Origin of the sequence: Nocardia sp. NPDC049526 (assembly GCF_044465765.1) — a bacterium.
Lineage (GTDB): Bacteria > Actinomycetota > Actinomycetes > Mycobacteriales > Mycobacteriaceae > Nocardia.
In genome coordinates, this window is the sequence record NZ_JBITMA010000004.1 from 148,796 (window position 1) to 264,138 (window position 115,343).

102 protein-coding genes, 1 pseudogene and 1 riboswitch (1 of these 104 cut by a window edge) are annotated in these 115,343 nt (G+C 66.2%); of the genes and pseudogenes, 26 read left to right on the forward strand and 77 right to left on the reverse strand.

What is annotated here, in order from left to right; genetic code table 11:
- Positions 1–498: 498 nt before the first annotated feature.
- The 4 genes from frr to rpsB all read right to left on the reverse strand — a co-directional run bounded on the left by frr (position 499) and on the right by rpsB (position 3,837).
- The gene (gene frr / locus ACIBW7_RS14315) at positions 499–1,056 is read right to left on the reverse strand and encodes a ribosome recycling factor (protein ID WP_040693344.1); all 558 of its coding nucleotides are present in this window, start codon (positions 1,054–1,056) and stop codon (positions 499–501) included.
- 49 nt (positions 1,057–1,105) lie between these two features.
- A complete protein-coding gene (gene pyrH, locus ACIBW7_RS14320; protein WP_397046684.1) occupies positions 1,106–1,834 on the reverse strand; it encodes a UMP kinase in 729 nt (242 codons plus the stop codon).
- Between the two features lie 248 nt (positions 1,835–2,082).
- The gene (gene tsf / locus ACIBW7_RS14325) at positions 2,083–2,907 is read right to left on the reverse strand and encodes a translation elongation factor Ts (RefSeq protein WP_397046685.1); all 825 of its coding nucleotides are present in this window, start codon (positions 2,905–2,907) and stop codon (positions 2,083–2,085) included.
- 96 nt (positions 2,908–3,003) lie between these two features.
- Entirely contained in the window at positions 3,004–3,837 is an 834-nt protein-coding gene (gene rpsB, locus ACIBW7_RS14330; protein WP_063045818.1) for a 30S ribosomal protein S2, read from the reverse strand.
- Between the two features lie 365 nt (positions 3,838–4,202).
- Between rpsB and ACIBW7_RS14335 the strand changes: the two genes are divergently transcribed.
- The 3 genes from ACIBW7_RS14335 to ACIBW7_RS14345 all read left to right on the forward strand — a co-directional run bounded on the left by ACIBW7_RS14335 (position 4,203) and on the right by ACIBW7_RS14345 (position 5,865).
- Complete coding sequence (locus ACIBW7_RS14335) at positions 4,203–4,724, forward strand: hypothetical protein (RefSeq protein WP_397046686.1); 522 nt, start codon at positions 4,203–4,205, stop codon at positions 4,722–4,724.
- A gap of 6 nt (positions 4,725–4,730) precedes the next feature.
- Positions 4,731–5,276, forward strand: a complete 546-nt coding sequence (locus tag ACIBW7_RS14340) for a M23 family metallopeptidase (RefSeq protein WP_397046687.1) — start codon at positions 4,731–4,733, stop codon at positions 5,274–5,276.
- 70 nt (positions 5,277–5,346) lie between these two features.
- On the forward strand, positions 5,347–5,865 hold the full coding sequence (locus ACIBW7_RS14345) for a DUF1990 family protein (protein WP_397046688.1): 519 nt from the start codon (positions 5,347–5,349) through the stop codon (positions 5,863–5,865).
- Positions 5,866–6,040: 175 nt separating this feature from the next.
- Here ACIBW7_RS14345 and ACIBW7_RS14350 read toward each other — a convergent pair whose 3' ends face one another.
- The 15 genes from ACIBW7_RS14350 to ACIBW7_RS14420 form a co-directional block, all read right to left on the reverse strand.
- Positions 6,041–6,406 carry a hypothetical protein gene (locus tag ACIBW7_RS14350; RefSeq protein WP_397046689.1) on the reverse strand — a complete coding sequence of 122 codons (366 nt, stop codon included), beginning with the start codon at positions 6,404–6,406 and terminating at the stop codon, positions 6,041–6,043.
- Positions 6,407–6,475: 69 nt separating this feature from the next.
- Positions 6,476–8,371 carry an alkyl/aryl-sulfatase gene (locus tag ACIBW7_RS14355; RefSeq protein ID WP_397046690.1) on the reverse strand — a complete coding sequence of 632 codons (1,896 nt, stop codon included), beginning with the start codon at positions 8,369–8,371 and terminating at the stop codon, positions 6,476–6,478.
- Positions 8,372–8,419: 48 nt separating this feature from the next.
- On the reverse strand, positions 8,420–8,728 hold the full coding sequence (locus tag ACIBW7_RS14360) for a DUF202 domain-containing protein (protein WP_397046691.1): 309 nt from the start codon (positions 8,726–8,728) through the stop codon (positions 8,420–8,422).
- On the reverse strand, positions 8,725–9,090 hold the full coding sequence (locus tag ACIBW7_RS14365) for a YidH family protein (RefSeq protein WP_397046692.1): 366 nt from the start codon (positions 9,088–9,090) through the stop codon (positions 8,725–8,727). The genes ACIBW7_RS14360 and ACIBW7_RS14365 overlap by 4 nt, the downstream gene beginning before the upstream one ends.
- A gap of 162 nt (positions 9,091–9,252) precedes the next feature.
- Positions 9,253–9,981, reverse strand: coding sequence for an acetoacetate decarboxylase family protein (locus tag ACIBW7_RS14370; protein WP_397046693.1), 729 nt, complete (start codon positions 9,979–9,981; stop codon positions 9,253–9,255).
- A gap of 490 nt (positions 9,982–10,471) precedes the next feature.
- Entirely contained in the window at positions 10,472–11,392 is a 921-nt protein-coding gene (locus ACIBW7_RS14375) for a tyrosine recombinase XerC (protein ID WP_397046694.1), read from the reverse strand.
- Between the two features lie 241 nt (positions 11,393–11,633).
- Complete coding sequence (gene dprA / locus ACIBW7_RS14380) at positions 11,634–12,752, reverse strand: DNA-processing protein DprA (RefSeq protein ID WP_397046695.1); 1,119 nt, start codon at positions 12,750–12,752, stop codon at positions 11,634–11,636.
- A gap of 578 nt (positions 12,753–13,330) precedes the next feature.
- Positions 13,331–14,839, reverse strand: coding sequence for a YifB family Mg chelatase-like AAA ATPase (locus ACIBW7_RS14385; RefSeq protein ID WP_397046696.1), 1,509 nt, complete (start codon positions 14,837–14,839; stop codon positions 13,331–13,333).
- Entirely contained in the window at positions 14,839–15,195 is a 357-nt protein-coding gene (locus tag ACIBW7_RS14390; RefSeq protein ID WP_397046697.1) for a YraN family protein, read from the reverse strand. Before ACIBW7_RS14390 ends, ACIBW7_RS14385 begins: the two co-directional genes overlap by 1 nt.
- Before the next feature lie 195 nt (positions 15,196–15,390).
- Entirely contained in the window at positions 15,391–15,696 is a 306-nt protein-coding gene (locus ACIBW7_RS14395) for a DUF2469 domain-containing protein (RefSeq protein ID WP_011210678.1), read from the reverse strand.
- 46 nt (positions 15,697–15,742) lie between these two features.
- Positions 15,743–16,477, reverse strand: coding sequence for a ribonuclease HII (locus tag ACIBW7_RS14400; RefSeq protein WP_397047070.1), 735 nt, complete (start codon positions 16,475–16,477; stop codon positions 15,743–15,745).
- Positions 16,478–16,574: 97 nt separating this feature from the next.
- Entirely contained in the window at positions 16,575–17,318 is a 744-nt protein-coding gene (gene lepB, locus ACIBW7_RS14405) for a signal peptidase I (RefSeq protein WP_397047071.1), read from the reverse strand.
- Between the two features lie 108 nt (positions 17,319–17,426).
- Complete coding sequence (rplS, locus tag ACIBW7_RS14410; protein ID WP_011210681.1) at positions 17,427–17,768, reverse strand: 50S ribosomal protein L19; 342 nt, start codon at positions 17,766–17,768, stop codon at positions 17,427–17,429.
- A 159-nt stretch (positions 17,769–17,927) separates the two neighbouring features.
- Positions 17,928–19,067, reverse strand: coding sequence for a serine hydrolase domain-containing protein (locus tag ACIBW7_RS14415; RefSeq protein ID WP_397046698.1), 1,140 nt, complete (start codon positions 19,065–19,067; stop codon positions 17,928–17,930).
- 17 nt (positions 19,068–19,084) lie between these two features.
- Positions 19,085–19,462, reverse strand: a complete 378-nt coding sequence (locus ACIBW7_RS14420) for a DoxX family protein (protein ID WP_397046699.1) — start codon at positions 19,460–19,462, stop codon at positions 19,085–19,087.
- A gap of 95 nt (positions 19,463–19,557) precedes the next feature.
- Between ACIBW7_RS14420 and ACIBW7_RS14425 the strand changes: the two genes are divergently transcribed.
- Positions 19,558–20,430, forward strand: a complete 873-nt coding sequence (locus ACIBW7_RS14425) for a sigma-70 family RNA polymerase sigma factor (RefSeq protein WP_397046700.1) — start codon at positions 19,558–19,560, stop codon at positions 20,428–20,430.
- Between the two features lie 83 nt (positions 20,431–20,513).
- Here the strand turns inward: ACIBW7_RS14425 and ACIBW7_RS14430 are convergent, their stop codons facing one another.
- The 4 genes from ACIBW7_RS14430 to ACIBW7_RS14445 all read right to left on the reverse strand — a co-directional run bounded on the left by ACIBW7_RS14430 (position 20,514) and on the right by ACIBW7_RS14445 (position 27,540).
- Positions 20,514–21,383 (reverse strand): hypothetical protein, encoded by an 870-nt coding sequence (locus ACIBW7_RS14430; protein WP_397046701.1) that lies wholly within the window; start codon positions 21,381–21,383, stop codon positions 20,514–20,516.
- 30 nt (positions 21,384–21,413) lie between these two features.
- Positions 21,414–23,819, reverse strand: a complete 2,406-nt coding sequence (locus ACIBW7_RS14435) for a Tex family protein (RefSeq protein ID WP_397047072.1) — start codon at positions 23,817–23,819, stop codon at positions 21,414–21,416.
- A 191-nt stretch (positions 23,820–24,010) separates the two neighbouring features.
- Positions 24,011–25,645, reverse strand: a complete 1,635-nt coding sequence (locus tag ACIBW7_RS14440; protein WP_397046702.1) for an AMP-binding protein — start codon at positions 25,643–25,645, stop codon at positions 24,011–24,013.
- Complete coding sequence (locus ACIBW7_RS14445) at positions 25,645–27,540, reverse strand: AMP-binding protein (protein ID WP_397046703.1); 1,896 nt, start codon at positions 27,538–27,540, stop codon at positions 25,645–25,647. Before ACIBW7_RS14445 ends, ACIBW7_RS14440 begins: the two co-directional genes overlap by 1 nt.
- Before the next feature lie 95 nt (positions 27,541–27,635).
- Here ACIBW7_RS14445 and ACIBW7_RS14450 point away from each other — a divergent pair, with 95 nt between their 5' ends.
- Positions 27,636–28,490 carry a LuxR C-terminal-related transcriptional regulator gene (locus tag ACIBW7_RS14450; protein WP_397046704.1) on the forward strand — a complete coding sequence of 285 codons (855 nt, stop codon included), beginning with the start codon at positions 27,636–27,638 and terminating at the stop codon, positions 28,488–28,490.
- Between the two features lie 12 nt (positions 28,491–28,502).
- Here the strand turns inward: ACIBW7_RS14450 and ACIBW7_RS14455 are convergent, their stop codons facing one another.
- From ACIBW7_RS14455 to rpsP, 5 genes are all read right to left on the reverse strand, one after another.
- Positions 28,503–28,769, reverse strand: a complete 267-nt coding sequence (locus ACIBW7_RS14455; protein WP_397046705.1) for a hypothetical protein — start codon at positions 28,767–28,769, stop codon at positions 28,503–28,505.
- A gap of 82 nt (positions 28,770–28,851) precedes the next feature.
- Positions 28,852–29,532, reverse strand: a complete 681-nt coding sequence (gene trmD, locus ACIBW7_RS14460) for a tRNA (guanosine(37)-N1)-methyltransferase TrmD (RefSeq protein WP_397046706.1) — start codon at positions 29,530–29,532, stop codon at positions 28,852–28,854.
- A gap of 34 nt (positions 29,533–29,566) precedes the next feature.
- Positions 29,567–30,091, reverse strand: a complete 525-nt coding sequence (gene rimM / locus ACIBW7_RS14465) for a ribosome maturation factor RimM (RefSeq protein WP_397046707.1) — start codon at positions 30,089–30,091, stop codon at positions 29,567–29,569.
- Entirely contained in the window at positions 30,091–30,333 is a 243-nt protein-coding gene (locus tag ACIBW7_RS14470; RefSeq protein ID WP_040693288.1) for an RNA-binding protein, read from the reverse strand. Before ACIBW7_RS14470 ends, rimM begins: the two co-directional genes overlap by 1 nt.
- Positions 30,333–30,767 (reverse strand): 30S ribosomal protein S16, encoded by a 435-nt coding sequence (rpsP, locus tag ACIBW7_RS14475; protein ID WP_397046708.1) that lies wholly within the window; start codon positions 30,765–30,767, stop codon positions 30,333–30,335. Before rpsP ends, ACIBW7_RS14470 begins: the two co-directional genes overlap by 1 nt.
- A 225-nt stretch (positions 30,768–30,992) precedes the next feature.
- On the opposite strand from rpsP, the gene ACIBW7_RS14480 reads away from it, so the two are divergent.
- Entirely contained in the window at positions 30,993–31,160 is a 168-nt protein-coding gene (locus ACIBW7_RS14480; RefSeq protein WP_397046709.1) for a hypothetical protein, read from the forward strand.
- Between the two features lie 342 nt (positions 31,161–31,502).
- On the opposite strand, the gene ACIBW7_RS14485 is transcribed toward ACIBW7_RS14480, so the two are convergent.
- From ACIBW7_RS14485 to ftsY, 8 genes are all read right to left on the reverse strand, one after another.
- The gene (locus ACIBW7_RS14485) at positions 31,503–32,486 is read right to left on the reverse strand and encodes an LLM class F420-dependent oxidoreductase (RefSeq protein WP_397046710.1); all 984 of its coding nucleotides are present in this window, start codon (positions 32,484–32,486) and stop codon (positions 31,503–31,505) included.
- Positions 32,487–32,614: 128 nt separating this feature from the next.
- Positions 32,615–33,709: an amidohydrolase family protein gene (locus ACIBW7_RS14490; protein WP_397046711.1), complete on the reverse strand. Its 1,095-nt coding sequence runs from the start codon at positions 33,707–33,709 to the stop codon at positions 32,615–32,617.
- A gap of 292 nt (positions 33,710–34,001) precedes the next feature.
- Positions 34,002–35,555 (reverse strand): signal recognition particle protein, encoded by a 1,554-nt coding sequence (gene ffh / locus ACIBW7_RS14495; protein WP_397046712.1) that lies wholly within the window; start codon positions 35,553–35,555, stop codon positions 34,002–34,004.
- 170 nt (positions 35,556–35,725) lie between these two features.
- Positions 35,726–36,040 carry a hypothetical protein gene (locus tag ACIBW7_RS14500; protein WP_397046713.1) on the reverse strand — a complete coding sequence of 105 codons (315 nt, stop codon included), beginning with the start codon at positions 36,038–36,040 and terminating at the stop codon, positions 35,726–35,728.
- A 108-nt stretch (positions 36,041–36,148) separates the two neighbouring features.
- The gene (locus tag ACIBW7_RS14505; protein ID WP_397046714.1) at positions 36,149–38,617 is read right to left on the reverse strand and encodes a [protein-PII] uridylyltransferase; all 2,469 of its coding nucleotides are present in this window, start codon (positions 38,615–38,617) and stop codon (positions 36,149–36,151) included.
- Positions 38,618–38,705: 88 nt separating this feature from the next.
- The gene (locus tag ACIBW7_RS14510) at positions 38,706–39,044 is read right to left on the reverse strand and encodes a P-II family nitrogen regulator (RefSeq protein ID WP_063045789.1); all 339 of its coding nucleotides are present in this window, start codon (positions 39,042–39,044) and stop codon (positions 38,706–38,708) included.
- Positions 39,045–39,048: 4 nt separating this feature from the next.
- Entirely contained in the window at positions 39,049–40,428 is a 1,380-nt protein-coding gene (locus ACIBW7_RS14515; protein WP_397046715.1) for an ammonium transporter, read from the reverse strand.
- Between the two features lie 234 nt (positions 40,429–40,662).
- Positions 40,663–42,300, reverse strand: a complete 1,638-nt coding sequence (gene ftsY / locus ACIBW7_RS14520; protein WP_397046716.1) for a signal recognition particle-docking protein FtsY — start codon at positions 42,298–42,300, stop codon at positions 40,663–40,665.
- A gap of 111 nt (positions 42,301–42,411) precedes the next feature.
- Between ftsY and ACIBW7_RS14525 the strand changes: the two genes are divergently transcribed.
- Positions 42,412–42,801, forward strand: a complete 390-nt coding sequence (locus ACIBW7_RS14525; protein WP_019048221.1) for a DUF2237 family protein — start codon at positions 42,412–42,414, stop codon at positions 42,799–42,801.
- 83 nt (positions 42,802–42,884) lie between these two features.
- On the opposite strand, the gene ACIBW7_RS14530 is transcribed toward ACIBW7_RS14525, so the two are convergent.
- Positions 42,885–43,682 (reverse strand): TetR family transcriptional regulator, encoded by a 798-nt coding sequence (locus ACIBW7_RS14530; protein WP_397046717.1) that lies wholly within the window; start codon positions 43,680–43,682, stop codon positions 42,885–42,887.
- Between the two features lie 106 nt (positions 43,683–43,788).
- Between ACIBW7_RS14530 and ACIBW7_RS14535 the strand changes: the two genes are divergently transcribed.
- Positions 43,789–44,706 carry an NmrA family NAD(P)-binding protein gene (locus tag ACIBW7_RS14535; protein WP_397046718.1) on the forward strand — a complete coding sequence of 306 codons (918 nt, stop codon included), beginning with the start codon at positions 43,789–43,791 and terminating at the stop codon, positions 44,704–44,706.
- Between the two features lie 51 nt (positions 44,707–44,757).
- Here ACIBW7_RS14535 and ACIBW7_RS14540 read toward each other — a convergent pair whose 3' ends face one another.
- The 3 genes from ACIBW7_RS14540 to ACIBW7_RS14550 all read right to left on the reverse strand — a co-directional run bounded on the left by ACIBW7_RS14540 (position 44,758) and on the right by ACIBW7_RS14550 (position 53,877).
- Positions 44,758–49,137 (reverse strand): tetratricopeptide repeat protein, encoded by a 4,380-nt coding sequence (locus ACIBW7_RS14540; RefSeq protein WP_397046719.1) that lies wholly within the window; start codon positions 49,135–49,137, stop codon positions 44,758–44,760.
- A 92-nt stretch (positions 49,138–49,229) separates the two neighbouring features.
- Positions 49,230–52,847 carry a chromosome segregation protein SMC gene (smc, locus tag ACIBW7_RS14545; RefSeq protein WP_397046720.1) on the reverse strand — a complete coding sequence of 1,206 codons (3,618 nt, stop codon included), beginning with the start codon at positions 52,845–52,847 and terminating at the stop codon, positions 49,230–49,232.
- 430 nt (positions 52,848–53,277) lie between these two features.
- Positions 53,278–53,877: a hypothetical protein gene (locus tag ACIBW7_RS14550; RefSeq protein ID WP_397046721.1), complete on the reverse strand. Its 600-nt coding sequence runs from the start codon at positions 53,875–53,877 to the stop codon at positions 53,278–53,280.
- Positions 53,878–55,370: 1,493 nt separating this feature from the next.
- Between ACIBW7_RS14550 and ACIBW7_RS14555 the strand changes: the two genes are divergently transcribed.
- The 4 genes from ACIBW7_RS14555 to ACIBW7_RS14570 all read left to right on the forward strand — a co-directional run bounded on the left by ACIBW7_RS14555 (position 55,371) and on the right by ACIBW7_RS14570 (position 61,749).
- A complete protein-coding gene (locus ACIBW7_RS14555) occupies positions 55,371–55,796 on the forward strand; it encodes a DUF1707 domain-containing protein (RefSeq protein ID WP_397046722.1) in 426 nt (141 codons plus the stop codon).
- Between the two features lie 630 nt (positions 55,797–56,426).
- Positions 56,427–56,957 (forward strand): endonuclease domain-containing protein, encoded by a 531-nt coding sequence (locus tag ACIBW7_RS14560; protein WP_397046723.1) that lies wholly within the window; start codon positions 56,427–56,429, stop codon positions 56,955–56,957.
- Positions 56,958–57,507: 550 nt separating this feature from the next.
- A complete protein-coding gene (locus tag ACIBW7_RS14565) occupies positions 57,508–58,452 on the forward strand; it encodes an alpha/beta hydrolase (RefSeq protein ID WP_397046724.1) in 945 nt (314 codons plus the stop codon).
- A 627-nt stretch (positions 58,453–59,079) separates the two neighbouring features.
- Positions 59,080–61,749: a hypothetical protein gene (locus ACIBW7_RS14570; protein ID WP_397046725.1), complete on the forward strand. Its 2,670-nt coding sequence runs from the start codon at positions 59,080–59,082 to the stop codon at positions 61,747–61,749.
- Between the two features lie 38 nt (positions 61,750–61,787).
- Here the strand turns inward: ACIBW7_RS14570 and ACIBW7_RS14575 are convergent, their stop codons facing one another.
- The 3 genes from ACIBW7_RS14575 to ACIBW7_RS14585 form a co-directional block, all read right to left on the reverse strand.
- Positions 61,788–62,987: an IS110 family transposase gene (locus tag ACIBW7_RS14575; RefSeq protein ID WP_397046726.1), complete on the reverse strand. Its 1,200-nt coding sequence runs from the start codon at positions 62,985–62,987 to the stop codon at positions 61,788–61,790.
- Between the two features lie 465 nt (positions 62,988–63,452).
- Positions 63,453–63,662, reverse strand: coding sequence for a DUF397 domain-containing protein (locus ACIBW7_RS14580; protein WP_397046727.1), 210 nt, complete (start codon positions 63,660–63,662; stop codon positions 63,453–63,455).
- The gene (locus ACIBW7_RS14585) at positions 63,659–63,958 is read right to left on the reverse strand and encodes a Scr1 family TA system antitoxin-like transcriptional regulator (protein ID WP_397047073.1); all 300 of its coding nucleotides are present in this window, start codon (positions 63,956–63,958) and stop codon (positions 63,659–63,661) included. Before ACIBW7_RS14585 ends, ACIBW7_RS14580 begins: the two co-directional genes overlap by 4 nt.
- A gap of 520 nt (positions 63,959–64,478) precedes the next feature.
- Here ACIBW7_RS14585 and ACIBW7_RS14590 point away from each other — a divergent pair.
- Positions 64,479–65,063 (forward strand): hypothetical protein, encoded by a 585-nt coding sequence (locus tag ACIBW7_RS14590; RefSeq protein WP_397046728.1) that lies wholly within the window; start codon positions 64,479–64,481, stop codon positions 65,061–65,063.
- 90 nt (positions 65,064–65,153) lie between these two features.
- On the opposite strand, the gene ACIBW7_RS14595 is transcribed toward ACIBW7_RS14590, so the two are convergent.
- The 8 genes from ACIBW7_RS14595 to ACIBW7_RS14630 all read right to left on the reverse strand — a co-directional run bounded on the left by ACIBW7_RS14595 (position 65,154) and on the right by ACIBW7_RS14630 (position 72,121).
- Entirely contained in the window at positions 65,154–65,603 is a 450-nt protein-coding gene (locus ACIBW7_RS14595; protein WP_397046729.1) for a DUF350 domain-containing protein, read from the reverse strand.
- 29 nt (positions 65,604–65,632) lie between these two features.
- Positions 65,633–66,796 (reverse strand): glutathionylspermidine synthase family protein, encoded by a 1,164-nt coding sequence (locus ACIBW7_RS14600; protein ID WP_397046730.1) that lies wholly within the window; start codon positions 66,794–66,796, stop codon positions 65,633–65,635.
- Positions 66,796–67,293: a hypothetical protein gene (locus tag ACIBW7_RS14605; RefSeq protein WP_397046731.1), complete on the reverse strand. Its 498-nt coding sequence runs from the start codon at positions 67,291–67,293 to the stop codon at positions 66,796–66,798. The genes ACIBW7_RS14600 and ACIBW7_RS14605 overlap by 1 nt, the downstream gene beginning before the upstream one ends.
- Positions 67,294–67,876: 583 nt before the next feature.
- A complete protein-coding gene (locus ACIBW7_RS14610; RefSeq protein ID WP_397046732.1) occupies positions 67,877–68,155 on the reverse strand; it encodes an acylphosphatase in 279 nt (92 codons plus the stop codon).
- Positions 68,155–68,628, reverse strand: coding sequence for an OsmC family protein (locus ACIBW7_RS14615; protein ID WP_397046733.1), 474 nt, complete (start codon positions 68,626–68,628; stop codon positions 68,155–68,157). Before ACIBW7_RS14615 ends, ACIBW7_RS14610 begins: the two co-directional genes overlap by 1 nt.
- Before the next feature lie 96 nt (positions 68,629–68,724).
- Positions 68,725–69,432, reverse strand: a complete 708-nt coding sequence (locus tag ACIBW7_RS14620) for a response regulator (protein ID WP_040693437.1) — start codon at positions 69,430–69,432, stop codon at positions 68,725–68,727.
- A gap of 38 nt (positions 69,433–69,470) precedes the next feature.
- On the reverse strand, positions 69,471–71,972 hold the full coding sequence (locus tag ACIBW7_RS14625; protein ID WP_397046734.1) for an ATP-binding protein: 2,502 nt from the start codon (positions 71,970–71,972) through the stop codon (positions 69,471–69,473).
- On the reverse strand, positions 71,969–72,121 hold the full coding sequence (locus tag ACIBW7_RS14630; RefSeq protein WP_397046735.1) for a hypothetical protein: 153 nt from the start codon (positions 72,119–72,121) through the stop codon (positions 71,969–71,971). Before ACIBW7_RS14630 ends, ACIBW7_RS14625 begins: the two co-directional genes overlap by 4 nt.
- A gap of 466 nt (positions 72,122–72,587) precedes the next feature.
- Here ACIBW7_RS14630 and kdpA point away from each other — a divergent pair, with 466 nt between their 5' ends.
- From kdpA to ACIBW7_RS14645, 3 genes are read left to right on the forward strand one after another with little or no spacing between them, the layout of a single operon-like run.
- Positions 72,588–74,258: a potassium-transporting ATPase subunit KdpA gene (kdpA, locus tag ACIBW7_RS14635; RefSeq protein ID WP_397046736.1), complete on the forward strand. Its 1,671-nt coding sequence runs from the start codon at positions 72,588–72,590 to the stop codon at positions 74,256–74,258.
- A gap of 1 nt (position 74,259) precedes the next feature.
- The gene (gene kdpB / locus ACIBW7_RS14640) at positions 74,260–76,389 is read left to right on the forward strand and encodes a potassium-transporting ATPase subunit KdpB (RefSeq protein ID WP_397046737.1); all 2,130 of its coding nucleotides are present in this window, start codon (positions 74,260–74,262) and stop codon (positions 76,387–76,389) included.
- 1 nt (position 76,390) lies between these two features.
- Positions 76,391–77,278, forward strand: coding sequence for a potassium-transporting ATPase subunit C (locus tag ACIBW7_RS14645; RefSeq protein ID WP_397046738.1), 888 nt, complete (start codon positions 76,391–76,393; stop codon positions 77,276–77,278).
- 49 nt (positions 77,279–77,327) lie between these two features.
- Here the strand turns inward: ACIBW7_RS14645 and ACIBW7_RS14650 are convergent, their stop codons facing one another.
- From ACIBW7_RS14650 to ACIBW7_RS14660, 3 genes are all read right to left on the reverse strand, one after another.
- Positions 77,328–77,513 (reverse strand): hypothetical protein, encoded by a 186-nt coding sequence (locus tag ACIBW7_RS14650; protein WP_397046739.1) that lies wholly within the window; start codon positions 77,511–77,513, stop codon positions 77,328–77,330.
- A gap of 84 nt (positions 77,514–77,597) precedes the next feature.
- On the reverse strand, positions 77,598–79,736 hold the full coding sequence (locus tag ACIBW7_RS14655) for a glycogen debranching N-terminal domain-containing protein (protein WP_397046740.1): 2,139 nt from the start codon (positions 79,734–79,736) through the stop codon (positions 77,598–77,600).
- Entirely contained in the window at positions 79,733–80,929 is a 1,197-nt protein-coding gene (locus ACIBW7_RS14660; protein ID WP_397046741.1) for a glycosyltransferase family 4 protein, read from the reverse strand. Before ACIBW7_RS14660 ends, ACIBW7_RS14655 begins: the two co-directional genes overlap by 4 nt.
- 370 nt (positions 80,930–81,299) lie before the next feature.
- On the opposite strand from ACIBW7_RS14660, the gene ACIBW7_RS14665 reads away from it, so the two are divergent.
- The gene (locus tag ACIBW7_RS14665) at positions 81,300–81,581 is read left to right on the forward strand and encodes a hypothetical protein (protein ID WP_397046742.1); all 282 of its coding nucleotides are present in this window, start codon (positions 81,300–81,302) and stop codon (positions 81,579–81,581) included.
- A 1-nt stretch (position 81,582) separates the two neighbouring features.
- Here the strand turns inward: ACIBW7_RS14665 and ACIBW7_RS14670 are convergent, their stop codons facing one another.
- From ACIBW7_RS14670 to ACIBW7_RS14710, 9 genes are all read right to left on the reverse strand, one after another.
- Entirely contained in the window at positions 81,583–82,032 is a 450-nt protein-coding gene (locus ACIBW7_RS14670; RefSeq protein WP_397046743.1) for a carboxymuconolactone decarboxylase family protein, read from the reverse strand.
- Positions 82,033–82,096: 64 nt separating this feature from the next.
- Positions 82,097–83,623: a PstS family phosphate ABC transporter substrate-binding protein gene (locus tag ACIBW7_RS14675; RefSeq protein WP_397046744.1), complete on the reverse strand. Its 1,527-nt coding sequence runs from the start codon at positions 83,621–83,623 to the stop codon at positions 82,097–82,099.
- Positions 83,624–83,726: 103 nt separating this feature from the next.
- On the reverse strand, positions 83,727–84,788 hold the full coding sequence (locus tag ACIBW7_RS14680) for a PHP domain-containing protein (protein ID WP_397046745.1): 1,062 nt from the start codon (positions 84,786–84,788) through the stop codon (positions 83,727–83,729).
- Between the two features lie 5 nt (positions 84,789–84,793).
- On the reverse strand, positions 84,794–85,375 hold the full coding sequence (locus ACIBW7_RS14685; protein ID WP_397046746.1) for a dihydrofolate reductase family protein: 582 nt from the start codon (positions 85,373–85,375) through the stop codon (positions 84,794–84,796).
- A 95-nt stretch (positions 85,376–85,470) separates the two neighbouring features.
- On the reverse strand, positions 85,471–86,337 hold the full coding sequence (mutM, locus tag ACIBW7_RS14690) for a bifunctional DNA-formamidopyrimidine glycosylase/DNA-(apurinic or apyrimidinic site) lyase (protein WP_397046747.1): 867 nt from the start codon (positions 86,335–86,337) through the stop codon (positions 85,471–85,473).
- 56 nt (positions 86,338–86,393) lie between these two features.
- Complete coding sequence (rnc, locus tag ACIBW7_RS14695; RefSeq protein WP_397046748.1) at positions 86,394–87,116, reverse strand: ribonuclease III; 723 nt, start codon at positions 87,114–87,116, stop codon at positions 86,394–86,396.
- 22 nt (positions 87,117–87,138) lie between these two features.
- Positions 87,139–87,321 carry a 50S ribosomal protein L32 gene (rpmF, locus tag ACIBW7_RS14700; RefSeq protein ID WP_014987105.1) on the reverse strand — a complete coding sequence of 61 codons (183 nt, stop codon included), beginning with the start codon at positions 87,319–87,321 and terminating at the stop codon, positions 87,139–87,141.
- 54 nt (positions 87,322–87,375) lie between these two features.
- Positions 87,376–88,005 (reverse strand): YceD family protein, encoded by a 630-nt coding sequence (locus tag ACIBW7_RS14705; protein ID WP_397046749.1) that lies wholly within the window; start codon positions 88,003–88,005, stop codon positions 87,376–87,378.
- A 77-nt stretch (positions 88,006–88,082) separates the two neighbouring features.
- Positions 88,083–88,829, reverse strand: coding sequence for a DivIVA domain-containing protein (locus ACIBW7_RS14710; RefSeq protein ID WP_397046750.1), 747 nt, complete (start codon positions 88,827–88,829; stop codon positions 88,083–88,085).
- A 304-nt stretch (positions 88,830–89,133) separates the two neighbouring features.
- Here ACIBW7_RS14710 and ACIBW7_RS14715 point away from each other — a divergent pair, with 304 nt between their 5' ends.
- Positions 89,134–89,649 (forward strand): GtrA family protein, encoded by a 516-nt coding sequence (locus ACIBW7_RS14715; RefSeq protein WP_397046751.1) that lies wholly within the window; start codon positions 89,134–89,136, stop codon positions 89,647–89,649.
- 58 nt (positions 89,650–89,707) lie between these two features.
- Here ACIBW7_RS14715 and coaD read toward each other — a convergent pair whose 3' ends face one another.
- Genes coaD through ACIBW7_RS14730 form a run of 3 tightly spaced genes read right to left on the reverse strand, consistent with a single transcriptional unit; the run spans position 89,708 to position 94,209 of the window.
- A complete protein-coding gene (coaD, locus tag ACIBW7_RS14720) occupies positions 89,708–90,193 on the reverse strand; it encodes a pantetheine-phosphate adenylyltransferase (protein ID WP_397046752.1) in 486 nt (161 codons plus the stop codon).
- A gap of 54 nt (positions 90,194–90,247) precedes the next feature.
- Positions 90,248–90,808 carry a 16S rRNA (guanine(966)-N(2))-methyltransferase RsmD gene (gene rsmD, locus ACIBW7_RS14725; protein WP_397046753.1) on the reverse strand — a complete coding sequence of 187 codons (561 nt, stop codon included), beginning with the start codon at positions 90,806–90,808 and terminating at the stop codon, positions 90,248–90,250.
- The gene (locus ACIBW7_RS14730; RefSeq protein ID WP_397046754.1) at positions 90,805–94,209 is read right to left on the reverse strand and encodes a pyruvate carboxylase; all 3,405 of its coding nucleotides are present in this window, start codon (positions 94,207–94,209) and stop codon (positions 90,805–90,807) included. Before ACIBW7_RS14730 ends, rsmD begins: the two co-directional genes overlap by 4 nt.
- Before the next feature lie 304 nt (positions 94,210–94,513).
- A riboswitch (cobalamin riboswitch) is annotated at positions 94,514–94,720 on the forward strand.
- A gap of 139 nt (positions 94,721–94,859) precedes the next feature.
- On the opposite strand from ACIBW7_RS14730, the gene metE reads away from it, so the two are divergent.
- Positions 94,860–97,115, forward strand: a complete 2,256-nt coding sequence (gene metE, locus ACIBW7_RS14735; RefSeq protein ID WP_397046755.1) for a 5-methyltetrahydropteroyltriglutamate--homocysteine S-methyltransferase — start codon at positions 94,860–94,862, stop codon at positions 97,113–97,115.
- 446 nt (positions 97,116–97,561) lie between these two features.
- Here metE and ACIBW7_RS14740 read toward each other — a convergent pair whose 3' ends face one another.
- From ACIBW7_RS14740 to ACIBW7_RS14750, 3 genes and pseudogenes are all read right to left on the reverse strand, one after another.
- A complete protein-coding gene (locus ACIBW7_RS14740) occupies positions 97,562–97,948 on the reverse strand; it encodes a nuclear transport factor 2 family protein (RefSeq protein ID WP_063042885.1) in 387 nt (128 codons plus the stop codon).
- A 129-nt stretch (positions 97,949–98,077) separates the two neighbouring features.
- Positions 98,078–98,230: pseudogene (locus ACIBW7_RS14745) on the reverse strand (citrate/2-methylcitrate synthase); the annotation flags it as partial.
- Positions 98,203–98,382: a hypothetical protein gene (locus tag ACIBW7_RS14750; RefSeq protein ID WP_397047093.1), complete on the reverse strand. Its 180-nt coding sequence runs from the start codon at positions 98,380–98,382 to the stop codon at positions 98,203–98,205. The pseudogene ACIBW7_RS14745 and the gene ACIBW7_RS14750, both read right to left, overlap by 28 nt.
- A gap of 149 nt (positions 98,383–98,531) precedes the next feature.
- On the opposite strand from ACIBW7_RS14750, the gene ACIBW7_RS14755 reads away from it, so the two are divergent.
- A complete protein-coding gene (locus ACIBW7_RS14755; protein WP_397047074.1) occupies positions 98,532–99,953 on the forward strand; it encodes a short-chain fatty acyl-CoA regulator family protein in 1,422 nt (473 codons plus the stop codon).
- 68 nt (positions 99,954–100,021) lie between these two features.
- On the opposite strand, the gene recG is transcribed toward ACIBW7_RS14755, so the two are convergent.
- Positions 100,022–102,295, reverse strand: a complete 2,274-nt coding sequence (recG, locus tag ACIBW7_RS14760; protein ID WP_397046756.1) for an ATP-dependent DNA helicase RecG — start codon at positions 102,293–102,295, stop codon at positions 100,022–100,024.
- Between the two features lie 4 nt (positions 102,296–102,299).
- On the reverse strand, positions 102,300–104,447 hold the full coding sequence (locus ACIBW7_RS14765; RefSeq protein ID WP_397047075.1) for a DAK2 domain-containing protein: 2,148 nt from the start codon (positions 104,445–104,447) through the stop codon (positions 102,300–102,302).
- Between the two features lie 360 nt (positions 104,448–104,807).
- On the opposite strand from ACIBW7_RS14765, the gene rpmB reads away from it, so the two are divergent.
- The 3 genes from rpmB (at position 104,808) to ACIBW7_RS14780 (ending at position 106,414) form a co-directional block, all read left to right on the forward strand.
- Complete coding sequence (rpmB, locus tag ACIBW7_RS14770) at positions 104,808–104,999, forward strand: 50S ribosomal protein L28 (protein WP_011210730.1); 192 nt, start codon at positions 104,808–104,810, stop codon at positions 104,997–104,999.
- 101 nt (positions 105,000–105,100) lie between these two features.
- Positions 105,101–105,592 (forward strand): GNAT family N-acetyltransferase, encoded by a 492-nt coding sequence (locus tag ACIBW7_RS14775; RefSeq protein WP_397046757.1) that lies wholly within the window; start codon positions 105,101–105,103, stop codon positions 105,590–105,592.
- Between the two features lie 39 nt (positions 105,593–105,631).
- The gene (locus tag ACIBW7_RS14780) at positions 105,632–106,414 is read left to right on the forward strand and encodes an enoyl-CoA hydratase/isomerase family protein (RefSeq protein WP_397046758.1); all 783 of its coding nucleotides are present in this window, start codon (positions 105,632–105,634) and stop codon (positions 106,412–106,414) included.
- Here ACIBW7_RS14780 and ACIBW7_RS14785 read toward each other — a convergent pair whose 3' ends face one another.
- From ACIBW7_RS14785 to thiL, 4 genes are read right to left on the reverse strand one after another with little or no spacing between them, the layout of a single operon-like run.
- Complete coding sequence (locus ACIBW7_RS14785; RefSeq protein ID WP_397046759.1) at positions 106,415–107,278, reverse strand: alpha/beta fold hydrolase; 864 nt, start codon at positions 107,276–107,278, stop codon at positions 106,415–106,417.
- Positions 107,279–107,335: 57 nt separating this feature from the next.
- Positions 107,336–107,602: a hypothetical protein gene (locus ACIBW7_RS14790; RefSeq protein ID WP_040693471.1), complete on the reverse strand. Its 267-nt coding sequence runs from the start codon at positions 107,600–107,602 to the stop codon at positions 107,336–107,338.
- Positions 107,603–107,646: 44 nt separating this feature from the next.
- Positions 107,647–108,330 (reverse strand): uracil-DNA glycosylase, encoded by a 684-nt coding sequence (locus ACIBW7_RS14795; RefSeq protein ID WP_397046760.1) that lies wholly within the window; start codon positions 108,328–108,330, stop codon positions 107,647–107,649.
- A gap of 11 nt (positions 108,331–108,341) precedes the next feature.
- Complete coding sequence (thiL, locus tag ACIBW7_RS14800) at positions 108,342–109,457, reverse strand: thiamine-phosphate kinase (RefSeq protein ID WP_397046761.1); 1,116 nt, start codon at positions 109,455–109,457, stop codon at positions 108,342–108,344.
- Between the two features lie 173 nt (positions 109,458–109,630).
- Between thiL and ACIBW7_RS14805 the strand changes: the two genes are divergently transcribed.
- Positions 109,631–110,626: a DUF3515 family protein gene (locus ACIBW7_RS14805; RefSeq protein WP_397047076.1), complete on the forward strand. Its 996-nt coding sequence runs from the start codon at positions 109,631–109,633 to the stop codon at positions 110,624–110,626.
- 89 nt (positions 110,627–110,715) lie between these two features.
- On the opposite strand, the gene ACIBW7_RS14810 is transcribed toward ACIBW7_RS14805, so the two are convergent.
- Positions 110,716–111,813 carry a D-alanine--D-alanine ligase family protein gene (locus ACIBW7_RS14810; RefSeq protein WP_397046762.1) on the reverse strand — a complete coding sequence of 366 codons (1,098 nt, stop codon included), beginning with the start codon at positions 111,811–111,813 and terminating at the stop codon, positions 110,716–110,718.
- A gap of 66 nt (positions 111,814–111,879) precedes the next feature.
- Positions 111,880–112,875: an NAD(P)H-dependent glycerol-3-phosphate dehydrogenase gene (locus tag ACIBW7_RS14815; RefSeq protein ID WP_397046763.1), complete on the reverse strand. Its 996-nt coding sequence runs from the start codon at positions 112,873–112,875 to the stop codon at positions 111,880–111,882.
- Positions 112,876–112,918: 43 nt separating this feature from the next.
- Between ACIBW7_RS14815 and cofC the strand changes: the two genes are divergently transcribed.
- Both cofC and ACIBW7_RS14825 read left to right on the forward strand, forming a co-directional pair.
- Positions 112,919–113,617 carry a 2-phospho-L-lactate guanylyltransferase gene (gene cofC / locus ACIBW7_RS14820; protein WP_397046764.1) on the forward strand — a complete coding sequence of 233 codons (699 nt, stop codon included), beginning with the start codon at positions 112,919–112,921 and terminating at the stop codon, positions 113,615–113,617.
- 161 nt (positions 113,618–113,778) lie between these two features.
- Positions 113,779–115,343 carry the 5' portion of an RNA degradosome polyphosphate kinase gene (locus ACIBW7_RS14825; RefSeq protein WP_397046765.1) on the forward strand. It continues 595 nt past the right edge of the window, so 1,565 of the gene's 2,160 nt are visible here — the first part of the coding sequence; the start codon lies at positions 113,779–113,781; the stop codon falls past the right edge of the window.

A 115,343-nucleotide genomic window follows, 5' to 3' on the forward strand; every position in this document is an offset into this window, starting at 1 on the left:
CAGTCGCTGGGCCAGGTGTCGCAGGTCCATCAGTCGCTGGGCCAGGTGTCGCAGGTCCATCAGTCGCTGGGCCAGGTGTCGCAGGTCCATCAGTCGCTGGGCCAGGTGTCGCAGGTCCATCAGTCGCTGGGCCGGGTGTCGCGGGGCCATCGGTCGCGAGACCGTCGGTCGCGGGGCCGGATGTGGTCGGTCCCGAGGGTGCGACGGTCGCATCGCCCGGAGTTGCCGGGCGGCCGGTCGAGGTCACCGGCACCGAGGATCCTCGCCGTTCGGCTTCGGACGTCACGTAGTCGGTGTGCACGGGTTCGGGAGGTGCGGCTTCGGGAATCGCGGCATCGACCGCGCGCCCGTCCGTCGCATCAACTGTGCCGTTGGCCGGCCTCGGCTCCTCGGCCGCACCGGTCGCGGCGGCGTTCTCGGCCACGATTGTCCCGTCGCTCAACTCGTCGTTCCGTTCGTCCCCCGCCCGGGCGGGCCCGAAAGATCCGGCCTCGGACCTCAGACCTCGAGCAGTTCAGCTTCCTTGTGTTTGACCAGTTCATCGACCTGGCCGACATATTTCGCGGTGGTCTTGTCGAGCTCCTTCTCGGCGCGCCCGACCTCGTCCTCACCCGCCTCGCCATCCTTCTGGATCCGCGACAGTTCGTCCATGGCCTTGCGGCGGACATTCCGAATCGAGACCTTGGCGTCCTCGCCCTTGCCCTTGGCCTGCTTGGCCAGTTCACGGCGCCGCTCCTCGGTGAGCTGCGGGACCGAGATCCTAATGATGTCACCGTTGTTGGTGGGGTTGACACCGAGATCCGAATTGCGGATCGCGGTTTCGATCGCGCCGAGCGTCGACTGCTCGTACGGCTTGATCACCACCATCCGCGGCTCGGGCACGGTAATGCTCGACACCTGGGTAATCGGGGTCGGCGAACCGTAGTAGTCGATGACAATCCGTTGGAACATACCCGGATTCGCCCGACCGGTGCGGATGGACCCCAGATCGTCCTTCGCCACCGAGACGGCCTTCTCCATCTTCTCCTCGGCGTCGAAGAGCGCTTCTTCAATCACGACCGTTTCCTCCACAGCGTCGTCATCGTCATGATCCGCGGGCGCGGGGTCAGGACCGAACCAATGTGCCGATCTTCTCACCGGCGACCGCACGGGCGATATTGCCCTTTATCAACAAATTGAACACCAGCATGGGCATCTGGTTGTCCATACACAGGCTGAACGCCGTCGCGTCGGCGACCTTCAGGTCACGCTCGATGACCTCTTTATGCGTGATTTCGGTGTACATCGTCGCGCTCTCGTCGACCCGAGGATCCGCGGTGAACACCCCGTCGACGGCCTTGGCCATCAGCACCACCTCGGCGCCGATCTCCAGCGCACGCTGGGCGGCAGTGGTGTCGGTGGAGAAGTAGGGCATACCCATGCCCGCGCCGAAGATGACAACGCGTCCCTTCTCCAGGTGCCGCTTGGCGCGCAGCGGCAGATACGGCTCGGCGACCTGGCCCATGGTGATCGCGGTCTGCACCCGGGTGTCGATGCCCTGCTGCTGCAAAAAGTCTTGCAGCGCAAGGCTGTTCATCACGGTGCCGAGCATGCCCATATAGTCCGAGCGGGCGCGTTCCATGCCGCGCTCCTCGAGTTCGGCGCCGCGGAAGAAGTTACCGCCGCCGATCACCACGGCGACCTGAACACCGCTGGAGACCACCTCGGCGATCTGCTCGGCGACCGTCTGCACCACATCGGGGTCGAGCCCGACCTTGCCGCCGCCGAACATCTCCCCGCCCAATTTGAGGAGCACCCGGCGATATCCTGGGCGGTCGGTCCCGGGGTCCGTCATGGGTGTTCGTCTCCTTCGGCGATAGATTTCGGTCTGTCGACACAGCACGTGGGCCGGATGGCAACGCGGAGGCTCAATGCGGAGCGTCCTTATCCTGCCCTACTCGGATTCGATGTGGGTAGAAGACCCCCTCGGACGCAACGAACTCGCCCGGTCAGGCTCGGGAATTGCGGGTGAACGCGCAGCGTCCGGACAGCCGAAACCCCTCGTACACCGTAGCCGGAGCACGAGGGGTTTCGCGGGCGTTATCAGGCCTGGCCGACCTCGAAGCGGGCGAAGCGGGTCACGGTGACACCGGCCTCGTCCAGCAGGGCCTTGACGGTCTTCTTCGAATCGGTGACCGACGCCTGCTCCAGCAGGACGACGTCCTTGAAGAAGCCGTTGACGCGGCCCTCGGTGATCTTCGGCAGCGCGGCCTCGGGCTTGCCCTCTTCCTTGGCGGTCTGCTCGGCGATGCGGCGCTCGTTCTCCACCACGTCGGCCGGAACCTCGTCGCGGGTCAGGTACTTGGCCTTGAGCGCGGCGACCTGCATGCCGACGGCACGCGCGGCGTCGGCGGCGGCGTCACCCTCGCCCTGGTACTCGACCAGCACGCCGACGGCGGGCGGCAGGTCGGTAGCACGCTTGTGCAGGTAGACGGCGACCGGGCCGTCGAAGGCGACGACGCGACGCAGCTCGAGCTTCTCACCGATCTTGGCGGCGAGCGCCTGCAGCGCCTCCTCGACGGTCTGACCGTCGAGCTTCAGCGCCTTCAGCGTGTCCAGGTCGGCCGGCTTGGCGGCCGCGGCGACGGTCACGATCTTGTCGGCGAGGCCCTGGAACTCTTCGTTCTTGGCGACGAAGTCGGTCTCGGAATTGATCTCGATCAGCACGCCGTCCTTGGCGACGACCAGGCCCTCGGCGGTGGCGCGCTCGGCGCGCTTGCCGACATCCTTGGCACCCTTGATGCGCAGCACCTCGACGGCCTTGTCGAAATCGCCGTCGGTCTCGACCAGCGCGTTCTTGCAGTCCATCATCCCGGAGCCGGTGAGCTCCCGCAGCCGCTTCACGTCAGCGGCGGTGTATGTCGCCATGGGTGGCGATCCTCCTGTGTGTTGTTTCGGGTGGTAACACCACCTTGCCGACCGCTCCTATGCAGGAGAGGTCGGCAAGGTGAACAAACGCGACGATCAGGCGTCGGCCGGGGTGGCGGGGGCCTCGGCGGCAGCCTCGGCCTCGGTTGCGGCGGGGGCGGCCTGCGCGAGCAGCTCCTGCTCCCACTCGGCGAGCGGCTCGCCCGCACCGGCTTCCGGCTTCTCGTCACCGGAGGAGATACCGGCCCGCGCCTGCACGCCCTCGGCCACCGCGGAGGCGACGACCTTGGTCAGCAGAGCGGCGGAACGGATCGCGTCGTCGTTACCCGGGATCGGGTAGTCGACCAGATCGGGATCGCAGTTGGTGTCCAGGATCGCGATGACCGGGATGTTCAGCTTGCGCGCCTCGCCGACGGCGATGTGCTCCTTGTTGGTGTCGACGACCCAGATGGCCGAGGGCACCTTGGCCATATCGCGGATACCGCCGAGGGTGCGCTCCAGCTTGTTCATCTCACGCGTGAGCATGAGGATTTCCTTCTTGGTGCGACCCTCGAAGCCACCGGTCTGCTCCATCGCCTCGAGCTCCTTGAGGCGCTGCAGGCGCTTGTGCACGGTGGAGAAGTTGGTGAGCATGCCACCCAGCCAACGCTGGTTGACGTAGGGCATCCCGACGCGCGTCGCCTCGGCCGCGATCGACTCCTGGGCCTGCTTCTTGGTGCCGACGAAGAGAACGGTGCCACCGTGGGCGACGGTCTCCTTGACGAACTCGTAGGCCTTGTCGATGTAGGTCAGCGTCTGCTGCAGGTCGATGATGTAGATGCCGTTGCGGTCGGTGAAGATGAACCGCTTCATCTTCGGGTTCCAGCGCCGGGTCTGGTGTCCGAAGTGTGCGCCGCTGTCGAGCAGCTGCTTCATTGTTACGACAGCCATGGTGCCGTATCTCTCTTTCGTTGCCGGTTGCCGCGGCGAATCGGTGATCCGCCGCCCTGGCGCCTCCGAATCATCGGACCCGATCGCGAGGATCAGGACCAGCCGATGATTCCCTGCTCCGCATGCACTGCCGATTCACGAAGTCGAGCTCCGGTTCGAACAGCGCCGTTACGAACAAGCACGGGGTGGCGCGCGAAGTCGGTCCGTGCAGGCACAGACCGCTCGACCAGTCTACGGGCTGAGGGGGTGAGTTTCTAAATCGCCCTGTCATGGGTCGAAACGGGCCATCTCCACAACCGTGCAAGTTGTCCACACTCGCCGAAGCGAGGGTACTGCGGGTGCCGCACGCGGCCGACGCTTGAAACATGAATCGCATAGCTATCTCGATGACCATGCTCATCCCACCGCTGTTCCTGCTGTCACTGGCTCTGGCGCAGCCGGTTTCGGCCGCACCGCCGAATGGCGGGGCTGCCGTGGCGCTGCCTTGGGGAGCTGCGGCAACCGCTGCGCCTGATGGCGGTTTCCCCGGCTCGGAAGTCGTGTTCGGGGAGTGCACGGGTTCGGCCTGTTCGGCGGGTGCTGGACTGGCGCGGGTGCCGGATCCAGTTCGTGCTGCGCCGCTCGTGGTGAATGTCGCGCCTGGCGGGCTGGGCGTGAATGCCGCGAATGTCGCGCCGGATCCAGTCCGCGTCGACAATGCATCGGACCTGCGTTCGGCCGACGGCGTGCAGACGCCTATCGCCGGGGAGGGCACGCCACCACTCGCCACTGTTCTCGCGCGCGGGGTCGGCACGGGGTCGGCGAGCTCGTTGCCGCGGGCGTTCAACGATCTGCTGTCGCTGCTGCTGGATCTGGTTCAGCGGGCTCCCCTCCCGCTGGCGCGCTGATCTCGGATGAACCGCCACAGCAGAATCGTCGGCCCGCATGGGTGGCGGCTGATTTCGATCGTCCTCGGGGTCATCGCTCTGCTGGGACTCGTTGCGGAGCAGTCGGTTTCGGCTGCTCCGCACGGGGAGTTCAGCTGGCCGCTGCAGCCACGGCCGGTGGTCGAGCGGAAATTCGACAAACCGGCACAGGACTGGCTACCCGGACATCGCGGGGTCGATCTGGCAGGTACGAATGGGCAGGCGGTACTCGCGGCCGGAGACGGAATCGTGGTGTTCGCGGTGACGGTCGCAGGCAAACCGGTCGTGTCGATCGATCACCCCGGCGGGCTGCGAACCACGTACGAGCCGGTGCAAGCGGAGGTTTCGGTGGGCACGCGAGTCGGTCGCGGAACGCGAGTCGGCACTTTGGAGGCGGGACACGAGGGTTGCGCGGCGGCGGCGTGCCTGCATTGGGGTGCGAGACGAGAAACAAGCGGTCACAGCCGACGTGAGTACATCGATCCGCTCGGACTACTGCACCCGACTCCCCTGCGACTGAAGCCGGTGACTTGAATTCGGGGCCGAGCAGCAGCTTTCGGTGGATGCTCTTCCGCAGTGACGGTTTCGGCGCGAGGATCGGGTTATGGGATATGCGTTCGGAGATCCGCCGTTCACCTATGCCGAGGTCGGCGCGACGAAGAAGGTGCTGCCCGCGGGCTATCACCGGTTTCGGCTACGCCGTCGCATCGGGTCCGGGCGGGCCCTGTTCGAGCGCGCGAGTGCGGAGATCCTGGCGTATCGAATGCAGAAGGGCACCGGCATCTTTCGGGAGGCCGACACACCGACCGCAGAGCCGGGGACGCGGCTGACAGTGCGGTTGGGCGTCGGTCCGGTCAGCATCACCGCACCGTGCCGGGTCGTCTACATTCTCGACGAACCCGACCGGCGCGGCTTCGCGTACGGCACGCTGCCCGGACATCCAGAGATCGGCGAGGAACTCTTCGCCGTCGAATACGACACCACCGATGACTCCGTCTACGGCCTGGTCACGGCCTTCTCCCGCCCCGGGGCCTGGTACGTCCGGCTCGGCGGACCGGTGGTGCGAGCCATCCAACGCATCATTGCCGGAAAGTACATCGACACGCTCCCGAACTCCGCCTAGGACCCGCACAGCACCCCGGTCGGGACACCGGATACCGCTGCAGTGCAGCCGAATTCAGCGCACTTGCCCGGATGGGCGATAGCACCGAAGAGACCCGCGGCAATGAGGTGCTCGACGGCCATCCACGCGTCGCATAACCAACTCGACTCATGCATGAGCACACGGTGTCGGGTACCTAGAGCTGCGCCTCGAGTGCGGCAGCTTCGGCGCGCAACAGGTCAGCGTGATCGGAGCGTCCGAGAGTGTCGTATTCGGCAGCCGCCTGCTGCCGGTCGGCGATTTCGGTGCGGACGATCTGTTCGATATCGGCTTCGGTGAGATCGCGGCGGCGAGCTTCGGCGGCGCCGAGTCCGACCGCGCTGCTCTCGATGGCGCCGGCCTTGATGTCCACCGTGTCGATGGCTTCGGCGTTATCGATGGCACCGAGCGCAGAGCGCAGTCCGGAGATCGCGCTGCGGTCGCGGGTCTTCATCGCGACAGACAGCGCGGTGCGGAGGCGTGCACGCAGAGGTACGGATTTGTCGATGGCTTCGGTGGACATGGTCGCCGACCGTACGCGCCGGGACCTCGCGGGTCGAGCGATTCAGCCGAGCGGCACGCAAGGGCTATCTCACGGGGTGACGATGGCGAAGTCCGGATCCGGCGCGTCGATCGCACCGACCACCGCGTTCAGCCCGCTGGGGTCCCCGGCAATGGCGATTTCGCCCGCGGCGACCAGTGCGCCGAGATTCTCCCCTGCCAACAAGGCTCGAATCAGGATCGACCTCGTCAAGGTGAAAGAGGCGTCCGGGTCGGGTAAGTCGGCGCCGTCGGGCTTGTCGTAGTGGACCATCAGGCCGTTGCGCAGTTCGAGGCGGTAGGTGCGCTTTTCGTCGGTGATGTGCCAGTCGATCACCACGCGCAGATTCCACGCCTTCGGGCCATCTATGCGCAGCGCGATCGCATCGAAGATCTGCTCGATGGTCAGTGCCTCGAGCATCGTGGGCGCATTCGTCGTCGGCGTGCCGAACGAGCCATTGCGCAGCTCATAGGCTCCGCTGAGGAAGAAGTTGCGCCAGGTGGCGTTCTCCGCACCATAGCCGAGCTGTTCGAAGGTGTTGGCCTGCAACGTTTTCGCCGCCTCATTGGCCGGATCCGCGAAGATGACATAGTTGACCACCTGCACGACCCACCGGTAATCCCCTGCGTCGTAAGCGGTTTGCGCCTTACGCAGCACCTCGTCGGCACCGCCCATGAATTCCACATGTCGCCTTGCGGATTCGACCGGCGGATGCTCCCACAGATGCGCCGGATTGCCGTCGAACCACCCCATGTATCGCTGGTAGATGGCCTTGACATTGTGGCTGACCGAACCGTAATACCCGTGCGTATGCCACGCATCGGCGATGGCCGGTGGCAGTTCCAGCATCTCGGCGATCTCGCCACCCAGATAACCCTGATTGAGCTTGCGCACCGTCTGATCGTGCAGGTATCCATACAGATCCCGTTGCAGCGAAAGGTATTCCACCAGCCGCTCGGTACCCCAGGTCGGCCAGTGATGCGAGGCGAAGACCACGTCGGAATTGCGGGCGAACAGATTGATCGACTCGGTCAAATACTTGGCCCACACATGCGGGTCACGTACCAGCGCGCCACGCAGCGTCAGCAGGTTGTGCAATGTGTGCGTTGCGTTCTCGGCCATACACAGCGCGCGCATCTCGGGGAAGTAGAAGTTCATCTCGGCGGGTGCCTCGGTGCCCGGGGTGAGCTGGAAGATGATCCGGATTCCGTCGACCGTTTCTTCCTGACCGGTGCTGGTGATATCCACCGTCGGCGGAATCAAGGTGATCGTGCCCAGCGACGTGGTCTGTCCGAGCCCGGCCCCGACCTGCCCCTTCGGCCCCCGCGGTAGCGCGGCGCCATACATATAGGCAGACCGACGCCCCATCGCAGTTCCCACATAAATGTTCTCGGCAACCGCGTGTTCGAGGAATCCGGCCGGAGCGAGCACCGGGCAGCGGCCCGCCGCAACATCGGCGACCGTCGTCACGCCCATCGCACCGCCGAAATGGTCGGCGTGCGAATGGGTATAGATCAACCCGGTTACCGGCCGATCGCCTCGGTGCGCTCGATACAGCGCCAAGCCCGCCGCGGCGGTCTCCGCTGAGATCAGCGGATCGATCACGAGCACACCGGTGGTTCCCTCGATCAGCGTCATATTCGACAGATCGAGCCCGCGGATCTGATAGATGCCCGTTGCGACCTCGTATAGCCCCTGCTTGACGACCAGCCCGGACTGCCGCCACAGGCTCGGATTGACCGACGCCGGGCAGGTTCCCTGTAGGAAGGCGTAGGAGTCGTTGTCCCACACCACCTTTCCGTCCGACGTGCGCACCTCTCCGGGCTCGAGTGCCGCAATGAACCCGCGGTCCGCATCCGCGAGATCGGCGGTATCAGTTGGCAGTGCGGCCGCCGCTCGTTGCTGCTCGGCGACGATGAATTCGCTCGGCTCGGTCGCTGTGCTCATGTCCATCCTCCTGTGCTTGTCGGCCGAACATGTCCGGCCCGCAACGCATTAGGGCCGTGGATCCGTAAACCCGATTGCGGCCGCGACGCATGCGACGGCCAGCACCGCCAGCATCGTCGCCGCAATGACTCCCCCGCCGTGGCCGAAGCGCCCCCGGTGCAAGGCGCGATTGCGTGAAAAGGACAGGGCCGCAACGGCGGCCATGGTGATCGCCGCCCCGGTCGGCGCGATGGCGACGGCGCGCCACCCGTTGGTCGCGGCATGATTGACGAAAAGCGCCGCGACGACCATCGCGGCAATGGCCGTGCGCCGCCACGCCAATGCGGTGCGTTCGGCGGCCAGACTCTTGGGGGTCATCGGAACAACACCACGACGCACGCAAATACCGACACGACGGCGATACCCCAGGACAGAATCGGCACCATGATGGTGTCGGGTAGCGGTTCACCGTTTCGCATGGCCCGACCGACGCGCCGCCAATGTCCATACGCACCGACCGCGATAATCACGGCGAGCACGATGCAGCTCATCGCGAGCGTCCGGCGCAACCCCGACATCCGCACCGGCTGCACCAGCGTATGCACCGCGACACCGCCTGCGAGCAGGCCGAGCGAGGTGCGCATCCAGGCCAGGAAAGTGCGTTCGTTGGCGAGGGTGAAGCGGTAATCGATCTCCTCCTCCCCCTCCTCGGATTCCTCGGCGGGGTTGGGGAGTGTCATGGCGCCTCGGCTCGGACTGCACCATCGTCGTCGTCGGAATTCACGGGCACCTCTCCATCGCTGGTCGGTTTACTGCCGCATGCGAACGCTCCGCTACGTCAGGTTAACGACCGGCGTTCTCGTCGTCTACGAAGATCACGATCGCGGGTGCCGCACTCCCGGTCAGATGGGTGTGGCGTCCTGGAAGGTCATCGCGAGCCGATCGACGGTCGAGGCCATGAGTGCGCGCTTGGGCAATCCGAGCGAGCGCAATTCGTCGGCCCAGGCGTGCTCGCCGAGGGACAGCTCAGCGCCGCCCGGTCGAGCGCGCATGCCGGACGGTTCCATCTGCCACTGCGTGCAGCGGGTGACGCCGTCGATGTGGGAGTACGCGTCGAAGGAGGAGCCCTTACGGCGTTGCGGGACCGCGAGGCCGGGGCGGATGGTCAGATCGACGATCAACTGCCCGTTCTGGTGCAGAACCCCGCGTCGCACGCTGCCCTCATGCTGTGCGTCGAAATCGGCGATTTCCTTGGGGAAGCCCCAGATGCCGCGGCCGGCGGCCAGGGTGAATTCGCCGTCGACCGGGAGGCGATGAATGAAGACACCGGCGCCGCCGGTGGACAGAGCACGCAGATCGCCGAGCGTGCTGGCGGGCCCAGCGGTGTGGTGCCGGACCATGAACGACACACCGAACTCGTTGTACGGCCCGAGGTCGCCATCGACGTAATCGACGAAAACGAGCGTGCACATGGCACGACCACCCGGCAGCCGAACAATCTCCAGGCCGGAGTAGTCGAGGAGCCGCTGCGCGGGCGCCGCCGATACCGAGTAGGTAGCCATGAAGGCATGCGCGAGCCGAATCCGCACCGGCATCTGTACTTCCTTGCCCAGCACAGTATGCGTACTCATCGGCTCCACCCCGAGACAGCAATGCAGCATGCGTCGACCACCGAGCGGTCGACAAATCGTGCGGCGTTCACGAATCCTCCAAACTAGAACTCGTGTCAGAATAGCGACTATTTCGCGCTTACCGGACTACTTCATCGGCAAGAACACGTTTCAGAATTACAGCAGAGTCGTTTGCTGCGCAGTTCGGGTCCAACTCGCACACGATCGTCCGCCGCACATCGCTTGCGGCATGCGCGAACCCCGTTCAGCGAGTGCGCAGCCGCGACAGGTGGTGTCCACCCGACCTCAACCGATTCACCCCGATCAGGGCAATCGTCCGCCACTCCTGCAGACGATCAGGATCCGGGTGACGTCCGAGCCAGGGCCAACGCCAAAATCACGGTCTCCAGTTCCGATGTGCATCCTCAACTCCGGTAGTCAAGCGCGGCCGGGCCATGACTGCGGGCCTCCCCATCGCGCCTCAGATCTTCGTCCGCCGCTCTATGGGCGGTCAGGCTCGGGGGTGAGCCTGGTCGTGGACCTTTTTCAGGCGCTCGATCGAGACGTGGGTGTAGAGCTGGGTGGTCGCCATGCTGGCGTGGCCGAGGAGTTCCTGTACTACGCGCAGGTCCGCGCCGCCTTCGAGCAGATGGGTTGCGGCCGAATGCCGCAGGCCGTGCGGCCCCATATCGGGTGCGCCCGGGATTGCCGAAACGACCTCGTGGACAACCGTTCTGGCCTGACGTTGGTCGAGCCGTTTGCCACGACGGCCGAGCAACAGCGCCCGGCCGGAGTCGGCTGTCGCGAGGGCAGGACGGCCGTATTGCAACCAATTCGCGATCGCCTCGTCGGCCGGAACTCCGAAGGGCACCGAGCGCTCCTTGTTGCCCTTACCGATAACGCGGACCAGCCGCCGTTCGCGATCGATATCGTCGAGATCCAGGCCGCACAACTCGCTCACCCGAATGCCCGTCGAATACAACAGTTCCACGATCAACCGATCCCGCAATGCCATCGGATCACGTTGCACCGCGCCGGATTCTGCCGCATCCATAGCTGCGACCGCCTGCTGTGTACCGAGCACCGCGGGCAACACCCGATGCGCCTTCGGCGACCCGAGCCGCAACCCCGGATCGATCGACAGCCGTCCGGTGCTCGTCAACCACGCGGTGAACGTCCTCGCCGAAGACGCCCGCCGTGCCATGGTTGTCCGCGCCGCCCCACCGGCCGACTGCGCAGCCAACCACGACCGCAGCAACGCCAAATCCATTTCCCGCACCGCCGAATCCGCCGACCGCGCAACCAAATGCCCCAACAACGACCGCGCATCCCCCACATACGCCCGCGCCGTATGCACCGACCGATTCCGCCCGAGCCGCAAATGCCGCTCATACTCCGCCAGCAACGCCTCGAGATCCTCCGGCAACTCCATCCCCCCACCGTCACCGCCCCCACCCCCCTTGGCAAGTAAGCACGCCGCGACGCCGCAGGTTTGCTCCGCGAACAGGGGTCTGCCGCGTCACCACGTCTCGACCGAATTTCCTCCGGCCGCAACGGACGAACCACTCCCAGCCTCCGACCGCACCGATCCGCGCCGACCTGAACCCTTGACCGCGTAGCGACGGGCCGGCTCGCCCGGTCGCGGAGCTGTGATCGGCCCATGGCGTGGGCGTTCATCGGCTCGGCGGGTTTGCGGTTCGGCGCCAGCCGTTTTCGTCTATGCCTACTAAGCCGGCGAGTTCGAGGGCGGGGAGGATGGCGCGGACGGTTGTGAGGTCTAGGCCGGCGTTTTCGGCGATGACGCGGGGTTGGCGAGAGCCGATTTCGGGGAGGGCGGCGTAGACCGATGCTTCGTTGCCTTGTAGTCGGTCGCTGGGGTCGGACGGCTGGGTGGTCGGTAGCGAAAGGCGTAGTGGACCTGCTTCATCGATGACCTCATCGGCGCGGGTGACCAGGAGGGCCTCGCCTTCGCGGATCATGCGGTGGCAGCCTGCCGATGAGGCGGCGGTGACCGGGCCGGGGATGGCGAGGGCGGGGCGGCCGAGGCGGCGGGCCCATTTCACGGTATTCCGGGCGCCGCTGCGTAGTCCGGCCTCTACGACGAGGACTCCGTCCGCCAGCGCGGCGATCACGCGATTGCGGGCCAGGAATTGGTTCTTGTGGGCAATCGTGCCCGGCGGGTATTCGCTGATCACCAAACCGGTTTCGGCGATCTCGGCCAAGAGTCGTTCGTGCTGGGCCGGATAGGGGCGATCGACGCCGCAAGCAAGGACGGCGATCGTCGGAGCACCGACGGCGAGGGCAGCACGATGCGCCATGCCGTCGATACCGAAGGCGGCTCCGGAGACGATCGTCCAGCCCTGGGCGGCCAGATCACCAACGATCTCGCCGGTGACATGCTCTCCGTATCCGCTGCTGCATCGCGAACCGACCACCGCGATCGCCCGCTCGCTCGACTCCGACAACGACCGCGGCCCACGCACCCACAACACGAATGGCACCGCCCCGTCACGATCGCGTCCGGGCTCGAGTTGGCGGAGCCCGAGCATCCGCCAGGCCGGCCACTCCGGATCGTCCGGGGTCACCAACCGCCCACCCAGCCGCTCCATCACCTCGAGATCCCGTGCCGCACTATCGATCTCCCGCCGCATAGCGGTCGGCCCGCGCAACGACTCAGGCAGCTCGCACTCCCGCACCGCCCGAGCCGCCTCCACCACCCCCACCGATTCGATCAACGACGACAACGCCGCACACGGCCCCTGAACAACCCGTGACAAATACGCCCAAGCCAACCGCCGCTCATCAGCATCCCCACCAGAAACGGCCGACTCCGATCCCCCCGAATCCCAACCATCCAGATCTACAACGCCATGGTCCGAACCACGCGTGCGCCCTACCCTCACCCCGGCATACCTCGCCGCATCCGCCTTCCTGACTACCAATGCGACCGGGTACGTATCGCTTCCCGCCGCCGCACCCGAGGCTCGTGTTGCCGCAGCACCACTCGCCGATTCAGCGGATCCACCATCTGGCGCCAGTCCTGCACAACCCGACGTGGCTTCCGAACCCCCCGTCGCACTAGGGTCGTCGCCCATCAGCGGTCCTGTTGCACGACGGCCGCCACGGGCTGCCGAAGCTTGGCGATCCGAGACAGTGTTCACCGACATGCCCACACTCCCGGCAGCAGCAGCTCCGCCGCTAGCCGCAGCCTCTGCACTCTCTTCTGTCGCCGCGAGATCCGGCGCGGTCGCGCCGATATGCGCCATAACAGTGAGCTCGCAGGCGCTTGCACCGCCACCCACGTCTGGCGCAACGGACCTCGTTCCGGAAATCTCACCGCTGATCGAGCGTTCGTCTCCCGTTGCCGCACTCAATGTGAGCCCCGTTGACGGAAGTTCAAAGCGGCCAGTACGTCTTGGGCGCTGGGTTGCTCGGCGTTGCGGAGGTCGCCGATGGTCCAGGCGACGCGGAGCGCGCGGTCGGCGCCGCGGGCGGAGAGGCGGCCCAGGCGGAGGGCGGCTTCGATGGGGGCGGTTGCTTCGTGGGGGAGTCGGAAGCGCTGGCGCAGGATGTGGCCGGGGACTTCGGCGTTGGTTGCCCAGCCGTAGTCCTTCCAACGCTGTATCGCGGCCTGCCTTGCGGCCGCGACTCGGCGGCGCACGACCTCGCTGCTCTCGGCTTCCTCGGCGGCGAACGATGCGCCGGAGTTGCCGTGCATCTGGACCCAGATATCTATGCGATCCATCAACGGTCCGGACAGCTTGCCCAGGTATCGGCGACGCGCGAGCGGGGCGCAGATGCAGTCGACATCGCGGGCCGGGGCACATGGGCAGGGGTTCGCGGCCAAGACCAATTGGAAACGGGCCGGATACCGAGCCACGCCGTCGCGGCGGGCGATGCGAACTTCGCCTTCTTCCAAGGGAGTTCGCATCGCTTCCAGGACCTTGGTTCCTATCTCCGCACATTCATCGAGAAACAAGACCCCGCGATGGGCACGGCTGACGGCGCCCGGACGAGCGGTACCCGATCCCCCGCCGACCATGGCGCTGGCCGAGGTCGAGTGATGCGGAGCGACGAAAGGCGGCATGGTGATCAACGGGTGGTCATCGGAGAGTGCGCCTGCGACCGAATGGATGGCCGTCACCTCGAGTGCTTCGGATTCGGTGAGCGGCGGCAGCAGACCCGGAAGACGTTGCGCCAGCATGGTTTTGCCGATGCCGGGCGGCCCGGTGAGCAGCAGGTGGTGCCCGCCGGCCGCGGCTACCTCCAATGCCCACCTGGCCTCCTCCTGACCGACCACCTCGCTCAGATCGCCATCGCAGCGCACGGTGTCGGGCAGCATGCCATCGGGCTCGACCAGACCGCCTTCGCCACGCAACCAAGCGACGACAGTGCGCAGGCTCGTGGCCCCGAAAACCTCGATGCCATCCACCAGCCCGGCTTCGGCCAGTGCGGATTCCGGCACGATCACCCGCATCCAGCCCGCATTGCGTGCCGCGAGCACAGCGGGCAGGATGCCGCGCACCCGGCGGACCCGCCCGTCCAGCGCCAATTCCCCAAGCAATACGGTCTTTCCGAGCCGATCGGAGGGAACCGCGCCCGCCGCGTCGAGCACCGCGATCGCGAGGGCCAGATCGTAGACACTGCCGATTTTGGGCAGCGTCGCCGGGGACAGTGCCAGGATCACGCGGCCGTCGGGCCACTTTTCCCCGATATTCGCCACCGCGGAACGTACCCGGTCACGGGATTCCTGCAGTGCGGTATCGGGCAGCCCGACCAGATGCACCGATGGCAATCCCTGCCCGATATCCGCCTCGATTTCGACCAGCTGGCCGTCCACCCCGCTCACCGCGACCGAATACGCCACCCCCAGCGCCATCAGAACACCGCTTTCAGATGATCGATGATCGGTCGGTGGCCGCGGTGCAGCAGCACCGAAATGACATCGAAGCGGATATCGCGCCACGGGCCGTCCTGTTCGGCCAGCCACACCAGCGCCAACCGCCTGATCCGCTGCTGCTTATCGAAGGTGACCGCCTCGGCGGGCGCGCCGAATTTCGTTCCGGTTCGCGTTTTGACCTCGACGAACGCGGTGACGCGCCCGTCCCGGGCGATCAGATCCAGTTCGCCGTATTTGCACCGCCAATTCCTGCTGATGATCTCCATCCCGGCGGCCTGCAGGAATCGGGCCGCCAGTTCTTCCCCTTGTGCGCCGAGCGCCTGGTTGTCTGCCACCAGCTCAGCGTGCTCGGACCACGCCCACGCCCGATGACACCGAGCTGCGCAAACAGAAAACCTGTGGATACCCGCTCAGCTGTGGACAACCCGGGCATCCAACCCCCGTATGCCGCCTAGTTGTCGGTGCCCAATGCTATTGGGCCGGCGGAAGATCAGCACCAACGCGATCGCGGCCCGCGTCGATCCCGGCGCCTACTCGGGTAACCGCAGATCCGGCTTCTCGAGCTCCTCGATATTCACGTCCTTGAACGTGATCACCCGAACATGCTTCACGAAGCGCGCGGGTCGGTACATATCCCACACCCACGCATCGCTCATGCGTACCTCGAAGTACACCTCGCCGTCGGCGTTCTGCGGCCGCAATTCGACGGAGTTGGCCAGATAGAAGCGGCGCTCGGTCTCCACCACGTACGAGAACTGACCGACGATGTCCTTGTACTCCCGGTATAGCGAGAGCTCCATCTCGGTTTCGTATTTCTCCAGGTCCTCGGCACTCATCGGGTGGGACGTCCTCCTTCTCGCCGCACTGCGTCTGCTGACATCATCATCGCGCATGCGCCGCGTCGGTAGCCACTCGGCTATCCGGTTCGACGCCCTCCAGCAAAACCTCGTCGGCCAGTTCCGCGTCGGCGTACTCCGCCGCGGCTACCGGCCGCAACCCCGCTGCCAAGCGCACATTGCGCCAGGATCGGCGGTGCTCACTGCTCGGTCCGAGCCGTTCCAGCGCGGCTGTGTGCTCGGGCGTGTTGTAGCCCTTGTGCGCGGCGAATCCGTAGCCGGGGAACCGCTCGTCCAGCTCGACCATCATCCGATCCCTGGTCACCTTGGCCAGGATGCTCGCGGCGGCGATGCAGGCCGCGGCCGCGTCACCGCCGATGACAGGCAGCGACGGCACCGGAATTCCGGGCACCCGGAATCCGTCGGTCAGCACATACCCCGGTGTCCGTCCGAGCCCGGCGACCGCGCGGCGCATGCCCTCGATATTGGCGACGTGGATGCCGATCGAATCGATCTCCCAGGCCGGGATGACGACCACCTTCCAGGCCAGCGCCAACCGCGTGATGATCGGGTACAGCTCCTCGCGCACGGATTCGGTGAGCTTCTTGGAATCGTCGAGTCCAGCCAGCCTGTCGTAGGCCTTGGGAGCGAGCAGGCAGGCGGCAACCACCAGCGGCCCCGCGCACGGTCCGCGCCCGGCCTCGTCGACCCCGGCGACCGGGCCGAGTCCGCTGCGGATCAGCGCCGCCTCCAGCGTGCGCAACCCACCGGCTCGACGCATGACGACACGCGGCGGCCACCCGTTGCCCGGAGTCGCGCCATTAGCCCTAGCCACTCGACCCTGCCCCACCATCCAATTATCCTGCGGCCCGCACCGATCAGTTCGTCTGGGGATCCTGCGCTTTCACCGGACCGATCCGGTTGGGCGGCCAGATCTTGAAGACCGTTTTACCGCGGACATTGTCGATCGGGACGGTGCCCTGCAGGTTATCGCTGACGTGGGCGCGGGAATCGGCGGACTGGTTGCGATTGTCGCCCATCACCCACAGGTTGCCCTCGGGCACCTTGACCGGGCCGAATACCCGGCCCGCCGGGTAGGTCGCATTCTGCTGCCCCGGATACCACGGGTAATCGTTCAGGACGTACGGCTCGTCCAGCGCCTTGCCGTCCACCATGACCCGCCCCTGCGCGTCACAGCACTGCACGGTCTGGCCGCCGACGGCGATCACCCGTTTCACCAGGTCGTTCTCATCCGGTGGCACGAGCCCGAAGAAGGAGAAGAAGTTCTGCACGCCGCGCACGGCGACATTGCTGGACCGGATCGACTGGTAGCGGGTATTCCAGGACGGCGGGCCGACGAACACCACGACGTCACCGGGCTGCGGCTCGCCCCAGTAGTAGCTCGGCTTCTCCACATAGATGCGGTCGCCGATGAGCAGCGTGTCTTCCATCGACTGGGACGGAATGACGTACGGCCGCCCGACAAAACTGACCATGAGTGCCGCGATGACCGCGGCGATGACAATGAGGACCGGCAGTTCCTGCCAGAAGGGGCGCTGCTTGCGCTTCGAGCGCCGTGAGCGGCGGCTCACGCCCTCGTCGTCCGAATCGGACACCGTCATCGACCCACTTTCGTCTGCCACGCGGAACAGATTAGCCCGGCACCGCGACTGACGTCCGATGCCGGGCTAGCTGAAGAACTTTCGTGCCGAGCGGGTGCTGCTACTCGGTCAGCGCTTTTCCTTGATCTTGGCGGCCTTGCCGCGCAGATCGCGCAGGTAGTACAGCTTGGCACGGCGGACGTCACCGCGGGTCACGACATCGATGTGGTCGATGTTGGGGCTGTGCACCGGGAAGGTGCGCTCCACGCCGACACCGAACGACACCTTGCGGACGGTGAAGGTCTCGCGGATGCCACCGCCCTGACGCCGGATCACGACGCCCTTGAAGACCTGGATGCGCTCCTTCGAGCCTTCGATGACCTTCACGTGCACGTTGAGCGTGTCGCCCGGACGGAAGTCGGGGACGTCGCTGCGCAGCGACTTTTCGTCGACGAAGTCAAGGGTGTTCATTTCATCCTTCTGATGTTTGCGCGAGCAGAGGACCCTGGCGGCACTCGCGTGCTCGACCGGTTCATGCTCCGAATATGGGGTGCTCCGTGGGCCGAATGCACCCAGGGCAACCTGTGTATTGTGCCAGATCGGCGGGTCGCGGGAAAAATCGGGCCCGGCTCACCGCGTGGCCGCGCGGTGTACGGCGGCCGCGAGGCGGTCGTTCTCCTCTCCCCTGAACCCGAAGGCCGCGCGCCGCCGAGTGTAGCCATAGGCCAACCCACTCCGCGGATCCGCGAAGCCATCGCTGCCCGCGGCCCCGGTGTGACCGAAGGCATTCGCGCTCAGGAACGGGTAGTGCAGACCTTTGGCCTCGAAGCCGATCGCATAGGGCGCGCGGTCGCCGCGCACGAGATCCGGATCGGAGCTGTGGATGGCGGTCACCGCCGCGAGCGTGTCGGGCTTCAGCAGCGGAGCGTCTCCGGATATCGCGGCGGCGTACATGGCCGCCAGTCCGCGAGCGCTGCCGACTCCTCCCGCCGAGCCTTGGCCCAGTGCGCGTACGCCCGGATCGTTCGGCAAGGTCAGGACGTCGACGGGGGTGAAGTCGGCGGCGTGCAGGTTGTAGGCGATGCCCGGAATGCTGTGCGGACCAGGTGAATTCGCTTCGAATGCGGCCTGCATCGCCGGTGTGGCCAGCCACGGCAGGATCGGCAGATAGCGATCCTCCAGCGCGGCGGGCAAGCCGAGGTAGACATCCAACCCATGGGGAGCCCGGACGCGTTCTTCGAACAGTTCCTGAATCGAACCGCCCGCGGCACGACGCACCACCTCACCGATGATCGCGAAGGTGACGAAGCCGCCGTAGGCCTGCGCCGAATTCGGCCGGATGTGCGGCCACTGCGTCACGACCCGTTCGGCGATGCGTCGGTCGTCGGCAAGTTCGGCAATGGTGAAACCGCCGTCGACGCCGATGACGCCCGCACGGTTGGTCAACACCTGTCGCAGGGTGATGGCGGATTTCCCGGACGAGCCGAATTCCGGCCAGTAGTCGGCGACGGTGCGATCCAGGTCGAGCCAGCCCTCCTGCAGCAGCAGCGCGACGACCAGCGCGGATGCGCCCTTCGTCGAAGACAGCAGCCCCGTCAAAGTGTCGCTGGTGACTTGCGGACCGGCCCACAGGTCGACCACCTGCTCGCCGTTGACGAAAGCGGCGAGCTGGGCACCGGATTCACCGTTCTCCTCGGCGACCACTGCGGCGAATTCCTCGCGCACCCAATCGAATCCCGGTGCGACAGTGCCGTTTATCTCGTTGTCCATGATCGATTCCGCTCCCGTCAGACCGCAAGTGGCCTGGTCGGGCGCAGCGCCCACGACGCGAGGGTGAGCCCGGCGAAACCCACTGGTCCGAGCCAGGCCTTCGGCTCGTCGCCGACCGCGATATGGGAGGCCGCCGCGCCGCCGTAGACGAAGGTCAGACCCGCGTACGCCCATTCCTCGGCACGCGGGAAGCCCGGCGTCACGATCGCGGCGACCGCGGCGGCTTTGGCGACGCCCATGATGGTGGCGAAGTACATCGGGTACTCGAGTCGTTGGAAAACCTCGCGTACGTAGGAGATTCGCGCGAGATCCCAGTAGGACCCGACGACGGTTTCGGTCAGCAGGATTCCGGTGGCGCCGAGGTAGGCGAGGCGGGCGGTCTTTCGTAGGTTCATATCTGTGTGACGGATGGCGACCCGACAAGGTAACGGGTTGTCACACTCACGGCCTCGGCGCCGTCATCTCTTCGAGCAACCTCGAGGAGATCCCTGTGGGCGAAAACGATTCTTTGGCAGACCGATTCGTGGCGCATCGCGCGCACTTGGTCGCCGTGGCCTACCGCATGCTCGGTTCGCTGAGCGAGGCCGATGATGCGGTACAGGAGGCCTGGTTACGGCTGTCCCGGGTCGACACCACCGAAATCGACAATCTCGGCGGTTGGCTGACCACGACCGTGGGGCGGGTCTGCCTGGACATGTTGCGGTCGCGCAAGTCCCGCCGCGAGGAGGCCTATCTGCCTGACCCGATCATCGTCGCCGATGACGCAGCGCAGCCGGAACAGCAAGCGGTACTCGCGGATTCGGTCGGTCTGGCGCTGCTGGTCGTGCTGGACTCGCTGAATCCCGCGGAGCGCGTGACCTTCGTGCTGCACGATATGTTCGCGGTGCCGTTCGACCAGATCGGCCCGATCATCGGCAGATCCGCGGCCGCCGCGAAGATGATGGCCAGCCGCGCCCGCCGCCGGGTCCAGGGTCGCGCGCCGCTACCCGACCGGGATCTGCCGCGTCAACGTCGCGTTGTCGAGGCCTTCCTCTCGGCCGCCCGCGGCGGTGAATTCGACGCACTAATGGCCATTCTCGACCCCGATGTGGTGTTGCGCGCCGACGCCGGAGCCCGCTTCCCCGGCGGCATGCGCGTTTTGCGCGGCGCCGCGACGGTGGCCGGTCAGCTCGATGCCTTCCAGCGCGCCGCCAATGCCTTTGCCTCGCAACATGTCCTGGTCAACGGCGCGGCGGGGTTGCTCAATACTGCCAAGGGCAGGACAGTCTCACTGATCGCCTTCACCATCGTCGACGACAAGATCGCCGCCATCGACCTGCTCTCCGACCGAGACCGCCTCCCACACCCAGTCCTGGGCGGTTGATCACCATGCGATGGTGCAGGCAAACGTCGAGAGCGATCCTGCACCAGAGCATTCCCGTGAGCGCGGGGCGCTGTGGGGCAGGATCAGTCGCGATGGGCGTGGTCGGAGACTGAGGGCAGGTGCCAATGGGTGGGGGCGGGGGGTGCGGGGACGACGGTGCGGGCCAATTCGGCCTCCGCGGCCTCGCGGACGTGGACGACGTCGGGTTTTCCGGCGACCAGATCTTGTACGAAGATCTTGGCGCGGATCACCGGGCGTCGGTATCGGCGTTCGCGAACTATCGCCCGATACATGAGTCGTCGCCTGCCTGGGTAGCGCCAGCGTGCCCATGGTGCGCCCGGTCTGCTCAGGCGGAATGCGCCGACCACGAGTAGGGGCAGGAAGAACATGCCGAACAGACCGGTCCAGATCTTGCCCTTGGCGATGACGACTGCCGCCAGACCCAGATTCACCACGGCGAAGCAGACGATGAGGATGCGGACTTCGGTGCTGGGGTCGCGGCGGAAGTCGTTGATGTCCAATAACCACAGCGGGTGGAATCCGAGCAGCAGCAGTCCGGTGACCGCCAGCGCGACGAAGACCGCATCGACCGAGGTGCGGCCCTGTTCCTCCCAGTACACATCGCGCAGGTAGAAGATCAGCGCGAATTCGTCGAGGGTCAGGGCCGCGCCGACACCGAAGGCGGCGGCGAGCAGGCTCGCGGTGAGTGTGGTGGCGCTCTGGTACATGGTGACCATCCCGATGCCGGACAGCAGCACCAGGACGACCCCGAACACCATGTGGTGGATGTGCACACCGCCGGAGCGCACATTGCCCGGCCACCAGCGGACCTGCTTGCGGATCAACCGGACGCTGAGCCGGATCAGCAGGAAGCCGACGATGAACCCGAGGAGGAAGCACAGCAGCGGAAGGCGGCCGTGCCCGATCACATCGTCTTCGAGCCACCGTCGCATGGCCGCCCACAAACCTCCGCTCGTATCGCCCTACTGCCCGAAACCGGCCCGCCGCAGCGCATCCGCCATCGAACCGCTCGGTGCGGGGGCGTTGCGCCGCTGGTTGCCCTGGTTGCGACCCTGATTCTGCTGTCGCCCCTGGCCCTGCTGCTTGCCCTGTCCATTCTGCCGTTGTCCGCCGCGATCCTGCCCGCCGCGACCGCCTTGGCCACGGCCGCCGTCGCCCTTGGTCGTCGTACCCGGCTCGTCGTCCAGCCGCAGCGACAGCCCGATGCGCTGGCGTGCGACGTCGACCTCGAGCACCTTCACCTTGACGACATCGCCGGACTTCACGACCTCGCGCGGATCCTTGACGAAGTTGTGCGACATGGCCGAGACGTGCACGAGTCCGTCCTGGTGCACGCCGATATCGACGAATGCACCGAATGCGGCCACATTGGTGACCACGCCCTCGAGCACCATGCCCGGCTGCAGGTCCGCGACCTTCTCCACGCCCGCCGCGAATTCGGCGGTCTTGAATTCCGGACGCGGGTCGCGACCCGGCTTCTCGAGTTCGGAGATGATGTCGGTGACGGTGGGGATTCCGAACTTCTCATCGGTGAACTCGGCGGGCCGCAGCGAACGCAATGCCGTGGTGTTGCCGATCAGTTCCGCCATGCCGCGTCCGGTCGAGTCCAGGATGCGCCGCACCACCGGATAGGCCTCGGGGTGCACGGCGGAGGTGTCGAGCGGATCGTCGCCGCCGCGGATGCGCAGGAAGCCCGCGCACTGTTCGAAGGCCTTGGGGCCCAGGCGCGGCACGTCGAGCAGTGCGGTGCGGCTGCGGAACGGGCCGTGCTGGTCACGATGCGACACAATGCTTTCGGCGATCGAATTGGCAATACCGGACACCCGCGACAGCAGCGGCACCGATGCGGTATTCACATCGACACCGACCGCGTTCACCGCATCCTCGACCACCGCGCCCAGCGAACGCGCCAGCAGGGTTTCGGAGACATCGTGCTGGTACTGACCCACGCCGATGGACTTCGGGTCGATCTTCACCAGCTCGGCCAGCGGGTCCTGCAGACGACGGGCGATGGATACCGCACCGCGCAGCGAGACATCCATATCCGGTAGTTCCTGCGAGGCGTAGGCCGATGCGGAATACACCGACGCACCCGCCTCGGAGACCACGATCTTGGTCGGCTTGTTCTCCGGAATCCGCGAAATCAGCTCAGCGGCAAGGGCATCGGTCTCGCGCGAGGCGGTGCCGTTGCCGATGGCGATGAGTTCGACGCCGAACCGGGCGACCAGCGCGCCGAGTACGGCCAGCGACTTCTCGGTCTGCCCCTGCGGCTTGTGCGGATAGATGACCTCGGTCGCGACGACCTTGCCGGTGGCGTCGACGACGGCGACCTTCACACCGGTGCGGTAGCCCGGATCCAGGCCCATGGTGGTGCGGGTACCCGCGGGCGCGGCCAGTAGCAGGTCACGCAGATTCGCGGCGAAGATGTCGACGGCATCCTTCTCGGCGGCCTGGCGCAGCCGCATGCGGGTGTCGATACCAAGGCTCACTTGCAGTTTCGTGCGCCACGCCCAGCGCACCGTATCCAGCAGCCAGGTGTCGGCCGCCCGGCCGCGGTCCGCGATATCGAACTTCACCGCGATGCGGCCCTCGTAGATCGATCGCTCGCCCGGCTCCAACTCCTCGGTGTCGGGTTCGAGCTGCAGCTGCAGGATCTCTTCCTTCTCACCGCGCAGCAGCGCGAGGATCCGGTGCGAGGGCAGCTTGCCGAACGGCTCGCTGAATTCGAAGTAGTCGGCGAACTTCGCGCCTGCCTCCTCCTTGCCCGGCCGCACGCTCGAGCTGACCTGGCCGCGGTTCCACATCAGCTCGCGCAGCTCGCCGACCAGGTCGGCGTCCTCCGCGAAACGCTCGACCAGAATGGCGCGTGCGCCGTCGAGCTGTTCGGCGGTGTACTGCGCGGGATCGGTGGTCGGATCGCCGATCAGCGCATCGGCGACGGGCTCGTGACCGGCCTCGCGGGCGATCTGCGCCTTGGTGCGCCGCTTCGGCTTGTACGGCAGATAGATGTCCTCGAGGCGGGCCTTGGTCTCGGCCGTCATCAGCTGCCCGAGCAGCGTGTCGTCGAGTTTGCCCTGGCCCTTGATGGATTCGATGATCGCGCCGCGGCGCTCGTCGAGTTCGCGCAGGTAGGTCAGGCGCTCGTCGAGCTGGCGGAGCTGGGCGTCATCGAGGCCATCGGTGACCTCTTTTCGGTACCGCGCGATGAAGGGCACCGTCGAACCCGCATCCAGCAGCTCGACGGCGGCCCGGACCTGGGTCTCGCGCACGCCGAGCTCATCGGCGATGCGCCAGCCCACGCTGGCCAGAGCTGTGGTCGCGGCCGGTGCGGCGGCGGTCGTGTCGGTGTTCGTCGCTGAACTGGCGATCTCGGGCGCTGTCGTCACGCCCGAGACACTACCGTTGTCACCTGACAAACGGCCCACGCCCAGGTAAACCGGCATGCTCCCCCGCCTCCCCGTGCCTTTTGCCGGTCGTGAAGAACTCGCGGACCATCGTCGCGGTAAGGCGGTCGAGCTGTTGGCAGAGTTTGGCGACGAGCTACCATGTGCTCACGACATCAGTCGTCGCGGTCCGAAGATGCGAGCAGTTCTGTAGCCAACTCACGCATTTCGGCCTTGCGGATCTTGCCGGTGACCGTCATCGGGAACTCGTCGACGATGTGCACGTAGCGCGGGATCTTGTAATGGGCGAGCTTGCCACTGCAGAAGGCGCGGATCGCGTCTGCGTCCAATGGTGTTGTGCCGTCCTTCATTCGGACCCAAGCCATCAACTCCTCACCGTATTTCGGATCGGGGACGCCGATCACCTGGGCATCGAGGATGTCCGGGTGGGTGTAGAGGAATTCCTCGATCTCGCGCGGGTAGATGTTCTCGCCGCCGCGGATCACCATGTCCTTGATCCGGCCGGTGATCGCGAGATACCCGTCGTCGTCCATGACGCCGATATCGCCGGTGTGCATCCAGCGGGCGGTATCGATGGCCTCGGCGGTCTTCTCGGGTTCGGACCAGTAGCCGAGCATGACCGAATAGCCACGAGTGCACAGCTCGCCTGGTTCGCCGCGCGGCACGGTCAAACCTGTTGCGGGGTCGACGATTTTGACCTCCAGGTGTGGGCCGACCCGGCCGACGGTCGCGGTGCGGCGGTCGATGCCGTCGTCGCGACGGGTCTGGGTCGATACCGGGGAGGTTTCGGTCATGCCGTAGCAGATGCACACCTCGCTCATGCCCATGCGATCGATCACCCGCTTCATCACCTCGACCGGGCAGGGCGATCCGGCCATGATGCCGGTGCGCAGGCTGGACAGGTCGACATGTTTGCCCGAATCCAGTTCCGCGAGTACGGCGATGAACATCGTCGGTACGCCGTAGAGCGAGGTGCACCGCTCCGCGGCGACGGCATCCAGGGTTGCGACCGGATCGAATGCGGGTGCCGGAATCACCACGGCCGCACCGTGACTGGTGCTTGCCAGGTTGCCCATCACCATCCCGAAACAATGGTAAAAGGGTACCGGCACGCAGATCCGGTCCTGTTCGGTATAGCCGCAGAGTTCGCCGACGAAGTAGCCGTTGTTGAGGATGTTGTGGTGGCTCAACGTCGCTCCCTTAGGGAAACCCGTTGTACCGGAGGTGTACTGGATATTTATCGGGTCGTCCATGGACAACGTCGCGGCGATCTTCGCGAGTCGTTCGGCGTCGATTTCGGACCGGGCCACCGCATCCCATTCGGGAGTGCCGAGTACCAGCACTTGTTCCAGGCCAGGACAATTCGGCCGGACCTCCTCGATCATGGCGACGTAGTTCGAGGTCTTGAATTCCGGCGCGGCGATCAGCATGCGCACACCGGCTTGGCGCAGCACATATTCCAGTTCGCTGGTGCGGTAGGCCGGATTGATATTGACCAGGATCGCACCGATTTTCGCGGTCGCATACTGCGTGAGAAACCATTCCGCGCAGTTCGGGGCCCAGATGCCGACCCGGTCGCCCTTGGCGATACCGCGTTCGGCAAATCCGGTGGCAAGTGCGTCGATCGCGGCCGCGAGTTCGCGATAGCGCCAGCGGCGACCGGATGGACAGTCCACCAGGGCTTCTCGGTCCGCGTAGGCGGCGGCCATGCGGTCGAAGTCATCGCCGATGGTGTCGCCGAGCAGCGGGGTTTCCGCGGTGCCGGATGTGTAACTCGCCAGTGCGGACATCACCGAACCTCCTGCTGCCGCAGGATGAACCGCTGCACCTTGCCGCTGGGCGTCTTGGGCAGGGCGTCCACGAAATGCACCTTGCGTGGATACGCGTGCGCGGCGAACTTGCGTTTCACCAGGGTCTGCAATTCGGCCTCGAGTTCGGTATTGCCTTCGAAACCGTTGCGCAGCACCACGAATGCCTCGAGCACCTCACCGCGCAATTCGTCGGGCATGCCGACCACCGCGGCCTCGACCACCCGCTCGTCCAGCACCAGCACGCTCTCGACCTCGAACGGGCCGATGCGATAGCCGGCCATGATGATCACATCGTCGTCGCGGGCCGAGAAATGGAAGAATCCGTCCGCATCCTGGGATCCGGCATCCCCGGTCAGATACCAGCGGCCGTCGGCGGTGTAGCGCTGGGCGCTACGTTCCGGGGCGTCGAGGTAGCCGAGGAACCACAGCAGCGGACTGCGTTGGGTATCGATGGCGACTCGGCCCAGTTCGCCGACCGGAGCTTCGACGTCGGCGTCGTCCGCGAGCACCGCGCAATGCCATCCGGGCATCGTCCGGCCCATCGAGCCCGCGGGTGCGTCCACCCGCAGCGCGTCGTGCCAGGAATTGCAGATGAGCATGCCGTGCTCGGTCTGCCCGTAGTGGTCGCGAACCGCGACGCCGAGCGTTTCGACCGACCACGTCACCACATCCGGGGTCAGCGGTTCGCCCGCCGACGAGGCCCGCCGCAACCGGAGATCCGTTGGGGCAGCGGCACTGTCGGCACGCAACGCGCGATAGACCGTCGGCGCGGCCGTGAAATTGGTGACACCGAACCGTTCGAGCACCTGCCAGGTCAGCGGCGCGGAGAAGGCGGTATGCAGCAGCAGGCTGCGGATACCGGAGGCCAGCGGGCTCAGAATCGCCCAGTACAGCCCGTACGCCCAACCCGGATCAGCCGCATTCCAATAGACGTCGTCGGCGCGCACGTCCAGCGAAAACTCCTGGTACGCGTGGAATGCCGCGAGCGCCCGCACCGGAATCGGGACGCCCTTCGGAGTGCCTGTCGTGCCGCTGGTGAACAGCTGCACCAGCAGCCCATCCCCGCCGACCACCACCGCGGCCGCGCGCGGGTCGTCGGCGGAGTACGCGGCAAGCAGATCCGCGAACCGCAGCTGCCCGGTCGCCGGCCCTTCGGCCGCAGGCTTTGCGACCGACGTACTCTTCACCTCCGGCTCATCGACCACGGACCCCGGGATGGTCGCGTCCGGTGCCCCTGGCCCGTCGGCGGATCCAGCGATTGTCGGATCGCCCGTCCCCAGCCCGTCGACAGTCGCGCGAGCGACCACTGAATCGTCCCGTACCTCGACGCCTACTCGACCGGCCGCGTCACCGACCGTTCGCACACCGTCGCTGTCCTGGGCGGCAGCCGTCGGCACAGCGGCCAGCGGGTTGTCCCCGGCAATGATGACGCGCCACGGCGAATCGGCCGGGATATCGTCGCCCGGTGCCAACTTGGCCGCCTGATCCGCGTCTGCGATGACGATCGTCGTGCCGCTCGCCTCGAGCCGGAAGGCGATGGCGGGTGGGGCGAAGGCGGTGAAGAGCGGGACGTGGACCGCGCCGCGACGCCAGATGCCCAGCAGTGCGACCACCAGGTCTGCGGATTTCGACATCAGGGTGGCTACGCGGTCGCCGGGTTCGACGCCGAGGTCGGCGAGCGCGACCGCGCAGCGCCGGGAGCGCTCGCGCAGCTCACCGTAGGTGAGGTCGGTCGAGGTCAGGCCGGGGTCGACGACGGTGAACGCGATGCGGTCGGCGGGGTGCCGGTCGCACAGCAGATCCGCCGCGCTGACGTCGGGTCCGTCGTAGGTCTCCAGTAGCTCGCGCACGCGCGCGTTCAGGTCCGCGGTCATCTCGCCTCTCCTCATCGGTGATCCAGGCCACCTCGTCTCCAATAGGATGTGGGTCACATCACGTTCGGCACTACCCCCGAAAAGGGGTGAGTCTTTTGACCCACACCACCGCGCTGCTGCGGCCGCGCGACGGCGATGCGCTGCGCGCCGAGATCCGCTGGGTGGCGAATAAGGCGGGCGTGCCGGTGGTTTTCGGCGGGGAGGTGCACGACGATGCGCTGCTGCTCAGCGAATTCGTCGGCACCGTCACCAATGGCCTACGCGGACTGACCGTGCTGCGCACCTCCGGGCTGGGCGGCCGGGTGATGGATATGCGCCGGCCCGCCTCGGTCGCCGACTACCGCAATGCCGCCGAGATCACCCACCACTACGACGGTCCGGTCTCCGGCGAACGCATCCGCTCGGTGCTCGCGGTGCCCGTGGTGGTCGACGATCGCTCCCGCGCGGTGCTCTACGCCGCCAACCGCGGCGGCACACCGCTCGGCGATCGCACCGCCGATCTGGTCGTCGCGGCCAGCCGACGCCTGGCCACCGAAATCACCATCCGCGATGAGGTGGACCGTCGCCTGCGCCTGCTGGAAATGACGACTCCGGCGCCCGAGACCGCGCCCGCCGTCGCCGAGGAACTCCGCGAGATCAATGCCGAACTGCGCGGCGCGGCGCGCTCGGCCGAGGACGAACGCCTGCGCGAACGCCTGCACTCGGTGTGTGAACGCCTCACTCGCGTCCTGGTGGGCGACCCACCCGCGGATGCCCCGCGCCTGTCCCGACGGGAACTCGACGTGCTGTCTCAGATCGCACTCGGCTGCACCAATCACGAAGCCGCCCAACGCCTTTCGCTCCGCCCGGAAACGGTCAAGAGCTATCTGCGCAACGCGATGACCAAACTCGACGCGCATTCCCGCCACGAAGCCGTTGTCACCGCTCGGCGCTTGGGCCTGCTGCCCTGACTCGGGCCTTGATCACCGGCCGCCGGTGCAAACCCCTTCGGGGGTGTACTGGCATGGGCGCTCGTTGCGGCCCTTGTATTGCCCATGATTACTGCTGCGGCCACGCTGGCCTGCGCCGTAGCCGCCCCGGCCGGCATCTGGATCATGCGTATCCCGATCCGCGGCGACTCTGACTACGACGAGTTCCGGCGCCACCAGATCCGATAAGACCATCATCGCGCCACCGATGAGAGTCGAGGCCACCGCTCGACGCACCGTCCCGAACCGAGCCACTGTCACCATTAGCCACCTACCGTTGTTCACCGTTGATTAACGTGCCGTTAATCAACGATACATTCGATGGGGCGTCGAGTCTGTGGTTTCAGTCGTGAAGCAGATCCGGACGCCGTTCACGCGTGCGGGCAAGGGACTGTTCGCGTCGCCACGCGGCGACCTTGGCGTGATCACCGGACAGCAGAATCGGCGGCACTTCGAGGCCGCGCCAGGAGACGGGGCGCGTATAGCTCGGTCCCTCGAGCAGTCCGTCGGAGAACGAATCCTCTTGGTGGGATTGCTGATTGCCGAGTACACCGGGGAGTAGGCGGACCACGGCCTCGGCCATCACGAGGACTGCGGCTTCACCACCGATCAGGACGTAGTCGCCGATGCTGACCTCTTCGACACGGACCCGGCGGGCGGCATCGTCGAAGACGCGTTGATCGATGCCTTCGTAACGGCCGCAAGCGAATACGAGGTGTTTCTCGCTCGCCCAGCGTTGCGCGGTGGCTTGTGTGAAGGGCACTCCGGCGGGAGTCGGCACCACGAGCAGGGCGTCGTCGGGGCATACCTCGTCGAGGGCATCGCCCCAGACGGTCGGCTTCATGACCATGCCCGGCCCACCGCCGTAGGGTGAATCATCGACGGACTTGTGCACGTCATGCGTCCAGCGACGCAGATCGTGCACGTCGAGGGAGATCAGGCCCTTGTCGATGGCCTTGCCCAGCAACGCCGTTCGCAGCGGCTCCAGATACTCCGGAAAAATCGTGACGACATCGAGTTTCATGCAGTCCTTAAGATTCCGGTGGATCGGCGATCCGCTACTCCGGATCGAGCAGACCCTCGGGCGGATCGATGACGACCAGTTGATCGGCCAGCGACACCGTCGGCACGATCGCGGTGACGAACGGGATCAGGATCTCCCTGCCGTCGTCGGCGGCGCGCACCGAAAGCAGTTCTCCCGCAGCCGAATGCAACACCTCGGTGACCTTGCCGACAACGGTGCCGTCGGTGAGTTGGACGGTCAGTCCCTCCAACTCGTGGTCGTAGAACTCGTCCGGATCCTCCGACGGCGGCAGCTCCGCACTGTCCACGACGAACAGCGTGCCGCGCAGCGCATCGGCGCCGGTGCGGTCGGAGACCCCGACGAGTTGCACGAGAAGCCGGCCCGAATGCTCTCGGGCCGACTCCACGGTGAATTCACGGACTTCTTTGGATCGCGCCGCCCGCCCGCGCAGCCGCACACCGGGTGCGAAACGCGCGCCGGGATCGTCGGTGCGTACCTCGACAACCAGCTCGCCGCGCACACCGTGCGATTTGGCGACCCGGCCTACGACGAGTTCCATCAAGCGTCGGTATCGACCACGTCGACCCGGATGCCCCGGCCGCCGATCCCGGCGACGAGGGTGCGCAGCGCGGTCGCGGTACGACCGCCGCGACCGATCACCTTGCCCAGATCATCGGGGTTGACGTGCACCTCGACGGTGCGTCCGCGGCGGCCGGTGATCAGCTCGACCCGGACGTCATCCGGATTGGCGACAATGCCGCGAACCAGGTGTTCCACGGCATCGGCGACGACGGCGGACATTATTCGGCAGCCTCGGTCTCGGCGGCCTCAGCGGCCCCGTCCTTCTTGGCGGCCTTCTTCTTGGGGGTGACGGCCTCGGCGACCGGCTCGTTGTCGGCGGCGGCCAGCGCGGCGTTGAACAGGTCCAGCTTGGACGGCTTCGCGGGCTTCACCTTCAGGGTGCCCTCGGTGCCCGGCAGGCCCTTGAACTTCTGCCAGTCGCCGGTGATCTCCAGCAGGCGCTGCACGGCCTCGGTCGGCTGCGCGCCGACACCCAGCCAGTACTGCACGCGCTCGGAGTTGATCTCGATCAGCGAGGGCTCTTCCTTCGGGTGGTACTTGCCGACGTTCTCGATGGCGCGGCCGTCACGACGGGTGCGGGCATCGGCGATGACCACGCGGTACTGCGGGTTGCGGATCTTGCCGAGACGGGTGAGCTTGATGCGAACAGCCATGTGCTGATCTGCCTTTCAGTGGTTGGTCACGGCGCAATTCAGCGACCCGCACGGTCTGCGAGCCCGGTTTTGCGCTTGGAGTGTGTGACCGCCGCGCGGTACGTAACCGGAGACGGGCTGACACTTGTCCAGGAAGGACGGTGGTCCATTCTGCCAGACCGGTCCCCCGCTCCTGAAATCGCGTCGTCCGGAAACGATCGGCCGCCCAGCTCGGATAATCACAACATGGGGATCTTCATGAGACGCCGTCGCCGCAGGCGGGGTGAGGTTGCCGAAACCGCTACCGAAATCGGCGGTGACGCGGCCATGGAATTGCTGGCACCCGGTCTCGCGCGGGCCGCTGTCGGCGGAATTCGGGGCGTGATCAGCGGGATCGCGAACCTGCTCACCTGACGATTCCGTAGTTCGATAGCGCAGCGGCACGACGCCGGAGCGGAAGTTACGGCTCTCGGTCAGCAGAACCTCAGCGCAGATCCGCCGTGTCGGCTGTGATCGGAACGGGTCCCGGGGCCACGACCGTCTCGCCCGCCGCGACGTATATCTCCTGACGGTATCCGCTCTCACCGAGCCGATAGCCCCAGAATCGTGCCGGCTTCTCCTCGGGCGCGAAGCCGGCGTGGTTGATATCGCGGCTACCAGCTGGCTCGAGGCTCGCGGCGGGCTTTGGCGTGAGCGCCCATTCCGGAGCCCGATTTCGCGGAATTCGGCCAGGAATGGGCGCTCAGGGCAACCAGTTCAGCGGACCAACGGCGCGAGGGTGCGTCCGGCAAGATCCACGGCGCCCGGTTCGTGGCCGTTCGTCACCATATTGACGATGAGACCCTGCACACCCTGGTCGAGCACCCTGGTCTGCAGTTGCTCGGCGACTTCGGCTGGGCTGCCGACGAATTGGCGGTCGGCGATGGTCTGCTTGCGCTCGTCCTCCGAGATTGTGGACAGGTCGACGCCGATGCCGCGCAATAGATCCTGCTGTTGTTTGCGTGCGCGGTCGCCGTCTTCATCGATCATCAGGAAACAGAGGTAGCTGACCTCCAAAGTCTCCGGGTCGCGGTCGATTTCGGCACAGCGCTGGCGCAGTGCCTCGATCTTGCGCGGCAGTTCGGAGGCGTTGCAGATGATGTTGATGTGGTCGGCGAAGCGGGCGGCCAGCGCGAAGGTCTTCTTCTCGCCGCCCCCACCGAGCAGAATGGGCAGGTCATTGCGCAGCCGCGGCTCATTCATGGCGTTCTCGGTGTGGTACCACTTGCCGTCGAAGGTCGAGTGTTCACCACGCAGCATCGGGGTAATGATCCGCAGCGCCTCGTCGAGCCGCTGGAATCGTTCGGTGAAGGTACCGAATTCGAAGCCGTAGGACTGGTGTTCGAGCTCGAACCAGCCGGCGCCGATGCCGAGTACCGCCCGTCCGCCGCTCACCAGATCCATGGTGGTGACGGTCTTGGCGAGCAGTGCGGGATTGCGATAGGTGTTGCCGGTCACCAACGCCGACAACTGAATTCGTTCGGTAGCCGCGGCGATTCCGGACAGCGCGGTGTAGGCCTCGAGCATCGGCTCACTCGGCTCACCGAGACCGGGCAGCTGGTAGAAGTGATCCATGACGAAGACCGTGTCGAAACCGGCGGCTTCGGCCTCCCGGGCCTGCGCGACCACGGTCGGAAAGAGTTCGCTGACGGGCTGGCCATAACTGAAGTTGGGCATCTGATAACCGAGGCGAATGGTCATAACCCGACCCTACGCGCGCCCCGCCCCCGCCCTACCGATCTTGGCCGCATCAACCCGCTGACCTGGGAGTCTGTCGCACACCGACTGACGACCTCGCACAAGCTACAGCCTGTGCGCGATGCGGTGGGTCAGCGGTGGCCGGTGACCGGATTGTGGGTTTTGACGAGGCGCCCGCGCAGGATGACGTACTGGGGGTCGGTGAGGGCGGCCGGGTTGATGCGCGGATCTTCCTGGTAGACAACGAAATCCGCTGGCGCACCGGCCTCGATGCCCGGTCGGCCGAGCCAGGCGCGGGCGTTCCAGGAGGCAGCGCCGAGGGCGTCGTGGTTCGAAAGGCCCGCCCCGGACAGGGCGGCGATTTCGTCGGCAATGCGGCCGTGCCGGATGGAGCCACCCGCATCGGTGCCCGCGAAGATCGGAACGCCCGCATCGTGCGCATTGGCGACGGTACGGCGGACGCGCGCGTGCAGATCGCGCATATGTGCGGCATAGATGGGGAATTTGCCTGCGCTGTCGGCGATTTCGGGGAAGGTGTCGATATTGATCAGCGTCGGGACCAGTGCGGTGCCGTGCTCGACCATCAACTCGATGGTGTCGTCGGTGAGGCCGGTGCCGTGTTCGAGGCAGTCGATGCCCGCATTGATCAGGCCGGGCAGTGCGTCCTCGCCGAAGACGTGCGCCGTCACCCGCGCACCGTTGACGTGCGCGGCATCGATCGCCTCCTTCAGGATCGAGTCGCTCCACAGCGGCCGCAGATCGCCCGCCGACCGGTCGATCCAGTCGCCGACGATCTTCACCCAGCCGTCGCCGAACCGAGCCTGTTCGGCGACGATCTCCGGCAGATCGCGCTCATCGTCGAGTTCGATGCCGAGTTCCCGGATATACCGCCGTGGTCGGGCGATATGACGGCCGGCACGAATGATCCGCGGCAGTTCCTCGTGCTCATCGATGAAGTGCGTATCGATCGGTGACCCCGCATCGCGCAGCAGCAGCGCACCCGCGTCCCGCTCGGTCTCGGCCTGGGCGATCGCGCCCTCGCGATCCTCGTGGCCCCCGCCGTACCGGATCCCGACATGACAGTGCGCATCGACGAGTCCGGGCACGATCCACCCTGTGCCGCACAGTGTTTCGGCCCCCGCGACAGGCTCGAACGACACCAGCCCGTCCCGTACCCACAGGTCACGCACCTCGTCGTCAGGGAGAACCACACCCCGTAGATGCACAGCAGCCTCCTCGACATCGTCGGCACCGTCCAACCTAGTGCCCACGCCCTTTGACGGTCACTCGCCCGCACGCGGCAACAGCCCCAGCCGGCATTCGTCGGCCGGGCAGCCCGCCTTCGACCTGGGCACCCCACGCAGACGGTGCCCGGTTCCAAGACGGAGTGCCTGGTCGCGCGCACATGGGGTCACCACCCGCACACTGGCAACAGCTCCCGGCCGACGTTCGTCAGCCAGGCACGGTGGACAGTCCGTTGCCTTGCGCCACAACGGCATTGCGGAAGGCTGAGCCCGCCTACTTCTTCGGGAAGTTCAGCTTGGACAGGTCGAAACCTTCGAGGCCGGGCGGCAGCTGGTCCAACCCCGCGGGCATTCCGGACAGATCCGGCATCCCGGCGGGCATGCCGGGCATGCCGGGGAACCCACCGCGCACCTTCGGCGGCGTCGGTCCGCGCCCGCCCTTCTTACCCTTCTTGCCCTTCTTCGCATTGCCGCGGCGCGCACCGGGCAGGCCCATCTGGCGGCCCATCATGGCCATCATCTTCTTGGCCTCGAAGAAGCGGTCGACGAGTTGGTTGACCTCGGAGACCTGCACTCCGGAGCCGTTGGCGATGCGCAGGCGGCGAGATGCGTTGATGATCTTCGGGTTCGCGCGTTCGGCCGGGGTCATACCGCGGATGATCGCCTGCACCCGGTCGAGCTGCTTATCGTCGACCTGGGCGAGCACATCCTTCATCTGGCCCGCACCCGGCAGCATGCCGAGCAGGTTGCCGATGGGGCCCATCTTGCGGATGGCGAGCATCTGATCGAGGAAGTCCTCGAGCGTCATCTCGCCGCTGCCGATCTTGCGGGCGGCTTCCTCGGCCTGCTGCTGGTCGTAGACCTGTTCGGCCTGCTCGATCAGGCTCAGCACGTCACCCATGCCGAGGATGCGCGAGGCCATCCGGTCCGGGTGGAAGACGTCGAAGTCCTCGAGCTTCTCACCGGTGGAGGCGAACATGATCGGCGCACCGGTCACATTGCGGACCGACAGCGCGGCACCACCGCGGGCGTCACCGTCGAGCTTGGTGAGTACGACACCGGTGAAGCCGACGCCATCACGGAATGACTCCGCGGTATTGACGGCGTCCTGACCGATCATCGCGTCGAGCACGAACAGCGTCTCGTCGGGCTGCACGGCATCGCGGATGCCGGCGGCCTGCGCCATCAGCTCGGCGTCGATACCGAGGCGACCGGCGGTGTCGACGATGACCACGTCGTACTGCTTGCTGCGCGCCTCCGCGACACCCGCCTCGGCCACCGCAACCGGATCGGCCGCCGAAATGCCCAGCGGATTCTCGCCGCCGCCGATGGAGGTGCCTGGATGCGGCGCGAAGACGGGCGCACCCGCGCGCTCACCGACCACCTGGAGCTGGGTCACCGCGCCGGGGCGCTGGAGGTCGCAGGCCACCAGCAGCGGCTGATGTCCCTGTCCCTTGAGCCATTTCGCGAGCTTGCCCGCCAGGGTGGTCTTACCGGAACCCTGCAGACCGGCGAGCATGATCACCGTCGGCGGGTTCTTGGCGAGGGTCAGCCTGCGAGTTTCGCCGCCGAGGATTCCGATGAGTTCCTCGTTGACGATCTTGACGACCTGCTGGGCCGGATTGAGGGCGGCGGAGACCTCCGCGCCCTTGGCCCGCTCCTTGATCTTGGCGATGAAACCGCGCACCACGGGCAGCGCGACGTCGGCTTCGAGCAGGGCGAGGCGGATCTCGCGACAGGTGGCGTCGATGTCGGCCGGTGACAGACGCCCCTTACCGCGAAGATCCTTGAGGGCACCGGTAAGCCGGTCGGACAGGGATTCGAACACCGATCGCGCTCCTGATCTCGTGGGACGTCACTTGGTATCCCAGGGTAATGGGACTCGCCCCGGCGCGAGCGACGGGCCCGGAGGCGGAAGCGCAGCGTAACCACGGAGGGACCCGGGAGTGCCGAAATTGTAAACAGCGTTCACGCAAGCGGTGCTCGCTTCGTAGCGCGTTATTCCATCCCGCGGCGGCGCGGTCTGGCGGTTCTGCGGTAGTCGTGGTTCTCCAGAGCAACCATGAAAACCGCCTCCCGACCGGTGAGACCGAGCTCGAGGGCCAGGTCGTCGAGCATGGCCCAGTCCGCGCCTGTCGGCACATCGTGGGTGGCAACGGTGGTGGCAATCGTCATAGCGGTCACAGCCTGCTGACCGGACAGTGTCCGGCCGGGCAGCCAGGAGACCACCCACCGATCACCGCCGACGCAGCGCGCCATATGCGTGGTCTCGTCACTCGTCATCATCGACGCCGAAACGACTTCAATTGCCACCGACCTGCTCCCCTCATGCTCGCGATAGCCAGACGCTCTGATAGTAGGGTGCGGCCGGCCCGCTGCATACGCTTTCAGCAAATCATGTGCAAATGTCAATCACCCCGGTCAGGAGTTCGAGCTCGTGCCGGGCGGTCCGACTCCCTCCGGAGGCTTCGGGGCGGGCCGCGGAACCACGGCCAGAACCGCCTTTTCGATGGTTTCGCGACGCTCCGGAATGTCCACGCCGAGGTCGAGGCTGAAGGCGTCGACCACCGCGGAACCCATGGTCACCACCTTCGCCCAGCGCACATCGGCGCCACATTCGGCAAACGCCGCGGCCAGACGGCTGAGCAGGCCGATCCGGTCCTCGGCACGCAATTCGAGAACCACCTGGCCGGGCGTCGACGCCGTCGACCAGATCACCCTGGGCTGCGCCTGCGCGTACGGGCTGGGGCGAGTACCGGTGGCCTCACGCTCCCGCTTCGCCAGCAGCGCGGACAGATCCAGATCGCCCGCGGTCGCCCGGATCAGCTCCTGCCGCAGCAGTCCGCCGTCCGGCGGATCGCCGAACTTCGGGGAGACCACGAAAGTATTGACGGCCGAGGTACCTTCGCTGCCGACGGTCGCCGAGAGCACCCGCAGCGAATGTAGAGCCAACACCCCGGCGGCATCCGAGAGCAGACCCGGCGTATCCGGCGCGATCACGGTGACCAGGTAGGTGTACTTGCCCTCGCCGGGCCGCAGATCGACGTGCACGCCACCCGCCGCGGCCTTGGCCAGTAGTTCCGGCGCGATCGGCTCCGGCTCCGGCAGCTGATCCCCCGCCATGACCAGGCGGCAGCGTCGCACGAGTTCCCCGATCAGCGAAGCCTTCCAATCCCCCCACACGCCGGGTCCGGTGGCCAGTGAATCGGCCTCGGCCAAGGTGTGCAGCAGTTCGAGCAGTTGCACGTCACCGCCGAGAGCGTCGACGACGAATTGCACCGTATCGGGATCGGCCAGGTCGCGGCGAGTCGCGGTGTCGGGCAATAACAGATGGTGGCGCACGATGGCGCTGAGCGTGCGCACATCCGATGGCCACAGGCCCAGACGCCGTCCGATATGGGTAGCCAGTTCGGCGCCGACAATGCTGTGGTCACCGGTCCGGCCCTTGCCGATATCGTGCAGCAGCGCACCGAGCATCAGCAGGTCGGGACGGGCGACGCGGGTACTGAGCGCGCTCGAGTAGGCGACCGTCTCCATCAGGTGCCGGTCCACGGTCCAGGTGTGCAGCGCATCGCGCGGCGGCAGGTCGCGCACCACACCCCACTCGGGAAGGAGCCTGCCCCACAAGCCCGTTCGGTCCAGCGCCTCGACCGCATCGATGACACCGCGACCCGCGCCGAGCAGGATCAACAGGTCGTTGAGCGCATCCTTGGGCCAGGGTTCGCGCAGCTCCGGAGCATCCTCGGAGAGTCGGTTCAGGGTGGTCGCGGACATCGGCAGCCCGGTCTGCGCCGACGCCGCGGCCACCCGCAGGATCAGTCCGGGATCGCGCTGCGGCCGAGCATCCCGCGCCAACACGACCTCCCCCGCATGTTCGACCACCCCCTCATCGAGCGGTCGACGAACCGGCATGCGCCGCAGTCGCGCGAGGCCACGGCGCGGTAGCGCGTTGGCGGCGGTGCGCAAACCGACATCGACGGAGTAGCTGACCGTCCGCGCCGAATCGCTCAGTGTGCGAGCGAGATCGAAACGGTCACCGATGCGCAATGCCGCGCCGATCTCGTCGGCATCCTGGGCTCGCAGTTGATCGCGCGCCCGGCCGGCCACCCGATGCAGCTCCGTGCGAACATCCAGCAAACGGCGACGCGCATGCTTCACCCCACCGCCCGGCACATCCGGCCCGAGACCCGGCATCGCATCGGTCAGCTGGGCGATGGCCAGCGCGTCGAGCAGTTGGATATCGCGCAACCCGCCACGCCCGTTCTTCAGATCGGGTTCGGCGCGATGGGCGATCGCACCGCTGCGCTGCCATCTGGTCTCGGCCTGTTCGATCAATTCGTCGAAGCGCGAACGGATTCCGGTCCGCCACTCCCGGCGCACCCCGCCGATCAGCAGATTGCTCAGCTCCATATCGCCGACGATGTGCCTGGCCTCGAGCATGCCGAGGGCCGCGATGAGATCGTCGGCGGCCACGCGCAACGCCTGCGGCACGGTGCGCACGCTGTGGTCGAGCTTGATATGCGCGTCCCACAGCGGATACCAGAGCTGGTCTGCCACCTCGGCCACCCGCACCGGATCGACGTCGTCGTGCAGCAACACCAGATCCAGATCGGAATACGGCAGCATCTCCTTGCGGCCGAGTCCGCCGACCGCGACCACGGCCAGACCGCTGTCGCGGCCGATGCCGAGTTCGGTGCCCTTGGTGGTCAGCCACAGTTCGAACAGATCGACCAGCGCCGAACGCAGGGATTCCGCGTCCAGTCGCGGATTACGGGGCAGTCCGCCCTCGAGCAATTGATTGCGTGCCCGGACCAGGTCGGTCGCGCCATTGGAGACGTTCGCACCGACGTTCTCGGTTACCTGTCTGCCGTCTTGCTCGTGACTACCCACAAACCACCGTCCATCCAAATGCGTACGGCCCCGCCCCGACCGGGCTATCCGGTGGGAGCGGGGCCGCCGCTCGATTTCGATTTTCCGTTTACAGAGCGTCGGTACCGCGTTCGCCCGTCCGCACCCGGATGATCGACTCCACCGGAGTCACCCAGACCTTGCCGTCACCGATCTTGCCGGTGCGAGAGGCCTCGACGATCACCTCGACGACCCTGTCGACCGACGCATCGTCCACGACAACCTCGACCCGAACCTTCGGCACGAAATCCACCGAGTACTCGGCGCCGCGGTAGACCTCGGTGTGCCCCTTCTGACGGCCGTAGCCCTGCACCTCGCTGACGGTCATGCCCAGCACACCAGCCTGCTCGAGCCCGGATTTGACGTCCTCGAGAGTGAACGGTTTGACGATTGCGGTGATCAGTTTCATGTCGTCATGCCTCCTTGACGGCGGTACGTGCCGTGCCACCCACAGCAGCGAAATCGTATGCCGTTTCAGCGTGCTCGGACTCGTCCATGCCCACCGACTCGGCTTCTTCGCTCGCGCGCAGCCCAATGGTGAACTTCACGATATAGGCAATGATCAGGGTCGCGATGAAGGAGAACGCAAGTACCGCACCGGCGCCGACGGCCTGACGCCACAGCTGGTCGAAACCACCGCCGTAGAACAGGCCGGTCTTGCCCGCGCCCGCCTCCGGAGCGGCGACCAGGCCGACCATCAGGGTGCCGATGATGCCGCCGACGAGGTGCACGCCGACCACATCGAGCGAGTCGTCGAAACCGAACTTGAACTTCAGGCCGACCGCCAGCGCACAGATCGCACCGGCCACGAAGCCGATGACCAGGGCGCCGACCACGTTGACCGAGGAACACGACGGAGTGATCGCGACCAGACCGGCCACCACACCCGAGGCCGCACCCAGCGAGGTGGGCTTGCCGTCGCGGAACTTCTCCACCAGCAGCCAGGCCAGCATCGCCGCGCAGGTCGCGAGGGTGGTGGTGATGAAGGTCGAACCGGCCAGACCACCCGAGGTGACCGCGGAACCGGCGTTGAAGCCGAACCAGCCGAACCACAGCAGACCGGCGCCGAGCATCACGAACGGCAGGTTGTGCGGACGGAACGGGGTGCTCGGCCAGCCCTTGCGCTTACCGAGCACCAGCACCAGGGCCAGGCCCGCCGCACCGGCATTGATATGGACCGCGGTACCACCGGCGAAGTCGACCGCGAGCAGTTTGTTCGCGATCCAGCCGCCTTCGTGCACGACATTGCCGTCGGCGTCCTTGACATCGAAGTCGAAGACCCAGTGCGCGACCGGGAAGTAGACGACCGTCGCCCAGATACCGGCGAACAGCAGCCAGGAGCCGAACTTCAGGCGGTCGGCGACCGCGCCCGAGATGAGGGCAACCGTGATGATCGCGAACATCAACTGGAACGCGACGAATACGGTCGCAGGGATGGTGCCCGCGAGCGGAATGTTCACGGCCTCGGTGGTGACGGCGCCCGCGGCATCCTTGACCTCGGCAACCGAATTGCCGCCGATCAGACCCTTGAGACCGAAGAACTGCGCCGGATCACCGATCACGCCGAACTTGTTGTCACCGAACGCGGCCGAGTATCCGTATAGCGACCACAGCACGCCGACCAGACCCATGGCGCTGATGCTCATCATGATCATGTTGAGCACGTTCTTGGAGCGGACCATGCCGCCGTAGAAAAACGCCAGGCCGGGCGTCATCAACAACACGAGCGCTGAACTGGCCAGCATCCAGGCGGTGTCACCGGTGTCCGGTGCACCGGTAAGGGGAAAAGCCACCTTAATGTCCTCCTCATCTCGGGCCCAGCCGACTCCGGCAATTGGACCTGCACAGAAGGGTCCTCATTCGGTGTTTCATCCGTGATGATGCTGTGTTTCGCCTAAGTGAACGCGTGGGGCAGTTGTGTTGCTACCACGTTTCCTGGCGTACACAGACGTTTCATCGCGGGTGTGCGATGCGTGTCGGAGCAAACCGACAGCTGTTTCCGACGAGAAGGATTCGGTGGGCGCGAACTAGCCGAGCAACGCGTCCACGAAGGCGCCGGGTTCGAAGGGAGCCAGGTCGTCGGCGCCCTCGCCGAGGCCGACCAGTTTCACCGGAACGCCGAGTTCGTGCTGCACCTGGAAGACGATGCCGCCCTTGGCCGTTCCGTCCAGTTTGGTGAGCACGACGCCGGTGATATCGACCACATCCGCGAAGACACGCGCCTGCATGAGGCCGTTCTGTCCGACGGTGGCGTCCAGGACCAGCAGGACCTCGTCGACCGCGGCCTTCTTCTCCACGACGCGCTTGACCTTGCCGAGCTCGTCCATCAGACCGGTCTTGGTGTGCAGTCGGCCCGCGGTATCGATCATGACGACATCGACGCCGCCCTCGATGCCCGCGCTGACCGCGTCGAAGGCGACGGCAGCGGGATCCGCGCCCTCCTTGCCGCGGACGGTATCCGCGCCGACCCGCTCACCCCAGGTCTGCAGCTGATCGGCGGCTGCGGCGCGGAAGGTGTCTGCGGCGCCGAGCAGAACCCGGCGGCCGTCGGCGGCGAGTACCCGGGCCAGTTTGCCGGTCGTGGTGGTCTTTCCGGTGCCGTTGACGCCGACGACCAGCAGGATCGAGGGATGATCGTCGTGCGGGAGCGCGCGCACCGAGCGGTCGAGTTCGGGGCGTAGCGCCTCGATCAGTACCTCGCGCAGCACGGCGCGAGCCTGTTCGGTATTGCGGACGCTGCGCGCGGCCATCTCCTCGCGCAGGCGATCCACCACCGCGGCGGTGCTCGCGGTGCCGAGATCGGCCAGCACCAGGGTGTCCTCTACCTCTTCCCAGGAGTCATCGTCGAGGTCGCCGCCGCCGAGCAGGCCGAGCAGGCTCTTGCCGACAGCGTTCTGCGAGCGGGACAGGCGGCCGCGCAGGCGGATCAGGCGGCCCGCGGTCGGCTCGATCTCGTCGAGGGCGGGGGTGGTGGCCGCGTCGGCGGCGGTGGGTTCGGGGGCGGTTTCTACGGAGTTCTTGTCCGGGGTCGGAGCCGGTGCGGTGCTTGCGGGCGGGGCCGTGCTCGTGGGCGGGGCCGGTTCGGTGCCCGTCGGTGCGGTGGCGTCGGTCGGCGCGGTGGTGTCCGCCGGCGCGGCGGTTCCGGGGTCCGCGGAGGTGGCGGGTGCCGCAGGCACGGTGGCATCGGCGCTGGTGGGCGGGGCCGTTCCGGGTTCGGCGGTTGCCTCGTCCGTTACGACTGCGGTATCCGAATCGGCCGTGGGAGTTGCGGATTCGGCCGTGGTGCCCGCGCCATCGGTTTCCACCGGTGCGGACTCCGCGGTTTCGACGTCCCCCTCGGGCAGCGCCACATTGGTAATGCCACGCTTCGGCGCGTCACGCGGAATCGCCGCGTCGTCGCCGACATGGGGTTGCCCCTCGGTATCGGTTCGCTCGATCGGAGCGGGCTCCGGGCGTGTCGCGGTGGCTGTGCCGCCCTGGCTGAAGTTGAAGCCACCGGAGGCCGCGTATCCGCCGGACCGGTCGGTCAGTTCTTTCTCGGCGGCAGGTGGCGTCAGTGTGACGCGACGGCGCTTGTACAGGACGAATCCGGCGACAAACGCCACCACCAGCAGGGCGGCGACAGCGGCAATCAGGATCCAGGCTTCGGAGCTCACGCCGACCATCCTTGCAGAACCAGGTCCTTCGCCTTACCACAGCGTCCTGGACCCGACACACAACCCCCGAGATTTCTTGTCCTGCGGAACTTCTCGCGAAGGGACAATAGTATCGGCGACGTGACCGATCGAAACGTGCTTGGGGGGCCGCTGGAAGAGTGCGGCACCGATCCTCTCACCGGCTTCTACCGGGACGGCTGCTGCAGTACCGGGCCGGAGGATCTGGGCAGCCATACCGTGTGCACCGTCGTCACGGCTGAATTTCTCGAACACCAGGCGTCCATCGGCAACGATCTGAGTACGCCGCGCCCGGAGAACAACTTCCCGGGCCTGCAGCCGGGAGACCGGTGGTGTGTGGTGGCCGTGCGCTGGTTGCACGCCCACGAGGACGGTGTCGCCGCGCCCGTGGTGCTAGCGGCCACCCATGAAAACGCCCTGGAAGTGATCTCAATGGACATTTTGCGCAAATACGCCGTCGACGTACCGGATGACGTGAGCGACCTGCTCTAGCGCCCCCGCCCTTTGCCGACCGTCGATGCCCGGAGCGTCCCGGGACAGACGGTTGTCGGGCGGAATCCGAACAATTTGTCGTGCTATCGCAGCGCGGCCGCCTCGGCCAGCGCCGCGCGGGTGGTTCGTTGGCGGTGTGCCTTCTGACGGCAGGCCGCCGAGCAGTATCGGGCCGGGCGGCCGGTGCCGGTGGGATGGATCTCGGTGCCGCAGATCGGACAGGTTTCGTTACGAGAGCCGGTTTCGTTACCGGATTTGGCCGCGGAATCGGGTTTCGTTACGGCGCGGATGCCGGGATTCGCACGCATGGCATCGAGCATGATCGCGACAGCCCGCATCAGCGGTCCACCGGGGCGCTGACGGCGTTGAATCGCGACGCATCCGGTGAAAATATCCAGCACATCGGTGATTTCGAGATCAGAGCGGACCGCGCCTCGGCGCTGCGCGGCTGTCAGCAGCGCACCGAGCGCGTGATGAAAGCGGTCGCCCGCGCCGCGTAGCAGCGCCTTCGGCCAACCGTCATCGGACTGGACGACATCGCAGAGCGCCTGGCTGCCCGGGGCGGAGATGACCACCTCGGTGCAGACCGCAAAGAATGCGGCACCCGGATCCGGCGCGTCGAGATATTCGGTGGCCAGTGTCGCGAGCCGGTCGACGCGCTGCTGCATAACCGCTTCCAGCAGATCGGTTTTCGTGGGGAAATGCCGATAGACGGTACCCGCGCCGACCCCTGCCCTGCGGGCGACCTCGGCCAATGAGACCGAGGTGCCGTGTTCGGCGAAGGCGCGTTGCGCGGCGGCCAGCACCAGCGCGCGATTGCGACGGGCATCGGCCCGCGCGGCGACCACGGACGGCGCCGGAGTGGACAGCGAAGCAGACATTTCGTTACGGCCTTCCGTTTCGTGGACCTGGCCAAGCGGGTGATAGCACCCATATCGTTCAAATACGGGTTATCCGACCCGATTGTATCGAGCAGAGAAGGCGAGTATGTCCCTTCAGCAGAACCCCATCCTGGTCACCGGCGCGACCGGCAAGCAGGGCGGTGCGACCGCGCGCCGACTGCTGGCCGACGGTATCGCGGTGCGTGCGCTGGTCCGCGATCCGCAGGCGCCCGCGGCCCGCGCATTGGCCGACGCCGGTGCGGAATTGGCGACCGGCGACTTCGACACTCCCGCAACGCTGGACGCCGCCGTCGCCGGAGCGCGCGGCGTATTCCTCATGCCCCCAGCCGCTTTCGGACCGAACGGTTGGCAGGCCGAACTGGAGGCCACCCGCGGTATCGCGGCGATCGACGCGGCCAAGCGTGCAGGGGTCGAACAGATCGTCTTCACCGGCGTAGCTTCGATGACCGATGACGCAGCCTGGGGCCAGTCCGGAAAGAGTGGCATCGAGCAGGCTGCCGCGGCCAGCGGTCTGCGCTACACCCTGTTGCGTCCGGTGCGCTTCATGGAGAACTACGTCCTGCGTGGCAGTCCGGTGGACGGCATCATCGACGGCGTGCACAAGCATCTGTTCCCGGCAGACCAGCCGCTGCAGATGATCGCGATCGACGATATCGCCGCCTTCGCCGCACTGGCCTTCGCCGACCCGGATAGCTTCCACGGCCGAACCCTCGAATTGGCCGGTGACGCAATAACTCCTGTCGCGGCCCTGGCGGCGATCACTCGGGCCACCGGATATCCGGTGCACTACCACGAAATCACCGAGGCCGAAGCGGATGGCATCGGCGAACAGATCGGCAACACCTGGCGGCTGCTGCGCGCGTCCGCGGGCTGGCACGCCGACATCCCCGCGCTGCGGGAGATCTACCCCGCCCTCACCACCCTCGAATCCTGGCTCACCACAACCGGAGCCGCCATGATCAAGGCCCAGCAGAACAGCGACCGCCTCGCCGCCTCGCATTGACCGAAGTCGTCGGGATCCGCACTGGTGCGGATCCCGAGGAGACGGCGAGGGTTAGGACAGGGGCTTTCCGTTGGGGCAGGCGGCTCGGGTACGACGGGTGTCGGGGTGGTCGGGCCCCAGCACACGGAGCTGGTCCGCCAGAAGTTCTACGTATTCGGTCGCGGCGGTGGCGGTATCGCCTGCGGACTCGCGGGCGTGCGCCAGGTGAAAGCGGGTGCTGAGCGTGCGCGGATGGGACCGGCCGAATATTCGATATTCGTCGGTGAGTAGTTGCTCGAAATCGCGTACGGCGGATTGCGGATCACCGGATTCACTACGCCAGCGGGCCAATTCGTTGCGGTTCAGCAGCGTATCCGGATGATCGTCGCCGAGCACTCGGACGCGATCGGTGAGCAGCAGCTCGAGACGCTCGACCGCGATGGCCGGATCACCTTGCACACCAAGCCAACACGCCATGTCGTGGCGGGTGCGGAAGGTATTGGGGTGTTCCGGGCCGTGCACCCGGATGCGATTCACGAGCACGTACTCGAATTCGGACAGGGCCGTGGCGATATCGCCGCTCTCGGCCCGATAGTGCGCGAGATTCGCACGGGTGCGCAGGGTGTCGGGGTGATCCGGTCCGAGTACGCGCTCCCGGTCGACGAGCAGATGCTCGAATTCGATGACCGCCGCGGCCGGATCACCGCTTTCACCGCGCCAATAGGCGAGATTGTGCAGGGTCGTCAGCGTGTCATGGTGATCGGCGCCGAGAATGCGCCGCCGGTCGTCCAGCAGTTCCGCGTATTCGGCTATGGCGGTGGCGTATTGGCCAGCCTCACCGCGCCACTTGGCCAGATTGTGCCGGGTGCGCAAGGTGTCGGGATGGTCGGGACCGAGGATGCGCAGCCGCACCGGCAGCAGCTCCTCGAGGTCGGCGAGCGCGACGGCGGGATTGCCGCTCTCCCCGCGCCAGAGCGCGAGGCGGTGCCAGGTGTGCAGGGTTTCCGGATGCAAGGGTCCGAGTACCTTGCGTTCATCGTCGAGTAGTTGTTCGTATTCGGTGACGGCCGCGCCGATCCGGCCGCTCTGGCCGAGGAAGAATGCGAGACAGTGCCGGGTACTGAGGGTTTCGGGGTGCTCCGGGCCGAGGATGGCCAGTTGATCGCGCAGCAGCAGCCGGTACTCGGCGACGGCCGCTGCCGGGTCGCCGCTCTCCCCGCGCCAGTAGGCGACCGCGTGGCGGGTGCGCAAGGTGTCGGGATGATCGATCGGCAATACCCGCTGCCGGTCGGCCAGCAGCTGCTGGTACTCCAGCACCGCGGTGGCCGGATTACCGCTCTCCCCGCGCCAGAAGGCGAGTTCGTGACGTGTGCGCAGGGTATGCGGGTTATCGGGCCCGAGGACCCGGATCCTGGCCGGGAGCACCTGCTCGAATTCGGCGACGGCGGTGAGGTAATGACCGATTTCGCCATACAGATGGGCGAGGTTGTGGCGTGACTTCAGGGTGAGCGGATGATCCAGGCCGAGGATGCGGCGCTCGTCCTCGATCAGCTGACGGAATTCGCCGATGGCCCTGCGGTGTTCGCCGCTTTCGCCACGCCAGTAGGCAATGCTGTTGCGAGTGCGCAGCGTATGCGGATGATCCGGACCGAGAATGCGGGTCCGATCGGTCAGCAGCTGCTGGAATTCGGCGATGGCGGTGGCGTGGTCGCCGCTCACACCGCGCCAGCGCGCAATATCGTTGCGAGTGATCAGGGTATGCGGATGATCGGAACCGAGCACCCGTTCCTGTTCGGCGAGCAGCTGCTGGAACTCGGCGATGGCGCGCACGTGATCGCCGCTTTCGGCGTGTAATTGGGTCAGGTGGTGGCGGGTCGTGAAGAAGGCCGGATCGGCCGTGCCGGAAATGCGTTGCTGATCGACGAGCAGTTGGTGCAGCTCGATGATGGCGGCATCCAGGTCGCCGCTTTCGCCACGCCAGTACGCGAGTTCATAACGTGCGGTGAGGGTGTCTGGATGATCCGGTCCCAGGACGCGCAGCCGGTCAGCGAGCAGCTGCTGGAAATCCGCTATCGCCTGTGCGGTTTCGCCCTGTTCACCGCGAAAATGCGCGAGGTCACCCCGTGTGCGCAGCGTCGCCGGGTCGTCGCCGCCCAGCACACGGGTCCGGTCGGCGACCAACTGCGCGAATTCGGCCACGGCGGTGGGGAAATCACCGCTTTCGCCATGCCAGCGAGCGAGATTGGTTCGAATGGTGAGGGTGCCCGGATCGTCCGCACCGAGCGCGCGTATCCGCTCGGCGAGCAGCTCCTGGTGTTCGGTGATGGCAGTGGCCAGATCGCCGCTTTCCCCGCGCCAGAAGGCGAGGTTGTTGCGGGCGGTGAGAGTGTCGGGGTGATCGGGGCCGACCGCGGTTTCGAACGACGGTATCCAGGCGGCCAACAGATCCCGATTATCCGCTGCTCTCGGGGTGTTCAACCGTTCCAGGAAAGCCATCGCGGCAGCCGAATCGCCGTATCCGAGATAGTGGCGCACTGCCGATCGCCGTGCGTAATCGGTGATCTGGGGTGCGGGTGTCGACGAGCCCGCATCCAATTCGATTGCATCGGCCAGCGCCCGATGCGCATCGCGCCGCCACTCCCGCTGCCCAGCGACCACCAGGGAGCGTCGAAAGGCGTTGTGCGCCAATCCCAGCGTTTCGCCTTCGGTGCCGGGTCGGCCGCGGCTGACCAACACCCCCAGACGGACGATCAGATCGCGAATCCGGTTGGTGCTCAACTCGATACCGAGGAATTCCAGACCACGCTCGAGCAGATCGAGCGGGAGCACCGGCCCGGCACCGGCGGCAACCAGGATGCCGAGCAATGCGTATACCGCTGCGCCCGTGGCGGAATCCGCGTTGTCGACGACGTCGCGGACCCGTCGCGACACCAGCGTATCGATACCGATTCCCCGCTCCAGATCGGAAGAGGTTATATCGGAACGGATTTCCATCAGCAGGCGCGCCAGCAGCCAACCGCCCGTCGGCGTCTGCTGCAGCAGGCCGTCGATCCATTCGCGCCAATTCGTATGCGCGGTATGGCCGCGTGCCGCCGCGACGGTATTGGCGATATCCGGAGTCGTCGGCGCGGGCAGCTCGATGCGGCGCATATGGGCGAGTCGCGGCGAATTCTCGATGCCGGTGCCTTCACGGATCCCGACGATCAGATGGACGTGCGCGAGCTGCGGGCGACGGGTCAGCTCGGCAACCGCATCCGACAGCAGCATACGGCTGCCGCGCTTGGGCTGATCGAGTCCGTCGACCAGGATGTGCACCGGCTTCGAGGTGCGCAGCCTCGCCAGCGGCTGCAGAATCCTGATCTCGAACAGATCGAGCCCACGACTGTCCTGCTCGGCCAGATCGAATTCGACCATGCGCGTCGCGGCCTTGAAACCGTCGAGCCTGCTGCCCAACTGCTGGGCCAGCTCGGCGGTGAACGATTCCATGGAGCTGGTGACGTCGAGAAATATGGCGGCCGTGACATATTCGGCCTTGATCGGCAGCGTATCCACCCAGCCCGGGCGGATCAGCGTGGCGAGCAGGGTCGATTTACCGCAGCCCGCCGGACCGAGCACACCGCGCAACCGTTCCTCGCCCGCGTCGACCACCTGGGTCAGCCGCTCCCGCAACGGCTCCGAGATGACCAGACCGTTGATCAACTGATCGATGAAACCGGCCGCCGCGGTGCCGCTGACCGCGTCCTCACGGCGGGCGACATTGGGCACCAGCCAGAGCCCGGGATCGCTACTGGCCGTGCGGATTCCGGAGGTGAAGGAGAACGACTGCGGCTCCAGCGCGGGACAATGGCGCAGCGGCTGCACCAGATCCGAGGGCAGCAGACTTTCGCCGCCGTGCGGTACCCCCTTGCCGAAGGTGGTGATGATCGTCCTGGTGAAACAGCCGAAGTAGGCGGGTCCGTTGCCGGTGGCGACCAACAGTTCGACGCGTCCGTTCGGGCCGGAGGCCTCCGGCCAGCGCCGGGCGGCACCGCGCACACCCTCCCCCGTCTCGCAGGCGTCGATCAATACGATCAATCCGTCCAGCGTCGCGGCACTGTTCAGTCGCTCCTGGATTTCCTGCGTCAGGTGAAAGGCGTTGCGCAGCTTGGGCAGCTGCGGTGAGTCATGGGCGAGCAGGTAGAAGTTCTCCGCGGCGGTGGTCATGCCGTGGCCGACGAAGCTGATCAGTAATGTCGCTTGCCGACTCGACGCGGTGTCGAAGGCTTCGTCTACGGCGCAGACCAATTCGTCGATCGTCGGATCGAGCAGCGGGCCATCGGTGCCGGTGGCCGGTTGCCAGCCACCGAGTTCGCGCAGTTCGGTGTAGAGGCCGGTGGCGAGGTCGTCGGTGAAACCCAATCTGGGCAGCGCTGTGCACTCCGAGCCGACTACCAGCGCCACCCTCCCGCTCATATTCCGCAACGTACTCGGCACGCGTCGGGGACGGGCAACAACGCGGATTCGAAAAGGCCACGATCACAAGGGATCGTGCAGGGGCCTTACGTTCAGCTGGCCGCGCCGACCGGAGTCAAGGTCTCCCCGCGCAGCCGCTGACTGATCACCTGGGTGATGCCGTCACCGCGCATGCTGACACCGTAGAGGGCGTCGGCGATCTCCATGGTCGGCTTCTGGTGGGTGATCACGATCAGCTGACTCTTCTCGCGCAGCTGCTCGAACAGGCCGATGAGGCGGCGCAGGTTGGTGTCGTCCAGCGCGGCCTCGACCTCGTCCATCACATAGAACGGCGAAGGGCGAGCGCGGAAGATGGCCACCAGCAGGGCAACCGCGGTCAGCGATTTCTCGCCGCCGGACAGCAGCGACAGTCGCTTGACCTTCTTGCCGGGTGGGCGCGCCTCCACCTCGATACCGGTGGTCAGCATGTCCGAGGGGTCGGTGAGCACCAGCCTGCCCTCGCCGCCCGGAAACAGTTTCGCGAAAACGCCGACGAATTCGCGCTCGACGTCCTCGTAGGCCTCGGTGAAGACCTGCAAGATGCGCGCGTCCACCTCGGCGACCACTTCCAGCAGATCCTTGCGCGCACTCTTGACGTCCTCGAGCTGAGTGGCGAGGAAGTTGTAGCGCTCCTCGAGCGCCGCGAACTCTTCGAGCGCAAGGGGATTCACCTTGCCGAGGGTGGCGAGGTCCTTCTCGGCGCGCTTGGCGCGGCGCTCCTGGGACTTGCGGTCGAACGGCATCGGCGCGGGCGCGGTGACCTGCTCGCCGCGCTCCTTGGCCTGCTCGTACTCCTGCCACTCCAGATCCGATGGTGGCATCGGCACATCCGGACCGTATTCGGCGATCAGATCGGCCAGTGCGATGCCGAACTGTTCGGCGATGGTCGCCTCGATCTGCTCGATGCGCAGTGCCGCTTGGGCTTTGGCGACCTCGTCGCGGTGCACGGCGTCGGTGAGCTGGGCCAGCTGGGTGGTCAGCGCGCGGACCCGCTCCTTGATCTGCTCGACCTGGGTGGCGCATTCGGTGCGGCGGCGCACCAGTTCGTCACGGCGCGCACCCGCCTGCGCCACAACGGATTCCAGTTCGGCGGCGACCTTGGCACCGGATTCGGCGACGGCGGCGGCGACTTCGGCGGCCTGTCTGCGCGCGGCCTGTGCACGTTCGGCACGGGCCCTGGTCTCGCGTTCCGCGCGTGCGGCCCGGCGCAGCGCATCCGCTTTGCCGCGAACCGATTCCGCGCGTTCCTCGGAGGTGCGCACCGTCAGGCGGGCCTCGACTTCCATGGAGCGCGCCTCGGCCAGTGCGGCGGCGGCTTCCTCGCGGTCGCGGCCGGCGGATTCGGTGCCCGCCGCGCCCATGCCGTCGTCGTCGACCTCGGATTCGAGTTCTGTGCGGCGCAGCCGCTCTTCGAGATCGGCCAGCGCCGCCAGCGCCTCCTCCCGACCCGACTCGGTTTCCGCGCGCTGGCCGGTGAGCCGGTCGATATCGGATTGGGCGGTGCGCGCCACCTCGCCGAGCCTGCCCAGGCGGTCGTAGATCACGACCAGGGCCTGATCGGATTCGTGTAGTGCGAGCAGTGCTTGGTCGACGGCATCCTTGCGGTCGGCTTGTTCGGCAAGTGCACCGGACAGGGCCGCCTCCAGCTCTTCGGCGCGGCGTTGCGCGGCGACCAGATCGGCCTTGGCGGTGTCGATATCGGCCTGGATCTCCAGCTGACTCGGTGCACGATCGGATCCGCCGAGCACCCAACCGGTTCCGGTGAGATCGCCGTCGCGGGTGACCGCCCGCAGTTCCGGCCGGGCCCGGACCAGCTCGGTGGCGGCGGCGAGATCGTCGACCACGGCGACACCGGCGGTCAGCGCGGCAATGGCGGCGCGCACGTTGTCCGGTCCGTCGACCACGTCGACCAGCCAGCGCGCCCCGCCGGGCAGCACACCGCCGGACGTGATCGGCGCAGCCACGGCATCGAAGACCAGCGCGGCACGACCGCCGTCGGCCTCCTTCAACGCCCGCACCGCGGCGTGTGCGGAATCTCCGGTGTCGGCGGCGACGGCGTCGGCGAGCGGTCCGAGGGTCGCGGCGACCGCGGCCTCGAAACTACCGTGCACCCGGATCAGTCCGGAGAGCGGACCGAGCAGACCCTGTGCACGATTCTCGACCAGCCAGGCCGCGCCGTCCCTGCGCGCCAAACCCATGCCCAATGCTTCGATGCGGGCGCTCAGCGAGGCCACCCGCTTACTGGCGTCGCGATCCTGTTCCCGCAGTTCCGTGACGCGCTGATCAGCCAGTGCGAGGGCCTGCACCGCATGCTCGTGCTGGGCGTCCAGACCGGTCTCACCCGCCTCGAGTTCACCGAGTTCGCGCTGGACCGTATCGAATTCGGCCTGGGCCGCCTCGCCGCGCAGGCGGGCCTCGCCGATCGCGACCGTGAGCCTGGTGATCTCCGCATCCACCGACTGCGATCGGGTGCGCAGGGTTTCGACCTGACCGGACAGCCGGGCCAGCCCCTCACGACGGTCGGCGATGGCGCGTACCGCGGCCAGATGTGCCTGCTCGGCGGCCTTCGCGGCCTGCTCGCGTTCGGCGAGCGCCTCGCGCGCGGCCTCCAGGGTTTCGGCCGCGATCTCGACTGCCTCGCGCAGTTCGGCCTCCTCGGCCTCCACCCGTTCGGCCTCGGCCTCGAGCTGCTCCGGATCGCGGCCGCTGCCGACAGGCATTTCGGTGTGCAGGTTGCGGGCTCGGTCGCCCGCGATTCGGATGGTGGCATTGACGCGCTCGGCCAGCGCGGACAGCTGGAACCAGATCTGCGCGGCGGCCTCGGCGCTCGGCGTCAGCCGGGACAGCTGGAATTCCTGCTGTGCCAGTGCGGCATTCGCGGCATCGAGTTCGGTCTGCACCGTGATCTGCTGTTCGCGCGCGTACGCCTCTTTGCTCTGCTGGCTTTCCAGCTCATTGCGCCGGGTGACCAGGTCGTCGGCGGCCAGGCGCAGGCGCGCGTCGCGCAGGTCGGCCTGGACGGTCTGGGCGCGGCGGGCCACCTCGGCCTGTCTGCCGAGCGGTTTGAGCTGGCGGCGCAGTTCGGTGGTGAGGTCGGTGAGGCGGGCGAGGTTGGCCTGCATCGCCTCCAGTTTGCGGACCGCCTTCTCCTTGCGCTTGCGGTGCTTGAGCACACCGGCGGCCTCTTCGACGAAGGCGCGGCGGTCCTCGGGACGCGATTCCAGGATGGCCGAGAGCTGACCTTGACCGACGATGACGTGCATTTCCCGGCCGATGCCGGAGTCGCTGAGCAGTTCCTGCACATCCATCAGTCGGCAGGAGCTGCCGTTGATCTCGTATTCACCGGCGCCGTCGCGGAACATGCGCCGGGTGATCGAGACCTCGGCGTAGTCGATCGGCAGTGCACCGTCGGAGTTGTCGATGGTCAGCGTCACCTCGGCGCGACCGAGCGGCGCGCGTCCGGAGGTACCGGCGAAGATGACGTCCTGCATCTTGCCGCCGCGCAGCGCCTTCGCACCCTGTTCGCCCATCACCCAGGTGAGCGCATCGACGACATTGGACTTGCCCGAGCCGTTCGGGCCGACCACACAGGTGATGCCCGGCTCGAAGCGCAAGGTCGTCGCGGACGCGAAGGACTTGAAACCCTTCAACGTCAGACTCTTCAGGTGCAAATTCGACGACCCTTCCCTGCGCGGTGGTCTGAGGCGACCAGCCATGGTATCCGCCGAGCATCGGTTACCCCGTAAGCGGGCGGGCACCGCCCCCCGTAGGTTATCGAGTCCGCGCCCGATGTCCCGCATTTCGGTGTGCTCCACATTTGCTGGCCGCGCGTCAGTTTCGCATCCCTTGTCGGTGTTCGCACCTCGGGCGATCAGCGTGCGGTGACGTGGCGAGGAAGCGGCGGGGGTATGACCCGCGCGCCGATGGAAGTATTCGGAGAGGAGCGATATCACCACGCCGGACGGTGTCTTCCGCAACTCGGCGGGCACTCCGACTCCGCCGGACTGACCGGTATGTGCTTGCGGTATCGCCGGACTGCCGGGGCGCATACGATCCAGTCTGATTCGCCGGCGGACCGTTAGTTCGGGAGTGCAAAGCATGTCATCGGGCAAGACCAGCACCGTGCTCGGTCTGATCCGTCATGCGACCACGCTGCGGCTGACGCGCATCGGGACGCTGGTCGTGGGGAGCTTGGTTTTTCTGTATGCCTGCGAGGTCAGCCGGAAGAGCGATCTGTCCGATGTCTGGGTCGAGGTCGCCTTCGCCGCCGCGTTCGCGCTCACCGGGCTCACGACCGCCTGGTTCGAGATAAAGGCCGCTGACAACGCCGCAACCCGCGCCCGCACCGATATCCGCGGTTTCCTCATCGAATCCGACGGCATCTCGGTGCGGGCCCGCATCACCCGCTCCGGCGACCTCGTCTTCCATGGGCACGACACCGGCGGCACCTATCCGGCCTATGAATGGGACTGGGCTTTCCGCGCCACCACCTTCCCCACCATCCGCGCTGCCCTCGGCGGTGGCCGCGGAGACCTGCTCGATCTCCTGGAACACACTGTCCCCGACTTGGACCGCCAAGACCGGTACGACCCCGGCGCCTGGCTGCACAACCAGGGCATCCCAGCCGCGTTCCGCGAACGTGGCGACACATCCCACCGCATCACCCGCGAGCTGCCGGTCGTCGAGCCCGAAGTTCCGCAACGCGATCGGTCCCGCGAATCCGCTGGGGCACAAAAGCTATCGAGCAAGCGTCACAACGCACCCGATCCCGTAGCCCCACCCCGCCCCAGCCGCTCGAGCCGCCGCGAACCGCCCGGCCAAGACACTCCAGCCCCCACCCGCCGCCGCGCCTCGGACCCCCAACGCTCTCCAGATCCTCGGAACTCGGCGAACCGCTACGACGAACCACCAACCCGACGCCGCGACCAGCCGTCGAACACGCGCCGAAGAGCGAGCGAGCGATGGGAGGCGGAGTCGGACCCCTATGCGGATAGAACACCGGGTGATCGCCGGGACGCACCACCCAGCGACCATTGGGACGCACCACCGAGCAGTCACTGGGACACGCCATCAAACGACCATCGGGACGACGCACCGAGCGACAGCTGGAACGGTCAACCAAGCAACCAGTGGGGCGGTCCGCCGGCACACTCCACCCGACAATCGGACGCACCCCGCTACGAGCCGCCCGAATACCGGATCGATCCGTCTACCGCCAGCCGTGGCGCATCACCGACCCGACACCGCGATCAACCACAGTTCGAACCAGGCGCACCAACACACGCCCGCCGCGCAGTCCGCTTGGATTCCCCTCGATCCGAGCCTTCGGGTGCAGGCTGGGACGAACCGTCCACCAGCCGAGGCACACCGCCCAACCGACGCCGCGCCGAGTCGCCCCGCGACGAACTGGACGCACCGACACACGGCCGCCGCGGAACCCCGGCAGACCCACGGCGGCCGGAGCCGTCAAGTGATCGCTGGAACGAACCACCGGCCACCCGCCGCGGGGAACAACTGGACTACCACCGGCCCACCGGCTGGTCCGGGGACGAAAGTTCCGGCGCACACCGGCACGCACTATCCGGCGCACACCCCAGCGAACCGCCTCGCCGGCGCGAACTGCAGGGGCGGCAGGACGAGTCACCTGACCGACGTCACCGCAGGTCATAGGCGCATAGCCGACACTCACAGCTCCAAAACCGGGACGAGCTGGACATATCCACACTGCGCCGGGCACCCCGCGGATCCATGGCAGTCCGAGCTGTCGCCAGAATGAACACCAAGGCCCGCCGGCATGCGCAATCCCGTGCACACCCCGGCGAACCGCTGCGGTCGAGCGGGCGAAAACAACTGGCGCAGCGGTGAACCCGGCAACCGGTCCGGCATCACCCAGGTCATTGGCCGTGCGGCAGTTGACGGACGGCATAGCCCATCGCATTGCGGCGGCGATAGCGCACCTCGGGACTTGTCGGCGCTGCGGCAACCGAGCGTGCAGACCAGGCGTGTCTGCAGGTCATTTGCCGAACACATTGCAGAGTGCGTCGAGGCCATGGCAACGGCCGGAACTTTGTACTCGCCGGTGATGGGGCCGACACGATCGCTGCCCCACCCGAGGCTTGACATTCCACATTGGAGGGTGCATGCTGATTTCACCTTCCAATGTGGAATATAGAACTAGTCGTTAGGAACTGGACATGGAAATCTCGCCTGGTACTCGGGCCTCCGATGCGGAGCGCGAGAAGGTTGTGCGGCTGCTCGGACGACACATGGCGGACGGTCGGATCGACCTTGCCGAATACGATCAGCGCGTCGCCCGCGTCTATGAGACCGGCGTTCGCGACGATCTGCAGCTGGTCCTCTCGGATCTGCCGAAGTTGCCGAAAGAGTCTGCCGTACAGAAGAATTCGATGAGTCGCTTCCCGATCTGGCAGCTGATCGAAGGCACTTCATGGCTCGGAGTGAGCGTGCTGGTGCTCACCATCTGGGCCGCGATCTCGATCAGCGTCGGAGAATTCACCTACCCGTGGCCGATCTGGGTCATCGGCCCATGGGGCGCCGTACTCGCCTTCCGCATGCTGACCGGTTTCGAATCGGGCCGATTCGGACGCCACACCAACTGACACCCGACACGGTCACCGATCGAGCCCCAGAACCAGTGCCCGATCGCCGCCCCTCCCCCAACCCCCTGCACATTGCACTCCCCACCTGGACCCTCGATCACCATACGCTGACACAGGCAAACCCCGAGAGCCCTCTCCACCAATACATTCCCGACGCCGAGGCGCAGGGGCTGCGGAGTTGGGCAGGTGATCACCATGCGCTGGTGGAGGCAAATGCCGAGAGTGCCCGCCACCAGTGCATTTTCGGATTAGGTGTCGGTGGGGTGGGGGAGGGTGTGGGGTATGGGGGATGTTTTGGATGGGCCGTTTCGGGGGTCTTGGGCGGTTGCGGCTGGGGTGGTTTCGCGGTGGGAGTTGCGGCGCGGGTTTGTTCGGTTGCTTCCGGATGTTTATATGCGGCGGGGGGTTGGGGTGGGGGCTGTCGAGCGGGCTGTGGCTGCCGGGCATTGGGGGAAGGGTGAGGGTGTTCTGGTTGGGCGGTCGGCGGCGGCACTGCATGGGACGCGGTGGTTGGACAGGGAACGGCCTGCGGAGATCGCGCGCGTCGGTTGCACCAGGGGGCCGCGTGGAATCGCGCTGCGGCAGGACGTTATTCCGGCGTCGGAATGCTGTGAGAGAGCGGGATTTCGAGTGACTACGCCCGCGCGAACGGCCTTCGATCTGGGGCGGCGATTGTCACGGGAGAATGCGGTGGTCGTCCTCGATGCCCTCTGCGCCGCAACCGGATTGCGCACAGAAGAAGTCATCGAGCTGAGCGATTTACATCCGGGAGCACGAGGCATCACGAGATTGCGCGAGGTGCTGCCGCTGGTAGACGGTGGCGCCGAATCCCCGCAGGAAAGCCGCATGAGACTGCTGCTGATCGACAACGGTCTCCCCCAGCCCGAGACCCAGATCGTCGTACGAGACCACTGCGGATCATTCGTCGCCCGCGTGGATATCGGTTGGGAGCAATGGAAAGTCGCCGTCGAGTACGACGGCGCCCAACACTGGACAGATCCAGCCCAGCGATCCAAGGACATCGACCGCCACGCCGAACTGACCGCCCTCGGGTGGCTGATAATCCGAGTCAGCGCCGACCAACTCCGCACCCGCCCCCACATAATCCTCAACCGAGCCCGAACCGCCCTCCGCACCCAGGGCGCACACCTGAACTCTTGACCACCATGCACTGGTGGCGGCAAACACCGAGATACCCACTCCACCAATGCATTCTCGACGCCAAAGAGCTGTGGGCGGGGGCGTCTGATTCAGACGGTCCCCTGTGGGCAGCTGGGGTTGGTGGTGCGGTCGGCGGGGAGACAGGCGCGGTTAGGTTGGGGCACGGAACGGGTCGCGCGCATCCTGGGCCCAGGATGCCCTTGATCAGCATGTGCTGGTGGCGGCAAACATCGAGAACGCCCTGCCACCAAGACATTCTCGGCGCCGAAGGGTGGGGGACATGTCAAGCGAGTAGTGGGCAGATGGGATCGAGGGTGCGTCGGCTGGGAGGTGGAGGTGGAGGTGGAGCGATGTTCACCATGTACTGGTGGTGGGAAAGGTCGAGAGCGCCACTGCACCAATACATTCTCGACGACAGTGGGCTCCGGGGGAGTTGGGGGATGCGGCGGTGGTGGGTCTTAGGGCGTGGGCTCGTATTGTTGGGTGGGGGTGGATTCCGAAGATGTTGGTGCGCAGTGGGTTTGCGTGTGATCTTTGGTGGTATTACGGAATGGTGAGGGCTTCAAGGGTTTTGGCCTCGCTCGTGAGTGTGCTGGTGGCCAGTTTTGCGATTTCTGTCCTGTCCGTGCGTCCTGCTGTTGCGGCACCGCTTGTGGTCGGTGAGACGCCGTTGGACGGTTCGGTCTCGCAAGTGGACGTCTACTCCCCCGCGATGGATCGGGTGGTGAGCAACAGGGTGATTCGAGCCGCGGGTGGTCCCGCGCCGACCCTGTATCTGCTTACCGGAATCGGTGGCGGCGCCGATGGCATCTCGTGGTGGGACGATACGGATGTCCGGCAGTTCTTCGCCGATAAGCATGTCAACGTGGTGATGCCGATCGGCGGCGCGTACAGCATGTACACCGATTGGCTCAGCGACGATCCGGCGGTCGGCCGCAACCGGTGGCTGACGTATCTCTCCCGGGAACTCCCGGCCGTTCTCGATCTCCGGCTCGGCAGCACCGGGCGCAATGCGATCGCGGGGGTGTCGATGAGTGCGGGGTCGGCGGTGGACCTGGCGATCCAGGCGCGCGATGTGTACAGCGCGGTGGCGGCCTACAGCGGATGTCCGTGGACTTCGGATGCGCTCGGGGTCGCGATGGTCAGCGCGCAGGTGATCCGCGGCGGGGCCAATCCGGTGAATATGTGGGGCGAGCTGGGCCAAGGGATCTGGCGGATGCACGACGCGTTCGCTAATGCGGGTGCGTTGGCGGGTAAGACGATCTACCTCTCGGCCGCCACCGGCACCCCCGGCGCGATCGATGAAGGCGGACTCGGCTTCCCGCCGGTCGAGGCCATCGCCAGCTCGTGCACGGAAGCGTTCGCGGACCGGCTCGCCGAGCTCGGACTCCCCGCCATCCATGTCAACCGCCCCGAAGGCTCACACACCTGGGGCCAATTCGAAACCGACCTCCACGATTCCTGGCCCCACTTGGCCCGAGCCCTCGGCGCGTGACCAAGCCTGGCCCGTCGCGCCGATAACCTCCGGCTGCCCCGTGCACCTGTAGACGCGCCGCACACATTTCCCCACGAGTTGGCGCGCGCAATCATGCCTAGCCCAAACCACGCTGCCAAAACGTTGCGCCGAGAATCTCGCGGCTGCTGCAGCGCCGATTCACGGCAGGCTTTTCGTCCCGCGAATTATCAGCGGCCCGCGAGAAGGTGCGCACGCAAGAATGCCACGAGGCGGATGAAGGCGCGTGGGCACGACAGTGTGCCCACGCGCGAGCGCAGGCGACGCGACGTTTCGCCTATCCAGTGCGCGGCGCCAAGTATCGACGCCACCGCAGTGCCGGAAGACGTCGACATCCCGCATGCGCAGCCTTCGCACGCTTGGGACAGCGCGGCATATTCTTGGCGCGGCGGGAAGATATCGTCCGTCGACTATGGCGCACTTCGCGCGTGCTCATGCCGGCCCGCAGTCTCGGCGCTGCTCCCGCGCGCCGATTCGCGCGCCGAGGACGTTTCCGCCCGGGGAATCGGTACGTGGCGCGAGAGAAGGTGCGTGCGCAGGCGCGAGAGGCATGCGGCGCGCGGCGCGAAGTTGTCGCGCGTCCAGGGCGTGACACTACGGTGGGGTGACATGGATACCGTCGCCGTGCCGAAGTGGGTTGACGTTGCGCCTGCGCGGGTGGGTGGGGCGGGGCGGGGTGTTCTGGTCGCGGCGGCGTTTCTTGTGGTGGTGCAGTTGGCGGTTCGGGGGTGGGTGGCGGGGAGTGGGTTTTTCTATTGGGATGATCTGATTTTGGTGGGGCGAGCGGGGAGCTATTCGCTGTGGTCTGCGGATTTGCTGTTGTACAACCATGATGGGCATTTCATGCCGTTGGCGTTCGCTACGGCTTGGGTGGTGACTGCGGTTGCGCCGTTGACGTGGGCCGGTCCGGTGGTGTCGCTGGTGGTGTTGCAGTTCGCGGCGTCGGTTGCGGTGGTGCGCATGCTGATCGTGCTTATCGGGGTGCGGTGGGCGATTCTGGTGCCGCTGGGGTTCTATCTGTTTTGTCCGCTGACGCTTCCGGCGTACGCGTGGTGGGCCGCCGCGCTCAATGCGCTGCCGCTGCAATTCGCGCTCGCCTGGGTGATCGGCGATGCGGTGCGGCTGGTCGAGACCGGACGGCGGCGGTATGCGGCATCAGGGGTCGTAGTGCTGGCGGTGGCGCTGCTCTTCTTCGAGAAGTCGGTGATCGTTCCGTTCGCGGCATTCGCTGTTGCGGTGCTCGTTCGGCACGTCGATGGTCTCGGATCCGCGCTGCGAGTCGTGGCACGGCGCGGGGCGACGCTGTGGGGCGGATCCGGTGTGGTGATCGCCTGTTGGCTGGCCGGATATCTGACGGTGGTGGATCTTTCGGCGGTGCACACCAGTCCAGCGGAATTGCGTGACTTATTGCCCGGCGCAACGTCATTGGGGATTGTGCCGACACTGTTCGGCGGACCGTGGAGTTGGGAGCGCTGGTTACCTTCGACGCCGTGGGCGGATCCGCCGAGTTGGGCAGTTGTGGCGGCTTGGGTCGCGTTGGGCGCGCTGGTGCTGCTTTCGCTGCGTGCCCGGCTTCGTGTGGGACCGGTGTGGGTGACAGCGGCGGCGTACGTGCTCGTCGCCCAACTGCCGGTCGCGTTGGCCCGCAGCGGACCGAACACCGCCGGCGAACTGATGCAGTCCCTGCGCTACTTCGCCGATATCGCAGTGGTGTTGACCGCAACGGGTGCGCTGATATTGCGTGCCCGACCGCATGACCACACTCCTGGGTTGCTTCCGGATGAGCGCAGCCGCACCGCTGAATTGTTTCCCGGTTTCCGCGGTCTCGCGCGTGTGCTGCTCCCCGGCCGAGCTCCTGTGCCGCACGCTGATTCGTCTCGCCGCTCCCCTGCCGTGCGAGGCCGCGTACGTGCGCTGTTTGCGAGTCCACCCGGCCGCGCCGCTGCGGTGCTTCCCGACTCGCAATGCGATGCGACCGTCCCGCATATCCACACACCGGCGCATCTTCCCGATCCCGGAGACGACGCGGCTGTGCCGCACAGCGAGACTCCCACACCGCTTCCCGATTCGCGCGGCGGGGCGAGCACGTCACGTCGCCACGCTGCTGCGGTGGTTGCCGACTCGCTACACGACGCGACCATCCCGCATGACCACACTGCTGCGTCACCTCCCGATTCGTGCGGCAACGCAACCACGCCGCACGACCGCACACCCGCGCATCCGCCCGACTCCTGCGGCAACGCAACCACACCGCACGACCGCACACCCACGCATCCGCCCGACTCCTGCGGCAACGCAACCACACCGCACGACCGCACACCCACGCATCCGCCCGATCCGCGAGAAGACGCGACCGCGCTGGATGGCCGCGCCCCCGCGCATCCGCCCGACTCGTGGGGCGACACAGCTGCGCCCCATGACCGCACCGCCGCAGTGGCTCCCGATCCGGGAGGCACCGCAACTGTGATGCACAGTGACGCGCCTGCGTCGGCTTGCGATTTGCGGGGCGGGGTCGGGATGTCACGGGGACGGGATTCTATGTTGCTTGCGGGGCCGCGCGGTCGGGTGGCCGGGTGGGTTCTCGGAATGGTTCGGCGCCGACCGGTATCGGGTGGGCGCAGCCAGGGGTTCGTGCTTGGATCGCGGGCTGCTGCTGCGTTGGCGGTGGCGTTTTTGGTTAGCAGTCTTTGGTCTACTGCTTCGTTTGTGGAGTCTTGGCGGGTTGATCCGACGAGGACTTATGTGACGAATGTGAAGGGGGCGTTGGCCGGGAGTGATGGGGTGCCATTGCTGGAGCAGGAGGTGCCGTGGGATGTGTTGAATCCGACGGCCTATCCGCAGAATTTGGTCAGTCGAGTGCTTGCACCGGTTACGAAGCCGGCTACGTTCGCTGATTCGACTCCGCGGCTGCGGATGATTACTGATAGTGGGGAGATCGTCGAGGCGGCGGTTTGGTGGAATCGCAGCATTCTGCCCGGGCCTGAGGCTGGCTGTGGGCATCGGATACGTGGGCCGCAGCCGAGCGATGTTCCGCTCGACGGGCCGATGCTCGAACACGAATGGACTGTGCAACTCAACTATCTGGCCAACCAAGACGGACGGATCACCGTTTCGTTCGAACACGGAGAGCCCGTGGGCGCGCCGGTGCGCGAGGGGTTGAATACCGTCTACGTTCGCGTGGTCGGCAGTGGGTCCATGCTCCGAATCAGTCCTCGCACACCAGGACTCGACCTCTGCCTCGGGGTTGGACCGGTAGGAGTTGCCTCCTACGATTCCTAATCGGGATGTCAAGTGCTTCGTGGCTGCGATGTCCGGACTCAGGCGGCGATGGCGGGTGGGGCGGGCGGTGCTGGTGTGTAGCGGCGGTTGTCACGCAGTAGTGCCCAAACGACGTTGACTCGTCGGCGGGCGAGGGCGAGCACGGCCTGCGTGTGGCGTTTGCCCTCGGATCTTTTGCGGTCGTAGAAGATTCGCGATTGTTCGTTGTATCGGATGCTGATCAGCGCCGAGGTGTAGAAGACGTGTTGCAGTCCTCGGTGGTAGCGGTGTGGCCGGTGCAGGTTGCCCGAGACGCGTCCGGAGTCTCGGGGCGCGGGTGCGACGCCGCCGTAGCCGGCGAGGTGATCAGCGGAGGCGAACGCGGTCATGTCTCCGCCGGTGGCGGCGAGGAATTCCGCGCCGAGCAGCGGCCCGATGCCGGGCAGGCTCAGCAGGACCTCGGAGGTTCGGTGACGGCGAAATCGGCCCTCGATGAGGTTGTCGGTGTGTTTGAGCTGCTCGTCGAGGGCGATCACCTCCTTTGCCATGGTGGCGACCAGTTCGGCGGCCAGCCGCTGCCCGGGCAGTGTGGTCTGCTGGGCGCTGGCCGCGGTGACGGCCTTGATCGCGAGCGGGGCCGCATTCCTGACCTTCTGCGCCTGCAGCCAGGCTTCGACCTCCTCGGTTCCGGCGTGGCGCAAGGCCTCGGGCGTCTGGTAGCGGGTGAGCAGCACCAGCGGTCCCTTGGTTGTCAGGTCCAGGGCGCGTTCGAGTGCGGGGCTGATGCCGAGCAGTTGCTGATGCAGCCGGTTCACCAGACGGACCCGGTCCCCGGCCAGGTCGCGGCGGCGGGCCACCAGCATGCGCAGCTCGACGATGAGTTCGTCATCGACGCGGATCGGTGTCAGGTCACGCCGCATACGGACCTGGTCGGCGATGATCGCGGCGTCTTTCGCGTCGGTTTTGCCCGCACCGCGATAGCCGCCAGCGGCGCTGTTGACTTGACTGCCGCTGAGATAGAACACCCGCTGCCGATGCACCGCCAGCAGTGTCAACAGCAGCGCCGATTCGCCGCTGACCAGGTCCAATGCCCAGCCCACGTCCTCGGCCAGCTCCGCGACCTGCCCGATCAGCTCCAGCAGGGCGGTCTCGTCATTGCCCACCCGCCGCGACAGCACCGGTCTGCCTTCGGCATCGACGACTACTGCGTGATGGTGTCCCTTACCGATATCCACTCCGGCCCAGGCTCGTTCCAACATGGTCTCCTTGGTTCATCGAACATGTTGTCCCGCAGACGACTTCGCTGGCCAGTCCCTACGCAGCCACGAGTTCGCAATTCCTAATCAGCAGCCGAGTCGCCCTGGAGGGTGCCGGGCGGCCAATCGTAGAAAGCCACACCAACGGCAGACAACTGAAAGCCACACCCGACACCCCTGGGAACCAGGACCCTACGACTGGCCCGGATACTCCCGAGGCAAAACAGTAGGGACAACTGACCTCCGAGCCCATGGGTTCTATGCGTGGTTGAACTCGCCGCCTCGCACACCGGCAGTGTGAACGCTCCACTCACCGAAGCGAACACCAACGCGTTCCCTCGGGTTTTGAAGTCGCGCACCCCGACCATGCCGCCGTCGAGGTACGCAACAGTCCCGGCCAGTCGAGCTCTGACTGGACTTGAACAACTTGGCTCCCAGACAGATTCGTGCTCGTAGCCTTACTGCCGTTCACTCGGGCCGCTTGAACTCGCCTCCGCGCACGCCTGCAGTGAACGCATCCCACTCGCCAGGTGCAAAAACCAACGCAGGCCCGGTCGGGTTCTTGGAGTCACGCACCCCAACCAAGCCACCGTCGAGATGCGCAACCTCGACACAGTCCCTGCCACCCGAGCTGCGGGTCGACTTGAACCACTTGGCCTCAGACAGGTCGACGTTCACTCTTCGTACTCCTTCGCAATCGTTAGAACCAGTTCCCTGGTCTGACGCTCACTCAATGCTACGGCTCTGATCTCTGCCCACGCCGCCCGATACTGGTCGATCTCGTCAGGCCTGTCGAGGTACAGGGCCCCGGTAAAGCCTTCGACATAGACGACCGGCGGCTCACTGAGCGTCGGATTCGGATGCGTCGGGAATTCCAAGAGTACGAAGTCCTTGGTAGTCAGCCCCAGATGGTAGCTATTGGTGCAACCGTCGTCCGAGCACCCGGCGCGGCAAGGTCGTGTTGTTCGATTCAGTCGGCAAGGCCACCCACCCTTTCGTTAGCTGAACTCACTGTCATGTCAGATTGAATGGAACGATCAGCCCATTTGGAGTGATTTCATCTCGCGTCGAATCCCCCAGGAGTGCTTCGAATCTACGCCATTCGCTGATTTACTGGCCATGTGCCCGACGCACAACGACCGACCTACCGGCCCGAAAACGAAGGCGGCCCTGCAATGTTCGGCCTACCACCATTCGACCACAGTTTCCTGCCCGGCATGACCGATTCCCAAGCTCATACGGTGCTGCAGAATCATGCCGAGTGCGCCCGATCGAACTGTCCGCGCAAATTGCAGGCGTGGGCATTGCTGATCTACTCGGGCGCAATCGAACCCGCCGATCGTATCCAAAGGGGTACTGACCCTGTACCCGAAATCCAGCGGAGGGCAGATGCCCGAACGACGAAAACAACCGCGCTACAAGGGAGCTGGACTGCGCTCAGGCACGGCGATCAGATATCCGCGCCGGTCGACGCTCGACGTGATCCTTCCAGCCATGATGGCGAAACGTTGTGCGGAAATGGCGCACGACCCGAAAGCAGCTAAGTCCGTTCATCTCTGGGGTTTCGCGACCGTCGACAATGAATCCACCCACGACGTCGGATATCTCCCGGTCGACCTCGATACCGAAACCAAGGGTTCGCCGATCCTCGATAAGGCCGGACAGCTGATATCCCGAATTCCAGGAAGGTTGTGGGGATTCGGATTATCTTATTGGGCTGTCGGCGAATTGCTGAGCGGCAATGAAAGCATTCCAGAAGACCTACTCGCCGACGCCGCAGCCGGTCGATTGCGCGAACGTCCGACCGCCGACGAAATCTGCGCGGCAACAATTTTCGATGCGCGCGGACGCGAATACACATCCGCGCTCTATATACACATGCCGGAGCTGGGACCAACGACATGGGAAAGCAACACCCTCGACGGCACCGACTCGATCCGCGCGTGGATCGACCGCTTCGACGAGGGCGTCGTCTCAGCGCATGTGTGGGCCGCCGCAATCGCCCTCGATCCCGTCCGGAACCGGAACGTGCTCAGCCGATTACGGACGCACACATCGGACGCGATGCCGCCCCGATAGTTCGGTATTCCCATGGGTGCCAGAGCCTTTCGCCAGTGCGGCATACCGGATATCGGTGTGATCCGCCGCACCGGGATTGCGCCCGAGGAACTACAAAATGGCGAAGGCGACAACCAGACCGAGCGCGAAATGCGCCGCGGCCACTACGAGAACCTCGGTGGTATAGATATCGGATTCCAGCGCCGCGCCGATATCGATGCCGAGTGCGCGCTCGATAACCCGCACCGAGACCACCTGCGCGATGATGCCGACCAACCCGTAGACGCTCGCCGCGATGAGCCCCTCGGAGAGTTTGCCCGCCGAGGCGTAGGTCGCCAACACCACGATCAAGGCCATACTGACCATGCCCGCGGCGGTGACGATGATGGCATTGGGCTTGCCCGCGGCGACCAGCGCGCGCAGCTTACCGGGTGTGGTCAGATCGATGGCGTAGAAGCCGACGAGCATGAGGGCCAAGCCGACAATGGCGTAGAGGACGATGGCTCCAACGCCGGTGCCGAGCGAGTTCCAGTAACCCGATTCGAGGGCAACTGCGGTCATCGTGATCCTTCCGAGGTGAGGTCGCGTAGTTACTGCGTAATGCGGTGCGGGACAAAGGCCGAGCCGTCGTCGGTGATCAATCCGGCCGTTTCGCGTATCCCGAGTCCGGCCGCGTTGTCGCCGACGATCCAAGCGCCCAGGACCGGGCGCATATCGTCGAATTCCGGTAGCGGGTCGAGCAATTGGTAGACGAAACCCTCTTCCCCGTAGACCCCGCCGGTGGCCGTCTCCAGGCCGGCGCCGACGATGGTCATATTCGCGCCCTCGCGCCCCAGCTTCGGCTTGCGAATGTATTCGGTGAGCTCATTGGGCTGATCGAGGTAGGCGGGCAATAGATTCGGGTGCCCGGGATACATCTCCCACAGGATCGCGAGGATCGCCTTATTGCTCAGCAGGGTCTTCCACAGCGGCTCGACCCACATGGTCTGGGGCAGGCTCGCGACCACGCGCTTACCGAAATCGTCGTCGAGCACCCATTCCCACGGATAGAGCTTGAAGATCGCATCGATCGACCCCTCGGCCAGATCGACGAATCGCTCCAACTCGCTGTCGAATCCGACCTCCTCGATCGGTAGTGCGATGGTGTCGAATCCGGCCTCGGCGGCCGTCTCCTGCATATACGCGGTGGTGACATTGTCCTCACCGGTGGCATCCGCGCCGGACCAGGTGAAATGCAATTGCGCCGAGGGCAGGATGTCGCGCAGCTCGGTCCAGCGCTCGACCAGCTTCTCGTGCAGGGAATTCCACTGATCGCCGTCGGGGTAGAGCGCGGTGAGCCAGTGCCACTGCACAATTGCCGCCTCCAGCAGTGAGGTCGGCGTATCGGCGTTGTACTCCAACAGTTTCGCCGGACGGCGCGCGTCGTAGCGCAGATCGAAGCGCCCGTAGACGTACGGGTCATTGCGCTTCCAGGATTCCGCGATCGGCCCCCAACTCCACTCCGGCAGACCGAAATCCTTATACCGCTCGGTGAGCACCACCTGCTCGACGGCATTCAGGCACATCGAATGCAGCAGTTCGACATCGGCCTCCAGCGCAAGGATCTCCGACATCTCGAACTCGTAATGCACAGATTCATCCCAGTACGGCCTGGGCAGACCGCTCGCATCACGACCGGGCGAGCCGTAGACCAGCCCTTGGCCCTCGATGATCTGCTGCCAGCCGGGTCGCGGCGTAGCACGCACGCGTCGCATTACGAACCCCCGCTGCTCTTGCTGCTGGTACCGAGACCGCCGCGGGTAACGGTGCTGCCGCTTTTGGTCGAGATCTGAGCACCCTTGGGCTGCACCGTGGTTCCGCCGGTCGGCGGTTTGCCGACGGTGTTGTTGCCGCCGTAGTAGTAGCGGTACTGGTGCCCGTTGTAGATGAATATCCCGTTGCTACCGGTGTACGCGCCGGTCGAGCCGGATCCGACGGCGGTCGAGGCGACCTCGCAGTCGTCGTCGGACGCGACGACCTCCTGACCGTTCTGATCGATCACGGTGCAATACGCAGTCACCTGATCGGGTTTGGTGAGCGCCCGATATGCGAGATAACCGCCGCCGACCAGACCCGCGACACCGACAATGGCGACACCGCCGATGAGTACGCGCTTGCGAGTGCGCTTCTTTTGCTCGGCGGCGGCCGTAGCGGCCTGCTGTGCCTCCTCCGCGCGCTTACGTGCCTTGTCACGTGCCCGCGCCTCGGCCACCGTCGGCGGACGCGGCTGGGTAATCCCGGGCTCCTGACGCTGAATACTGCCCCTTTGCGGCGGGGTACCAAACCGGCGAGGCCCGGCACCCGGCGAATCCGGCCCGCCGCCCGGCGAATCCGGCCCGCCGCCCGGCGAACCAGAGCCACCACCTGGCGAAACCGACCCGCCGCCCGCGCCAGACCCGGCATCCGGCGAACCAGAGCCACCGCCCGGCGAAGCAGACCCGGCACCCGGCGAACCAGACCCACCACCCGGCGAACCAGACCCACCACCCGGCGAACCAGACCCACCACCCGGCGAACCAGACCCACCACCCGGCGAACCAGACCCACCACCTGGCGCGCCGGACCCACCGCCCGGCGAACCAGATCCCCCGCTTGCCGAACCAGGCCCGGCGTCCGCCGAACGCGAGCCACTGCCAGGCGAAAGCGGTTGCGGCGGTGTGGCTTCAGAGCCTGCGTGCCCACCGGACGCGGGCGTAGACGGGCCCGACTTCGGATCGGGCTCAGTCCGCCCCGCGTCGTCTCCCGCCCCCGGACCTCCCGTACTCAACGATCACATCGCTCGGTCGTCGAAACCACTACCGCTCCTCGAATCCGGACAAATCTCCCCGCGCGGGCTCCCAGCTTTCCACAACAAGGTCGACCCGACCAGGAGTATCTCCAGAACGCAGAAGATCCAGCAACATTTCGCATGCGGGTCGCGGACCTTCGGCCACCACATGCACCCGACCGTCGCGGGCATTGGTGGCCTGTCCGACCAGTCCGAGCGCCAGCGCCCGCGAGCGCGTCCACCAGCGGAAGCCGACGCCCTGCACGTAGCCGTGCACCCAGGCGCTGAGCCGAACCGATTCCGGCATCACGCCTCGATGGCGTCGATATCGAATGTCAGCGTGACCTTGGTGCCTGCCTTCAGCGTCCGGCCGACGGTGCAGACCTTGTCGATGGCGCGCTGCACGGTGACCAGCAGTCGCTCGCGGGCCTGCTCGTCCAATTCGCTGAGGTCCAGCTCGAATACCTCGTCGAGCTGCGGGTACACCTCGTTCTCGCGGTCGGCGTCGCCGGAGACGCGGATGGTCGCGTCGAAGGCGTCGCCGAGCTTGCGCGAGAGCGGGAAGTCCGCGCTGAGTCCGGAGCAGCCCGCAAGGGCGATCTTCAGTAGCTCACCCGGGGTGAAGGCCCCGGGGACGCCCTGCGATGCGATCAATACCTCGGCCCCGCGCGAGCTGCGGCCGGTGTACGCCCTGGTCCCGGTGCGCTCGACCCACAGGGTGGTCGGCTCGGTCGCGGCGGCGGTGGTGGTGGTCGCGGATGCGGTGGTCTGGTCAGCCATGGTCACGATCCTGCCATTCTCGAAACGGAACTCTCACCCCCGCCAACGCCGCACATGCGCGAGCCCATCCGCGAATCGCCGGTGATCTCCGAGACATCACTCCTGGAAGCGGTACCCCATTCCCGCCTCGGTCAGCAGATGCTTCGGATTCGACGGGTCGATCTCGAGCTTGCGCCGCAACTGCGCGAGATACACCCGCAGATAATGCGTTTCGGTGGCGTACGACGGCCCCCACACCTCACGCAGCAGTTCGCGCCGCCCGACGAGTTTGCCCCGGTTGCGCACCAGCATCTCGAGCATGCCCCACTCGGTCGGGGTCAGGTGCACCGTTTCACCGTTCTTGGTGACCTTCTTCGCGCTGAGGTCGACGGTGAACGATGAGGTCACCACCACCGGATCGGAGGCATCGGTATCGGTCGCGCCGCGCCGGACCGCGGCCCGCAGCCGGGCCAGCAACTCATCCATGCCGAACGGCTTGGTGACATAGTCGTCCGCGCCCGCGTCCAGCGCCTCCACCTTGTCGGTCGAATCGGTGCGTGCCGAGAGCACGATCACCGGGGCGGCGGTCCAGCCGCGCAGTCCGGCCAGTACCTCGATGCCGTCCATATCGGGCAGGCCCAGATCCAGGATGACCACATCGGGATGTTTATCGGCCGCCGCGCGCAATGCGGCCGCGCCGGTGCCCGCGGTGATCACCTCATAGCCGCGCACCGACAAATTGATGCGCAGTGCGCGCACGATCTGCGGTTCGTCATCGACCACGAGCACCTTGGTCGACGGTGCCTCCTGCTTTTTGTCGGTCATCACGACTTCCTGTGCGGTCCGCGGTGTCGTTGTGCTCATCATCGGCTGCTCACCTCGGTTTCATCGGCAGGCAGGTCCACGATCATCGTCAATCCTCCGCCCGGTGTCGGTTCGGCGTGCACGGTGCCGCCCATCGCCTCGACGAAACCGCGCACCACCGAAAGGCCGAGCCCGACCCCCGTGGTGTTGTCACGATCGCCGAGCCGCTGGAACGGCTCGAATAATTGCTCCTCGGCGCCCGCCGGGATACCGGGACCGACATCGATCACGGCAATCGACACCCGGTCGCCGTCGTGTTCCGCGGTGACCCGCACGGGCGTGTCCCGCGTCGAATGCCGCAGTGCGTTATCGATCAGATTGGCCAGCACCCGCTCGAGCAGGCCGCTGTCCGCCCGCACCGAGACCTCGCCGACCTCCACCTTCACCCGATCCATCGCCGCGCGCCGCAGCCCACGCGCGCCCATCCCGACGCTCACCAGCGCCTGGTGCACGACCTCGTCCATGTACACCCGACGGAACTGCGGCTGCACCACGCCGACCGCCAGACGCGACGAGTCGAGCAGATTGCCGACCAGCGCGGTCAGCTGATCCACCGATTCCTCGATGGTTTCCAGCAGTTCGACGGTGTCCTCGGGCGAGAACTCGATGTCGTCGCTGCGCAGACTGGAAACCGCGGCCTTGGCGCCGGCCAGCGGAGTGCGCAGATCGTGGCTCACCGCGGACAGCAGCGCCCGGCGCAACCGGTCGGCCTCGAGCAGGGCCGCGGCCGCGCTGGCCTCCTCGGCCAGCCGGGACTGACGGACCAGCCCGGCCGCCTGGTTCGCGACCGCGTTGAGCACCGGACGGTCGACCGCAGCGAGCGGCCGCCCGGCCAACAGCAGCCAGCTCGTCGTATCGCCCGCCTGAATCGCGGTCTCGGCCTCGGACGCTCGCTGTGGCGGACTGGTGCCGACCGCGGCGATCACCTCGTCGCCGAACTGCATACTGACCGCGCGCAGCCCGTAGGTCTCGCGCACCTGTTCCAGCAGTTTGGGCAGATCCGCACCGTGTAGCACGGCACCGGCGAACAGGGTCAACAACTCGGCCTGCTGGGAGGCTCGACGCGCCTGCCGGGTCTGTTTGGCGGCCACATCCACCAGCGCGGCGACTGCCACCGCGACGATCAGCAATACCACCACCGTGATGAAGCTGTCCGGTTCGGCAATGGTCAGGCTGTAGCGCGGATCGACGAAAAACCAGTTCAACAGCATGCCCGACAGCAGCGCCGAAAGTGCCGCGGGCACAACGCCACCGAGCAACGCCACCGCGACGACGCCGATGAAGAACACCGCGCTGAGCCCACCGAGCTGCAGATAGCCGTCCAGGAAAGAACAGATCACCGAGACCGCTACCGGAACCAGCACTGCCGCGAGCCATGCGCGGATCGGCTGGCGCGGCATCAGCGAATAGCGGCGCAGCCCACGATTGGCCTCCTCGTGCGTGACCATGTGTACATCGATCTTGCCGGATGCCTGCACCACGGCGGAGCCGATCCCCTCGTCGAGCATGCGGGCCCAGCGTGAGCGCCGGGACGTGCCGAGCACCAGTTGGGTCGCGTTCACCTCGCGGGCGAATTCCAGCAGCGTATTCGGCACATCGTCACCGGTGACGGTATGCAGCGAGGCATCCAGACTCGCGGCGAATTCCCGCAGCCGGGCCAGCCGTTCGGTCGATACCCCGGCAAGTCCGTCGCCGCGCACCACGTGCAGCAGGACCAGGTCGGCGCTGGATTTGGTGGCGATGCGGCTGGCCCGGCGCACCACCGTCTCCGATTCGGGACCGCCGGTCACCGCGACGACCACGCGTTCGCGCGCCTCCCACAACTCGGTGATCTTGTGGTCGGCCCGGTATTTCGCCAGTGCGGCGTCGACCTGGTCGGCCAGCCACAGCAGCGCCAATTCGCGCAGGGCGGTCAGATTTCCGGGCCGGAAGTAGTTGCGCAACGCCGCGTCGACCTTGTCGGCGGCGTACACGTTGCCGTGAGAGAGCCTGCGCCGCAACGCCTCCGGCGTGATATCGACCAGTTCGACCTGGTCGGCACTGCGCACCACCGCGTCGGGCACGGTTTCTTTCTGCTGGATGCCGGTGATCTGCTCGACGACATCGTTGAGGCTCTCGAGATGCTGCACATTGACCGTCGAGATCACATCGATGCCCGCCGCCAGCAGCTCCTCGACGTCCTGCCAGCGCTTGCCATGTTTGCTACCCGGAGCGTTGGTGTGCGCGAGTTCGTCGACCAGCACCACGGCAGGTGCGCGGCGCAGCACCGCTTCCACATCGAGTTCGGGCAGCGTCGTACCGCGATACTCCACCATCCGCGGTGGAATCCGCTCGATGCCCGCCAGCAGTTCCGCGGTCTTGGCTCGGCCGTGTGTCTCCACTACCGCAGCTACCACGTCGCGGCCGCGTTCGAGTCGGCGATGGGCCTCGCCCAACATGGCGTAGGTCTTGCCGACCCCCGGTGCCGCACCGAGGTAGATGCGCAGTTGCCCGCGTTTCACTCGTCCATCATCGCGCGATACGGCGTGTCGTCGAAGATCCGTACCCGTTCTGTCGCGCTATCCGAATCCTGCCCCACTATCGACAGCGCGCGAATGAGCAGCGCGCAACAGACGAATCCGATGAGCACCGTGACCGTGACGGCCGACATGACGATCCTTTCACCGACCAATAGGACCCCGGTCGCGCTGGCATCCCCCGCATGGCCGGTCGATGAATTTCTACTCCCGTATCGGCTGCCTATCTGGATCTTTACGGTGTGTTGACGGGTTGACCCGCTACCTTGACGGCATCCTTTCACTCAGCGCCCTGAGCCGTACCCGTAAACGAAGCGTCAATGCTCGTCAATGGGCCGCCAAGAACCCGTAAACAAGCTCCGCACCAGGTCGAATGACCGCTTGACTCGCCATGTCGCGCGCCGTACCTGGAGCGCCAATGGAGGTTGTGTAAATGTCTGTCGTGGTGTTCACGGTGCTCACCGTGGCGATCTTCGCGCTACTGGGCTTGATCCAGCGTGGGGTGGAAAAGCTGTGATCGCGAACCTGATCGGTCTGGTCCTCGCTGTCCTCATCGCCGTCTTCATGGTGGCGGCACTGCTCTTCCCCGAGAGGTTCTAGTTGAACACGACCACCGCGGGGATCGCGTTCCTCGCATCGCTGATCATTGCGCTGGCCTTGGTGCATGTGCCGCTGGGTGACTACATGTTCCGGGTGTACAACGCCAACAAACACTCCCGCGCCGAGCGGGTGATCTACAAGGCCATCGGCGTGCACCCCGAGGTCGAACAGACCTGGGCTGTCTACGCCCGCAGCGTGCTGGCGTTCTCCGCGGTCAGCGTGCTGTTCCTGTTCTTTCTCCAGCTGATCCAGGGCAAGCTGCCGCTGCACCTGCACGATCCGGCCACCGAGATGACCCCCGCGCTGGCCTGGAACACCGCCATCAGCTTCGTGACGAATACGAACTGGCAGAACTACTCGGGTGAATCGACCCAGGGCCACCTGGTGCAGATGGCCGGACTCGCGGTGCAGAACTTCGTCTCCGCCGCCGTCGGCATCGCGGTGGCGGTCGCGCTGGTGCGCGGCTTCGCACGCAGGCATACCGGCGACCTCGGCAACTTCTGGGTGGACTTGGTGCGCGGCACGATTCGCATCCTGCTGCCGCTGGCCTTCGTCTTCGCGATCATTCTCGTCGCCGGTGGCGCGATCCAGAACTTCCACCTGCACGATCAGGTCGCGCACACGCTGAACAGCAGCGAGCAGACCGTCACCGGCGGGCCGGTGGCCAGCCAGGAGGTCATCAAGGAACTCGGCACCAACGGCGGCGGGTTCTACAACGCGAACTCCGCGCACCCCTTCGAGAATCCGACCACCTGGACCAATTGGATCGAAATCTTCCTGCTGCTGGTGATCAGCTTCTCGCTGCCGCGCACCTTCGGTCGCATGGTCGGCAGTAAGAAACAGGGCTACGCGATAGTGGCGGTAATGGGCACGATCGCACTGATCAGCGTCACCCTGCAGAACCTCTTCCAACTGCAGCACCACGGCACCGTCCCGACCGCGATCGGTGCATCCCTCGAGGGCGTCGAAACCCGTTTCGGCGTCGCCGATTCCGCGACCTTCGCCACCGCGACCACGCTGACCTCCACCGGTGCGGTGGATTCGTTCCACGATTCCTACACCAGCCTCGGCGGCATGATGACGATGTTCAACATGCAGCTCGGCGAGGTCGCGCCCGGTGGTACCGGCTCGGGCCTGTACGGCATGCTCATCCTCGCGGTGATCACCGTCTTCGTCGCAGGTCTGATGGTCGGTCGCACACCGGAATACCTGGGTAAGAAGATCACACCGCGCGAAATCAAGCTCGCCGCGTCATATTTCCTGATCAGCCCGCTCATCGTGCTCGTGGGTACCGCGGCCGCGATGGCGATGCCGGGGCAGCGCGCGGGCATGCTCAACTCCGGACCGCACGGGCTCTCGGAAGTGTTGTACGCCTTCACATCCGCGGCCAACAACAACGGTTCCGCCTTCGCCGGTCTGACCGGAAATACCGAGTGGTACAACACCGCACTCGGCCTTGCCATGGTCTTCGGCCGCTTCTTGCCGATCATTTTCGTACTGGCCCTTGCCGGTTCGCTCGCCCAGCAGGGTCAGACCCCCGAATCGATCGGCACGCTGCCGACGCACCGGCCGCAGTTCGTCGGCATGGTCGTCGGCGTGACGGTGATCCTGGTCGCCCTCACCTTCCTGCCCGCACTCGCACTCGGGCCGCTCGCCGAAGGAATCCACTGATATGTCCACTACGACAGCCGAACCGGTCCAACACAAACGTGACGTCCGCAAGGGCGTGCTCGATCCGAAGATGCTGCTGACCTCCATTCCGGACGCGGTCCGCAAGCTCGATCCGCGCACCATGTGGCGCAATCCGGTCATGCTCATCGTCGAGATCGGCGCGGTCTGGTCGACGGTGCTCGCGCTGACGAAACCGACCTTCTTCGCCTGGGCGATCGTCGTATGGCTCTGGCTCACCGTCGTATTCGCCAATCTGGCCGAGGCAGTCGCCGAGGGACGCGGTAAGGCGCAAGCCGATACGCTGCGGAAAGCCAAGACCGACACCATGGCTCGGCGTTTGGTCGACTGGTCGCCGGGTGCGCGGATCGTCGAGGAGAGCGTCGGCGCTCCGGCGCTGCAGCGCGGCGATTACGTCGTCGTAGAGGCGGGCCAGGTCATTCCGGGTGACGGCGATGTCGTGGAAGGCATTGCGTCGGTGGATGAATCGGCCATTACCGGTGAATCCGCGCCGGTCATCCGGGAGTCCGGTGGCGACCGCTCGGCAGTGACCGGCGGCACCACCGTGCTGTCCGATCGGATCATCGTCAAGATCACCCAGGAGCCCGGAGCGAGCTTCATCGACAAGATGATCGCCCTCGTCGAGGGTGCCTCGCGCCAGAAGACGCCGAACGAGATCGCGCTGAATATCCTGCTCGCCGCGCTGACCATCATCTTCGTCTTCGCGGTGGCCACACTGCAGCCCTTGGCCATCTTCTCGAAGTCGAACAGCCCTGGGGTGGCGGATACTTCGGCGCTGGACGTGCACGGTGTCACCGGCATCGTGATGGTTTCGCTGCTGGTGTGCCTGATTCCGACCACCATCGGCGCACTGCTGTCGGCCATCGGTATCGCCGGTATGGACCGCCTGGTGCAGCGCAATGTGCTGGCCATGTCCGGCCGTGCGGTCGAGGCCGCCGGTGATGTGAACACCCTGCTGCTGGACAAGACGGGCACCATCACCCTGGGCAACCGGCAGGCCTCGGAATTCGTGCCGATGCCGGGCATTCCGGATGACGAGGTGGCCGATGCGGCCCAGCTTTCCAGCCTCGCCGACGAAACACCCGAGGGGCGCTCCATCGTCGTGTACGCCAAGCAGGCGTTCAACAAGCGCGAGCGCACACCAGGTGAGCTGACCGGTGCGACCTGGGTGGAATTCACCGCCCAGACCCGCATGTCGGGGGTCGACCTGCAGGATGGGCACCAGCTGCGCAAGGGCGCCGCAAGTGCCGTCACCGAATGGGTTCGCGCAAAAGGCGGGGACGTGCCCAACGAGGTCGGCGTAATCGTCGACGGGATCTCCGCATCCGGCGGCACGCCGCTGGTCGTCGGTGAGGTCAAAGACGGCAAGGCCCGGCTGCTCGGCGTCATTCATCTGAAAGACGTTGTGAAGCAAGGCATGCGGGAGCGCTTCGACGAGATGCGCCGAATGGGCATCCGCACGGTGATGATCACCGGCGACAACCCGTTGACCGCCAAGGCGATTGCCGACGAGGCGGGCGTGGACGACTTCCTCGCCGAAGCAACACCCGAGGACAAACTGGCACTGATCAAACAGGAGCAAGACGGCGGACGCCTGGTCGCGATGACCGGTGACGGCACCAATGACGCACCGGCCCTCGCCCAAGCCGATGTCGGCGTCGCGATGAACACCGGCACCTCGGCAGCCAAGGAAGCCGGAAATATGGTCGATCTGGATTCGGACCCGACCAAACTCATCGAGATCGTCGAGATCGGCAAACAGCTGCTCATCACCCGCGGCGCACTGACCACCTTCTCGATCGCCAACGACATCGCCAAGTACTTCGCGATCATTCCCGCGCTGTTCGTCGCGCTGTTTCCGGGTCTCGACGCCCTCAACATCATGCGGCTGGCAAGCCCGCAGTCGGCGATCCTGTCGGCGGTCGTCTTCAACGCACTGGTCATCATCGCGCTGATCCCGTTAGCGCTGCGCGGGGTGCACTACCGGCCGAGCAATGCCTCGAAACTGTTGAGCCGCAACCTGACGATCTACGGTCTCGGCGGCATCGTCGCACCGTTCATCGGCATCAAACTCATCGACCTGCTCGTCCAACTCCTCCCCGGGATGTCCTGATATGCGTATATCAACTTGGATCCGGCAGCATCTGGCCGCGTTACGTGCGCTGCTGGTGCTCACCGCGATCACCGGAATCGTCTATCCGCTGGCGGTTTTCGCGGTCGCCCAGATTCCGGGCCTACACGACAAGGCCGAGGGCTCGCTGGTCACGGTGGACGGCAAGGTCGTCGGCTCCAGCCTGATCGGGCAGTCCTTCACCGATAAGGACGGAAAAGCACTGGTGCAGTACTTCCAGAGCCGTCCGTCGGCGGCGGGCGACGGTTACGATCCGCTGTCCACCGCCGCGTCCAACCTCGGCCCGGAGAGCATCGTCGACACCCTCGACGCCGATCCGGCCACTGTGAAACTGAGCCTGCTCTCGACGATCTGCGCACGAAGCAAGGAGGTCGGCGACCGTGAGGGGGTCGACGGCAGCCGTCCGTTCTGCACCAAAGACGGTGTCGGCGCGGTACTTTCGGTGATCGGACCGCGCGACGGCGACGGTGCGGTTTCGCATCCGGTGCAGGTCGTGAGCGTCAACGAGGCCTGCCCGGCAAAGCCCTTCCTGGACACCTACAACGGTGTCCAGGTCGAATGCGCCAAGCCCGGCGAGGACTACTCGATCGGCCGGATCGTCCCGATCATCGGCGACGCCTCCACCGACACCCCGGTCCCCACCGACGCGGTCACCGCCAGCGGCAGCGGTCTGGACCCGCATATCTCACCGCAGTACGCGGAAATCCAGGTCGCGCGAATCGCCAAGGCCCGCACTATCTCCGAGGATCAGGTACGCGCACTCGTCGACGCGCACACCGACGGCCGGACTCTAGGCTTCCTCGGCGAACCGCGTGTGAATGTGGTCGAGCTGAATCTCGATCTCGACACGCGGTACCCGTTGCACGGCTAGCGAACCGAGCGCTCATTCCCGAACGGGAATGGGCGCTCGGCCGATTCGTTCAGTTGTCCTCGACGCAGGCGAAGCAATACGCCGACGCGGCGAGATACTGGCGACAGTCCGGACCATGACCCGCGTGCGTACTGCAGATGAAACGCGCCAGGTCCAGATCGAGATCCGTCGGCTCGGCACTGCAATCACGGTGCTGAGTGCTCCACAGATCCCGGCGATCCAGTGATGTCTGCATTGTGCGCCTCCAGCCTGTTGGTATTCAGTGGAGAAGCGAACCAATGTCCTTGCATTTGTGGTGGATTACCCGATCCGGCGCCGTTCATCGCGTGATCTGCCAATCATCGGGCAGCCGCACCGTGGTGACCTGATCGCCCTCGGCCTCGAGATCCACGGTCGCCGAACCCAATCGCAGATCGCTCAGCGTAACCGTGCCCCACTGCGGCGGCAGTTGCGGTCTGACGGTGAGCGTGCGCGACGGCGCGGCCGGATCCAGTCCGAGGAATGAGCGCACCAGCAATAGCGGTGCCGCGCTGGCCCACGCCTGCGGTGAACAGGAGGTGGGATACGGGACCGGAACCGCGAACTGATCGCGCGGGAATCCGCAGAACAACTCGGGTAGCCGACCACCGAAAGATGCCGCCGCATCGAGTAATCCGCCCGCCAGCCGGGTGGCGAGCTCGACCGCGCCCGGCACCTGCCGGTAGCGCAGCAGGCCCGCGACGGCGATCGCGGTATCGTGCGGCCAGACCGATCCGCAGTGATAGCTCATCGGGTTGTAGGCGCCCATCGACGAGGCGAGGGTGCGCAGCCCGAAGCCGGTGTCCATTTCGGGACCGGAGAGCCGCTCGACCATTTCGGCGGCGTGCTCGTCACTGGCTATGCCGGTCCAAAGACAGTGCGCCACATTGCTTGTCAGCGCATCGACTTGTCGTTTGCGGCCGTCGAGCGCGACCGCGTACCAACCCTGCTGCGGCAGCCAGAACTGCTCGGCGAATTTGCCGCGCAGTTCGGCGGCCCGCTCACGCAGCCGAGTCGCCTCACGCTGATCGTCGAAGGCCTCGGCCAACTCCGCGCGGGACAGCAATGCGGCATACGCATAGCTCTGCACCTCGCACAGCGCGATCGGCGCCTCCGCGAGATGTCCTGCGGCATCGTTGATTCCGTCGAAACTGTCCTTCCAACCCTGATTGATCAGGCCGCGATCGGTGGCACGGCGATATTCGACGAAGCCGTCGCCGTCACGATCGCCGTAATCGGTGATCCACCGCACCGCGGCATCGGCGGCGGGCAGCAGTTCCCTGATCACCTCCGAATCCGCACCCCACCGATGACATTCCGCCAGCAACATGATGAAAAGCGGTGTGGCATCGGCGGTTCCGTAATAGGTACTGCCACCGAGCACATGTCCGCTCGCGGGGCCACGCCGCATTTCGTGCATGATCCGCCCCGGCTCCTCCTCGGTGATCGGATCGATGCACTGCCCTTGCGATTCGGCCAACTGCTGCAGTGTGCCCAGCGCGAGATCCACTTCCAAAGGCAGCGCCATCCACGCGGTGAGCAGACTGTCGCGGCCGAACAGGGTCATGAACCAGGGCGCACCCGCGGCCACGAACGGGCGACCCTCGCCGGATTCGTCGTGAATCTGCAACGCGCCCAAGTCGCTTTCCGAACGCTGAAGCACCTGGGTGAGCACCGGATCCGCGGAGGTGATCTTCGTCGCGGTGTGTCGCCACGCCGCCATCTTGCGGCTCGGTGCGCTGAGCCCATGGTGCTCCCCCGGCGCCAATGGCGCCTGGACGCGCTGATTGCCGAGGGTCGGCTGGGCCACGATTTCGGTCTGCCAGCGTTCGCCGGGCAGTACGACCACCCGCCAGAGCAGTGTGCCGGGCAGAACAGCGGGCTCAACGGTCGCCGAAACCGTGAGCCCGCGCATCCGATCGGTGCGATCGTGTAGCAGCAACTCGCCTTCGGCCACAGTGACCTCGGCCCTGCCTCGAGCCACGCGGCCCTCCTTGACCGCGAACAGATCGACGAAATCCGCGTCGACATGCAATTCCAAGGTGACCGCGGTGGGCTCCTGGCCCATATTCTCCAGGGTCAGAATCTCGTGCATGCCATCGGCGATGAGGCGTTCGCGCACCAAGAGCAGGGTGCTGTCGGCCTGTCCGGCGTGCGGTGGCCGGCGCAGCACGAATCTGGCGGCGAACGCCTCCGGGCTGAGCACCGACAGCGATTCGGCGGGTTTGCCGTCCACCAGCAGTTCCCAGCGGGAGATGACGCGGGCGTCGCGGAAGAACAACCCGTGCGGATGTCCCGGTTCGACATCGCCGAGCCGATTCGACAGGCAGAAGGTACCGCCCTCGACCAAGGTCACCGAACTGCCGCAACCGCCGAGACCGGTCGGCTCACCGGAATTCAGCGGTGCGGGATTCGACGCGGCGCCTGCGTCTGCGGTCATACTCGTTCGCTGGCGGGAATACGGACCGGCACCGTCTTATCGAGCAGCAGTGCCGCGCGCGCATGGCGCCGCGAACGCAGGAGCTGGTGATAGACCTGCTCATAGCCGCGCCCGAGCGTGCCCGCGCCGAAGTTCGCCTCGACGTGCGCACGGCACGCGGCCGGATCGTAGGTGCTCACCTCGGCGATCGCGGCGGGCAACTCGGCGGGATCGTCACAGATCCGGCCGGTCACACCGTCGACGATGACCTCGGCAACCGCACCGCCGCGCAGTGCGACCACCGGTGTGCCGCAGACCATCGCCTCGATCATCACCATGCCGAACGGCTCCTCCCAGTCGATCGGGAACAGCAGGCAGCGCGCACCCGCGAGCAGTTTGCGCTTGGCCGAGGCATCCGCCATTCCGAAAAGGTGATCCCGCTCGGTGATCAGTGGGCGCACCTTTTTTTCGAAATACGCCCGCTCAGGGGCCTCACTGCACTTACCCGCGAGTACCAAGGGAATACCGGCCTCGTGCGCGGCTTCCAGTGCCAGATGCGTTCCCTTGGTTGCGGTGAAACGGCCGAGAAACAGTGCGTAGTCGCCTTTTTCGGTTTGGTACGGCCACTGGTCGACATGCAGCGCATTGTGTACGCGACCAACCCAATTCAGATCGGGCGCCAATTCGCGCTGCCGATCACTGATGGCGACCAGCGATACTTCCTGACCCAATTCGCGGTAGTAGTGATAGCAGTCGCCCTCGTCGACCGGCCCGTGCACGGTCACCACTGTTGGTAAACCCAAGCCCATATACGCCGGGGCATTCAGTGGTCCGGCAAAGGTGTGGTCGTGCACCAGATCCAAGCCGGAGGTGGCGGCGACCTCTTCGATCGCCCTTCGCACCTTCAGAGCGTGCACGACCTCGGGAAACGGCTCACCGAGCCGTTCGGGTAATGCGCGATCCCACACCGGAACGAATTTCGCCGTGGTGCCGGGTTCACCGGCGCCGAACAATGTCACGTCGTGCCCGCGTGCGACCAATGCGTCGACCAAATCGGCGACTACGGCCTCGACTCCGCCATAGGCCTTCGGCGGTACGTCGAAGTAGGGCGGAACAACCATCGCAATGCGGAATCGTTCGCCGACGTGATCGGTAGACAGCAAATCCGAAGCGGCAATGGGCGCCGAATTCGGCGCGATCAGACCTGCGCTCATGACCATCCTTCCAGGGACAACCTTGTGCACATCCACCCAGCACTTCGGTGCGCTGGGCGCCGAACGTGTTGGCCGCCGCGGCGGAGGTGAAGACTGGAGCCTGCACCGCCGTCCATGAAGGCTTGGTTGGCCTGGTCACGCCGATTGGCATGAACAGGGGGGCCGCACACAGACGTACCTTATTTCTGGTTGTTCAAACCACGCAGTCGGTGTGAAATCTCAGCATTTGGGATGAAATGGCCTATTATCCGGCTTTGAAATCAAGGGGACTTACCCGACTATCGACGGTTCGGAGTTAGCCCGGGCAAGCAAACGAATCCGGTGTTCGATTGCCCTACCGCCTCGTTATACGCATACATATAATATGCATATGTTCGATCCCATCACTCTTGCCGTCGGGGCCGGAATCGCCGGTGTCGGCTGGGCCGTCGGCCGGTTCGTCAGGCGCCCGCCTGCGCGTCCCGCAGCCGCCCGGTGCGGCTGCAGCCACGACTTGGCGCTACACGATCCGGAGGCGGGCACCTGCCATGCCGAGGTGGTCCGCAAGACGTACGGCGGGCCCGTATGGGTGCAGTGCGGTTGCCGACGCTACACCGGTCCGGTCCCGGTCGAGGATTACTTCAGCAGACCGATCATGCCCTCGACGGACTGACTCACGACTCGGCCGCCGAGGCGGGCTGCATGCGCAGCGGCACCCCGATCCGGTTCCACAGGTTGATCATCGCGGTGACCGCGACCAGACCGGCCCGCGCGCCGTCCTCGAAGTTCTTCTCCACCTCGGCCCAGATCTCATCGCTGACACCGTGTTCACCGAGTCGGGTGACCGCCTCCGCGTAAGCGAGGGCGGCTCGTTCGGCCTCGGTGAACTTCACCGACTCGCGCCAGGCATTGAGGTAGTAGATCCGCTGTTCGGTCTCGCCCGCCATCCGCGCGTCGGTGGTGTGCATATCGATGCAGAACAGGCAGCCGTTCATTTGGGAAACGCGGATCTTCACCAGCTCGCGCACCGTCGAATCCAGTGGCCCGCGGCGGATCGCCTGTTCTGCGGCGTACCAGGCCTGGTAGATCTCGGGCGCCACCTCGGCGAGTTGCATGCGTGACATGGGTCGTCCTCTCTCGAAATCGCTTACCCGAGTAGACGAGATAGCCGCCGAATCTGTGACAACGTCACGAAGACGGCAGGCAGCGGGCCCGATCGGGCAGCTCACCGCACGGTTCGTTGCCATGCTCGCGCAGCACATCCTTGCCGGTCAGATCGGTCAGGAAGTGCAGGAAGCTCGCGCCGAGCGAATCGCCGGGAAGTTCGCCGTAGCTGTAGGCGTATTCGACGCCCCAGAACGGATAGCTGCGGTTGACGGCGGCGTCACGACCCGGTGTTACGCCATTGATGGTGAGGGTCGTGGCTCCCGCCTTGACCGCCTCGGAGAACTCGCTGTAACCGATCGCGCCCGGGATGTCGCCGACAGCCTTCTGCATATCCTTGGTGACCTGCACATCGCAATATCTGGCCGTCGCGGGCGCGCCATCCTTGATCGCGACACAGCTGACATGCGGCCGATCGGGCTGCGGACCGCCGAGTACCCGGCGCTCCAACGTATTTCGGGTGCCCGATCCCGGTATCCGATTGACCAGTACGACGGGCAGGTCGGCACCGCCGACATCGCGCCAGTTGGTGACGCGGCCCTGATACAGATCCTGGATCTGTGCGACAGAAAGATTGGTGACGCCGGCATCCTTGTGCACGATCATGGTGAACAGTGACAGCGCCAGCGGACGATCCAGCAGGGGTTGGTAGCCATTACCTTTCGGGCCATCGCTGATCGTGAGCAGATCGGGATCGTCCTTGCCCTCCTCGGCAAGCCGGTCGAGACCGCGTTCGGTGCCCTCGAAACCGAAGGTGAATTCCGCTCCGGTGCAGCGCTTCCCGTACTGTGCGGCCGCATCGCGAATGACGGGTTCAAAGGCCGACGAGCCGACCACCGTGAGTTTGCCTGCGGCACAATCCAATGGCGTCGGCTCGGGTGCCAGCAAGGAGACCACGAGCTGGACGACTATCACCACGACCAGAAAGGCCGTGAGCGCCACCATCACTCGCGAAATGCCGGTGCGACTCTGGGTTTCGATGATCCGCCCACCCTTGATCCCGCCGTTCAGCACCGGAGCCGGATACTCCCCCGCGCCCTGCGAACGTTGCAGGATGGCCAGGATCTTGTAGTGCTCGCCGCGATTGAGCGGAACCCTCGGCAGATCGATGGCACCGATATGCCCTCCCGTGTCCTCGCGAACCGCGATACCCGAATCACGGCCCAGCGAATCGGCCAGACCCTGGTCACTCAGCTCGGTCACCGCCATGCCGATGATCCGGCGCTGCGAAAAGTTCAGATGCAGGCCGACCTGGCCCGCCTCGGGCGCCCGGTAGTCGTGCGTGTCGATCGGTGTCGCGCCGCTGTTTTCGATGCGGACCAAGACGACCGACAGATCCTTCAGCGGCGGACTCGCACCATCTTGCGCGGGGCGCAGCTGCGGCAGCACACCGGGAAAGACCGATTCGATCTCACCGGTGACCGGCGTATCCATCTGTACGCGGTAGCCGATTTCCTTGCGTCCGACGAATACGAACTCCCACAGGAATGCGACGATCGGCACCGCGATGCCGATGAGTCCGAGCACGATTTCGATCGGAAATCCACCCACCGGCGCCGCCACCCCCAAGAGATCTATGTGTCAACCATTCTTGAACGTCATCGGGCATCCTCCCAGATCCCGCACCAGTGTTCGGCAACAGTTAACCCGGCGGTCAACCTGCCGAATTCGTCCAGGCGAGCAGCTGCTCCGCCGACCACGTGTTGATAACCCGGTCCGCCGCAACACCATTCGCGACGGCGCGCTCGCAGCCGTAACCCAGCCAGTCCAACTGACCAGGGGCATGCGCATCGGTATCGATCGAGAAATAGCAACCCATTTCGACCGCCATCTGCAGCAATCGCGACGGCGGATCGAGCCGCTCGGGACGACTGTTGATCTCCACCGCCGTGCCGTAACTCCGGCACGCCTCGAAGACGAGCTCGGCATCGAAACTCGACTCCGGCCGCAGACCCCGCTCCCCCGCGATCAGTCTGCCAGTGCAGTGGCCCAGCACATCCACATTCGGATTCGCCACCGCGTACACCATGCGCTTGGTCATCGTCTCGCTGTCGGCACGCAGATGCGAATGTACGCTGGCCACAACGATATCGAGTTCGGCGAGCAGATCGCCCTGCTGATCGAGGGTCCCGTCATCGAGGATGTCCACCTCGATCCCGGTGAGAATCCGGAACGGCGCGACTCGTTCGTTCAGCTCCGCGACCACATCCAGCTGCCGCCGCAACCGGTCCGCAGAAAGCCCGTTGGCGACGGTCAACCGCGGCGAATGATCGGTCAGCGCACAGTATTGGTGGCCGAGTGCGGCGGCGATGCCCATCATCTCGGCGATCGGACTGCCGCCGTCGGACCAGTCGGAGTGGGTGTGCAGATCGCCGCGCAGCTGGGCCCGCATGGGTTTGCCCGGTGCCCCGATGGGCTGCGCGGCCTTGCGGAGTTCGCTCAAATACTCCGGTACCGCACCGGAATACGCCTGTTCGATGACGGCGGCGGTCTTCGGACCGATCCCCGCGAGTTCTTGCCAGCTGTGCGCAGCGCGATGGGTCGCCTGCTCGCCCTCGGACAGCTGGGCCACGATATCGGCGGCCCGCCGGTACGCCTTCACTCGATGTGTTTGTGCCCGTGCGCGTTCCAGCCAGAAGCCGATCTCGCGCAGCGCCTCGACCGGACCCGGAGCGTTCCCCGGATCCGGAGCGACGATCGAATCGTCTTCCGCCACAGCGGTTATCGAATCCGGCTGTACTTTACGAAGGCGACGCCGTCCTCGAATACCCGGCTGGTGATCACCCGGAAGCGGGCCGCCTCGGGCAGGCGCGGGCCGGAACCGAACAGCGCGCGGCCGCGGCCGAGTACGACCGGGTACAGCTTCAGGAAGATCTGATCGATCTCCGGCAGCAACTCCTGCGCCAATTCCCCGCCGCCGCACAGCCAGATCCCGAGCCCGTTGTCCCGCTTCAACTCTCGCACGGTGGCGAGCGGATCGGCCGAGATCAGCTCCACCGAAGGATCCGGGCTCTCCGGCAGCGTCGTCGATACGACGAATTGACGCAGATGCGAATACGGGCTGGAGGTTCCGGTCCGTACGCCGAAATCGTGGGTCTTGCGACCCATCAGCACGGTGTCGAAGTATCGGTTGCGCTTATCGATGCCGAGGGCCTCCCGCACCTTCGTCGGCAGGGTCTCGGGGTACTGCGCGGTGATCGCCGGGCCGTGATCGCCACCGACCGGGAAGAAGTCGACCGACCCCTCCTCGGTGGCGATGAACCCGTCGATAGTCGACGCGACGTAGTAGGTGAGCTTGCGCATATGTCCTTCCTCCACTGCCGGTCAGCTTCGGCGAACCGTCCAAGAGAACCGTAGCTCGCCGACCCCGATCTTTTCGAGCGACCTGCAGGCAGTCGCTACGGGAAGCGGCGACGGGCCTTCGGTTGGCAGCGCGGACAGGAGTAGGAAGAACGATTCATGAACTTCTCACGCAGAATCGGAGCACCGCAGCGGCGGCAGGGTTCATCCTGGCGGCCGTAGACCGCGAGCGAGCGTTCGAAGTAGCCGGATTGGCCGTTGACGTTGACGTACAGCGCGTCGAACGAGGTGCCGCCGGCCGCCAGCGCCTCCCCCATCACCGCGCCGACCTCGGTGAGCAGGGTGCGCACGGCGGGTCTGGTCAGCCCGGACGCGAGCCGGTTGCCATGGATCTTCGCCCGCCACAGGGATTCGTCGGCATAGATATTGCCGACGCCGGAGATCACGGTCTGATCCAGCAGCACCCGCTTGATCTCGGTCTGTTTGGCGCGCACCGCGGCCACCACGACCTCGGGGTCGTAGCGCGGGTCGAGCGGATCCCGGGCGATATGCGCGACAGGCTCGGGCACCAAGGTGCCGTCGACCTCGACCAGCGGCGCGAGTGCCCAGCCGCCGAAGGTGCGTTGATCCACGAAGCGCAATTGCGCACCGTCGTCGAGGGTCGCAAGGATATGCGCGTGCTTCTCCACCGGAGCATCGGCGGGCTGCACCAGCATCTGCCCGCTCATGCCGAGATGAACCACCAGCGAGGTGTCCGGATCGTCGAAGGTGAGCCACAGATATTTGCCGCGCCGCTCGGCGGCGGCAACTCGCAGCCCCTTCATCCGAGCCGTCAGATCGTCGGCTCCTTCGAGATGGCGGCGCACCGACCTGGGATGGCTCACCGTGACGGATTCGACCACCCGCCCGACAACATGTGCGGCGAGTCCGCGCCGGACGACCTCGACCTCGGGGAGCTCAGGCATCAACACTCCTATCGACCACGCGCGAGTCTTACGAGCGCCGTTCGCGGTGCCGCAAATCAGATGCTGTCGGTCAGCGCCTGATAGGCGGCGCCCGCAGCCTTCTGCTCGGCTTCCTTCTTGGAGCGGCCGACGCCCTGACCGTACGGACGACCGCCGATCACGGTGGTCGCGGTGAATTCCTTGTCGTGGTCGGGACCTGTCGAGGTGATCTCGTAGCTGGGCACGCCGAGGCCGCGTTCGGCGGTGAGCTCCTGCAGGCTGGTCTTCCAGTCGAGTCCGGCGCCCATCCGCGGGCCGCGCTCGAGCAGATCGGCGAACAGCCGCAGCACCACCTCGCGCGCGACATCGATACCGTGCTCGAGATGGACCGCGCCGAGCAGCGACTCCATACCGTCGGCGAGAATGCTCGGCTTATCCCGGCCGCCGGTGAGCTCTTCGCCCTTACCGAGCAGCAGGTGCACGCCGAGCCCGCCCGCGCCGAGCCCGCGCGCCACCTCGGCGAGCGCGTGCATATTCACCACGCTCGCCCGCAGCTTTGCCAGTTCGCCCTCGGACTTGTCCGGGTGCTCGTGGTAGAGCCGCTCGGTGATGCTCAGACCGAGGACCGAGTCGCCGAGGAATTCCAGACGCTCGTTGGTCGGCAGTCCGCCGTTCTCGTACGCGTATGACCGGTGCGTCAGCGCCAGCCGCAGCAGATCGGCCCGCACGTCGACGCCGAGCGCCGCGAGCAGGCTCGCATGTTCACCGGACGCGCCGGATTCGTCCTTACTGGCGGTCACGTCGATACGACAGGTCGAACGATCAGACAGCAGCGGTGACCTGACGGCCCTTGTAGGTGCCGCAGGAGGGGCATGCGATATGCGGCAGCGTCTTCTCGCCGCAGGCGCGGTTCGGGCACGTGATCAGGGTCGGCGCGGTGGCCTTCCACTGGCTGCGCCGCGACCTGGTGTTGGAACGGGACATCCGGCGCTTGGGAACGGCCACGACTACTTCTCCTCTTGTCCTATTGCTTGCCGGTACGGCAGCACTGTCTCGGTCTTAATGGTCTGTGTTGGTTGCACCCGAATCGGGGCTGCCATTGCCGGGCGACTCGGCGGCGAACTTCGCCAACCCGGCCCAGCGAGGGTCAAGTATCTCATGCCCATGGCCGGATCCCGCAATCGCCATCCGGACACCGCATTCCGGGCACAGGCCCGCACAGTCCGGAGTGCACAGCGGCTGCAGTGGCAACTCCAGGCCGATCTGGTCCGTGATCACCGGTTCCAGGTCGATCGTGTCGTCCACGATGCGGTAGATCTCGTCGTCCTCGGTGGTCTGCTCGGTGGCACTGTCCGGATAGGCGAACAGTTCGGTGAGCCGAATCTCCACCGCGCCGGTGAACGGTTCCAGGCAGCGCGAGCATTCCCCCGCCGTGGACGCGGCGACCGTCCCGGTGACGAGCACACCCTCGGACACCGCCTGCAACTGCAGATCGAGGTCCACCTCGGCGCCGACCGGAATGGCGATAAGGTCCAGCCCGATCCGCTCGTCGGTGGTGACCACGCGATGCAGCTCTTTCATCGTGCCGGGGCGACGGCCCAGGCTGATGACATCCAGCACGAAACCCGCGTCCGGCGTGCGGCGCGAGGCCGTGCGGGGACGCGAAGTGGGACCGGAACCGGCGGACATCACGAACTCACTTCACATTCGAGGGGAAATGGGCAACCACTCCACAATACGCGAGGGCCCGGTGCGGACCCAAACCGTCAGCGACGATAGTCGGCCGCGTAATCCGGAGCGCCCGCACCGGAGCGCAGTTGGTGACGTCCGCCGCGCACGGTCCGCAGGGTGGAGTTGAGGGTCTCCTCGAAGTCGGCGAGCCTGCTGTCGACGTAGTGGTCGCATTCGTCGCGCATCCGATCGGCCTCTTCGTTCGCTCCGTCGATCAACCGGGCCGATTCGGCATGCGCGGCACGCACCACTTCGGTCTGCGTGACCAAGCGGTCGCGCTCGGCCTCGCCCTCGGCGACCGAGCGGTCGTAGGAGGCCTTGCCGGCCTCGATCATTCGCTCGGATTCGATGCGGGCCCGACCGGTGACGGCCTCGAATTCGGCATTGCCGTCGGCGACGATGCGGTCGGCCTCGGCCTGTGCGGTATTCACCAGGTGGTCGGCGTGCGCGCCGGCCTCGGCGACCATGCGGTCGGCATGTGCCTTGGCGTCGGCGAGAATCCGGTCGGCCTCCTCGCGGGCCGATCCGATGGTCTGATGCGCCTGGTCGTTGGCGGTGGTCACGGTCGTCTCGGCGGTGGTGCGGGCGTCGGAGACGATCTTGTCGCGATGATCGAGCACATCCTGGGCGTCGTCGAGTTCGCCGGGCAGTGCATCGCGCACGTCGTCGAGCAGTTCGAGCACGTCACCGCGCGGCACGATGCAGCTGCGGGTCGGCGGGATGCCGCGCGCTTCTTCGACGATGGCGACCAGCTCGTCGAGAGCTTCGAATACGCGATACATGCTCCTACCCCACTCTCGTGCAGACCTACGGCGAAACTTTCCGCCGTCAGCCCAGTGTGCCCCTCGTCACGGCTCGTGCCGAGTCACCCACCGGTGTGTCGTGTAGGTGTCTCGTACGCCACAAAAACAAGTGGAGGATATGTCTCCACTTGGTGTTACATTTATCGGGAAGGTCGCAACAAGATCTTCTTAAGTGGATCGCAGGCCCTGACCGGGACTGTGGGGTTAGAGGAGGCCGACCGGGCGGATTGCGATGACCATCGCGGTTGTCCGTACCGAAGGCTCGTGTGGGATCGGAAAGACAATGACCGTACTGGAACTACCGCGGACGGCGGTTCTGCCGACAAGCAGCCTGTACACGCCGTGGGCGGGGCCCTACCCCGCGCTGCAGCCGGGGACGGCCGCTCGGTTCGGCCAGTTGATGCAGTATCTGCGGGGCGACCGCGCGCTGGCTCAGCTGATCCGCTTCGCCCTGGTCGGCGGTTCCAGCAATGTCGCCTACGTGCTCCTTTTCTTCGCGATGCACGGCGTCGGCCCCCTGGTCGCCAATATCGCGGGCTCGGTCGTGAGCACCGTGATCGCCAATGAAATGCACCGTCAGCTCACCTTCCACGCCGCAGGGCGAGTCGGCTGGTTCACCGCACAGTGGGAGGGCGGCGGGCTCGCGCTGGTCGGACTCGGGATCACCACCGCCGCACTGGCCGCGCTCGAGCTGTGGGCACCCGGCATGGGCGGTACGTTCCAGGCCGCGGCGGTCCTGGCCATCACTGCCGCGGTCGGCGGTATGCGCTTCCTCGCCCTGCGCGGGTTGGTCTTCTGAGCTTTGTCACCAGGCCGCCCCGGTTCTTCGGAACCGGGGCGGATTTCGTTGGCGGCGTTCAGCCTTTGCGTTCGGCGAGGCGATCCAGCAGGCGCTTGTGGACGGCGGGCGGGAGCATGTCGGTGACATCGCCGCCGTAGGTCGCAACTTCTTTGACCAGTGAGCTGGACAGGAAGCTGAAGGTCGGGTTGGTGGCGATGAAGAAGGTGTCGACGCCGCTGAGCTTCTTGTTCATCTGCGCCATCTGCAGTTCGTAGCCGAAATCGGTGGCATCGCGCAGCCCCTTGACGATCGCGCCGATGCCCTCCTGCTTCGCGAAATCCACCAGCAGACCCTGCCAGGACTCCACCCGCACATTGGGCAGGTGCGCCGTGGCCTCGCGCAGCATCTCCATGCGCTCCTCGACGCTGAACATGCCCTGCTTCTTGGGATTGACCATGACGGTCACCACGACCTCGTCGAACTGAGCCGCGGCCCGCGCGAAGACGTCGATATGTCCATTGGTCACCGGGTCGAACGAGCCCGGGCACAACGCTCCTGCCATGAACAGACGGTATCAGGAGGCCGGACCCTCACCTCGAATGCCGCGACGGCGGAGTTACTCCGGGGCGAATTCGGCTAGTTCGATGCGGGTTTCGCCGTATTTGCGCGCCTTCGCGGGGATATAGCCTGCGGGCCAGACGATCTCGGGTGAGCGGATGGAACGCTCGACTACGACGAGGGCGTCCGGTGCCAGCCAGTCGTGTTCGGCGAGGGCGCGCAGGTCGGCGGTGACCGTCGCGGTGTCGACATCGTAAGGCGGGTCGGAGAAGACCACGTCGTACTTGCCAGCACCGCCGCCCGCCAGGACAGTGGCGACGGACCCGATGCGGAGTTCGGCACCCGGCAGGTCGAGGTCGGCGATATTGCCACGCACGATGGCCGCGGCCTTGCGGTCGGATTCGATGAGCATGGCGTGGGTAGCGCCGCGGGAAAGGGCTTCCAGGCCCAGCGCACCGGATCCGGCGTAGAGGTCGAGCACACGGAGGCCGTCGAAATCGATGCGGGCGTCGAGGGCGCTGAACAGCGCCTCACGCACCCGATCGGAGGTGGGCCGGGTACCCGCGGGCGGGACGCGTAGCCGCCGCCCGCCCGCGGTACCCGCGACGATCCGGGTCATTCGGCCGCGGACTCGCGCACCGTCAGTTCGACCAGCAGGTCACCGCCTTCGACCTGCTGCACCTTGCCGATCGCGACCCGGCCGACGAGGCCGGCCCGCGGCGCGGTGATCGCGGCCTCCATCTTCATCGCCTCGATGGTGCCGACGATATCGCCCGCCGCGATCGAATCGCCTTCGGACACAGCGAGTGTCACCACACCGGCGAACGGGGCGGCGATATGGCCCGCGTTGTTCTTATCGGCCTTCTCGGCGGCCGGGATCTCGCTGGCGATGGAGCGGTCGCGCACGGCGACCGGGCGCAATTGGCCGTTCATGATGCACATGACCGTACGCATACCGCGCTCATCGGGTTCGGAGATGGCCTCCAGTCCGATGAGCAGGGTGACGCCCTTCTCCAGTTGCACACGGTGTTCGTCGCCGCGGCGCAGTCCGTAGAAGAACTGGTTGGCCGACAGACCCATGGTGTCGCCGTACTTTTCCCGGTGCGCGAGGAATTCGGCGGTGGGACCGGGGAAGAGCAGCCGGTTGAGCGTGGCGCGGCGCAGTTCGGAGGAACCGGCGAGTCCGGCCTCGTCCGCGGGGGTCAGCGGGGTCTCCGGCTTGGCCGGTCCACGTCCGGCCAGTGCGCGGCTGCGGAACGGTTCGGGCCAGCCGCCCGCCGGATTGCCGAGTTCGCCCCGGAGGAAACCGATTACCGAATCCGGAATGTCGTAGCGGCCCGGATCGGCGGCGAAGCTTTCGATATCGACGCCGGTGCCGACCAGTGCGAGCGCGAGGTCGCCGACCACCTTCGAGGACGGGGTGACCTTTACCAGGCGGCCCAGAAGTCGGTCCGCCGCAGCGTATTTCGCCTCGACCTCTTCGAAACGGTCACCGAGGCCGAGTGCGATGGCCTGCTGACGCAGATTCGACAGCTGACCGCCCGGGATTTCGTGGGTGTACACCCGGCCGGTCGGCGCGGGCAGCCCGGATTCGAAGGGCGCGTACACCTTTCGCAACGCCTCCCAGTACGGCTCCAGATCGCAGACGTTCTGCAGGTTGAGACCGGTGTCGAATTCGCTGTGCGCGGCAGCCGCGACGATCGCGGAAAGCGCTGGCTGACTGGTGGTTCCGGCCATGGCGGCACTCGCGCCGTCGACCGCGTCGGCGCCGGCCTGCCAGGCGGCGAGGTAGGTGGCCAGCTGACCGCCGGGGGTGTCGTGGGTGTGCACATGCACCGGCAGGTCGAAATTGCTGCGCAGCGCGGAGACCAGGGTCGCGGCGGCCGGAGCGCGCAGCAGGCCCGCCATATCCTTGATAGCCAGTACGTGCGCGCCCGCGTCGACGATCTGCTCGGCGAGCTTGAGGTAGTAGTCGAGGGTGTAGAGGTTTTCGTCCGGGTTGGACAGGTCGCCGGTGTAGCTCATCGCGACTTCCGCGATGGCCGTGCCGGTTTCACGCACCGCGTCGATGGCCGGACGCATCTGGTCGACATTGTTGAGCGCGTCGAAGATGCGGAAGATGTCGATGCCGGTGTCGGTTGCCTCCTGCACGAACGCGCGCGTCACCTGCTCCGGGTACGGCGTATAGCCGACGGTATTGCGTCCGCGCAGCAGCATCTGCAGACAGATATTCGGCACGGCCTCGCGCAGTGCGGCCAGCCGCTCCCACGGGTCCTCGAACAGGAAGCGCAGTGCCACATCGTAAGTCGCGCCGCCCCATGCCTCGATGGACAGCAGTTCCGGTGTCAGGCGCGCGACATGTCCGGCGACGCCGAGCAGTCCATTGGTGCGCACGCGGGTGGCCAGCAGCGACTGGTGTGCGTCGCGGAAGGTGGTGTCGGTGACGCCGACGGCCTTCTGCTCGCGCAGCGCCTGCGCGAACCCGTCCGGGCCCAGGCGCAGCAGCCGCTGACGGGAACCGTCCGGCGGCGGCACGCTCAGATCGATGGCAGGCAGCTTGTCGTGCGGGTACACCGTGGTCGGGCGGTCGCCGTGCGGCTTGTTCACGGTGATATCGGCGAGGTAGTTCAGGATCTTGGTGCCGCGGTCGGCCGAACCGCGCAGGGTCAGCAGCTGTGGGCGCTCATCGATGAACGAGGTGGTGACCCGTCCGGCCTTGAAGTCCGGATCGTCGAGCACCGCGAGCAAGAACGGGATATTGGTGGTGACGCCGCGGATGCGGAATTCCGCGAGTGCGCGACTCGCCCTGGCCACGGCGGCGGGCAGATCGCGGCCGCGGCAGGTGAGCTTGACCAGCATCGAGTCGAAGTAGGCGCCGATCTCCGCGCCCAGGTTCGCACCGCCGTCGAGGCGGATGCCCGCGCCGCCGGGGGTGCGGTATGCGGTGATGCGGCCGGTGTCGGGGCGGAAGCCGTTGGCCGGATCCTCGGTGGTGATCCGGCACTGCAGGGCAGCACCACGAATGGCGACCTTGTCCTGACTCAGACCGAGTTGTTCGAGTGTCTCCCCCGCCGCGATGCGCAGCTGGGACTGCACCAGATCGACATCGGTGATCTCCTCGGTCACCGTGTGCTCGACCTGGATGCGCGGGTTCATCTCGATGAAGACATGGTTGCCGCGCTCGTCGAGCAGGAATTCGACGGTGCCCGCGCAGCTGTAGCCGATCTGGCGGGCGAAGGCCACGGCGTCGTTGCAGATGCGTTCGCGCAGTGCGGGATCCAGGTTCGGGGCGGGTGCGAGCTCGATCACCTTCTGGTGGCGGCGCTGCACCGAACAGTCGCGCTCGAACAGGTGCATGACATTGCCGTGCTGGTCGGCCAGGATCTGCACCTCGATGTGGCGCGGATTTACCACGGCCTGTTCCAGGAAGACGGTCGGATCACCGAAGGCCGACTCCGCCTCGCGGGACGCGGCCTCGATCGATTCGCGCAGCTGTGCGGGATCGGCGACCCGGCGCATACCGCGGCCACCGCCACCCGCGACGGCCTTCACGAAGATCGGATAGTCCAGCTCCTCGGAGGCGGCCAGCAGTTCGTCCACCTCGGCGGAGGGCGCGCTGGACTTCAGCACCGGCAGACCCGCTGCCCGCGCCGCCTCGATCGCGCGAGCCTTGTTACCAGCCAGTTCGAGCACTTCGGCCGACGGACCGATGAAGGTGATGCCCTCGCGCGCGCAGGCCGCCGCGAGGTCCGGGTTCTCGGACAGGAAGCCGTAACCGGGGTAAATGGCGTCGGCACCCGCGGACTTGGCCGCCTCGATGATCGCCGCTATCGACAGGTACGCCCGGACCGGGTGCCCTTCTTCGCCGATCTGGTAGGACTCCGCGGCCTTCAACCGGTGGACCGAGTTGCGGTCCTCGTACGGGAAGACGGCGACTGTCCCGATGCCGAGTTCGTAGGCCGCGCGGAAGGCGCGGATGGCGATCTCGCCACGGTTGGCAACCAAGACTTTCGAGAACATTGAACTAAGGTACCCGCCCCGGAATCGTGGCCTGACAGGGAAGTCCCCTTCGCGGAATCTTCACAACGAGTCCTAGCAGAGTTGCGAAGTTGTGTTCACCTCACCGACACATCTCACCGTCCGTCGCGGTCACAAGTGCGGTCGGGTGCCACCGGCGACTCGAACGCACCTGGCGACAACTTCGCAAACCCGCTGCGCATCGAGCGCTGTGAAATCCGATTGCGCGGCCGCCTATGCTGGTTGACGCAGCTGGTTCGCCGTGCGTAGACGAGATGGAGCCCCGACGTCGCGTTACGGAGTCGAGTTCGCGGATCGGGAAACCGGTGCGCGGATGAGAGGGAACCCGGTGAGAATCCGGGACTGTCCCGCAGCGGTATGCAGGAACGACCGCCGTCATCGAGCACTGGGCAACCACCCGGGAAGCGACGGCCAGTAGGTGAGCCCCGTACGGGGTCGGCCAGAAGGCCCGTGCCCGCAAGTCCGAAGACCTGCCAGCCGTGTCGGATACGCCGTATCCGGCGGCCACCGCCTCGTGGATTGGGCGCGCGGACCTCCGTGTGATTGTCGGGCTCCATCGGTGTGCCGGCACGTCATTCGGTCTCCGCTAGCTCGTAGGGCGATGGTCTTCGATCTCAGCACTGGAGAAATTCGTGACTGTTACGCATAACCCGTTCACCGCGACGGTTCTCGGTCTCCCGCGGGTGGGGCCGCACCGTGAGCTCAAGCGCGCCACCGAGTCCTACTGGGCCGGACGCATCGACGCGCAGCAACTGCACGCGACAGCACGCGATCTGCGACGCGACCAGCTGACCGAATTACAAAGCGCCGGAATGGATTCCATCCCGGTCGGCACCTTCTCCTACTACGACCAGATGCTCGATACCGCCGTATTGCTCGGCGCGCTGCCGGCCCGGGTCGCCGGTATCGCCGATCCACTGGATCGCTATTTCGCCGCCGCACGCGGCACCGATACCGTCGAACCGCTGGAGATGACCAAATGGTTCGATACCAATTATCACTATCTGGTGCCGGAAATCGGTCCGGAGACGGTGTTCTCGCTGGATCCATCGAAGGTGTTGGATGAGCTGCGGGAAGCGCTCGCGCTGGGGGTGCCCGCGCGACCGGTGGTGGTCGGCCCCATCACCTTCCTGAAGCTGGCGAAGGCGACCGGCGGTGCGGCACTGGATCGGCTCGACGAGTTGGTGCCGCTCTATCGGGAGCTGTTGCGGCTGCTGGCCGTGGCGGGCGCGGAATGGGTACAACTCGACGAGCCGGTCCTGGCCACCGATCTGACCGCTGACGAGGTCGAAGGCGTGCGGCGGACCTACGCCGAACTGTCGGCCGCGACGGATCGCCCCGCGCTGCTGGTGGCAACGTACTTCGGCAAGCCAGGTGCGGCGTTGAGTGCCTTGGTCGAGGCCGAAATCGAAGGTATCGCACTGGATTTCACGGTTGACGCCGATCTCTCCGGTGTGCCGGCGCTGGCGAACAAGCTGCTGGTGGCCGGAGTGGTCGACGGTCGAAATGTCTGGCGGGCCGATCTGGAAAAGACTTTGGCGACGCTCGGCACGGTGCTGGGGTGCGCGAAATCCGTTGCGGTGTCGAGTTCCTGCTCATTGCTGCACGTGCCCTATACCTTGGCGAGCGAAACCAGCCTCGACGAGCGGCTGCGTTCGTGGTTGGCCTTCGGTGCGGAGAAGGTCGCCGAGGTGCGATTGCTCGCGACCGCACTGAGCGCGGGGCCCGAGGCGATCGCCGATGAATTGGCTACGGTCCGTACCGCTCTCGCCACCAGGCGTAGCGATCCTCGGTTGGATAATTCGCAGGTTCGGGCGCGGCTGGCCACACTCGGTACGGATGCAACCCGGCGGGCACCCGCGCAACAGCGACGGGCATTGCAAGCCGAGCGGCTGCGACTGCCATCGCTGCCGACCACGACGATCGGCTCGTATCCGCAGACCTCGGCGATCCGACTGGCACGCGCGGCATTGCGCAAGGGTGCGATCGATCAGGCCGAGTACGTGCGGCGGATGCGATCCGAGATCGCGGATGTCATTGCGTTGCAAGAGAAGCTGGGCCTGGATGTACTGGTGCACGGCGAGCCGGAGCGCAATGACATGGTGCAGTACTTCGCCGAGCAACTCGACGGATTCGCCGCCACCGACGCGGGCTGGGTGCAGTCCTACGGCACGCGTTGTGTGCGGCCGCCGATTCTGTTCGGCGATGTGGCGCGGCCCGCGCCGATGACCGTGGATTGGATCGGCTACGCGCAATCGTTGACCGATAAGCCGGTCAAGGGCATGCTGACCGGCCCAGTGACGATTCTGGCCTGGTCGTTCGTCCGCGATGACCAACCGTTGGCGGATTCGGCACGTCAAGTGGCGCTGGCGATCCGGGACGAGACGGTCGATCTACAGGCCGCGGGCATTCGGATCATCCAGGTCGACGAGCCCGCGCTGCGGGAACTGCTGCCGCTGCGCGCGGCCGATCAGGGCGAGTACCTGGAGTGGTCGGTCGGCGCTTTCCGGTTGGCGACCTCCGGGGTCTCGGATGCCACACAGATCCACACCCATCTCTGCTATTCGGAATTCGGTGAGGTCATCGATGCGATCGCCGGATTGGATGCCGATGTGACCTCCATCGAGGCGGCGCGCTCGCATATGGAAGTGCTCGACGATCTGAATGCGGCAGGGTTCGATCTCGGCGTCGGACCGGGCGTGTACGACATCCACTCACCGCGGGTGCCGAGTGTCGAGGAGATCACCGCCTCCCTGCGCGCCGCACTGAAGGCCGTTCCCGCCGAACGGCTTTGGGTCAATCCGGACTGCGGATTGAAGACGCGTGGACCAGTCGAGGTCGAGGCGTCATTGCGCAATCTGGTCGCTGCTGCGGCCGCGGTGCGCTAGCGGGATAATGCGCTCGCCCTCTCGAATGGGAGGGCGGGCGCGCTCGCCCGGGTCCGCGCCGTGTGGCGAACCAATTCCAATTGCAGCCACGCCGTCCCACCCGAACATCTCGACCTCGCGATCGACTGCATCCGCGCATATTCCTGCTCGAAGACCGCGCAGCCCGATAGCGCGGTTTGGTCACCGCGCTATCGGGCTGCATATCAATGAGATTCGGCCCCGGGGAAAGGCCGGAGCCGACGGCGCGGCGTGTACCTCTCACAACTTTCACCGTTGCGGACCATCGGCCGCAGGCGCGACCGTGCGCTCAGTCCCCGCCGCCAGGCCGTATGACATTCCGAGCAACGATCCATGCGTAACCCCTCCTCATACGTCGCCATCAGATATCACCCCCGATGTTCTATTCGACGCAGGGCCGACCGATTCGGTTCCGTCGGTTCCCTCGACTATTCGGCCGCGGGCTCGGTTCCGAAGGCGCGATTGATGGCGGCCATATCGAAGTAGTCGCGCCAGGCGGTGATGGCGCCGTCGGCGACCTCGAAGACGCCCACTACCGGCAGCGGGGTGTCTTTGCCCAGGCCGCGCAAGATATCGGTGCGCTCGTTCATGACGATATTTCCGGCGGCGACCTGGTGGTGCACGTCGAATTCGATGGATTCGAAGGTGCTGAGGAAACCGGCGATAAAATCGCGGATGGCAGCGCGGCCGTTGATGGGTTCCATCGGAATGTTGTGGTAGACGGCGTCTTCGGCGAAGAAGGCGCTGATCCGGTCCGGGTCGGGATCGGCCCAGCTGCGGCACATGGCGGTGACGATTTCGTCGGGGCTCGGCATTCGGTTCGCTCGCTTCCTTGCGCCGATACGATCGGGCACATCGGTCGATTCGATCGCACCGATTACACCAAACAATCGCTTGGTTGTGCCAGGATCAGCCCGCAACCAGCAGTTCGCGCTGCGACACCCATTGGCACCGCCGTACAGCGGACCCTCGATCGCAGCGATGATCGCGCTGTACATATCCGAGCGGGTCGAGGTGACCACACGCGCGACGAAGGTGGATGCGTTGAAACTGTGCTCCACGTAAAGGATCAGCGAAATCTCGAAGGCGCGCACAATGCGCTGTCGACGATCCGGTTCACGATCCTCGCGCGGACCTCGGCGGTCACCTCGACCGGATCGGCGGCGACCTCGGCAATTCTGATGGCCAAGTGTTCTGTGCGCGGAAGGTCCGCGGTGGCGGCGCGGGCGCGTACGATGTGGGTTTTCATCCATCCGCCGGTTCCAGACGGGCCAGCGGCCCTCCTTCGCACGCTACGCAGGATTAATCTTCGGCAAAATCCCTTGCAACAGCAGATTTCTGCGGGCGAGAATCCTCAATTTTGCGATGATTGCGAATTCCGAGGGCTACCATCTTGCGGTGCGCAAGATGTACGCGGGCGCCCGACTGAGACGGTTGCGCGAGGAACGGCGGATGACCCAGGCGGCACTGGCGAAATCCCTGGATCTATCGCCCAGCTACCTCAACCAGCTCGAGCGCGACCAGCGACCGCTCACCATTCCGGTGCTGCTGAAGCTCAACTCCACCTTCGACCTCGACGTGCAATTTTTCGCGGCCGACTCCGATGCCCGGCTGGTCTCGGATCTGCACGAGGTACTCGTCGATGCGGCGGGCGGTGACAGTGCGCCACTGACCGAGGTGGAGGAACTGGCGACGCGACTGCCGGAGGTCTCCCGGATCGTCGTCGCGATGCATCGGCGATTGCGCGCGGCGACAGATCAACTCGATCTGCTCTCCGCCCGGGTGGCCGCGCCGACGGGCGCACCCGGCGTGCCCATGCCGTATGAGGATGTGCGGGATTTCTTCTACGACCACCACAATCACATCGCGCAACTCGATCATGCGGCCGAACAGCTCTTCGAGGAGTGCGGTCTGAGCATCGGGTCCCTCGATCGACAACTCGCCAGGGTGGCCGAGGAGCGCGCCGGGGTCACCGTGCTGGTGCGCGGTGACGGCGCGGATCCGTCTATCCCGAAACGGCATTACGATCCGGACAGCCGCACGCTGACGCTGGCGCGGCGGCTGCGTCCCGGGCAGCGCGCATTTCAAATTGCCACCACCCTCGGCTTTCTGCTGTACGGCAAGGATCTGGATGCCGTACTCGCCGAAACACCGTCGCTCACCGGCGAATCCAGGACGTTGGCGCGGATCGGGTTGGCGAATTACTTCGCGGGCGCACTGGCGCTGCCGTATGGCCGCTTTCTGCGGTCGGCCGAGGAACTGCGCTACGACATCGATCTGCTCAGTCTGCGTTTCGAGGTCGGCTTCGAGACCATCTGCCACCGGTTGAGCACCCTGCAGCGGCAGGGGCAGCGCGGCGTTCCGTTCTTCCTCGTCCGCACCGACCGGGCGGGCAATATCTCGAAACGCCAGTCCGCCACGGCATTCCATTTCTCCCGGGTCGGGGGCAGCTGCCCGCTATGGGTGGTGCACGAGGCCTTCGCCAATCCTGGTCGCATCCTGACCCAGATGGCGGCAATGCCCGATGGCCGCCGCTACCTCTGGATCGCCCGCACCGCGCTGGCGGGGCCCCACGGATTCAGCACGGCGACAAAGGATTTCGCGATCGGCCTGGGTTGCGATATCGAATACGCCGACCGGCTGGTGTATTCGAACGGTCTACAACTCGACAGTCCGGCAGCAGCGGTGCCGATCGGCGCGGGCTGCAAGGTCTGCGAGCGCCCCTCCTGTCCGCAGCGCGCCTTCCCTCAGATCGGCAGCCCCCTCGCAGTCACCGAGCACATCAGCACGGATCTGCCCTACCCCCGAGTCCTGCGCTAGTTCTGGACAGTCGATCACCATGCGCTGGGGCAGGCAAACATCGAGAACGCCTCTCCACCAGTGCATTCTCACGACTTCGCCAGGTACTCGAGGCGCTCGGCGTCTACGGCGGCGTGCATCATGGTGGCGAGGCCCGGGTGGCGGTGCAGGCCGGGGTCGGATTCGACTACTTGGCGGGCGAGGTCTTGGGCGGCGGTGATGACTTCGAGGTCGTCGAGTAGGGAGAGCAGGCGCAGCGAGCGGGCGGTGCCGGACTGGGCGGCGCCGAGGACGTCGCCTTCGCGGCGTTGGCGCAGGTCGAGTACAGCGAGTTCGAAGCCGTCGGTGGTGGCGGCGACGGCGTCGAGGCGGGCCATGGCGGTGCCGGTTGGGCCCGCGTCGGTGATGAGCAAGCACAGGCCGGGGTATTTGCCACGGCCGATGCGGCCGCGCAACTGATGCAGCTGGCTGACACCGAAGCGGTCCGCGTCCACGATGACCATAACGGTCGCATTGGGCACGTCGACGCCGACCTCCACTACCGTGGTGCAGACGAGCACGTCGATGTCGCCGTCGTTGAATGCGCGCATCACCTGGTCTTTTTCATCGGTCGGGAGCCTGCCGTGCAGCAGGCCGACCCGGACGCTCGCGAGCGGACCGGTGCGCAGCATGTCGAAGACCTCGAGCGCCGCGGCCGTGGTCGGGCCTTCCTTCTCCTCTGCCTTACCGGACTTCTTGCCGTTGCGGCCCTTGCCGTTCTCTTCGTCGTCGCCGATGCGCGAGCACACCACATAGGCCTGCCGACCTGCGCCGACCTCCTCGAGGATGCGTTCCCAGGCACGGTCGACCCAGTTCGGATGCTGTTTGCGCGGCACCACCTTCGACACGATCGGCGAGCGACCGCGGGGCAGCTGAGTGAGGGTCGATGTCTCCAGATCGCCGAGGGTTGTCATGGCGATGGTGCGGGGAATCGGGGTCGCGGTCATCACGAGCAGATGCGGGCTGGTGCCGGATTTCGCCTTGGCGCGCAACGCATCCCGCTGTTCGACACCGAACCGATGCTGTTCGTCGACGATCACCATGCCGAGATCGAAGAACTCCACCGCGTCCTGGATGAGCGCGTGGGTGCCGATCACAATGCCTGCTTCGCCGGTGACCGCATCCAGTAGCGCCGCTTTCTTCGCCGACGCCGACATCGATCCGGTCACCAGCACGACCTTGGTCGCGTTGTCGGCGGCGCCGAGCTCACCGGCGGTGCCGAGATCGCCCAGCATCGCGCCCAGTGACCGATAGTGCTGGGCGGCAAGGACTTCCGTTGGTGCGAGCAGCGCGCACTGCTGACCGGCGTCGACCACCTGCAGCATGGCGTGCAGTGCGACGATGGTCTTGCCCGAACCCACCTCGCCCTGCAGTAGCCGGTGCATCGGATGGCTGCGCGCGAGGTCGTCGGAGATTTCCGCGATCACCTGCTGCTGTCCCTCGGTCAGTTCGAAGGGCAGGCGGGTGTCGAAAGCCGCTGCGATACCGTCGGATCGGGGCGGACACGGCCGGGCCGCTCGCGCCTCCGCGTCGTGTCGTCGCTCGGCGAGGACCAGTTGCAGGGCCAGCGCCTCGTCGAAACGCAAGCGCTCCCTGGCCTGTTCGATATCGGACTTGCGTTCGGGCAGGTGGATCAGGCGCAGCGCGTCGGAGATCTTCATCAGCGCGCGGTCGTCGCGCAGATCACTCGGCAGCGGATCGTCGATCGGGTCGAGTTGGTCGAGCACCTGCCGGACGCAGGCGAGCAGATCCCAGCTCTGCACTTTCGCGGTCGCGGGGTACACCGGGATGTATTCCCGTTCGAAGAACGAGACATCCACTCCCCCTTTACCTTTCGCACTCTGAGCCAATCCGCGCAAGGCGCCGCCACCGCGTACCGAGGTGAGGTTCTCGATCGAATCCTCTTCCTTCTCGGGCAGGATCAGATAGTCGGGATGCGAGAGGTTCCAGCGGTCCGGGCGCCACCAGTGCACGGTGCCCGACATCATGGCCCGGACTCCTTCGCGGACAAGGTAACTCACCTTGTCGCCGTTGAAGAAGGTGATATCGATCGGGGCGACCGAACCGGTGTCGAGGGCGACCTTGAGCAGACGCCCCCTGCGGTTCTTCATCGGGCGCAGTTCGGTTTTCGTCACCCGGCCGATGACGGTGATGTGCGCGCCCTCCTCCGGCTGCTCCTGGGTGAGCGGCTGGCCTTGAGTGGCATAACGTAATGGGTAGTGCCGCAACAGATCCTCGACGGTGTGCATGTCGAAGGCATCGGCGAGCGGCTCGGCCGCCTTCACGCCGAGCAAGTGGTCCAGCCGATCGCTGAGTGTCGCCATATCCCTATTCCACCCCTATCTGCACCAGATCTGCTTGCTGCCCACCGGAATACACACTCACCTCGACGCCGGGAAAGCCGTTCGCGATATGCGCGGCCAGTTCGTCCGCGAGTTCGGCGGGGGCGGCCATACCCATCAGCAGGGTGACCAGCTCACCGCCGAAGGCGAGCATCCGGTCGAGCAGGGTCCGGCCCGCGGTCGGCACATCCCGGTCGATCACCACGACATCGTGACCGACCAGCCCCAGCCCATCACCGGCCTCGCAAGTGCCGACCATGGTGAGTGCCCGTTCTGTCGCGGCACGCAATGATCCCCAGCGGGTCGCGGCCGCCGCTTCCGACATGGCGAACGCGTCGTCCACGGCGATCCGGCCGCAATCGTGCACCGCCAGCGCCGCGAACCCCTGCACCATGGACCCGCTCGGCAACAACAAGACGTCCCGATGCGCGTCACGAGCCGCAACACCGACCGCAACCAACTCGTGCGCGGGCAGCGCACCATTCGGCAGCACCAACACCTCTCGATTCGGCAGCCGCCGAATCGCCGCAAGCAGCGCCGCGCTGGTCACCGGCCCGTCACTGCCGAGCACCACCGCACCTCCGGCCTCGAACAGCGCCGCCGCGCCATCTCCCGATGCGACAGCCAGGACGGCGCGGTCCGCGGGACCGTCATGATCGGGCGCGTCGTGCGCGGTTGCACCCGATCCGACGGCTGCGGCGGGAGATTCAGTAAGCGCAGGCGAGTCAGTGCGCGCAGGCTGCACAGCGGCACCAGCAACATCGGCACGGGCTGCGTCGGGGTGCCCGACAACATCAGCGTGTCCAATGATGTCGGCGCGCGCGGTTACGCCCGAAGGCGCGGGTGTTGGGCGGGCGGTGACGGTGAAGCTCTCTATGCGGATAGCGCTGAGGCTGCCGGCGGCGATTCCTGCTTCTATGGCGGCGCCCGCGTCGGCGCAATGGACGTGCGCGGACCAGGAGCCTGCGCCGTCACCGACGACCACGACGGAGTCGCCGAGGTCGGCCAGGTGGGCGCGGAGGCGGGCGATTCGTTGGTCGTCGGTGTCCGACAGGAGGTACATCACCTCGAAGTGGGGTTCGGCACTGTTCAGGGGTTCGACACAGGCGCCGTGCGGTTCGACGTCGGCTCGCGGTGCGGAATCGGCATGCGGTACGGCCCTGGCACGATCAACTCTCGCCAGGTCACCAGCGAATGCGAATTCGCCTCGCGCGTACTCCGGCCGATCGGGTGTCCGGCCGAGGGTGACCGCGACCAGACTGTCGAGAAGCACGACCAGCCCGCGCGCCCCCGCATCGACCACACCCGCCTCGCGCAGCACGCCGAGCTGGGCGGGTGTATCACCGAGCGCCTCGGCAGCACCGTCGGCCGCCGCCACCGCCACCTGGGCCAGGGCGGATTCCGGAGAGGCCGCAGCACATTCCGCTGCCCGCTCCAGGACGGTCAGAATGGTCCCCTCGACCGGCACACTCAGCGATTCCCGAACCAACGCCGATGCCGTGGCCAGCGCGTCACGCAACGTCTGCGCCGTCAGCGGCCCCCCGCGCGCTGCCTCGGCAATCCCCCGCAACACCTGCGACAAGATGATCCCGGAATTCCCGCGCGCCCCGAGCGTCGCCCCACGCGCCATAGCCGCGGCCACATCGTGCGTCGAGAGCGATTCACCTGGTTCGCGATACCCGTCCCGCACCCCTGCGCTGGCGCCATTCCACGAGCTCCCTTTGCCCGCAGTACCAGGCGGAGTCGGGCGATCGACACCGGTCGTGGCAACAACTCGGTCCGCGAACTCCCCCGGCGGCGCCGCAGGGGGGTGCGATATCGCGGCGCCGCCGTCCGATTTCGCGCCGTTGCCGACCACCCCGGCATCCGCTGCACAACCCTCGGCCGCGGATCGCTCGGATCCGCGGGCCGAGATCACCGCAGCGTCCGCAGCCTGGATTGCCGCTCGCATGGTGGCGAGCATGTTCGTACCCGTGTCGGCGTCGGCGATGGGGAAGACGTTGAGGGCGTTGATCTCCTCGCGACGCTGCTGCAGGCCTTCGAGACAGATGCGCCCCCAGCGCAGCAGGGCCGTGCCGTTCAGTTCATTCGGACCGGCAACGGCAGGCAGACCCGCGTCAGGGCCGTCGCCCATCATGTCCCGCACTCCGGGCACCGCCACCTCTCTCCGCGATCGTTCACACCGCCGTGCCACCGCACCCAAGCGACTGCTGGCAGATCGCTCGAAAGGTTCTGCCACCGTTGGCCAGGTTAGCTGGCGATACCGACAGTCGATCGGCGACACCGATCCACTACCATCGGGTATGCCCACAGGTCATCGCTTCATGACCCGGTTTGGTGGATCCGGGCGCCGCCAGCTACCCTTGCAGGGTTGCCTAGCGCGGCCGAGAGGGTTCGCGCTGGCCGACGTCAGTCGGCAGGGCATTAAGACATTGTTTCCGGACATGCTGCCGACATGCGGCGGTCCCCACATGACATGAAGGAGTTCGCGACTATGGCTGCCGTCTGCGACGTCTGCGCCAAGGGCCCCGGCTTCGGGAAGTCGGTCTCGCACTCGCACCGGCGTACCAACCGTCGTTGGAACCCGAACATCCAGACCGTGCGCGCACAGGTCGCGCCGGGCAACACCCGCCGCATGAACGTGTGCACCTCCTGCCTGAAGGCGGGCAAGGTCGTTCGCGGCTGATTTCCCAGAGACCGACATACGCCCCGACACCACCAGGTGTTCGGGGCGTAGTCATCTGCGGACCTGGTCATCGACTACCACCCTCGGCAACGATGGTCTCCATGACCCAGCCCGCCTGGCGCATAGCCCCACTCACCGCCGAATACGTCCACGGCGTCGCCGAATGCCATATCGCCTGCTGGCGTGAGGCCTATCGCGGCCTGGTCCCCGACCACATCCTGGATGCGTTCGAGGTCGGCCGCCGCGCGGAGCAATGGGAACGCGTCCGCATCCGCAATCCGGGCAGCGCCTACGTCGCTCTCGTCGACGACGAGGTGATCGGCTTCTCCTGTGCGAGCGCGTCCCGCGACGAATCACCGATCACCCCAACCGAACTGAACGCCCTCTATGTCCGCGCCGCGTGGTACGGCACCGGCGTCGCCCACGACCTCATCCGCGCCGCCGTCGCACCCGACATCCCGTGCTCTCTCTGGGTCTTCGAGAAGAACCCACGCGCCCAGGCCTTCTACCGCAAACACGGCTTCGAACTCGACGGCACCAGCCGCATCGAGGCCTTCACCCCCGCCATCGAAGTCCGCATGGTCCGCCGCTGACCGGAAGACGGCTCAGGGCGGGGAGCTAATGTGCTGGCCATGACTTCAACGCACACCGAGTACGTCACCGTCGTCGACGGCGTACTACAGATCACCATCTCGACCGCCGCGAACGGCACTTCCCTGGACTTCGCGGGCATCAACGCGGGCACCGAGGCATTGCGGTCCGCCGACCGCGAGATCGGAGCCGTCCTGCTGGCGGGCGCCGGACCGAACTTCTCCGCGGGTGGCAATGTGCGCGGCTTCGCGGCGGCCGAGGATCGGGCCGGTCATATCTACGGCCTCGCGACGGATCTGCACGAATTCGTGCGCGCGCTGGACGAGACCATCGTGCCCGTCGTCGCCGGGGTGCAGGGGTGGGCGGCCGGAGCGGGGATGAGCCTGGTGTGCGCGGCGGATATCGCGATCGGCGGCCCGAGCACCAAGCTGCGCCCGGCGTATCCGGGCATCGCGTTGAGCCCGGACGGCGGCATGTCGTGGACGCTGCCACGGATCGTCGGCGCCGGACGCGCCCGCGAAATCCTGCTCACCGACGCGATTCTCGACGCCGAAACGGCGGTGCGACTCGGCATCCTGAGTCGGCTCGTCGATGACGAGCAGGTACAGCCCGAGGCACTGGCTGTGGCCCGAACCCTCGCCACCGGACCGCGGTCCGCCTACGCGAGCATCAAATCGTTACTGGCACGGTCGAATTCGTCGACGCTGAGCGACCAGCTCGACTACGAGCGCGATGCCATCAGCGCCGCGGCGAACAGCCCGGCCGGGCGCGAGGGCGTGGATGCCTTCGTCGAGAAGCGCAAGCCCGACTACCAGAACCGGTAGCTAACCGCGCACCTGGAGCACGAATTTCGCGACCGCGTCGGTGAACGAATCATTGTCGTCACCGGCCGCGGTATGCGCCGCGCCACCGATCTCGACCAGCTGCGCATGCGGCACCAGTGCCTGGAATTCCGCTGCGCCTTCCGGCGTCACCACATCGGATTGCATGCCGCGCACCAGCAGCACGGGAATGGTGAGGGCGCGTGCGGCCGCCTCCAACTGCTGCACCATTTCGCTCGGATCCTCGACGCGGTGGGTGAGCATATCCGGATCCCAATGCCAGTACCAGCGACCGTCACGCTGGCGCAGATTGCGCAGCAGGCCGTCGGTGTTCTTGGGCCTGGGCCGATGCGGCATATATTCCGCGACCGCGTCGGCGGCCTGCTCGAGGCTGTCGAAGCCGTCGCGATGCTTACCGAGGAAGTCGATCACCCGCGCGACACCGGCGGGTTCGGGACGGGTGACGATATCGACGAGCACAAGGGCGGTGATCGCCGCGCCGCCCGGATCCGCGGTAGTCAGCAGGCCGGTAATCCCGCCCATGCTCGCGCCGACCACGACCGCGGGGGTAGCCAGCTGTTCGAGGACCGCGACCAGGTCCGCGACCATCGCGTCGCGCCGGTAGTCCGCGTTCGGCGACCACTCGCTGTCGCCGTGGCCGCGCGCGTCCAGCGTGACGACCCGCATCCCGGCGACGGCCAGCTTCGCACCGGTCTGCTTCCACGAGTGTCTGGTCTGACCACCACCGTGCAGAAACAGGACGAGCGGGCCGTCCGCCGGGCCGAACTGGTCGGCGGCCAGCTCGATCCCATCCGAACCGCGCAGCCGCAGCCGGATCGGACCGAGAAGGTTGTTCGCATTAGTCACGATCCTACGATCGCACAGCTACCGCAGGGACTCATGCGAGCCCCGATAAATGGGACCTCAGCAGTCCCACTTGCCCTGCGCGCTGATGGTGTTCTGCAGCAGGCACGCGACCTTGGCATTCACCGAAGACGAGATGGTCGAGGAGCCATTGGAGGTGAATTCCTCGCCGACCGGAGCGGCGGTCTTCGGCGCGGAGGTCTCCGTGGCGGGCTCGAGCGGCAACCCGGCCGCATTCGCCGCCGCACTGCCGCCGGCCAGGGCCGCGCACAGGGCCAGCGTGGCGGTGGTGCCGCGCAGTGCGCCGCGAACGGTCTTGTTCTGCATGAAATTGTGCTCCTCTACTGTGTTTTAACCTCGACGCCCGAGATCTAGGGCAGGCGCCAGTCAACAGGTTCGGCACCCAATTCGTCGAGTAGTTCATTCACTCGTGAGAAGGGTCGCGAACCAAAAAAGCCGCGCGAGGCCGACAGTGGTGACGGGTGCACGGATTCGATATAGGGCACCTCGGCCGCGGCCAGCTGCGGTTTCAGTGTCTGGGCGTCCCGACCCCACAGGATCGCGACCAGCGGCTCGTCCCTGGCCACCAGCGCGCGAATCGCCTGATCGGTCACCGCCTCCCAGCCCTTGCCTCGGTGCGAGGCGGGCTGACCCGGCGAAACCGTCAGGACTCGGTTCAGCAGCAGTACGCCCTGATCCGACCACGGGCTCAAGTCGCCATTGGACGGTGTCTGGTGGCCGAGGTCCTTGCTGTATTCGGCGAAGATATTGGCGAGGCTGCGCGGCACCGGCGAAACATCCGGGGCGACAGAGAAACTCAGGCCCATCGGATGTCCGGGCGTCGGATATGGATCCTGGCCGACGATCAACACGCGCACCGCATCGAACGGACGCTGAAAGGCGCGCAGCACATTCTCACCGGCCGGTAGATAACCGCGGCCCGCCGCATTCTCCGCGCGCAGGAATTCGCCCATCGCCGAGATCTGCTCCGCAACCGGTTCGAGAGCCTTCGCCCAACCCGGATCCATGATTTCCGTCAGTGGTTTCGCGCCCATGACCGCACAACCTATCGTGGCTCGGGCTCGGATGCCGAGTCCACCCCGCTGAACGATTCCCAGCCCCCACTGCCCGGATGCCGCGCACCGTCGACGGTGATGCCGTGACCTGCCAGCACCCGTCCGATCGGCACCCAACCGGGCGGCAGATCCCGGTGTGCGGACCAGGTTCCGACGAACGCGTGATCCTCGCCGCCGGTCAGAATCCATTGCGCCGCATCGGCATCCAGACGCCGCGCGATAGTCGCCAGCGCCGGATCGCGCAATGTCTTCGAATGGATATCGATGGCGACGCCGGACGCCTCGGCGATATGGCCCAGATCAGCGAGCAATCCGTCCGAGATATCGGTGAGCGCGGTGGGTGTCGCGGGCACTTCGGTGGGAGATCCGATGATGCCCTCCGATCCGAACTCCGCCGCGTTCGACTGATCCGACACCCCGATATGCTCCGAGCCGAGTACGCCTTCCGCTGGGGGTGCTCCCGAATTGTCCACTCCGGCAACGGAATCGGTGACTACAGCGAGCACAGCCGAATAGGGCGGCTGTGGGACCCGATGGGCCGCGAGCGCTTCGGCGAAGAGTTCATCGGTCGGATCGAATCCGGCGGTCAGGACTGCCAACCCAGCGGCGGACCAGCCGAGGCGACCGACCACTGCGACCGTATCCCCCACCCGCGCACCAGCTCTGGTGATCGGTGCGCGGCCGTCCAGATCGCCGAAGGCGGTGACCGAGATGACCAGCTGCGGGCTGCGCACCACATCGCCGCCTGCAATGGAGCCACCCGAGCGACGCGCCTCGGCCCACATCCCGTCGGTGAGCCCATCCACCAGCTCGAGCGGCGTATCGGCCGGACAGCCGAACGCCACCACGAATGCGGTCGGCACCGCACCCATCGCGACCACGTCGGCGGCATTCTGCGCGATGGCCTTGCGTCCGATATCGCGCGGACCGGACCAATCGAGCCGGAAATGTCGATCCTGGATCAGCATGTCGGTGGTGACCACGAAACGGCCGTCCGGCGCGGCCACCAGGGCGGCGTCGTCACCAGGACCGAGCAGCACGCCGGGCGCCTGCACCCGCCCCGAGTTGATCCGCTCGATCAGCGCGAACTCCCCCAGCTCACGCACTGTCTTCGGCCGTGTGCTGTCGCTGATGACCTGGTCCCTTCCCGGCGTCGTGCTGGCTGAAATCGCCCCGAGGGTACCCTTTCCAAGGCAATCGAGTACTACCAGGCCGGTGCGCGGCATCCATCCCCCAGGTGACCGGGCCCCACCAGCGCGAACAGGAAGGACCGGTGAGCATGGCGGCGGAATCGTCGGACCGCGGTTCGTCGGAGGCGAAGTCGTCGAAGGCCGGGCTGTCGAAAGGGACGGTTGATCCGGCTGCGGACAGCGCGGCGGCGGAACCCACGCCCACCGTCGATAGCACCGGAGCCGAAGGCTCTTCGCCAGCGGCCGATGCCGAGCCCGCAGCAGCTTCAACCGGTACCGCCGATGCCGAACCCGCTCCAGCCGCAACCGGTACCGCCGAAACCGAGACCGCCGGCTCCCCAACAGCTTCAACCGATGCCACCGAACCCGGGGACTCCGCAGCAGCCTCGACCGGCACCGACGACGCTGAGCCCGCCACAGCTTCAATCGATGCCGCTAGTTCCGAGCCCGCCGACTCCGCAACAGCCTCAACCGCGGCCGCCGGTACCGACGACGCCGAGCCTGCGGCCGCCGACAGCACCGAATCCGCCGACGAGCCCGCGACCGAATCCAGCGGCTACCCGCCCGCGCTGATCGCGACCGCAGTCGCACTCCCGGTCGTGCTGGTAGTCGCGGTTCTGGTCGCCGCGGTCCTCGCCCTACGCGCACCGACCGAACGCGAACCGCTGGTCCTCGGTCCGGTTCCCGCACCCGCGGCAGATGGTCCGGCGTGCACCGCGCTGCTGCCCGCATTGCCGGTCGATCTCGGCGACTACTCCAAATCCACGCTGGTGGAACCGGCTCCCCCCGCGACTCGCGCCTGGCAGCGCAAGGACGGCGGCGACGCCATCGTGCTGCGCTGCGGTTTGGAGCGGCCGTTGGAGTTCAACCGCGCCTCGCCGCTCCAGATCGTCAATGGCGTGCAATGGTTCGAGGTCCGCGATGCGGCCGCCAAGGCGAGCACCTGGTTCGCCGTCGACCGCGCGACCTATATCGCGCTGACCGTCCCCGACGGCTCCGGACCGACTCCGCTGCAAGGAGTTTCGGACACGATCACCGCCAACATACCGGCCCAGCTGATCGATCCCGGCCCGCTGCCGAACTGACGCCCACACCCCGCGTCATTGCGCCACACCCGCGGTACTGGGCGCGCACTTGCGACACCGCGGGTCCTGGCCGACAGGCCGAGAGTTGCTCACCGCAACCCGGTACCCCGTGCCAGCGCGGTCTCGATCAGTGTGGAAACCAGCGCCCGGTAGTCGATTCCGGTCGCCTCCCACATCCGCGGATACATGGAGATCGAGGTGAAGCCGGGCATCGTATTGATCTCGTTGATCACCGGCCCCTCCGCCGTGACGAAGAAGTCCACCCGCGCCAAACCTTGGCAGTCAAGCGCTTTGAACGCCCGCACCGCGAGTTCCCTGACGCTGTCGGACACTTCATCGTCCAGTTTCGCCGGAACATCGAATTCGCAGACATCGTCTAGGTATTTGGTATCGAAGTCGTAGAACTCCGGCGCCGCGGCATCGGCATCCGGCATCCGGATCTCGGCGACCACACTGGCCTCGACCCGCCCGTCCGGAAATTCCAGCACGCCACATTCGACTTCGCGTCCGAGGATGCCCGCCTCCACGATCACCTTCGGATCGTGTTCGCGCGCCGTCGCGATCGCCGCGTCCAACTCGCTCCAATCGGTAACCTTGGTGATGCCGATCGAGGAACCACCGCGCGCCGGTTTGACGAATACCGGCAGGCCCAGCAGCGCGCGATCATCCGCATCGAGCGTGTCGGTCCCGCGCCGCAGCACCAGCTGCCGCCCGATCGGCAGCCCCTCCGCAGCGAGCAGTTTCTTGGTGAATTCCTTATCCATGCCCGCGGCGCTGGCCAGTACCCCCGGCCCGACATACGGCACCCCGGCCAATTCGAGCATGCCCTGCAACGTCCCGTCCTCACCGAACGGACCATGCAGAATCGGGAACACCACATCCACCGAACCGAGTGCCGCAGTCGGATCATCGAGCGCGACCAACGAGCCGGACCGGCTCGGATCAGCGGCCAGCGTGAGCGCGGTGCCGCTGCTGTCCACCGCGGGCAGCGCGTTGTCCTTGAATCCGAGCGACGCCACCTCGGAACCACCGAGCACCCAGGCGCCGTCGAGGGTGATGCCGATGGGCACGGCCTCGTACTTTTCCGGATCGAGGTTGCGCAGCACGCTGCCGGCCGACACACACGAGACGGCGTGCTCGTTACTGCGCCCGCCGAACACCACAGCAACCCTGATCCGGTTCGTCATGAACGGAACCGTACCCGTTATGGGTGCCGATCCAACCTCGCGCCCGTGCGGTTATAGCGTCCGCCCCTATTCCGGTTTGATCCGCCGCCCCAGCAGGTTGCCGACCGCCTCGAGCACCGGAACGCCCTCGTGACATACCTGGTGCACCGACGTGGTCAGCGGCATCTCGACATTGTGCGCCGCGGCCAGCGCCCGCACCGATGTGCACGACTTCACACCCTCGGCAACCTGACCATGGGTGGCCTCCTGGGCCGCCTCCATGGACCCGCCCGCCCCGAGCACATGCCCGAACGAGCGGTTGCGCGACAGCGGCGAGGTGCAGGTGGCGACCAGATCGCCGACCCCGGCCAGTCCCGCCAACGTGGCCGGTTCCGCGCCGAGCGCGACCCCGAGCCGGATGATCTCGGCCAGCCCGCGGGTGATCAGGCTGGCAATCGAGTTGTCGCCCAACCCCATTCCCGAGGCGATGCCGCAGGCGAGCGCGATGACGTTCTTACAGGCGCCACCGATCTCGCAGCCGATCACATCGGTATTGGTGTAGGGCCGGAAGTAGCCGTTGGCGCAGGCCTGCTGCAGTGCGACCGCCCGCGCGGCGTCGGTGCACGCGATCACGGTGGCCGCGGGCTGCTCGGCCGCGATCTCCTTGGCCAGATTCGGACCCGACAGCACCGCGATCCGGCTCTCATCGGCACCGGTGACTTCACCGATGACCTGACTCATCCGCAGCAGCGTGCCGTTCTCGATGCCCTTGGCCAGGCTCAGCAGCGCGGCATCCGGCCCGATCGAGTCCCGCCACGTCTCGAGATTCGCGCGCAGGGATTGGGACGGAACCGCCAGCACGACGATATCGGCGCCGTCGAGCGCCTCGGCGTGGTCGTGAGTGGCCGTCACGCTGGGTAATTGCACATCGGGCAGATAGAACGGATTGCGGTGTTCCGTGGCCAGGGCCTTGGCCACCTCGGGCCGCCTGGCCCAGATCGTGACGTCGGTTCCCGCGTCCGCCAACACCTTCGCGAACGCGGTCCCCCATGATCCCGCGCCCAGCACTGCCGCCCTCGTCATCTGCCCAATATGCCACGGAACCACTCATGGAAGGATTAGCACCATGCGTCCGCATGCGTTGCACGCCGTGATCGCGGTGAAGAGCCTCGATCGGGCCAAGAGCCGTCTGGCCGATCGGCTGCGCCCGGAACACCGGGCCCGGCTGGTGCTCGCCATGCTCGCCGACACCGTGTCCGCCGCCGTCGCGGTTCCGCAGATCGCGTCGGTCACCGTGGTGACCCCGGATCCGGTCGTTGCCGAGCTGGCGCGCACGCTCGGTGCGGTGGTGCATCCCGAACCCCGCCGTGAGGTAATCGACGCGACCGACCCGGACGGTCTGAACACCGCGCTCACTGACGCGGCCACCGCATTACGACACCGGCACGGTCCGATCGAGCTGCTGGCCCTGCAGGCGGATCTGCCCGCCTTGCGCCCCGACGAACTCTCGGACATGCTGACCACCGCGCCGGTCGGCGTTCGTTCGGTCGTCGTCGACCACGCCGGCAGCGGTACGGCCGCATTATTGGTTCGCGATACCGTCGCCCCGCTGGATCCGCGCTTCGGTCCCGGTTCGGCGCGTCGACACATCGACGCGGGTGCGGTCGACCTGCACGGTGACTGGCCCGGATTGCGGCTCGACGTCGACACCGCCGACGATCTGGACCGCGCCATCGAGCTCGGCGCGGGCGATTCGACAGGCGCTGTGCTGCACGACATCGGTTGGCCGATTCACGTTCACGAGCGGGTACGCCGGGTGTGCTAGCCGGTCGCCACATCCGGCGTGATACGCACGGCAATGATGGCGTCGGGCTGCACACGGCCCGGTTTGTAGGGGATGATCGTTGGCGTGAGTGAGCGAAGCAAGCTATTTCGGAACCAGCGTGCATCGCGCATGTCGGTGCCGCGTGCCAGCGAGGCGCGGGCATGAGCGATATCGAAACCGTCAAACAACAAGTGCTGCCGACCGCACTGCCCGCCGCGACCCCACCGGCCGAGGATGCCGGCGAACAGCGGTTGCCACGTGATCGCTACCTGAACCGCGAACTCAGTTGGCTCGACTTCAACACCCGAGTTCTCGCGCTTGCCGAGGACGCATCGCTGCCATTGTTGGAGCGCGCGAAATTCCTGGCGATCTTCGCCTCCAATCTGGACGAGTTCTATATGGTCCGCGTCGCCGGTCTCAAACGCCGTGCGGAGACCGGACTTTCGGTGCGTTCGGCCGACGGCCGTTCGCCCACCGAACAATTGGAGCTGATCGCGGCGCGCACCCAGGAGATCGCCGACCGGCACGCCCGCGTCTTCCTCGACTCGGTACTGCCCGCGCTGACCGCCGAGGGCATCGCCATCATCGACTGGTCCGATCTGGATGACGATGAGCGCCAACGCCTCTCGGGCTACTTCCAGGATCAGGTTTTTCCGGTGCTCACCCCGCTCGCGGTGGATCCGGCGCACCCGTTCCCCTACATCAGCGGCCTGAGTCTCAACCTCGCGGTGACGGTGAAGGATTCCTCCACCGGCGGCGAACATTTCGCCCGCGTCAAGGTGCCCGACAACGTCGATCGCTTCGTTCGGGTGCGGCGCACCGACTCCGGCTCCCCGGTCGCGGCCTTCCTGCCGATGGAAGAACTGATCGCCGCGCACCTCGATCTGCTGTTCCCGGGTATGAAGGTCGTCGAACACCACTCGTTCCGGATCACCCGCAATGCCGATTTCGAGGTCGACGAGGATCGCGACGAGGATCTGCTGCAGGCGTTGGAGCGGGAACTCGCTCGCCGCCGCTTCGGCTCGCCGGTCCGACTAGAGGTCTCCGACGATATGACCGAGCACATGCTCGATCTGCTGCTGCGTGAGCTCGAGGTCGATCCCGGCGATGTGATCCAGGTGCCCGGCCTGCTGGACCTGTCCTGCCTCTGGCAGGTATACGGCGTGGACCGGCCCAATCTCAAGGACGCGCCGTATGTGCCCGCGACGCCGCCCGCGTTCGGCGAGCGTGAAACCCCGCGCAATGTCTTCCAGGCCCTGCGTGAGGGCGATGTGCTGGTGCATCACCCCTACGACTCGTTCTCCACCAGCGTGCAGCGCTTCATCGAACAGGCCGCCGCCGACCCGCAGGTGCTCGCGATAAAACAGACCCTCTACCGCACCTCTGGTGACTCCCCGATCGTGAACGCGCTCATCGACGCGGCCGAGGCGGGTAAACAGGTCGTCGCACTGGTCGAGATCAAGGCGCGCTTCGACGAACAGGCCAACATCAAATGGGCCCGCGCGCTGGAACAGGCGGGCGTGCATGTGGTCTATGGCCTCATCGGCCTCAAGACGCACTGCAAGACCTGCCTGGTGGTGCGTCGCGAGGGTTCGACCATCCGCCGCTACTGCCATATCGGCACCGGCAACTACAACCCGAAGACCGCGCGCCTGTACGAGGACGTCGGGTTGCTCACCGCCGCACCGGAAATCGGCGCCGACCTGACCGATCTGTTCAATTCGCT

Bases quoted from the DNA above. Each gene is read 5' to 3' on its own strand.
- tsf (WP_397046685.1), bottom strand. From the start codon at position 2,907: ATGGCGACATACACCGCCGCTGACGTGAAGCGGCTGCGGGAGCTCACC.
- ACIBW7_RS14775 (WP_397046757.1), top strand. From the start codon at position 105,101: ATGACCCAGCCCGCCTGGCGCATAGCCCCACTCACCGCCGAATACGTC.
- ACIBW7_RS14765 (WP_397047075.1), bottom strand. From the start codon at position 104,447: ATGGGCGACGGCCCTGACGCGGGTCTGCCTGCCGTTGCCGGTCCGAAT.
- ACIBW7_RS14370 (WP_397046693.1), bottom strand. From the start codon at position 9,981: ATGAGTACGCATACTGTGCTGGGCAAGGAAGTACAGATGCCGGTGCGG.
- ACIBW7_RS14805 (WP_397047076.1), top strand. From the start codon at position 109,631: ATGGCGGCGGAATCGTCGGACCGCGGTTCGTCGGAGGCGAAGTCGTCG.
- trmD (WP_397046706.1), bottom strand. From the start codon at position 29,532: ATGAAACTCGATGTCGTCACGATTTTTCCGGAGTATCTGGAGCCGCTG.
- ACIBW7_RS14510 (WP_063045789.1), bottom strand. From the start codon at position 39,044: ATGAAACTGATCACCGCAATCGTCAAACCGTTCACTCTCGAGGACGTC.
- ACIBW7_RS14670 (WP_397046743.1), bottom strand. From the start codon at position 82,032: ATGTCACGCATGCAACTCGCCGAGGTGGCGCCCGAGATCTACCAGGCC.
- rpsP (WP_397046708.1), bottom strand. From the start codon at position 30,767: ATGGCTGTTCGCATCAAGCTCACCCGTCTCGGCAAGATCCGCAACCCG.
- ACIBW7_RS14355 (WP_397046690.1), bottom strand. From the start codon at position 8,371: ATGAGCACAGCGACCGAGCCGAGCGAATTCATCGTCGCCGAGCAGCAA.
- ACIBW7_RS14480 (WP_397046709.1), top strand. From the start codon at position 30,993: ATGGGGATCTTCATGAGACGCCGTCGCCGCAGGCGGGGTGAGGTTGCC.
- ACIBW7_RS14715 (WP_397046751.1), top strand. From the start codon at position 89,134: ATGACCGTACTGGAACTACCGCGGACGGCGGTTCTGCCGACAAGCAGC.
- kdpB (WP_397046737.1), top strand. From the start codon at position 74,260: ATGTCCACTACGACAGCCGAACCGGTCCAACACAAACGTGACGTCCGC.
- rpsB (WP_063045818.1), bottom strand. From the start codon at position 3,837: ATGGCTGTCGTAACAATGAAGCAGCTGCTCGACAGCGGCGCACACTTC.
- ACIBW7_RS14610 (WP_397046732.1), bottom strand. From the start codon at position 68,155: ATGCCGGAATCGGTTCGGCTCAGCGCCTGGGTGCACGGCTACGTGCAG.
- ACIBW7_RS14570 (WP_397046725.1), top strand. From the start codon at position 59,080: ATGGATACCGTCGCCGTGCCGAAGTGGGTTGACGTTGCGCCTGCGCGG.
- ACIBW7_RS14630 (WP_397046735.1), bottom strand. From the start codon at position 72,121: ATGTCGGCCGTCACGGTCACGGTGCTCATCGGATTCGTCTGTTGCGCG.
- ACIBW7_RS14530 (WP_397046717.1), bottom strand. From the start codon at position 43,682: ATGTCTGCTTCGCTGTCCACTCCGGCGCCGTCCGTGGTCGCCGCGCGG.
- ACIBW7_RS14750 (WP_397047093.1), bottom strand. From the start codon at position 98,382: ATGAAAACCCACATCGTACGCGCCCGCGCCGCCACCGCGGACCTTCCG.
- ACIBW7_RS14620 (WP_040693437.1), bottom strand. From the start codon at position 69,432: ATGACCGACAAAAAGCAGGAGGCACCGTCGACCAAGGTGCTCGTGGTC.
- recG (WP_397046756.1), bottom strand. From the start codon at position 102,295: ATGGCGACACTCAGCGATCGGCTGGACCACTTGCTCGGCGTGAAGGCG.
- ACIBW7_RS14710 (WP_397046750.1), bottom strand. From the start codon at position 88,829: ATGTATCGCGTATTCGAAGCTCTCGACGAGCTGGTCGCCATCGTCGAA.
- ACIBW7_RS14555 (WP_397046722.1), top strand. From the start codon at position 55,371: ATGGAAATCTCGCCTGGTACTCGGGCCTCCGATGCGGAGCGCGAGAAG.
- ACIBW7_RS14615 (WP_397046733.1), bottom strand. From the start codon at position 68,628: ATGGCTGACCAGACCACCGCATCCGCGACCACCACCACCGCCGCCGCG.
- ACIBW7_RS14730 (WP_397046754.1), bottom strand. From the start codon at position 94,209: ATGTTCTCGAAAGTCTTGGTTGCCAACCGTGGCGAGATCGCCATCCGC.
- coaD (WP_397046752.1), bottom strand. From the start codon at position 90,193: ATGGCAGGAGCGTTGTGCCCGGGCTCGTTCGACCCGGTGACCAATGGA.
- ACIBW7_RS14395 (WP_011210678.1), bottom strand. From the start codon at position 15,696: ATGAGTGCCGAGGACCTGGAGAAATACGAAACCGAGATGGAGCTCTCG.
- ACIBW7_RS14340 (WP_397046687.1), top strand. From the start codon at position 4,731: ATGAACCGCCACAGCAGAATCGTCGGCCCGCATGGGTGGCGGCTGATT.
- ACIBW7_RS14430 (WP_397046701.1), bottom strand. From the start codon at position 21,383: ATGCGACGGTGGCTCGAAGACGATGTGATCGGGCACGGCCGCCTTCCG.
- ACIBW7_RS14335 (WP_397046686.1), top strand. From the start codon at position 4,203: ATGAATCGCATAGCTATCTCGATGACCATGCTCATCCCACCGCTGTTC.
- ACIBW7_RS14650 (WP_397046739.1), bottom strand. From the start codon at position 77,513: ATGCAGACATCACTGGATCGCCGGGATCTGTGGAGCACTCAGCACCGT.
- rpmB (WP_011210730.1), top strand. From the start codon at position 104,808: ATGGCTGCCGTCTGCGACGTCTGCGCCAAGGGCCCCGGCTTCGGGAAG.
- ftsY (WP_397046716.1), bottom strand. From the start codon at position 42,300: ATGGTCGGCGTGAGCTCCGAAGCCTGGATCCTGATTGCCGCTGTCGCC.
- ACIBW7_RS14540 (WP_397046719.1), bottom strand. From the start codon at position 49,137: ATGAGCGGGAGGGTGGCGCTGGTAGTCGGCTCGGAGTGCACAGCGCTG.
- cofC (WP_397046764.1), top strand. From the start codon at position 112,919: ATGCGTCCGCATGCGTTGCACGCCGTGATCGCGGTGAAGAGCCTCGAT.
- ACIBW7_RS14815 (WP_397046763.1), bottom strand. From the start codon at position 112,875: ATGACGAGGGCGGCAGTGCTGGGCGCGGGATCATGGGGGACCGCGTTC.
- ACIBW7_RS14445 (WP_397046703.1), bottom strand. From the start codon at position 27,540: ATGACCGCGGACCTGAACGCGCGCGTGCGCGAGCTACTGGAGACCTAC.
- ACIBW7_RS14565 (WP_397046724.1), top strand. From the start codon at position 57,508: ATGGTGAGGGCTTCAAGGGTTTTGGCCTCGCTCGTGAGTGTGCTGGTG.
- ACIBW7_RS14795 (WP_397046760.1), bottom strand. From the start codon at position 108,330: ATGGGCGCGAAACCACTGACGGAAATCATGGATCCGGGTTGGGCGAAG.
- ACIBW7_RS14660 (WP_397046741.1), bottom strand. From the start codon at position 80,929: ATGAGCGCAGGTCTGATCGCGCCGAATTCGGCGCCCATTGCCGCTTCG.
- pyrH (WP_397046684.1), bottom strand. From the start codon at position 1,834: ATGACGGACCCCGGGACCGACCGCCCAGGATATCGCCGGGTGCTCCTC.
- ACIBW7_RS14365 (WP_397046692.1), bottom strand. From the start codon at position 9,090: ATGACACTCCCCAACCCCGCCGAGGAATCCGAGGAGGGGGAGGAGGAG.
- ACIBW7_RS14350 (WP_397046689.1), bottom strand. From the start codon at position 6,406: ATGTCCACCGAAGCCATCGACAAATCCGTACCTCTGCGTGCACGCCTC.
- ACIBW7_RS14470 (WP_040693288.1), bottom strand. From the start codon at position 30,333: ATGTCCGCCGTCGTCGCCGATGCCGTGGAACACCTGGTTCGCGGCATT.
- ACIBW7_RS14685 (WP_397046746.1), bottom strand. From the start codon at position 85,375: ATGCGCAAGCTCACCTACTACGTCGCGTCGACTATCGACGGGTTCATC.
- ACIBW7_RS14375 (WP_397046694.1), bottom strand. From the start codon at position 11,392: ATGGAGTTGCCGGAGGATCTCGAGGCGTTGCTGGCGGAGTATGAGCGG.
- ACIBW7_RS14665 (WP_397046742.1), top strand. From the start codon at position 81,300: ATGTTCGATCCCATCACTCTTGCCGTCGGGGCCGGAATCGCCGGTGTC.
- ACIBW7_RS14705 (WP_397046749.1), bottom strand. From the start codon at position 88,005: ATGTCCGCCGGTTCCGGTCCCACTTCGCGTCCCCGCACGGCCTCGCGC.
- ACIBW7_RS14595 (WP_397046729.1), bottom strand. From the start codon at position 65,603: ATGACCGCAGTTGCCCTCGAATCGGGTTACTGGAACTCGCTCGGCACC.
- ACIBW7_RS14415 (WP_397046698.1), bottom strand. From the start codon at position 19,067: ATGGACAACGAGATAAACGGCACTGTCGCACCGGGATTCGATTGGGTG.
- ACIBW7_RS14810 (WP_397046762.1), bottom strand. From the start codon at position 111,813: ATGACGAACCGGATCAGGGTTGCTGTGGTGTTCGGCGGGCGCAGTAAC.
- ACIBW7_RS14385 (WP_397046696.1), bottom strand. From the start codon at position 14,839: ATGGCGCTGGGGGTGGCGTATTCGGTCGCGGTGAGCGGGGTGGACGGC.
- ACIBW7_RS14360 (WP_397046691.1), bottom strand. From the start codon at position 8,728: ATGACCCCCAAGAGTCTGGCCGCCGAACGCACCGCATTGGCGTGGCGG.
- rsmD (WP_397046753.1), bottom strand. From the start codon at position 90,808: ATGACCCGGATCGTCGCGGGTACCGCGGGCGGGCGGCGGCTACGCGTC.
- ACIBW7_RS14345 (WP_397046688.1), top strand. From the start codon at position 5,347: ATGGGATATGCGTTCGGAGATCCGCCGTTCACCTATGCCGAGGTCGGC.
- rplS (WP_011210681.1), bottom strand. From the start codon at position 17,768: ATGAACACCCTTGACTTCGTCGACGAAAAGTCGCTGCGCAGCGACGTC.
- ACIBW7_RS14600 (WP_397046730.1), bottom strand. From the start codon at position 66,796: ATGCGACGCGTGCGTGCTACGCCGCGACCCGGCTGGCAGCAGATCATC.
- rimM (WP_397046707.1), bottom strand. From the start codon at position 30,091: ATGGAACTCGTCGTAGGCCGGGTCGCCAAATCGCACGGTGTGCGCGGC.
- ACIBW7_RS14575 (WP_397046726.1), bottom strand. From the start codon at position 62,987: ATGTTGGAACGAGCCTGGGCCGGAGTGGATATCGGTAAGGGACACCAT.
- ACIBW7_RS14440 (WP_397046702.1), bottom strand. From the start codon at position 25,645: ATGTCCGCACTGGCGAGTTACACATCCGGCACCGCGGAAACCCCGCTG.
- ACIBW7_RS14535 (WP_397046718.1), top strand. From the start codon at position 43,789: ATGTCCCTTCAGCAGAACCCCATCCTGGTCACCGGCGCGACCGGCAAG.
- ACIBW7_RS14400 (WP_397047070.1), bottom strand. From the start codon at position 16,477: ATGCGTCGAGCCGGTGGGTTGCGCACGCTGGAGGCGGCGCTGATCCGC.
- lepB (WP_397047071.1), bottom strand. From the start codon at position 17,318: ATGACGGTGTCCGATTCGGACGACGAGGGCGTGAGCCGCCGCTCACGG.
- ACIBW7_RS14740 (WP_063042885.1), bottom strand. From the start codon at position 97,948: ATGCCGAGCCCCGACGAAATCGTCACCGCCATGTGCCGCAGCTGGGCC.
- ACIBW7_RS14485 (WP_397046710.1), bottom strand. From the start codon at position 32,486: ATGACCATTCGCCTCGGTTATCAGATGCCCAACTTCAGTTATGGCCAG.
- ACIBW7_RS14790 (WP_040693471.1), bottom strand. From the start codon at position 107,602: ATGCAGAACAAGACCGTTCGCGGCGCACTGCGCGGCACCACCGCCACG.
- ACIBW7_RS14645 (WP_397046738.1), top strand. From the start codon at position 76,391: ATGCGTATATCAACTTGGATCCGGCAGCATCTGGCCGCGTTACGTGCG.
- ACIBW7_RS14420 (WP_397046699.1), bottom strand. From the start codon at position 19,462: ATGAACCTACGAAAGACCGCCCGCCTCGCCTACCTCGGCGCCACCGGA.
- ACIBW7_RS14780 (WP_397046758.1), top strand. From the start codon at position 105,632: ATGACTTCAACGCACACCGAGTACGTCACCGTCGTCGACGGCGTACTA.
- mutM (WP_397046747.1), bottom strand. From the start codon at position 86,337: ATGCCTGAGCTCCCCGAGGTCGAGGTCGTCCGGCGCGGACTCGCCGCA.
- ACIBW7_RS14655 (WP_397046740.1), bottom strand. From the start codon at position 79,736: ATGACCGCAGACGCAGGCGCCGCGTCGAATCCCGCACCGCTGAATTCC.
- ACIBW7_RS14590 (WP_397046728.1), top strand. From the start codon at position 64,479: ATGATGGCGAAACGTTGTGCGGAAATGGCGCACGACCCGAAAGCAGCT.